A 115,343-nucleotide genomic window follows, 5' to 3' on the forward strand; every position below is an offset into this window, starting at 1 on the left:
GGGCCATCAGATGCTGCGCTTCGGCCGCATCGTAGGCCTGGCGCGAGACATGCTGGCGTTCGAGCAGGCGCGACAGGCGTAGGGCCTGAGCGCCCGACTCGTTCGACTTGGCTTGGGCCGCGCTGACCTCGGCACGGGCGGCGGCCAGCAGGGCATCGAGTTCAGTGTTGTCCTGGTGTGCCTGTTCGAGCGCCAACTCGGCCCGCTGCACCTCCAGCTCGAATGGCTGCGGATCGAGGCGAAACAGTAACTGGCCAGGTTGTACGTACTGGTTATTGCTCACCGCCAGCTCACTGACCTGGCCTGCGACCCGCGGCGCGACCTTCAGTACCGGTCGGGTCAACTGCGCCTGTGGTGTCAACGGCATGCTCAGGTCGGCGGTTAGGAAGTAGATGAAGCAACAGGCTAGGGCCGAGATAGCGATTTGAACCCAGCGGGCAAATCGTTGATCGGGAGTCATGAATACCTCGGTTAAGCAAAGCGTCGGGGGACGGGCGCACGCTGGAAAGTCCGGGCCGGCCCGCGAAGGCGGCAGTATATTTCCCATGCTTTCATGCAAAAATAGCCGTCTTATGCAAAGAACACTTACTAAATAGGTAACAGTCAGATGGATGTTTTTCAGGCAATGCGGGTGTTTACTCGCGTGGTGGACGCGGGCACCTTCACGGCTGCTGCACAGACGCTGGGCTTGTCCACCGCGCAGGTGTCGCGGCAGGTGTCCGAACTCGAAAGTCATCTGCAGGCACGCCTACTGCAACGTACCACCCGCCGGCTGGGGCTGACCGAGGTAGGCAGCCGTTACCTGGAGCGCTGTCGGCATATTCTCAGCGAGCTGGAAGACGCTGGCGCCGAGGCCGGTGGTGCCTACCTGATGCCCAGGGGGCGCCTGCGGGTGCACGCGATCACCGGTTTGGGCACCCATCTACTTGCACCCTTGGCCGCCCGCTATAGCGAGCTCTACCCGGAAGTGAACCTTGAGCTGACGCTCTCCCAGCGCCACCCTGACCTGCTCGAGGAGGGGCAGGATGTGGTCATTACTCTGGCCCGGGAGTTGCCCGACTCCGAACTGGTCGCTCAACTGCTCGGCACTACCTACAGCGTGGTCTGTGCGGCGCCGAGCTACCTGGGGCAGCACGGTATTCCGATGACTCTCGACGAGCTGAGCCAGCATCGCTGCCTGCGCCTGCTCGACCCGGTTTTTGGCGACAGCTGGACCTTTACCGACAACGGCGTCGAGCGGGCGATCCGTCTGGGAGAAACATTTCAGGTCAACGTCGCCGAGGCGATGGCCCAGGCGGCAGGAGAGGGTATGGGTATTTGCGTACTGCCGGACCTGATAGCGGCCAAGGCCTTCGCACAGGGCCGACTGGTACGCCTGCTGGCCGAACATCGCCTGCACGAGCGGGGTATCTATGCGCTGTACCCGTCGCGGCGCTTTCTCGATGCCAAGGTGAGAACCTGGGTGGAGTTCCTCAAGGAGCAATTACCCCTGGTATTCCGCGGTAATCGAACCCTGGTGGAAAACCCCACCTATTGGGCGTGACCCTGGGAGCAAACCGGTGTGGCCAGGGTTGATGCCCTGTCGCTTAGCGCTCTTCGATTATTACGCTAAAGGCAAAACTACCTTGCCTGGAGTTCGCTGTTTCTTGCCGGAACCACTCCTTAAGCTGATGCTCATCGAGTCATTACGAGGTGCAGCATGAAAGCAAGATACTGGATGATCGGCGTGACACTTGTCGCTCAGTGGGCAGTCGCCGACGATGCGCAGCCATACCATTATGGCCAGGCCATGGATGTCGCCAGGGTCATTTCGATCGAGATGCCTCAGGGCTGTGAGGTGGGCGAGGCGACCATGGTCTATGAGGATTCACACGGCGAGATCCATACCCTGGTGTATCTGCGCCAGGGCGAGAGCTGCGTGTATTGAGTCCGTCGCAGGACTCGGCAGTCAGCCCGATCCCTCATGGCAGGCAATGGGCTGTCAGGCACTTCGGGCGCCGTCAGTCCGCAAATAGCTCGAACATCAGTTGCCTGAGCCAGCGGTTGGCGGAGTCTCGGTGATACTTGGCGTGCCAGAACAGGTTGATATCGATTTCCGGTAGCTGCACGGGGTGGGGCAGGGCCACCAAACCGAAGGGCTGGACGCAGCACTCGGCAAAGCGCTCGGGTACCGTGGCCAGCAGATCGGTGCGCTGGAGAATATGGCCCACAGCGACGAAGTGCGGCACTTCGAGACGGATGTCCCGCTCTATCCCCAGACGCGCCATGTGTGCGTCCACTTCGCCGTGGCCGGTGGTGGCGGCGATGACCCGCACATGACCGTGAGCGCAGAAGCGCTCCAGCGTGAGCGGCTCGCTGGTGACGGGGTGGTCCTTGCGACACATGCATACGTAACGATGATGGAACAGACGGCGAGTGAAGAAGCCTGCCTGCAGGTGTGGCAGCAGGCCTACGGCGAGGTCGACGGTGCCGCTCTGCAGCGCCTCGATCAGGGATACGGAGGTGTTGCGCACGGTACTGATGCGGCAGCCTGGTGCCAGGCGGGAGAGGGCATCCATCAGGCGCGGGGTGAAGTAGATTTCACCGATATCGGTCATCGCGATGGTGAAGGTGCGTTCGCTGGTTAGCGGGTCGAAACTGTCTTGGCGACTCAGCGCCTCGCGCAGGGTATGGATGGCCAGCGACACTGGCTCAGCAAGTTGCTGGGCGTAGGGGGTAGGCTCCATACCCTGATAGGTACGCACGAACAGGTCGTCCTGCAGGGCTGTACGCAGGCGCCTGAGGGCGTTGCTCACGGTGGGCTGGGTCAGACCCAGGCTTTCCGCGGCGGTGGAGACGCGGCGGTCGATCAGCAACTGGTTGAACACCACTAGCAGGTTCAGATCCAGGTCGCGCAGGTCCATGGTCTGCCTCATAGGTTGGTAGGAATATTCAGGTTTGAAATAGTTTGTATGCAGGCTGCGGTATTTATCAATATTTCTCGTGCGCCCATGATGACTTCACTCCAACAACAACATCATGGGTACAAACATGATCACCAAGCCTGCCCTGCGTATCGGCATCATCGGCGGCGGTATTTCCGGCGTCGCCCTGGCACTGGATCTGTGCCGCCATTCCCATCTCGACGTCCAGCTCTTCGAATCCGCACCGGCCTTCGGTGAGGTGGGAGCGGGCGTTTCCTTCGGTGCTAACGCGGTGCGAGCCATTGCCGGTCTCGGCATTGCAGAGCCTTACGCCCAGGTTGCCGATCGCACCCCCGAGCCCTGGCAGGACGTGTGGTTCGAATGGCGCCGCAGCGTCGACGCCGGTTACATTGGCGCGAGCGTGGCTCCTGGCGTGGGGCAGTCTTCGGTGCACCGGGCGGATTTCCTCGACGTGCTCGCCAGCCGACTGCCGGAGGGCATTGCCCGATTCAATAAGCGCGCCGTGGGCGTGGAGCAGCACGGCGATGAGGCCTGTGTGCGCTTTACCGACGGTAGTGAATATCGCGGTGACTTGCTGATCGCCGCCGATGGCATCAAATCGGCTATTCGTGGCCATGTCCTCGAGGGTATCGGGGCCCCGCCCGCCGTGCCGCGCTTCAGTGGTACCTGCGCCTACCGTGGCATGATCGATAGCCTGCACCTGCGCGAGGCCTACCGTGCCGCTGGCGTTGACGAGCACTTGGTGGACGTGCCGCAGATGTACCTGGGCCTGGATGGCCACATCCTTACCTTTCCGGTTAAGCGGGGGCGCATCATCAACGTGGTGGCCTTCGTATCTGACCGCAGTCAGCCCGCGCCCACCTGGCCCGAGAATTCGCCCTGGGTTCGTCAGGCCAGCCAGCGTGAGATGCTCGACGCCTTCGTCGGCTGGGGCGATGCTGCGCGAATCCTGCTGGAGTGCATTCCCTCGCCAACCTACTGGGCTCTGCACGACCTCGCCGAGCTACCTGGTTATGTCCACGGCCGTGTGGCGCTGATCGGCGATGCCGCCCACGCGATGCTGCCGCACCAGGGCGCCGGGGCAGGGCAGGGGCTCGAGGACGCCTACTTCCTCGCCCGCCTGCTGGGAGATGTTCAGGTGAGTCGCGGCAACCTCGATGAGTTGCTGGCTGCCTACGACGCCTTGCGCCGCCCGCGTGCCTGCCGCGTGCAGCGTACCTCCTGGGAAGCCGGTGAACTTTACGAACTGCGTGACCCGGCAGTGGGTGATGACAAACAGGCGCTGGGAGCTACCTTGGCTAGCCGCTTCGACTGGTTGTGGAACCACGACCTCGACGCTGACGTGCGAGATGCCCGCGCTCGACTAGGTTGGACAGCCCTGAGCCACTGCGCCTAGTTGCGCGTCGTTCTACCGGAATCGGCCTCGATGCCGGTTCCGGCTCTATAACAATGACAAGAAGAGCTATGCCATGCGTGATATCGACGTTTCCGCCCTGCTTGACGGGGCCCGCTTCAATACCTTTCACGGGCGCGTGCTGTTCTGGTGCGCGCTGATCATTATCTTCGATGGCTATGATCTGGTTATCTACGGCGTGGTGCTGCCGTCGCTGATGCAAGCCTGGAACCTCTCTGCGCTGCAGGCCGGTCTGCTAGGCAGCTGCGCATTGGTGGGCATGATGCTCGGTGCACTGTTCTTCGGCCCACTGTCGGACCGGATCGGGCGCCGCAAGACCATCATGACCTGTGTGGTCCTGTTCAGCGGTTTTACCGTGATCAACGGATTCGCGCGCACTCCCGAGGAGTTTGCCATTTGCCGCTTTTTCGCCGGGCTTGGTATCGGTGGGGTGATGCCCAATGTGGTGGCGCTGATGAACGAGTACGCGCCGAAGAAAATCCGCAGCACCCTGGTGGCGATCATGTTCAGCGGTTACTCGGTGGGGGGCATGCTCTCTGCGGGTCTGGGCATGGCGTTGATGCCCAGCTGGGGCTGGCAATCGGTGTTCTTCGTGGCGGTTGTACCGCTGCTGGTGCTGCCGTTGCTGGTGCGCCAGCTGCCGGAGTCGTTGAACTTCCTGCTGCGCCAGGGGGAGGTCGAACGCGCCAAAGAGCTGCTGGCCAGGGCAGAGCCCGACTACGTGCCCAAAATGCACGACCGGCTCAATCTGGCAAAGGGGCAGGCGGGCAAGGTGGCCATCTCCCAGTTGTTCCAGGATGGTCGCGCACTGAAAACGCTGATGCTCTGGGTGGCCTTCTTCTGCTGCCTGCTGATGGTCTACGCCCTGAGTTCCTGGCTGCCGAAGCTTATGAACGCTGCCGGCTACGGCCTCAACTCCAGCCTGGCGTTCCTGCTGGTGCTGAACTTCGGCGCCATCTTCGGGGCAATCGGCGGCGGCTGGCTGGGAGATCGCATAGGCCTGGGTCGGGTACTCCTGGCGTTCTTCGCCACCGGTGCGCTGTCGCTGAGTCTATTGGCGCTGAAGTCACCGCTGCCGGTGCTCTACCTGCTGATCGGCGTGGCCGGGGCCTGCACTATCGGTACGCAGATCCTCGCCAATGCCTGCGCCGTGCAATTTTACCCCGCGCATATCCGCTCCACTGGTCTGGGCTGGGCGATGGGAATTGGCCGTATTGGCGCCATCATCGGCCCGTTGCTGGGCGGAGCTTTGCACGCCGCGCAACTGCCGTTGCAGGCGAGCTTTCTGGCGTTCGCGCTGCCGGGGCTGGTGGGCGCCGCCGCCATTATGGGTTTTCTCTGGCACCGGCCGGGTCAGGTCTGCACGCTGATGGAGAAACCTCTGGAATCGACTGCCGGCTGATCCACTGCTATCAGGAACTGAGCACCGCACCCATGTCGGGTGTGGTGCTCTGGTTGACCGCTCGCAACCGGCATATGGAACCACCATGGTCTCGGCTGCTATAGATGCCGATCCGCTGTGCGTAGTCGGATCCTAGGCTAGGCGTTGGATCATGAGAAAGCCTTGAGACTCGAAGCGGCTGCCAACTCGATGGTTAGCAGGTGCTGAGGCGCCGGTCATCACATCCATACTTTTCAATGAACGTGACGGTTGCGCTGCACGTAGCCGTACTGACAGATCTTGAGCAGATTAGCCGGATCATAATCAGGACGCCCCGTACGATGAGACCGGGCCTTGTCGAACCCCAACGCCTGAAGATCGCAGCCTGCGAAATGGGTGGGTGAAGTCCTGCACGGGATTATCAAAGCACAGAGAGTCATCGCTGCCGGCCACCAGTTCTTCACTGCCGCGAACATCGAGAGGCTGGTACATCTCGGAGCCAAGTACAGCACGAAGGCTGCAATGATCGACGATCTTCGAGACGGTCGCTGAAGACCAGTAAGACCAAGACCTCAGCGATTTCGGACGCATCTCCCGTGATGACTTTTTCAATGACGACGGAAGCGCGACCTCCTGATTTCTTGCTGGCGCAGAAACGCGCCAGCAAGCAGATGGCATGTCCGCGAGTCGAGGTCGAGCATGCGCTGGTTGCATAACTCACCCATCACCTGAGCCAAGGAAAATTTTCTCGTTCTCAAGCTATGCGCGATGGCTAAACAAGTGTGTGTTTAATGGGCGTCTAACGTCTGATTGGAAGGCTTTTCACCGAGTGTGCCCGTTGTTCGTCCAGCGAGTTGTAGTACGTATTTTGGGTAGTGCTGAGACTATTGTGACGAAGGTCAGCCTGGAGGTCCTTCATCTCTCGATATGGTGCATCAAAGGTTGCGGAGGTGTGGCGTAACCAATGCAGTGAAGCTGAACGCAACTGGTCTATTTCGTCATCGCTCCAGCCTTCCTCAGCCATACGCCCCATAGCGCGATCAAATAGCCCTTGGAGCAGCAGGCGAATATGTCGATCAGATAGCCCACCACGCCCCTTCAGGGAACTGATCAACGGTGTTTTCTCGTGGGCAGATGGCTGGGGGGAGAGCTGTAAATGCTGGCGATAGCGTATCAGGTAGTTCTGGATGTATTCGTCGCGGATGCTGATCTTGGCGGCCTTGTTGCCTTTGCCCACCACATGAAACCACCAGTTGCCCATGCTATCGCGGCGGATGTCGCCCATGGTAGGCGTCCAGTTGTCACGCCCGACCAGATCGGAGACTCGCAGGTACATGGAGAACAGAGTCGCAACGATGAACAGAGTGCGTTCGTGTGTCGGGTCGGTCGCGGCCATCTGCTCGGCAGTCTCGATCACGTAGCTCCACTGCAGCGGAGTCAGGGAACGTGACGCCACATCCAAGGTGTTGCGTTGCTTGTAGATGGATTTCTGTTTTACCGCCCGGAAGGGGTTCACCTCGGTGAGACCCTCATCAATCGCGTGTTGGAAGAAGCTGCCGCAGACTGCGAATACCTGAGCCACCGATCCCTGGGACAAGCGGTAGGGACGGGAGGGAAGGGCGGCAACGGCCTCTTCGGCAATCTTGCGTTCGCGCTTGGCCACAGTGTGACTGAAAGGTCGCCATTGCAAATTGACGATGTAGGTGTCCGTGTCGAGCTTCTTGCGACCACCCACGCGCAGGAAGCGGGACTTTACGACCGGACCTATCCAGTCGGCGGGCGGGTTGAGGCAGAACTCCATGAAGGCCTCGGCGTCCCGGCGACGCAGTTCAACAAGGGGCTTGACAGCCACCAGTAGGGACCAGAGCAGCAGCCGCTCGACGTGGGTTCGATAGGAGTTGAACGTGGCTTCGTTGCCGGCGTAGGACTTCAGAAATCCCCGAACGGCGCGATAGCCCTCGACGGCCTGGAGCTCATCGGCACAACCATGGAGGAAGTCCCGAACCGCTGGAAGCTCGCCATTGAGGTGAAGAAAGTTGAGTTCGTGGAAGCGATCAAAGGTCTCGAAAAGCGGCTGGGGATGCTGCGACATGAAGTGGTTCAACCTGGGCGAATGCGTCTATATCGGTCTTTCAGCGTAGTATAGAGCAATATCCGGGTCTGGTGATTATCGGATATTGCTTAGATTTCTCCGATCAATCCTCGCTGTCCTTCTTAAAATCTGTAACCCCATGATCCTTACAAATAATACGTTTAATAACATGCAGTTACGATTGGAGTCGGATTTTTAAATGGGAGAAATGAGTCTGCCGGGCGTCCCGCCAGAGAAGCTTATAGGCCAGGAATTTAAGCTAGCGGGGAACGCTCTATCAACCATAATACCTTCCATAGGTATAAGCCAAGCTGAAAATGCCTAGATATTTCTGCAACTCGGCAGGGCGGAAGCTTTGCGCACGAATCTTTGCGCCGCTTTCTTTCAAAAAACGCATACTGCCACCAAGCAGGATATTCCAGTGCTCACCGCCTTTGTCTGTAGAAGTAATGCTTGCATGAGCTTTCATAAGCGCTTCTTTAACAATGCTTCGTATTTGTCGCACGGAAAGACCGGGGCGCCCGTGACTAGCCTCCAAGATAGGGATTTCTTCGTTCTGCTCTGGGAACGGGGGTAGTCCTCGGCTTTTTCGATAGCGTCTCAAGTAGGGCAGGAACTCTGGAGTGACTTCAACTTTCCTTAGCAGCCGACCTGGCGCCTCTAGTATCAACCACCATCTGGCATCGTCTAGAACAAAGCAATTCATGCATGGGCAGTAGTTATCAGCATTTGCAAGGTCTGCAGCATGCAAACACATAAGAGTCGTTGCTGCTATTATAAAAAGAGCACGCTCACCAGCAGGATCACCCAGCGCATGAAATTCTAGCGCTTGCAGAACCTGACCTAATTGCTCGGAAGTTAAATATCGTTCCACAGGGTAAGTAGCGCGCATTCCTCTTCCATAGAAAGTTCGTGATGATATAGCTGGATTTATCGCTATCACATCTTCCTCGCAGAGAAAACCATAAAATGAACTACAAACGCTACGAATGAAACGCAAGGTTTCCACTTTAGGGCTGCGCGCCCCTACATCTTTAGATGCTCGAATATTGAAAGGCCGCCATGATTCATTGAAAACCGAATTACCATCGACTTGAGCGAATCTAGCGGTTGTAGAAAATCCAACCCAATTTGAAGGTGGCATCTTGCAAAAAGTAATAAAATTCGTAAACGTCTCTTTATCTAGTGTCAGTACAGTTTTTTCGGCGACAATCCAGCTCCATAGGAGCAAACGTTCAACGAATGTTCGGTAATTATTAAAGGTTCCAAGCGGGTGACTATGATATGCAAGAAAGCGGATAGCGCATTTTAAGTCCGTTTCTACATCAAGATTAGCGGAGAGACTACTGAGGAAGGCTTCGATGCAGGGGTAGCGAGCGTAGTACAGCCCGAGATCGAGAGACATACTTTCGGGACCAGCAAGGACAGGCCGAGGGTCTATGACTTTTGACATTGACGATCCCATTGGTCTAAAAGGAAGTCACGAGTACTCTTGAAAAATAGCACAGTATTTAGTCTTCTTTTTAGGCTTTTTAAACAGGCAAAAGCCTCATCAGGATTCTCCTTTTTTAACCGTTAACGAGGGGGGGCAAGGGAAACCTTGACAGCGGAGAATGCTGCATCTCACTGATATCTTGGTATTTTTTTTAATCAGTCATTTTCTACTTTTTCATCAGGCGTCACAACTGAGCAAGCGCACGGGGGGGTCAGTTGTGTAATACGATATTTAACATAATATACATTATGCGAACCAATCTATGCAGGCTTGGGGGCCGGTGGCGGTCAGATTTGGAGCTAGGCCCAGGCCTCGATCACTCTCCTGCAACTCGTGCCTGCGCCTCAGCGAGGTAATCCAGGACGAACGGATCCTGAGAACCTCGCTCCTTGTAATAGCCAACCACGTAGGCTCGCGTCCAACGCAGCAACCTTATTGAGCACCAGGTCGAAAAACTTCCAACGGCTCGACTCATATGGATACCGGCTGTTGGTGAACACGTCGCGCTATCTCTCGAAGAAATCTTCCTGGCTGCCCAGGACCAGCTACTACGAATCGCTTTGGGCATCTCATGGAGCAACGCCAACAGATCGTGTTCATCAGGTGTTTGACGGCTGGTTTTGCCGACGTTTTTCATCAGAAGCTTTCAGGTAATGATGAGTGCTTTGAAGCATCCAGCTTGGAAAATGCCCCATTGCATACGCCTTTGACTGGCCGCCGCAGATGGCTAGAGATCTTGATTACTGATAACCACAAGATATAACTAAACTAAAGAAGTATTTAGTTTAGTTATATATGAGCCGAAACCCAATCGATAACATGCTCTGATTCTCACAGTGAAAAGCAGGCTGAACGCCGGAGAAACCGGTCTCAAATTTAGCCGCTAAATCAATAAGGTGTCATAACAGCGCCCCACTCCACCGCTTCGCTGCGAAAACCGAATCGAGCCGTCGCCTAAGACCGCTCAAAAATCACCTCGGTCGGGCACATCCCTGTGCGGCCCCGCTGAAGGCTGCCTTCGGCAGAAGCCTCGTCAATGGCGGAATTTTTAGTAGCGAATCGAAATCACATTGACAAAAAAACCGTTATGCTAAATATAATATCGAATCGAAACCAATAGCCATTCGTCACGGCGCTGGATCCCTATCGCTATCGGCTAACGTCAAGAGTGACCGTTAACATGAAAACAGACAGTCCCTTCGCCCTGCTTCTACCTCCTGCAATGGCACAGTTCGCTGAAGATGCGGGCGTGTACAAAGCCACCAAGCAACCGTTGAAAACCTTTTACCTGGCCATCATCGCGGGTGTGTTCATTTCCATCGGGTTTGTGTTCTACATCACCGCCACCACCGGCATGGCCGGCAGTTCTTGGGGCCTTGTAAAGCTGGTCGGTGGTATCTGTTTTTCCATGGGGCTGATGCTCGTCGTTGTTTGTGGTGCGGACCTGTTCACGTCCAATATTCTGAACGTGATAGCAAAAGCCAGTGGGCGCATCACCTGGGCTCAACTGGCTAAGAACTGGCTGAATGTCTATGTCGGAAACTTGATTGGGGCCCTGTTTTTCGTTGCATTGATTTGGTTCTCCGGGCAATACATGGCCGCCAATGGCTTGTGGGGGCTGAATGTGCTGCAAGTCACCGAACACAAGTTACACCACTCTTTTATTGAAGCTGTCTGTCTTGGCATCCTGGCGAATTTAATGGTCTGCATGGCTGTCTGGATGAGTTATTCCGGGCGCAGCCTGACCGATAAAATGCTCGCAATTATTTTACCGGTGGCTATGTTTGTCGCCAGCGGCTTCGAACACTGCATTGCCAATATGTTCATGATCCCCATGGGGATTGTTATCAAGCACTTCGCCACGGCTGAATTCTGGAGCATCGTCGGCGCAACACCCGAACAATTTGCAAACTTGACTGTCAGTAACTTTGTTTTCGACAACCTGATCCCCGTCACCCTGGGCAATATTATCGGAGGAGGATTGTTGGTCGGCTTAACATATTGGGTAATTTACCTGCGAGCGCCTGAAGGGCAGCGTTAATTACCACAGTACGATGGGCAACGGTTTTCACTGAGTACTGCCCCATCCACTTTAATTTCTGTTCTGTCCACGCTATACCCAAACCGATGAGGAATAGATATGAAAAAACTAACCACGGCTTTTGGCGCTCCAGTCGTCGATAATCAAAATATTCAAACCGCCGGTCCTCGTGGCCCCGCGTTATTGCAAGACATATGGCTGCTGGAGAAGCTGGCCCACTTTGACCGAGAAGTCATTCCCGAGCGCCGCATGCATGCCAAAGGCTCAGGAGCATTCGGCACCTTTACCGTGACCCACGACATCACACAGTACACACGGGCAAAGATCTTTTCCGAGATCGGCAAACAAACCGAAATGTTCACCCGCTTTTCCACCGTGGCCGGTGAGCGCGGCGCCGCCGATGCGGAGCGCGACATCCGTGGCTTTGCCATGAAGTTCTATACCGAAGAAGGTAATTGGGACCTGGTGGGCAACAACACACCGGTGTTCTTCCTGCGTGACCCGCTCAAATTTCCCGACCTGAACCATGCGGTCAAACGTGACCCGCGGACCGGTATGCGCAGCGCCGAGAACCAATGGGATTTCTGGACCCAACTGCCCGAAACCCTGCATCAGGTCACGATCATCATGAGTGACCGTGGCCTGCCCCGGACCTGGCGGCATATGCATGGTTTTGGCAGCCACGCGTTCAGTTTCATCAATGCCAAAAATGAACGCTACTGGGTCAAATTCCACCTGCGCACCCAGCAAGGCATCGAAAACCTGACGGACGCCCAGGCCCAGGAGTTGGTGGGTCGGGACCGGGAATCTCACCAACGTGACCTGTACGAGTCCATCGAAAACGGCGACTTTCCACGCTGGAAACTGTTCGTGCAGATCATGCCGGAACAGCAAGCCGGCACCTATCACATCAACCCATTTGACCTGACCAAGGTGTGGCCAAAAGCCGACTACCCGTTGATTGAAGTGGGCATCATGGAGCTGAACCGCAACCCAGAGAACCACTTTGCCGATGTCGAGCAGGCCGCCTTCTCCCCCGCCAACGTCGTACCAGGCATCAGTTTTTCACCGGATAAAATGCTGCAAGGGCGTCTGTTTTCCTATGGGGACACCCAGCGTTATCGCCTGAGCGTCAACTTCCAGCAAATCCCGGTGAACGCTCCACGGGGGGCGGGCCAGGTAAACAGCTTTCACCGTGACGGCATGATGCGCGTGGACGCCAACGCTGGGGGAAGAACGTCCTATGAGCCGAATACCCGCGGCGAGTGGCAGGAACAACCGGACTTCCAGGAACCGCCCCTGACGCTGGAAGGGGCTGCCGGGCACTGGAATCATCGCGTGGACCCCGACTATTTTTCCCAGCCTGGAGCGCTGTTCAGAAAGATGTCACCGGCTCAGAAACAAGCACTGTTCGATAACACGGCGCGGTCCCTTGCCGGTGTATCAGCCCCCATCGTGCGGCTGCATATCGAGCACTGCACGAAAGCCGACCCCGATTACGGGCACGGCATTATCAAGGCGTTGGAAAGCTGCAAATAACCTTGAATGAAATGCCTGTACATCAACAAATGTTGCACTGGGACCCTGGTTTTACCGGGGTTCCATGTTCATATCGTCAGCGCGCCGCTTAAGAAAACGGATAATAACGCACGTTAATCCCGGCCACCGCGGTGCTGCTGTTCGGCTACTTGAGTTGACATATAGCAATATGCCTTCACGTTTGCGCAAATCAGTCCATCTACTGCACTTATGCTGACCCCATTATGTGAACAATCTGAATAAACAATGCAAACAAGACCCTTGGGGAGTCCCATTTATGACAACTTTGTAATAAAAATCTGAATCGCGGATTTTTTATGAGGGCAATCATGAATATTGCGAGTCAGCGACTAAAAATGTTTACTTATAGGAGAGAATGATTACTATTAGCGCATACCCACCTGAAGGATATGCGTCTGTGATAAGAACCTCTCCGGTGTTTCCCCGATTACAAGCAGGCAACAATGTTTACGGCCTACTCAACTCTCTTCCTTCTGCGATGCTGTGCGAAATGCTCGCGTTTGCGGGCTACGATTTTGTAATTCTTGATCTTGAGCACTTACTTCGCTCCGAAGAAGAAATCATGCATTGTGTCCGCGCCTGTGAGGCTGCTGGCATATCGCCTTGGTTGCGTATACCTGAAGTAGACGAAAAACTGATTGGTCGAGCACTGGATGCTGGTATTGAAGCCATTGTTGTTTCACGTATCGAAAGTGCTGCACAAGTTCAGCGTGCCGTCGATGCCGCCTTCTTTCCCCCGCTGGGAAAACGTGGAATAACCGGTGGACGTATCACCGGCTTCGGTCGGCTGCCATTACCTGAATATATTGATCTGGCCAATCGTCAGACCCCCATTGTTCCGATGATCGAAAGCCGCGCCGGGGTCGACGCTCTTGGCGAGATTCTGCAATTGCCGGGGGTCGGCATGATCATGGAAGGCGCACTGGATCTGTCACTCGATCTCGGCCTGGGCCCCGACCCTCTCAATCCCCAAGTCTGGCAAGTGCTGCAAGGCATGGCCGATGCCTGTCTTGGCGCGGGAGTACCGTTCTGCGCCAATCCCCGAACCCCCGAACAGAACGCGCTGTGGCGCGCTCGCGGTGTCCGCAGTTTTCTCGCCGGTGAAGACCGAGGCTTGTTGCATAACGCATTGAAAGCCCGCCTGCATTCTCTCCAGCAGTAAAAATGAGCCAAGTAGTCCTATGAAAACAACAACCTCACTACACTTCTCACTCAGCCTTATCACGTTGAGTATTTGTCACAGCGCCATGGCTGCCGATCAGCCGGCGGACGTGTCCACCGCCCCCACCGGCAGCGTGGTCCTGGCACCGATGACGATTCAGGGGGACGTTCTCGGCACCGCCAGCGATCAGGAAGTGCGCACTTATGCCGGCAGCCGCAGCGTTATCGACTCCAGCGCCCTGGAAAAGGCCAGCGCCCGCGGCCTGGACGATGCGCTGCAACGGGTGCCGGGCGTCAAGATCTTTGACGAAACCGGCACCGGCGCCCTGCCCCAGATCTCGGTGCGCGGGCTGTACGAGAGTCGTAGCGGCAGGATTCAAGCCTTGTCGGATGGCATTCCATTGGCACTGGCCCCTTACGGCCAGACCGGTTTGTCACTGTTCCCCATGACCATGGCCACGGTCGACCGCATTGATATCGTGCGCGGGGGCGCTGCCGTGCAATACGGTCCGAACAACGTTGGCGGCGTGATCAACTTCATCAGCAAGCCGATTCCCCGCGAGTGGGAAACCACGCTGCAGGAGAAATTGACCCTCAACCCCGGCGGGCGCCAGTTGTGGGATAGCTACATGGGCACCGGCGGCTACCTGACCGACAACTTTGGCCTGCAACTGGACATCAACACCCTGGGGGGCGAGTACGGCCGTGAGCACTCCGACACCGATGTACAGAACTACCGCCTGCGCGGCCAATGGAACATCGATGACGATCGCGACCTGAGCTTCGGTATCCAGCGCTATAAAGCCGATATGGACCTGGCCGGTGCTCTCAGCGTGAAGGATTACAAGCGTGATCCTCGGCAATCGACGCGCCCGCTGGACCGCTTCGAGGGCGACACCAATCGCGTCTGGGGGACTTACACCCAGCGTCTGGGCGCCATGGGCCCCTTCGACACGGTAGAGTTCAGCTGGACCAACTTCGCCCACGACAGCTACCGCAACTTCGTGGTAGGCCTGCCGTTCACCCCAAACGGTACGGCAGTCACTAAACAGGACGGCCCACGCAACTTCAAGGTCTGGGGCACGGAGCCACGCATCAGCGCCACCATCGATGGCGACACCGTTGGGCAAACCTGGTTGCTGGGCGCCCGTTATGTCAGCGAAGACATCGATTACAAAGTTAACCGCCAGAACGTCGCCAGCAGCGTGACAACGCCGTTCCGGGACTGGAAGTTCAATGACGACGCCCGTGCGTTCTACCTCAGCAACGCCATCAGCCTGCTCGATCGCCGCCTGACCATCACCCCCGGTGTGCGCTACGAAAATGCGCGTATGGATTACGGTGATGGCATCACCGGGTTCTCACGGGAAAACAAATCCGAAGAATGGCTGCCGGGCTTGACGGTCGGTTATCAGGCGACCGACGCCTGGTACATCTATGCCAATGCCCAGAAGTCCCTGCGCCCGCCGCAAGTCACCCAGATCGTCAAGGAAGGCGATGTCGCCGCCGAGCTGGCGTGGAACTACGAGACCGGTGTGCGCTATACCCCGTGGGACGGCATGCGCGTCGACTTCAATCTGTATCGCATCGATTTCGATGACCAGATCGCCTACAACGCCACGACCGACCGTTTCGACAACCTTGGAAGTACACGTCACCAGGGGTTCGAAACCGAGATTTTCTGGACGCCGCAAGCCCTGCCCAATCTGGACCTGCATGCCAGCTATGCCTACCTCGATGCCAAGCAGCGCAACGGCACCTACAAGGACAACGAAGTCCCGTACTCCTCGCGCAATCAGTTCACGGTTGACGGCCGCTACCGTTTTGCCGAGCACTGGACGTACAACCTTGACGGCCTGTACGTCAGCAGCGCTTACACCGATGCCGCCAACTCGCGCAATGAAGATGCCACTGCCAGCGTCGGCAAACTGCCGGCTTACTGGGTCTGGAACACCGCCATTGCCCGCGAGTTCAAGCTGGACAACAAGAGCGTCCTGACCGCGTCTGCCGGCGTCAGCAACCTGTTCAACCGCGAGTACTACTTCCGCGGTATCGATACCAGCCCATGGGGGCGTCAGCCCGCGCCGGAGCGCTCGCTCACGCTAGGCGTCAACTACCGCTTCTAAAATGCGCCCTTGCGCACCGTCGCCCCTAGGAAAACTGTTATGCAACGTTCATTTGTCATGCTTGCCCATGTCGCCCACCCTGCCATTCTCGAGGGTTTCCTGCCTGCCGCAGACAAACGCGGGTTGCCGATCGTGATCATTACCGATCACGCTCAGGAACACCGGCGCCTGCTCGCCACGTCACCTACCGCATCGCAAGCAGTGCACGTTATCGAATGCGATGTGTTCAATCCGCTGGCGGTCATCGAGACCCTCAACAGCCAGGGCTTGCAACCGGTTGCCGTGTTCTCCAACAGCGATCACCTGCAGACCGCGACAGCGATAGTGGCCGAGGCATTTGAATGCCCTGGCAAGGACTGGCGCATATGCTACGCGGCCAAGAACAAAGCGGCCATGCGCGAGCGCATGCAGCGTCTGGGCTTGCCCGGCCCGTGGTTTCAGGTGCTCACGCCCCACGCCGGACTGCCGAGCGATGCGCCTTGGCCGGTGGTTGCCAAACCGCGCGAAGGTGTGGCCAGCCTGGATGTCCGGTTGTGCCACAACGCCGCCGAACTGAGCCTTTACTGCGAGCAGTTCTGGCAACAGCAACCGGGCCGGGCACTGTTGCTGGAGGCGTACATGGAAGGCCCGCTGTTCACCCTCGAAACCCTGGGTGACGGGCACAGCCTGCACGTGATCGGCGGCTTTGACGTCACCCTGTCGTCCCCACCGCATTTCGTAGAGCTTGCCGCTCGCTGGGATGGCCCGCTGAGCCGCGCCCATCGCACTGCCGCGCTGGCTCAGGTCGCCGCGTTCGGGGTCGGTTTCGGTGTGTGTCACAGCGAGTTCATTTTGACCGCCCAAGGTCCGGTGCTGGTTGAAATCAACTATCGCAGCATCGGCGATGGTCGCGAGTTCCTGCTGGATCGGCTGCTGCCACAGGGGTGGTTCGAGCGCATTGTCGCTCTGCACCTGGGAGGCGAGCTGGCCGCCCCACAGCCGGCACACGCTGCGGCAACGGTTCACTACCTGGTAGCCGATCGTTCGGGACGCCTGGATCAGGCCAGCGCCAGCTTCAACATCGAGCGCGAGGAACACTGGTGCGATTACCGTGCGCTGCACACTGCCGGCGACACCATCACCCTCAGCCACTCCAACAAGGACTACATTGGCGTGCTGAGATTGATCGCACCCGATGACGTGAGTCTTGAAGCGCAGCTGGATGCAACCCTGCACGACCTCAAGTGGGTGGTGGTATGAGCCCGCAGGATCAGGCGTTCATGACTCGACGCATCATCGATTGCTGCCTGCGCGAAGATATCCGCGGGATCGTCAGCCAAGGGCAGATTTGCCCGCTGGCGCCAGACCTGAGGCCGCACGTGCCGGATCAACCCGACACCCACTGGTTGCGAATCGCTCATTTGGGCGGCGACGAACTCTGGTTGCCGGTGACCAAGGCGTATCCGCTACAGGACTGGATCGGTACGGGCGAGGCCTGGATCAAGGTGTCGCCGCAGCGTCACATCGAAATGCAACTCGGCTACCGGCTCTGGCTGGGCCACCTGAGCCACGGCCTGGATGAAGATAGCCTGAACCTGTTCGCGGCGTATCTGAAAGAAGCCGATTGCGCGGCTGAACACCGGGCCCTGTGCAACCAAGCGTATCACCGTCATGCGCCCATGCTGAGCGAGGCGCTTGATGTGCAGGACTGGTCGCAGAGGCTGCTGAAAATCGACCAATTGGCCAGCTACCTGGATCACCCGTTTTATCCAACGGCACGGGCCAAAAGCGGCTTTGATGCCACTGCGCTCAAAGGCTACGCGCCAGAGTTCGCACCGCGCTTTGAACTCAACTGGCTGGCGGTTCCCAACCAGGCACTGACCCTGACCTGCCCACAGCCGCCGCACTGGCCGGACTTCGAGGCGGTCGGCTTGCCACTGAGCTTGCAAAACAGCCATGTATTGCTGCCAGTACACCCGCTGACCTGGGACGAACTGGAGCACTTTGGCCTGCCTGAGGGCACATTCAAGGCGCCACGCACTGCCATGCAGGTCGAGCCTACGCTGTCCGTGCGCACAGTGGTCTGCGTGCAGCAACCTCAGTGGCACATCAAATTGCCGTTGTTGGTCAGCACGCTCGGCGCACGCAATCTGCGCCTGATAAAACCCAGCACCCTCTACGACGGTCACTGGTTCCAGACCACTCTGATGACGTTGGCCGAGCGCGACCCCACCCTGGCCTCACGTTATGTGCATGTCGATGAACAACACGGTGGCCATGCCGCCGAAAGTCGCCATCTGGCCTATATCGTACGCCGCTACCCGACAGGGCTTGAGAACACCACCCTGGTGCCTGTCGCGGCACTGGCCGCCCCGCTTGCCGATGGGCGCCTGTTTCTCGAACAACTGGTCGAGCGCTTCCACGGCGGTTCGCTGCAACAATGGCTGGAGGAGTATCTCGATCTGTTGCTTCAGGTCCACCTGCGACTGTGGCTGCAGTATGGCATCGCGCTGGAGGCCAACCAGCAGAACGCCGTCTTGATATTCGAGCAGGGTCAGCCATTGCGCCTGCTGATGAAGGACAACGACGCCGCGCGCCTGTGGCCGCAGCGCTTTGCAACGGCTTGCCCGGATCTTGCTGATCTGCCGGCAGCCTTGCAGGACGAGCGCATTCGCGTCGACGGCAGCCAGGCCCTGGCCGAGATGTTCTGCACCATTACCTTGCAGTTGAACATCGTTGCGATCCTGGAAGCGATAGCCACCGCAGGCCTGGCGTCCCGATCCAGCCTGTACGGCACGCTGCGTCAGCGTCTCATGGGGGGCCTGGAACAACTCCAGGCGCAAGGCATCGACTGTCACGATGCGCACTTCTGGCTGCTCGATCGCCCGAAACTGCCGGTCAAATACTTGCTCAGCGCCGGCAGCCTGTTCAGCAAGGCGCATTCCGGGGCCAGCGACATCAATAAGTTCTATGGCTACAGCGCAGCCAACTTCCTGCTGGCGGAGGCTGCATGCAAAGGCGTCTGATCACCAGCGTCTTGCTGGGGCATTACCTGTCTGCCTTCACGGCGCTGGGCATTCCGTTGTACCTGCCGCGCATCCTCAACGACCTGGCACCGGACACTCCCGGCTGGGCCATCGGCGTGCTGTTCGTACTGCCGACCCTCTGCACCGCGCTGGCGGCGCCGATCTGGGGGCGCTGGGCCGATCGCAACGGTTGTCGCCTGTCTTTGCTGCGTGCGCATGCCGGGCTGTTTGCGGGCTTTCTGCTGGCCGGCTTCAGCCCCAATCTAACGGTGTTTGTCCTGGCATTGATCATTCAGGGCACCTTTGGCGGTGCAATGGCGGCATCCAACGCCTACCTGTCGACCCAGTTCAAGGGGGGCGATTTGTCTCGCGCCCTGAACTGGACACAGTATTCAGCACGCCTGGCGATGATCAGCGGCCCGATCCTGTTGGGGCTGTTGACTGCGCAGGGCTTGGGGCTAGAGCTGTATCGCTACCTGGCCTGGTTACCCCTGCTGGCTTTCGTGCTTATCCTGCCGCTGCCCAAGGACGCCCCCAGGCATGCCTTGGCCAATAAGAAAACAGAACCCCTGGGCGAACTGCCGGTAGACATGGCGCGATTACTGGCGGTGCAATTTCTGTTCAGTTTCGCGATGGTCGTCACCTTCCCTTACTTCGTGCCCTTCGGCGAGCAACTGAACATTGGCAACGATGCCCTGATCGGCGTGCTCTACAGCCTGCCGCACCTGGTTTACCTGCTGGCCTTGCCCTGGGTTCAGAAGCATCAGGGCAACCTGCTGTTGCCGGGGCTGGCGTTGCTGGCGATCAGTAACGCCCTGCAATTCTGGAGCGTGCAGGCTGAGCTGCTGTTCGCGCTGCGCCTGCTCAACGGTGCCGGCATGCTGCTCAGTTTTGTCGGGCTGCACCGATGCCTGAGCCAGCGCAGCCAAAAAGGCAGCGCCGGTCGCCTGTTTGGCTGGTTCGACTCCAGCGGCAAATGGGCCGGCACCGCTGCCGGGGTCACCGCCGCGCTGGTCAGTCAGGCCTGTGGCATCGCTTCGCCCTTTCTCGTTGCGTGTCTGGCGGCCATAACCGCCATGGTACTTGCCCGTCCGCTATTGATCGCTTCCCGGGAGATTCCGGCATGACGCTTGCTCTGAATACCACATCACAAAACACTGTCTCCCTCCATGACCATGCACTCGATGGTGAGGCCGAACGGCATGCCATCGAATGCCTGCTCAACTGCTATTTGCGTGAATACGCCTTGCCGCGCAACGAAGCGAATCTGAACTATCAGGCACAGGATCTGCCGATGAGCCTGCGCCAGGCCAACGCTCGCTGCATCGGCATTCGCCTGCCCAGTGGCCGGCTGATTGTGCGCATCGACCGCTGTAGCCTGCTGGGCCGTTGCCACTACTTAAGCGGCCCTTATTTCAAAGGCCACAACCAGAGCTGGCGCCCCTTGAGTGCCGCCGAGCTCGCCCGCCTGCTCTGCACCCCGCTGAGTGGCGTCGAGCGCGTCAGCGAGATGCTGCAACAAGTCGCTAACAGCTTGCAGATCACCCGCACCTTTTTGCGTCACTCACGCCCAACCGAAGCCACCGACAGCCTGCTGGCCTCCGAACAGCACCAGCTGTGGGGCCACGCGCTGCATCCGACGCCGAAAAGTCGCGAAGGCATTTCCCATGAGGATTTGCTGGCCTGCTCGCCGGAAGTCGGCGCCCGCTTTCAATTGCACTGGTTCAAGGTCGATCCGACGCTGATTCGTCATCAGGGCGAGGACCCGCGCAGCACGCTGCAGCACCTGTCGGGGCGCGACGATGCCTACCCGTGCCACCCCTGGGAAGTCGCCCGCGTGCTGGCCGACCCGCTGGTACAGCGCGCGCAACAAGAAGGGTTGATCCAATACCTCGGTCCACTGGGGCAGGCCATGTACCCGACGTCATCGGTGCGCACGCTCTACCATCCGCAAATGGCCTATTTCATGAAGTTCTCGATGCACGTGCGCCTGACCAACTGCGTGCGCAAGAACGCCTGGTATGAACTGGACAGTGCCGTCGCCCTCACCCGTCTGCTCGGCCCGGTCATGGACGCCCTGGCGACACAGCAACCCGGCTTCAGGCTGATGCCCGAGCCCAGCGCCACCAGCCTGGACCTCAGTGCTCTGGGGACGCTGGAGCAGGCCCGCGAAGTCACCGAGTGTTTCGGTATCGTCTACCGGGAGAATCTTCCCCTCGCTGACCGCAAGCAACATCAACCGCAAGTGGCAATGGCGCTGTTTACCTGGGATCGGCAAGGTCGCAGTGTGTGCCGTCTGCACGTGCAGCGTTATGCCGACAGCACCGGCTTGAGCATTGAGCAAGCCACGCTGAACTGGCTGCAGGCCTATGCCAGCCAGATGCTCGGCGGCGTGCTGTATTGCCTGTTCCGCCAGGGCGTGGCATTGGAGCCGCACTTGCAGAACACCGTCATCGGTTTCGCTGAAAACGGGCTGCCCAGCCGGGTCTGGATTCGCGATCTGGAGGGCACCAAGCTGGTGCCTGAAATCTGGCCCGCCGAACGACTGAGCGCACTGGATGAACGTACCCGCAGTTCGGTGTACTACAGCGCGCAAAAGGCCTGGCAACGAGTGGGTTACTGCGCATTGGTGAACAATCTCGGCGAAGCGATCTTCCATCTGGCCAACGGCAGCGGCTCGCTGGAGCAGCAGTTGTGGGCACAGGTCGGCGACCTGCTGCACGTGCAATCCGCGCGCCTGGACCATCCGACAGAACTGCGTGAGCTGTGCGCTGGCGCCCCTTTCCCCAGCAAGGAAAACTTCATGACTCGCCTGATGATGCGTGCCGACCGCGAGGCAGGCTACACCTGGTTGCCCAGTCCGCTGGCGGTGGTTGATAAGAGGAAGCGCGCATGAGCCTTCCCGTTGCCGTGACCCAGCGCATCCTGCAGCTCAAGGCTGAGCACGACGCGCCCTTATGCGCCTACGTCTACGACCTGCCCGCCCTTGAACGCCACATAAAGGCGATGCGCCAGGTTCTGCCGGAAAACTGCGAACTGTTCTACGCGGCCAAGGCCAATCCGGAAGCCCAGGTGCTGAAAACCCTGGCGCCGTGGGTCGACGGTTTCGAGGCGGCCTCTGGCGGCGAACTGACGTGGCTGCATGAACAGTGCCCCGACCAGCCGCTGATCTTTGGCGGCCCTGGCAAGCTTGATCGCGAACTGGACATTGCCCTGCAATACCGGACGTCGGCGTTTCATGTCGAAAGCCTGACCGAACTGCGCAGCCTGGCACGTATCGCCCGCGAACGGGGAACCCAGGCTCCAGTCATGCTGCGGCTGAACCTGAAGCTGGCCCAGGCCCCGCAAAGCCGCTTGGTCATGGGCGGCAAACCCACACCGTTCGGCCTGGATGAAGAGGGGCTGGCAAGTGCCCTGCAGTTGCTGCGCGAAGAACCGTCTCTGGCGCTCAAGGGCCTGCACTTTCATCTGTTGTCGCACCAGTTGGATGTCGACGCGCACCTTGAATTGATCCGCAGCTACTTCTTAACCTTCCGCCAACTGTGTTCAGGCTACAACCTGCAACTGCCGCTATTGAATGTCGGCGGTGGAATGGGCATCAATTATCAGGATGCGGCGCAGTCTTTCGACTGGGCACGCTTCTGCCAGGGCCTGCAGGCGCTGATCAATCAGTACGACATGGGCGCAACCCGCGTACGTTTCGAGATCGGCCGCTTCATCAGCGCGGCGTGTGGCTACTACGTCATGCAGGTGCTAGACATCAAAAGTAGCCATGGCGAGTTTTTTGCCATCGGCCACGGCGGCACTCACCACTTTCGCACACCCTCGGCTCAAGGCCACGACCATCCTTTCACGGTATTGCGAGGCTCTCAGCCGCCTCAGATCAGTAATCAAACCGTCACACTGGTAGGCCAACTTTGTACACCCAAGGACGTTCTTGCCAGGCAGCAGCCGGTGGCACAGCTGGCGATTGGTGACCTGCTGGTGTTCACGCTCGCGGGCGCCTATGCCTGGAACATCTCACACCAGAACTTCCTGATGCACGAGCCGCCCTTGAAGGTTTTTATCGAGAGCTGATTGCACATGAACACACCAGCCGGCGCCCTCCTCCTGCCACGCCTCATTGCCGACGGTTTAATGAACTTTGCTTTCGAGAACAGTATCAATCACTGGGACCCCGCCCAGGGGGTTTCTGGATGACCCTGCACCTGGGGTGGTTGATGTATCTGAATGGAGGCAGTGGGTCTGCATGAGTGCTGCCTTTGTTTCTTCCTTTCGATATTCAGTCATTAAAGGACACGCACATGGCCATGGTTTATCAATCTGTAGGCGAACGGCTTCAGGCTCAAGGAAACAGCGAGGCCTACGGGCAGTTCAATGAATTCTCCCGTCTGTACGAACGCGGCGGTGACCGGGAGCTGAACGGCAAGCCGTCGTTCACCGTCGACCAGGCTGCGGCGAAGATCGCCGGCAACAATGCCTGGCGACCGGCTGAGGGCGCGGATGAGATCAGCCTCACCTATGCCTTTCGTACCAGCGCCGACGCGAATACCCTCCAACAGGCGGGGATCGACGGGTTTAGTGAGTTCAGCGACACGCAGAAAATCCAGGCGCGCGCATCGATACAGTCCTGGACGGATGTGGCGAATATAACCTTGACCGAGGTGGCGGCAGATGCGTCGCCGAGTATCACGTTCGGCAATTATTCCCAAGGCGGCTGGGGAGATGCATTCAACCTTTCAAGCACCCGAGGGGCACCTGGGGACGTACAACGCGAGGTCGTTTCCGCTCAGGTCTGGATGGGGCCCACCACCCAGGACCCGGCCCTCGGAAATGCCGGGCGCCTGAGCCTGACCCATGAGTTCGGCCATGCGCTGGGCCTGGAGCACCCGGGCGCATACAACGGTGCCTCGGCGAGTTACGAGAACAACGCCGGGTATGCCGAAGACACCCAAGGCTACTCGCTCATGAGCTACTGGAGCGAGAGCAATACCCGCCAGGACTTCTCGCAGAGGACCACGACGATCGAGGAGATTGACGGCAACCTGTACCAGGTTACCCGAACCACCCAAGGCTACAGCGCCGCGCCGCTGCTCGACGACATTGCGGCCATCCAGCAGGTTTATGGCGCCAATACCCAAACGCGCAGCGGTGATACGGTGTATGGCTTCAACTCCAATACCGACCGCGATTTCCTCACGCTTACTGCCGACAGTGCCAAGCCGATCTTCGCCGTATGGGACGCCGGCGGAAACGATACCCTGGACTTCTCCGGTTTTACCCAGGACCAGAAGATCAACCTCAACGAAGGCGCGTTCTCCAACGTCGGCGGCTTGGTCGGAAACGTCGCGATCGCCCAGGGCGTAACGCTGGAGAATGCCATCGGTGGCAGTGGCAACGATCTGCTGATCGGTAACGCCGCGGCCAACGAGCTTACGGGTGGCGCGGGCAATGACGTGCTGTTCGGCGGCTTGGGTGCGGATAAATTGTGGGGGGGCAGCGGCGCGGATACCTTTTTGTTCAGCGATGCGGCGCAGTCCACGCTGTCCAGCAAAGACCAGATCCTCGACTTCACTTCGGGCCAGGACAAGATCGACCTGTCAGCCTTCAGTGCCTTTATCACTGGCAACCTGGCGTTGAATTTCGTCAGCACCTTCAGCAGCCAGGCCGGACAGGCGTTGCTGAGCTTTGACGATATCGCCGGGACCAGCGAACTGCAGCTCGACCTGACGGGCGATAGCCAGGCCGATTTCGCCGTTCAACTGGTTGGCCAGGTTATTGCGGCGGATATCGTCGTCTGAATCGTCTCCACAGGTGCTCAGCGGGGGCGGCACGCGGTCTGTGCCGCTCCCTTCTCTGAGCAGAGGGTTGTTCTATGCAAGCGAAACGGGCCTGGGCGCTCCTCGCAGCCCTGGCACTGATTGATTTACCGGGAGAGTCCGCGATGGCCAGTACGCTGAGAATGCCACGTTTCGAGGAGCTTGAAGGGCAATGGCGGGTCTACCTGCAGCAGGAGCAGGACCAGACCTGCACGCTGGCGTTGCACGCCCGGTCGCGTGCCGTAGAGGGCGAACTGGCATGCGCCGCTCATTGGCTTGGCGGCATGCCGGCAGCCTGGGAACCGACGCCGGATGGCATCAATGTGTATTCCGGCGATGGCCGCCGGCTTATGCACTTCGGCAGACAGCCCGAGAACATTTATCTGGGACGCCTGCCGGCCGGCGGTTTTCTGGTGCTGGAGCGCATTGTTCCAACACGTTCGACTCTAGCGCCTTCAAGCTGATACCGGGGCGGTGGCGAGTCGTGAACAAGAGCGTTACCTTCGGCGGCAACCAGAAAGCCCCCTAGCCCTCCTGTTTATCGTCTTTCTGTTCGGCCTCCATGGCGGCCTGGAGGCAGGCATCGTATTGCGCACGATTGCTGTGAATGACTTTGATATGGCGTTGTGCCCAATTACCTAATTGCAATATCGGCACAGACAATGACTGCCCTAACTCTGTCAACGCATATTCAACTTGGGGCGGCATGGTTCTATGCACCGTGCGCGTGACTAATCCGTCACGTTCCAAGGCTTTGAGAGTTCGTGTCAACATTTGTTGTGAGATGCCGCCCACCTGGCGTTTTATTTCATTGAATCGCCTGGGTTGCCCGTGAAGAACCATCACCACGAATACAGTCCATTTTTCACCGATACGACTAAGAATTTCACTTACGGGGGCACAACTGGCGTGTTCACTAAGAGGTGCGGTCACATTCATATGACTAAGTCCTGAAAAAATGCGTTCTTGGCAAAGGGGTGATGATCCAATATTTTGGCGTGGTTATCGGCACACAATTATTTTCTGAATAAGGAGGAACTTTATGAAGCTTTATTACTCACCAGGCGCCTGTAGCCTGGCCACACATATTGCACTTATCGAGGCCGGTATTCCATATCAATTAATCAGTGTCGGTCGCGATAAATTCACAGGCGATGGACGGAACTTTATCAAGATCAACCCTAAAGGATATGTGCCTGCGCTTGAGTTAGATGACGGAAATGTAATGACTGAGAATTTGGCGATTTTAATGTTCATCGCACATTCCTCAGGCATGCTTTTGGCGTCGCAGGGCATGGCCCGCTGGCGTGTGCTTGAAGCCACGGTTTTCATGACAACTGAGATCCATGGAAACTTCAAGCCTTTTTTCCATGCTGGCGCTACCGAGGCAGAGCAGGATAAAGCGAAGTCACTACTGATCAAGAATTTCGGGCTGCTTTCAGAGCAGCTGGGCGAGAAGGAGTATCTAGTCGGCGAAGAACCCACTATTGCTGATATCTATTTGTTTGTGATGCTGAGTTGGCTCGACCATTTGAAACTTGAGGGGGCAGAACCGTTCCAAGGGTATTTGCAACGCATGAAAAGCTTGCCTTCGGTACAGCTGGCCTTAAAGGAAGAGGGACTTATTTGAGGAATCAGATGTTGCCTCGAAACACATGATAACGCGTAAATATAAATACGCCGTTATCAGCGCCACGAGGCTGGCAACGGCGTATTAAAGTCTATGTAGGCACTCTAAAATCTGAAAGCAACTCCTGCGTTGATACCGTGACTGTTCTCGGCATCGGAAACTATCCCGCTATAGTTGAGCGATATCGAAGTGTCTTTGGACAGCACAGTTTCGACGCCTAACTTCAACAATGCACCGTCGCGGGACACCGGCACGCTGTTGACTGTAAAGGCTGTATTGCTACCGGCGAACTTCAGCGACGTGTCACGTGCCAGATTGCCGAACTGATGCAGCCAACCCAGTTCGCCACGCAAGGTCACAGCCCGGCCTGACTCATTCGGCAAACGCATTTGCCCGCGGACCCCTAGCGTGGAAAATGTCGCATTCTGGGTTTGTGCGCTGGAGTGCAAAGACGTTTGCCCTCCCCGCTCTTTGAAGCGGTCACTCTTGAAATTGACTTGGTTCAAATTGACAAAGGGCTCCACATTTTCCCATCGGTTATAACTGGCTTCAGCGAATACCTGATCGGTGCGGGATGTATAGTGCGCCTTCTGGCGCTCGGAGACGGGGTCGTACACAACACTGCGGGAGGTCTCCTGGACATGCCAGGTAGACGCAGCCCCCATACGCAATGACAAGTGGTCGAAGCGCTTCCCGCCATACAACGACAGGTGATAGTCGTCACTCTCCCCAGAGGCAGAAGATGCACCATTCAATGTTGTGCGGGTGTAGCCGGTAGCGCCCCCTAAACGCCAGCCATCCGTTATTTCAGTATCCATCCCGAGCAGTACACCGCGGGTGGAGGCGCTATAGCCTCTGGCTGCGTTGCTTGCCTCTATCTGGCTTCGGCCTCCGAGTATCTGGACCCACCCTCCCTCACCCACCTGTGCGATTTGTGCATCAGTGGCCTGTTGCTGGGTTTGTTGCAAGCGCCCGTTCAACGCTTCGCGAAGGTAGCGACTGCCCGCGATCTGCGCCGCAGCAAGGTCAGAGTGAACCTGCCCGGTCAGTTGATTGAAGGTTTGCCGAGCCTGTGCACTTGAACGGGAGAGCAAAATGCTTTCGTAGACCTGATTGCCTGCTTTTAGCGTCTCGGCCGCTGCCGCCACCGCGCGTTCATTTGGGGTTTGTGCCACCTGCGCAAAACCCGTGGCGTTTCGATCAATACTCAGTATCACCTGTCGGGGCTGGTAGCTCAGATCGGCTCCCAGAAAGAGATAAGCAGGGCTCACCGAGTCAAACTTGCCGGTGACACCCGCGTTTGCGCTCAGGATGTTGAACCGTTGCCCAAGCAGACTGTGGGCCTCGCCCGAACTCAACGGGGCCGCCGCATTCTCCAGGGATACCACGACATCGCCACCCGCGATCACGGCGTTACCTGTCGCCTGGATGCGGTCACTGCGCCCGTCAGGCGCCACTTCTACGGCATACAGTGAGCCGGGATTGAAAGAGACGTCACCGGCGTTCAACACCCCAATAGAATGACCGGGGGCGATCTGGCCGCCACTGTTAAGCACCAGTTGCTGGACAACGCCTCTACCTGACAGGCGAGCTGCTTTTCCTTGCGCCGCGCTGCCCAGCACGACCTGGCCAACCTGCCCGCCATCGTTGACTTGCAGCAAGCCGCCACTCTTGACCGTTACACCGTCAACCCGACCGTTGACCGCCAGCACCGCGTTGCGATCAACGATGGCTTGAGAGGCGATAGACCCATTGATGGTCAACCGTCCCTCATCGATGAAGGTGTTGCCTGAGTACGTGTTTTCAGCGTTGAGTGTTAACTGGCCAGCACCCAGCTTGATCAGATCCCCTGTACCGCTGATCACGCCATCGACCTTGACGTTGTTGCTTGCGTCATCGATCTGTAGCGCACCGCCTGCACCGTCCAGTTGCACGGTTCCCGTCAGGCTGCCCATCTGGCTCGCGACAATCCTCAAGGTGCCATCGTTCAGCACCAGCCTCTTGGACTTGGCGCCCAAGGCTTCATCTTCCTCGACGATCAGGGTTTTACCGTCCTGGATCACAGACTCGCTGAACCGGGCGTGATCATCCAGGCAATAGCGACTGATCGCCTTGCTCAAGCCTGCGTCTGTGCTGGAGCAGTCAAGCCGTGATTTCTTCTGCGCAAGTGTCAGGCCCTGCAAGGTGGGGATGCCGTTCTCATCAGCGACCTGCCCAAGGTACACGTCGTTACGCTGGTTGTTGCGTGTGAGGAAATACGCCCCGGAGTTGCCCGCATAGGCCGCAGCGTCCGCGCCCCAAATCAAGCGTAGCTTTTGCGTTTCCTTGCCCATTTCCAGTGCGCTATACGTCTGCAGTTGTGGCCCGGCCCAACGCACAGTGACCGCTACGGGCTCATGGTCTGAGAGTGATTGAAGCTTGCCACCCGACTGAAACTGGGATTGCTGTGTCAGCACGCCAGTGTTTTTGGCCGTTTCATCCACCACCATCCATTTGGCAAAAGGACGTGAAGCAAAAACATGGTCAATTTTAACTTTCCCCCAACTTGGCCAGACACTTTGACTTGCCACCTCATTCAGGCTGGGCCATGTGGTTCTACCGTCACCCGCCTCAAGGGGCTCGAACAACTCTTTGCTATTGGCATTTTCCAGCATCTGATTCTCTTGTTTCAGCACATTCAACGAAACAGGCAAGTTGTTTTTTACCGGGTACGTTTCGTTGGCGAACCAGTTTGCAGGTATTTCTTTACTTCCATCTCCCGCTTGAATGTAACGCTGAACGGCTTCGGCCGCTTCGGGACTGACGGGGTATTCCTTGAGCAAGTTCATATACAGCTGCGACCGATTGTTCGGGCTTGCCTTTGTGGTTTTCAGGAGCAAATAGGCTTGTTCTTCAACCGTCAGCAGTCCGCGCTCAGAAACATCCCCGGCATTAAAGTCGCCCATGCTGATCATGGGCAATAACGTCTGTTTCACACGTTGATTATATTGTTGATTGTCGGCCAGCCGACGCGTGGACTCATCGTAATAGTTGGAGTGTTCATTGTGAACAATGACCGTTGGAAAGCCATTGCCTGGCCTGAGCAAGGCATCGCCGTTGGGCAAGACTTCCCTTGCATTGGCTTGAACAGTGGTGGCAACGCCTTCAGTGTTGGCGGTACCCAAAAAAGCCGGGGCAAAATAGCTCGTGTTGTTTTTGTTGCTGAGCGCCAACTGGGTTTTCATGCTCTCGATAAAAAGTGCTTTTTGTGCACGGTTATTATCGAGTTCAGGAAAAACCGCCACATCGGGTTTGACGGTGTCGAGCAGATTGTTCATCGCCTCAGAAAAGCCAGCCGGTCGTCCCTGCGCATCTTTGCTCCAGATGCTCGAATTGGCTTGCTTGTTCCAGATATTGAACACCATAAACTTCAAGGCATTGTCTTGTTTTTCGAGGTTTTGCTCACCGGCAGTTGCCGTATTTGAAAAAACGGATGCGACAGCCAGAGTTCTAAACAGTTTTTTCCTGGCGTGTGCTCGATGTTCAGAGAAAAGGTTCAAGTGTTTGCCCTCGTGTGTGCATCCAGACTTCTTTTGCGCATGACGACTCCCTACAAGACATTGATAGCTCCACACCGCAGAACATAGACGGAGTCTACTCGTTTCTTGATTAAAAACTCCGCTGCAAAGGTACATCCTGAAAACGACAGTTATATGTCAACGAATAGCGTCTTATAAGCAGCACTCACTCCTAAGTCGCCTTTGGGTACTCACTTGGGGAATTGAAGCGCGTGCCCCGGCATTTAAGAATCGCCTGAGAGAAATTCTTCAAGCTCCCTCCTACCATGAGCGTCCTAAGCCACTTCAAATGGATCCGGGGATGCTGTCCGCCCTTATGTCACCGCTCAAACATTGGCCAACCTTACGGACCTGCCGGTCCCTGCTCTTGATCGGTGCGCTGGTTGCCGCCTTGCTGGCCTTAACCCCTTGCGCGCAGGCGACGCTCAAGGTTGAAGGCACTCGCCTGATCTACTTTGGCCAATACAAAGAAGCCAGTATCAATATCGTCAATCAGTCCTCCGGCGAACGGGTGGTGCAAAGCTGGGTCACTCGCGAGGACGATGATGCAACCCTGCCGGTGCCGTTCGCCGTGGTTCAGCCACTGGTTCGCCTGGACGCTCAACAGCATCATCTGCTGCGCATTCTGTACGCCGGCGAAGGCTTGCCCAGCGACGCCGAATCGATGTTCTTGCTCAACGTCATGGAAATCCCGCTCAAACCGCACGCCACCGACAGCGTACAATTTGCCGTGCGTCAGCGCCTCAAGCTGTTCTATCGCCCACCTGGGCTTGCAGGCAGTTCATCAGAGGCGGTGCCACAGCTGGTGTGGCGTCGCGCCAAGGGGCCATTGGTAACCGTCACCAACCCGAGCGCGTTTCACTTGTCCCTGGTAGATGTGCAAGTCGATTCCGGCGGCCAGGTTCAAGCGTTGGAAGACTACGTACTGCTCAAGCCAGGGGAGCGCAAAGTCTTCAGCACCCACGCCCCCATCATCGACGGGAGCCAAATCAACTTTACCGAAATCACCGATATCGGCTTGCAGGCCCGCCATCGTGCGGCGCTCAAGTGATGGGCCGCGGGGAGCACCAACCTATGTCACATTTTAAAGATCTGTTACTGGCCACCCTGCTTGTCTGCGCAGCCCTCCCCGCTACCAGTTATGCGCTGGCCTGTCGGGTGGACGGCAGTGGCTCGGTCTCCGACACCGCTCCCCTGGGCACTGCGCTGGCAGTGGCCGCCGATGCGCCGGATGGCACGATAATCTGGGAGTCGGGCCCACGCTCGGTCAACGTGATCTGCAAGGATGACTTCAACCATGGGCGCGAGGAAGTGTACTTTTACCTGAACCCGGCGAGCGTCAGCATCGGTCAAGGCATTCGTGCCGGGATCCGCTACAACTCAGTGCCTATCACCCAAAGCAGCGGCAAGTACGGCACTGGCTTCTACTCTGACCGCGGCTGCCTGGCCAATTGTGTCGGCTGGGACAAGGCCCGGTTCACCCTCAACTTCAGCGTGTTTATCGAGAAGTTTGGCACCACGCCGCAAAACGGCCAGGCCAGTACCCTGTCGCAGTACCGGGTGTTTCAACTGGACGGTATTACAGGTCTCAACAACCGTCCCTACAGTAACCTCAACTACATCGTCACCGGCATAAAAGACATCCGCTTCGTGCCCTGCACACCCGACCTGACGATTACCCCCAGTGTGGTGAGTTTCCCCACGCCCTCGCGCAAGGCACAGATCGGTGAAGTGGCCAGCACCGCCACCTTTAACTTGAGCCTGCGCAAAGCCTGCGATACCCCCTACACCGTGAGCGCCCGCTTTGCGACCACACCGGGCGGCGGGAGCGTGGTCAATGGCTTGTTGGTGCCGGCCAACAACAGCTCGGTGGGCATCGCCTTGTCTTGGGACCACACCCTTCAACACCTGCCCTTTAACGAGTGGTTCCCCCTGGCCCAGATGGCGGGTGCCAACCAGACCACCCGCCAGGACTTCAGGGCTGACGTGAAGTGGCGCACCCTGCCGGTTCCCGGCGCGTTCGATGCGGCAGTGGTGGTCGATATGTTCTACAAATAGGCGCCGCCCGGCTTTTAAGGATCGTCTTATGCCCAGGACGCCGGCGGCCTATTAAGATCCGCTGATGCGATTTAAAAGTTATCTGCTCCAGATCAATCCCGTCCTGTCCCGTCCTGAAGCAGCCAGAAGGCTGCTTCGTCTTTTCGCCGCCGTGTTGCTGATCGGCATCTTGAGCGGTGTCTATACGTTTCTGCTCTCGACCTTCAACAATGACATCTCCCAGCGGCGCGGCTATATGAGCAGCGCCATTGCCGAGGCCCACACATTTTTCACCACCCGTGAAGCGCTGCTCGAAAGCCTGAGCCTGTCGGCAGTGCGCAAATCCGCACAGGCCAAGGCCCAGGTCTACCCGGCCTCAAACGAGGAGCAACGTCTGCTGTTGGGCAATATGCCAAGCCACCAGTGGAGCATCTGGCTGACCTCGCGCATGCGCAGTTACCTGAAGGCCAAGCAGGTCAACCTGCTCTACGTGACCGCCGGCGCCAATCCACAACTGACCCGGCTCTACGACTCCACGCCACAGGTCTTGCCGTTTTCCAAGTGCATGCTCAATCGCCTCAGGTCGCTGAAGCGCCAGAATGCCTTGGACCCCGGCGAACTCTGGCTCAGCGACCAGACCGAAGGGCACTCCCACCTCTACCTGTTCATTCTGCTGGATGAACGCGACACAGGCTCCGGCTGGCTGGGTCTGGAGATGGAAAGCCACGAAGTGTCCACGACCCTCAATGACCAGAGTGCGGGCGAGTTCATGATGCTCAACTCCCAGGGCATGCTGGTGTTCACCAACAGCCATGATCCACGGTTGGACCAGTCGCTGCTCAAGCCCAAGGGCGAGAATTTTTTCGGGTTTGTCGGCACGGGCCTGGTGCCGGATCACCTGGTGATTCGCAAGCGCCTGAAATCATCGGACTGGCAACTGATGTACTCGATCAACCTGCGCGATGTGGTGCGCGGATTGTGGCGCGAGCTGCTCGGATCGCTGGTGTTTTGCCTGTTTAGCGTGACGCTGATCTGGCTGCTGATGCGCCGGGTCAATCAACGCTACATCCTCCCGTCGATCAATGGCATCCAGGCACTGATTGAAAGCGAAGCCTTCGGCCGCGACGTGATCCAGACCGCACCGGTAGCCCTGTGCGTGCTGCGGCGCACCGACGGCCAGGTGGTACTGGAAAACACCCTGGCCCAGCAATGGCTGGGTACGGCCCTGGAGCGTGAAGCCCTATGCGCCGGCTGGATCCGCCAGGCATTCGATGGCGCACCTTCCGGGCACTGTGACTACTTCGAGACCCTCGACGGGCGCCACCTTTACCTCAGCAGCGCACCCACGCGCTATAGAGGCGAGGACGTGCTGTTTTGTGCATTCAGCGACATCAGTGCGCGCAAGCAGGTGGAAGCGGCCCTGGAAGAGGCCCGGCAATCGGCCGATGCGGCGAATGCTGCGAAAACCCTGTTCCTGGCGACCATGAGTCACGAAATCCGCACGCCGCTGTACGGTGTGCTGGGCACCCTGGAACTGCTGGCCCGCACGCAACTTGACGCTCAGCAAAAAGACTATCTGCATGCCATAGAGGGCTCTTCGGCCACCTTGCTGCAGCTGATCTGCGATGTGCTGGATGTGTCAAAAATCGAGGCCGGGCAGCTGGCGCTGGAATTGAGTGAGTTCTCGCCCCTGGACCTGGTCAACGAAATCATCCAGGGCTATGCCGCCGCCGCCATGGGCAAGGGCCTGCAGCTCTACGCCTGCTTTGACCCCAAGTTGCCCGAGCGGCTGATGGGCGATGTCACCCGTCTACGGCAGATCCTCAACAATCTGTTGAGCAATGCGGTGAAATTCACCGACTACGGGCGCGTGGTGCTGCGGGTCAAGTTGCTCGACCGCGATGACGAGCGCTCCAGCGTATTGTGGCAAGTGTCCGATACCGGCAAAGGCATTGCCCAGGAAGACCAGGCGATGATTTTCGAGCCTTTCTATCAAAGCGAAGGCAACACCAACGTCGTGGCGGGCACCGGGCTCGGATTGCCGATTTGCCAACGCCTGACGCAGTTGATGAATGGGCATATCCGCATGGTCAGCGAACTGGGCCTGGGCAGCAGCTTCAGCCTGACCCTGCCGCTCGAAGAGGCACCCTGCACCCCCATGAGCAGCTTGCTGGCGGAGACGGTGTATGTGGTCTCGCCCATTCCCGAACTCGCTCAATCCATCAGCGGTTGGCTGCGCCGCTGGGGGGCCCGCGCCCAGATCGGCCAGCCGACCCATCCCGACGGCCAGTTGCTGCTGGAACTGCATCCCGGCGCCATCGAACAACCCCTGATGCCCGATTGGCCGGGGCCGGTGATCCTGGTCAGCGGCAACAGCTGCAATGGCCAGCGGGCCGAGACGGGGACCTGGCATGCCAACCTCAACCAATTGAGCGCGATTCACCAGGCGGTCAGCCAGGCGCAGGGGTTATGGGTGGCCAGGGTCGACGAGCAGGCGCACCCACGTGAACTGCGCAAGCTCAACCTGCATGTGCTGGTGGCCGAGGACAACGTTATCAATCAATTGATCTTGCGCGACCAGCTTGAGGAGCTTGGCTGCACCGTGGAGTTGGCCTGCGATGGTCAAGAAGCGCTGCAACTGTGCAAGGCCTCCAACTTCGATGTGGTACTGACGGATGTGAATATGCCCAGAGTCAACGGCTATGAGTTAGCCCGGGAGCTGCGCAGCCAGGGTTGCGCGCTGCCCATCATTGGCGCAACCGCCAACGCCATGCGCGGTGAGGCCGACCTGTGCCTGGCCGCCGGAATGAACCATTGCCTGGTCAAACCGTTTGCGTTGCGGGTCCTCTTCAACTACCTGGAGCCTTACGCACGGATCCCCCATGAAGCCCTATAGTATTTTGATCGTCGAGGACCATCCCCTGCAGCACCTGTACCTGCAGAACCTGCTCCATGAACTGGGCGACTTCATGCTGGAAGCCGCCCAGGATGGGAACGAGGCACTGGAACGGCTGCGCCAGCGTGATTTCGACCTGGTGCTGACCGACCTGCTGATGCCAGGCATGGACGGTGTGCAGTTTATCCAGAGCCTGGCGACCCTGCGCTGCAAGCCTGCGCTGGCAATCATGAGCGCCGCGTCGCGACGCATGTTGATGGCCGCCAGCCTGGTGGCGAAAAACCTCGATGTGAAAGTCATCGGGCTGATTTCCAAACCGGTGGCAGCCGATGCCCTGCGCAGCCTGGTGAGCCAACTCAATCACAAGGACCGTAGCCCTTCGCCGCCACCGCCCACGGCACCGAAAATTGACCGGCATACGCTTATCCAGGCAATGGGCAGCGGGCAAATCCAGGCTTGGTTCCAGCCGAAAAAATCCCTGGCCAACGGCCGGATCGTTGCCGCTGAAGCACTGGTACGCTGGATGCACCCCGAGCAAGGGGTCATGTTGCCTGCCGCTTTCCTGCCCGCGATCAAGACCTTCGAGATGGAGGAGCGCCTGTTGTGGGTGGTGCTCAAGCAGGCCATTCATGCCCAGGAGCGCTGGCGCCAGCGCGGCTATGAAGTCCCTGTGTCGATCAACTTGCCGACCCACCTGCTCAACAGCCATGACCTGGCAGACCGGCTGCTGGCGTTTGTCCTGGAGCACCAGGGCATCCCGGGGATGATTTGCTTCGAGCTGATGGAATGCTCCGTCCCCCAGGACATCAGCAACTTCTACGCTGGCGCCTGCCGCTTGCGCATCAAGGGGTTTGGCCTGTCCCAGGACGATTTCGGCAAAGGCTACAGCTCCTACCTGAACCTGGTCTCGACCCCGTTCACCGAGCTGAAGATCGACCAGGCGCTGGTACAGGGCTGCCATGACAACGAAGGCATGGCTTCGGCCCTGGCCAGCATCATCGCGCTGGGCCGCAAACTGGGGCTGACAGTCGTCGCCGAAGGTGTCGAAACGCCCCAGCAACTGGCGCTGCTGCGCAAAATCGACTGCACCCAGGTGCAGGGTTTCCTGATCTCTCACGCGGTCTCGTCAGAACAGTTTCAACAGTTGTTGAACAATGATGGCCCTGCGACACCTCATTAGCCCACGGCTGCACTTTTCTAGCCTATATAAGGAGTAAACTCCATCCAGCGCCGATTTTTCATCCGCCTGCGAAAACCATCAATGAAGCATAACAACGCGATCCTGGAAGCCTTCACCCGCAGCTCACTGCGCTTGAACAAAGGGCTGATGGTGGTGCTTGGCGTCGCGTTGCTGCTGGCCGGCACCAGTTACTGGGCGCTGGCGCGGATCATCGATGAACAGCGTGCAGCCGTGGCGTTTCATTTTGCCCGGCTGATGGAAAACATCCAGGAGCAGGAAGCCTTCCTCAGGAACCTGACGCAGCCGCTTATTCAGCGCGAGCTGGTCAGCGACAAGAACGTCCAGGCCAGCCTCAAAGGCCAGTGGCTGGACGCGCACAACACCCGCTATGAAGGTCGCGAGTTTGCCTTTTCGGTGCCCTTCAGTGCCCAGTTCGATGCGCAACGGCTCACGGCCGGCGAGCAGCAGAAGCTGTTTGCCCTTGGGGCGCATCTGGCGAGCTACTACAGCGCCTTCTGGTCATCGTCGCCCTACGCTTCGCCCCACACGTTTATCTTCAATCGCCTGGTCAACTACCACATGGCGGTGCCGGCGGTCGGCTACCAGCGTGGCGGCAAAACTCCGTTCAACGGCCCCTCGGCCGAACAGGCCTACGCCGTGCAACAAAGGCTTGGCCAGTTGCCCCGGGTGGACGACCGGCTTTACTGGGAAGCCTACGCCCCCTCCGGCAATGCCTCGGCGGCCCCTCAGCTCTTGGCGTACATCGGCGTGACCCTCAGCCCCCAGGTCTTGCGCGCCGAGCAAGGCCGCAACCAGGTGATGGTTGCCACCCTGTTGGATATGGCGCATGTCAACGATGTGGAACGCACCATGGCGTCGTCCATCTATGACCGGTTCACCCTGATCGCCCCCGCCGGGCAGACGTTGACGGGACCCCAGGTTCAAGCATCCTCTTTGGGGGATGGGCTGAACTTTCGCGCCGACGGCCTGGAGTTCAAAATCACCCACAACGCCGAGTCACAGTGGACGGCGATCTACGGGATCAGCTACAAGCACTTTTTTCGCTATGCCCTGTGGCCACTGACGAGCCTCGCGTTATTTCTCTGTACGGTCCTGGCGATCGTCTGGGCGGGCAACCGTTGGTACCGCAGGCAAGTGGTTTACCCGGCGCGCCAGGCCCACGAACGTATCGCCGAAAGCGTGGCCTTCAGCCGGGTGATCATCGACACGGCGCCCACCGGCCTGTGTGTGGTGGGCCGCGCGGATGGCCAGGTGTTGATCGAAAATCAGCGCGCCCAGCAATGGCCCGGCACCGCCAGGCTGGTGGCGGCCCTCAGCCGCTCCCACGACAACGCCGACAGTGGCGAAACCCACCTGGAAATCGAAGGCCGACACCTGCAGGTCGGCTTTGTCTCGACCCGTTATCAGGGTCAGGATGTGCGGCTGTATGCGTTCAGCGACGTCACCCGGCATATCGAGGACGCTGCGGCCCTGGAAGAGGCCCGACGTGCTGCCGACGCAGCCAATGAGGCCAAGACGCTGTTCCTGGCAACCATGAGCCATGAAATACGCACGCCACTGTATGGCGTGCTCGGCACCCTGGAATTGCTCGGCTTGACGCCCCTGGACCCACGCCAGAAAACCTACCTGCACACCATCCAGCGCTCATCTGCCACGTTGTTCCAATTGATCAGCGATGTGCTCGATGTGTCGAAGATCGAATCCGGGCAGATGGCAATCGAATCCATCGAGTTTTGCCCGCTGGACATGCTCGAAGACACCCTGCACACCTACGCCGCCTTCGCCCAGCGCAAGGGCTTGCAACTGTATGGCTGCATCGACGCGCAATTGCCGGACTGCGTGGTGGGCGACCCGATGCGCATCCGTCAGATCCTCAACAACCTGGTGAGCAATGCGCTGAAGTTTACTGACATAGGACGTGTGGTGATTCGCGCCAGGGCGATTCGCCGTAGCCCCGAGAGCGTCGACCTGGAATGGCAAGTGACCGACTCCGGCGTGGGTATCAGCCAGGCACAACAAGCCAAACTGTTCGACGTGTTCTACCAGGCCCCGGACACCGCTGGCCAAGGCGGCGCAGGACTGGGCCTGCCAATCTGTCGCTGGCTCGCCGAAATGATGGACGGCCAGATCAAGGTCGTCAGCGAACCCGGCCTGGGCAGCAGTTTCACCCTGAAAATGAACTTGCCGGCAGGTCATGGCGAACTGCCGGGGCTTGTGCCCATTGAACCGAGTACTACACCGGTGTATGTGCAGGCGCCGGTGCGCGAATTGGCAGAGTCGCTGTGCGCCTGGCTCGGCCGCCTGGGTATCCAGGCCTCAGTGGCCGCGCTGCCCCTGGCCCAACAGAGTACGCAGGCGGTGCTGGTCGATGTGTTGCCCGCCACCCCGCTGTTGCCCTGGGCGGGGCCGCGGGTGCTGTGTGTGCCGGGGGCGCACAGCCCACCGCTGCACAGCGCCAGCGGCTGGGAAGTGGATATGCATGATGTGCGTGCCATTGCATCGGTGGTGGCGCTGACGCAGCAAGGTAAGCAGGAGGCGGTGCTGCACACCGAACAACAGAGCGCCGGGCAGTTGGACTTGCGCATCCTGGTCGCCGAGGACAACCCGGTGAACCAGGCCATCATCCAGGAACAACTGCAAGCGCTGGGCTGTACGGTGACGCTGGCAGACAATGGCGAGCAGGCCATGCACCTGTGGCAACCCCAGGCCTTCGACCTGGTCCTGACGGACGTCAATATGCCGTTGATGAATGGCTACGAACTGGCTCGCACCCTCAGGGAACACGATCCGCACTTGCCGATCATTGGCGTCACCGCCAATGCCATGCGCGAAGAAGGCATGCGTTGCCTGGCGGTCGGGATGAATGCCTGGCTGGTCAAACCCTTGAGCCTGCAAACCCTGCGCGCGCAATTGATCAAACTGTGCAAACCGACGGCACGCGCCGCGCCGCCGGTGATTGACACGGTTCAGATGTCAGACAAAATGCGTCCGTTGTTTATCAGCAGCGTGCAGCATGATCTACAGCGCATTAGCGCCGCGCTTGAACAACGTGATGGCCGGCGCCTGGCCGAAATCTTGCACTCGACGGCAGGCGCACTGGGTGCCGTACAGGCGCTTGGCTTGGCCCAGGCGTGTATCGAGCTGGAAAGCCAGTTGGCAGCCGGCCGGCTGAATAACACGCTGGAACAGCAGATAAAACACGTCATGACGCGGTTATCAGCCTTGCTCGGGGCGCCGCCATGAGCCCATCGCCTCCCCTGGCGCGCACGCGCATGGCCCCCTCCCACTCATCGAACCAGCACGACGGCCAGCCCTTATGAAAACCTTTACTGTGGTTATTGCAGACGATCACCCCATCGTGCTTCTAGGGGTGCGAGAACTCGTGGAGCGCGACGAGCACTTCCAAGTGGTTGGCGAAGCCATCTGTTCAGCGGGTCTCATTGCGTTACTGGAGCAGCAGCCTATCGACATAGTGATCACCGATTACAACATGCCGGGCGACTCGCCTTATGGCGACGGCCTGAAGTTGGTGGAATACCTCAAGCGCCATTTCCCCGAGGTGCAGGTGCTGATCCTGACGATGATCTCCAATCATCTGATTCTCACGCGCCTGCAAGAGTTGGGAGTGGTGGGGGTCATCCAGAAAAGCCAGTTGCATACGGAAATCCAGGTCGCCCTCAAGTCTATTGCCCAACAGGCGCACTATCGGAGCCTGGAACCGGCCAAGACCTCGGTGATCGATTCGATGACGGCAATTGATGAACGTTTTTCAACCCTGTCGCCAAAGGAGTTCGAGATATTGCGTTTATTCATCTCGGGCAAAAGTGTCAGTGATATTGCACGCAGCCAGAATAGAAGTTCAAAAACCATCAGCGCACAAAAAATATCCGCCATGCGCAAGCTTGAAGTAAGCAGTGACCAGGACTTATTGACTTACTGCCTGGCCCAAAACATTTTCAACTAGACTTTATTTAATTAAGCGCAATTTCTCCAAATCAATTCCCCTCGGCAACGCGTTATAAGAATCGTCTTATTCTCTATAAGGCCCAGATTTACTATTGTTCGTTGGCAGTTTCAACCCGCCTCTACAATCAACACTAACGGACATCATCATGAAGAAGTTTTCCCTGGCCCTTATCGCTGTGTCAGTTATTGCCGCCAGCAGCAGTGCATTTGCCGAAGATCCTGTTGTTCCGACCCCGACCTCGGGCGGCAACGGCAAAATCACTTTCACCGGCGTGATCAACAACGACGCCTGCTCGGTCGACGGCGCCAACTCCGATCGCGTGATCTCGGTGGACATGGGCTCGGTCTCGATCAAAGACATGGGCACCGCCGAAAACCCGGCCTCGGGTCGCGTGACCGCCAAAGACTTCAACCTCAACGTGAACTGCAACCTGGGCACCAAAGTGGCGATGATCTTTGACGCCAACAGCGGCGGATCGGGCCTGGTCACCGACAAGAAAGTCCTCGCACTGACCCCGGGCAACGGCAGCGCCAGCAACGTCGGCATCGCCCTGCTCGACAGCCAAGGTGCGCTGATCGACCTCAGCTCCCCGACGAGCGCCCGTATTCAAAGCGCCATGCACGGCCAAAGTGCCGAAGGCGGCGACGCGACCTTGAGCTTTGCCGCAGCCTACGTCACGACCGGTGCCCCCGGCGCCTCTACCGCTGGTCGCGGTGACGCGACCCTGCCGTTCATCCTGCAATACGAATAACCCCCACGCTGTAATTGCCATGCGCGAGGCTTTCGGGCCTCGCCATTTATCCGACCCACAAACGGTAGACATCATGTTGCCTCGTTCCATTGCCGCAGGCCTGGGGCTGTTGGCCCTGCTTATGGCGACCCAGGCCGCCGCCAGCATTTCACTGAGCGCCACCCGCATCGTGTTTGATGGCGAGCACAAGGAAGCCAATATCACCGTGCGTAACGGTAACCAGGATGTCTTGATTCAATCCTGGGTCGACACCAACGACACTCACGCCAACGCGGCATCGTTCGCCGTGACGCCCCCCCTGGCCCGGATCTTTGCCAAGGAACAGCAGTTGCTGCGGGTTCTCTACCAGGGCACGGGCATGCCGGTGGATCGTGAATCAGTGATCTGGCTCAATGTGCAGGAGATCCCCCAGGCCGCTGCTTCGGATAACACCTTGCAACTGGCAGTGCGCCAGCGCATCAAGATATTTTTCCGCCCGCCCGGTTTGCCAGGCAATGCCTTGTCGGCACCGGCGCACCTGGAGTGGCAACTGCAAAAGCGCGGCGCGAAGTCGCAGCTGACGGTAAAGAATCCGACGCTGTATCACGTGTCCATGGCCGATATAAAACTGCAGGCCGGGCAACAGACTGAACTGGCTGCCGACTCGACAATGATTGCGCCGGGGGCCGAAAAACAGTTCAGCGTCAAACAACTCAACGGCCAAGATGCCGTGCAGTTATCTTTCTCCAGCATTAACGACTATGGCGCACAAGATAAATACACCGCACAACTTTCCACGGGCCTGACGGCCAAGGCCACTGAGGCTCGCGCCAGGCAATAAGTATTCCCCTTAAACTTGCGGGTTCGACTCGAGTGCGTACTCGCGTGCCTCGCCTGTCCGATAAACAGGGATGATATAGGTTCTTTGCATGTTCTTTCTTTTAGGCAACAGGCCCAATCATTACATATCAAGCGAGCGCACTTCATGCGCGCCGGCAACGTGTACATCACTCAAGTTAAGTGCGCTGTTCCTGGCGATTCTTGTCGGCTCGCCTGCTTGGGCCGTTGCCGATGAGCCGTCCCTGGAAGTGTTCAACACCACCTTTTTGCAAGGTGCACAATCGTCGGTAGACCTGCAACAACTGCTGTCGGCCAACAGCGTGCTGCCCGGTAACTACCGGGTCGACCTGTACAGTAACGAGGTGCTGGTGGGCCGGCGCGACATCGACTTCAAGCGCAACCCGCAGACCGGTCGGGTCGACGCCTGCCTGACCCAGGACTTGCTCAAGCAACTGGGGATCGACATGCCTCTTTTGCAAGCCCAGGGCAAGCTCGACCCCAGCCAACCCCAGGACTGCTACGACCTGCCGACGCTGATCGACCAGGCCACCCTGCGCTATGACACCAGCCGTCTGCGCCTGGCGGCGAGTATTCCGCAGGTCGCGATGCAACGCGGCATGCGCGGCTATGTCGACCCCCAGCTCTGGGACGATGGCGTGCCGGCGGCATTTATCAACTATCAACTCAACAGCAGCCGCACCGCGGGCGACTATGAGACGCGTATCAATAACAACCTGGGGCTGCGCAACGGCATCAACCTGGGCGCATGGCGCCTGCGCAACGAATCGAACCTGAGCAGCGGCACCGGGCGTGCGAGCAACTTCACCAGCAACCGCAGCTACGTGCAGCATGACGTGACGGCGCTCAAGGGGCAGTTCAGTGCCGGCGAGATTTTTTCCGATACCGACCTGTTCGACAGCGTGCGCTACCGTGGCTTGAAGCTGGCCTCCGATGAAGGCATGCGTGCCGACAGCGAGCGCGGTTATGCCCCGGTGATCCGTGGCGTGGCGCAGACCAATGCCACGGTAGAAATCCGCCAGAACGACTACATCCTCTACACCGCCAACGTTGCGCCAGGGCCTTTCGAGATCAACGATATCTACCCCAGTGGCTCGAACGGCGACCTGGAAATCACCATCATCGAAGCCGACGGCCGTCGTCACATCACCACACAGGCGTTCTCCAGCCTGCCGATCATGGTGCGTGAAGGCCAGGTCAAATACAGCGTTTCTGCCGGTAAATTCAGCAGCAACGCCAATGGCTTGGCGAGCCCGCAATTTGTCAGCAGCACCCTCGCCTACGGCCTTACCAGCAACCTCAGCGCGATTGTCGGCCTGCAAGTCAGCGAAGACTACAAGGCGCTCTCCCTGGGGGCGGGCAGGAACACATCGCTGGGCGCCGTGTCGATGGATGTCACGCACTCGTCGAGCGCTGCCCAGGGGCAAACGACCCAGGGCAACAGTGTGCGCGCGTTGTATGCCAAGACCTTTGCCGGCACTGACACTAACTTCACCCTGGCCGCGTATCGTTACTCGACCGAGGGGTACCGCACCCTGACCGATCACGTCGAAGACACCAGCGAAGGTGCCGTCAAGCGCACCGGCAATTCGAAAACCCGCACTGACCTGACGATCAACCAAAGTATCGGGCGCAACCGCGAGTTCGGCAGCCTCTACGTGAACGCCAGCGACCAGCGCTATTGGAACCGCGGCGGCGCCCAGAGCTTTTCCGCCGGCTACAACAGCAACTGGGGCGACCTGAGCTACAACCTGGGCGTGACACGTACCAAACAGATTGCCCGTTGGGGCGCACCTGACTCCGATACGCAGCTCAACCTGTCTTTTTCATTCCCCTTGGGCAGCCAGCCCCGGGCACCACGGGCTTTTGTCACCACCAGCACCCAGCAAGGCGACACCAGCACCCAGGCCGGTATCAACGGCTATGTGGCCGATACCAGCGACGTGTTCTATTCGGTCCAGGCCGGCCATAGCCGTACCGGCGGTCAATCGGGATCGGCCAACCTCAATAGCCGCACCGCCATGGCCGATCTCAGCCTGGGGTACAGCCAGGGTCGCGGTTATGACGCGCAAAACCTCAACGTTGCCGGTTCGGTGGTGGCGCACGCCGGCGGTATCAACCTGGGGCAGACCGTCAGCGAAACCTTTGCCCTGGCCCAGGTGCCAGGCATCAGCGGGGCAAAGATCAGCAGCTACAGTGGGGTTGAAACCGGGCGCAACGGCTACGCCATCGTGCCTTCGGCACAGCCTTATCGGGTGAACTGGATCAGCCTCGACACCCGCGACCTGGGCGGTGATGTTGAAATCACCCAGGCTACGCAGCAACTGGTACCCCGTCGCGGGGCGGTGGTATTGGCCCGCTACAGCGGGAAAAGCGGGCGGCGCGTGCTGTTTGAGCTATTTGATGCACAGCACCAGCGCATGGCGTTCGGCGCCTCACTGGAAGACGCCACGGGCAAACAATTGGCCATCGCCGACCCCAGCGGCAATGCCTTGGTGCTGCTTGAAGAGGACCAGGGCAGCCTGACGATCAAGTGGGGCGACCAGCACTGTACCGCGCCGTATGCACTGGCGGCGCAAAACAGGGCGCTGAACTACGAGCGCCAGACACTGGTGTGCAGGAGCGAGTCCGCTGGCGAATGATCAAAGATCAAACCGATCAATCGCTCGCCGCCGCTCGTTGTCATCGCGTACATCGTAGCTGGCGGTGGTCTGGATATTGGTGTGATGCGCCAGTTTCTGCGCGATGGACAGGTCATGCTCCTCGATGACCCGGGTGATGAACGAACGGCGGAAATCATGGGGCATGATCTTCACCCCCACCTGTTCGCCGCGCTGGCGGGCTATGTAGTAAATCGCATGCTTGGTGATGCGTTCGCGGGTGATATGGCTGCCGCGGCGGATGCGATTGAACAGGAAGCTATCGTCCTGCTCCCCTTCCTTTAAGTGCTCGCGGCGAAATTCCAGCCAGGCCTGCAACTTGGCAAACGCCCAGGCCGGTGCGTACTTGAGCAACTCCTTGTTGCCCTTGCCCATCACCCGCAGGCTGCGTTCTGCAAAATTCACCTGGGCCAGGTCGAGGTTGACCGACTCTGACTTGCGCATCCCCGAGCCGTAGAGGATCCCGATCACCGCCGCATCCCGCAGGCCTTGTGGCCTTGGATCGGCAGCGCAGACGTCCATCAATTCGCGGATCAGGGTGCGGCGCAGGTTGCGCCCCTGGCTCAAGCGCGTGCCGGCGGTGGCCTTGACCGAGCGCATCTTGAGCAGGTGTTCCTGGCTGATCAGGCTGATGCGCCAGGCTTCGTTCATCACCCCGCGCACGGCGTTGACATACAGCGACGAGGTATTGGGCGCGTACCCGTCTTCACGCAACACGGCGACCAGTGCCATCACGTGCTCGGGCTGCAACAGATGCCAGTCGATATCTTCCAGATTGATCTCTTCAAACCCCAGGCGGTCGGCAGCATCTTGCAGCACGTAGCGCATGGTCAATTGGCTGGAGGGCGCCAGGCGGGAGAGGTACAGGGTCAGGGGATTGCGGGAAATCTCGGTCAAAATAGATCAGCCTTTAGATTAAATACAGATACTAAGCTTATGTTTAATATCGGTATTTATTGGTTTGGCGAGCGCCGAGTCTAACGCAGGTCGGCGCCGCCTACCAAACTAGGGCTCATCCTCGACCGGTGCCGGGCTCTGCTGCTGGCTCCAGTCGGCGTTCTGTTTTTGCATCAGCGCAAACCACTGCTGACGCATGAACGCCAACAGCCCGGCGGGCGCCTTGGCGAAGTCCTGCTCGTCGTTGTAGCAGCCTGGCAATGGCAGGTCGGTGCCCTGCTCCTTGTATTGACTGACCAACGCCTGCTGTCCGGCAACGCTGCAATCTGCCGGCAGCGGCATACCGCGCAGTGCACCCGCCTCCTCGTCCCACCAACTGGCACCGTAGCGGTCGACACCGCGCAGCCCGTACTTGTGCGACTTACCGATGTGCATGATCAACTTGAACTCGCGGGGGCTGACATCACTGGTGCAGGTGCGCGAATAGCCCACTGTCACTTGGCTCAGGCCGTCGCCGAGCAGGTCAGTGACGCGGGTCGCGGCGTTATCGAAGTGTAGGCCGGCGTCGAATTCGCAGCGCTGCACATCGTCATGCAACATCCACAGGCGCTTGGGGCGATCCCCCTCCAACAGGTACTGAGCCGCATAGATCGACGCCGACTGTGTACCGTCGTCATCACGCTCCCCCGCTTCCTGCTCGGCCAAGACCAACAGATTGTGACCCTGACGGTCATCCCAGCCGTACGCTGCCACTTGCCTGCCCCGGACCTCGACCCCGGACGGAACCTGAGCCAACGGCGTGAGCCTTACCTCCTCGGCGGCTCCAGCGGCATGGGCTGCCCCCAGCGTCATCCACACCACCATCAAGACCGGCCTTGATTGACCCCGTAAAAACTGCACGTTATTCATCCGACTACCCTGGCAAGAGACCGCCTACTTTACCGGCACTGGCAGGGTGATGCAGAGAAGATTCTTCAGGCCGCATGGATTGCCAACCCGGCTTATCCCGCGTAAACACGCACTAAAACACTTACGGAAAAGGACTACTTCGTAAATAGTTATCGTTTGTCACGCACGCCTTATTGTCTAGCTGAACACTAGCTGTCTGCCTACCAAATAAACGAGTTTTTCATCTGCCTTTCATATTCGTTAGACAGATTTGCGCTTAATCTTGGCCGCACTACTTGGGGCAAGCCGTATTTTTCTGACTAACCCCTTGATAACGCTTTACCTTTGGCCGTTATGGGCTTTACTCAGGATGGCATTGCAAACGGCTCTTTTTTATCGATCTGCCTGCACTTCTATCCGCTGTTTGTTGTCATCTCTACGCTCAAAGTTGCTCTAACCCGAGGTCAAAAATCTTTGAAACCCTACCCTATTCATTGCGTGTCGGTTGTTATCCCGGTCTACAACGAAGAACAAAGCCTGCCCGAATTGCTGCGCCGTACCCGTGCTGCGTGCAAGCAGTTGGCCTATGAATACGAAATCATTCTGGTGGACGACGGCAGCCGCGACAGTTCCGCCCAATTGCTGGAAGACGCGGCAGCCGAGCCCGGCAGCCATGTGGTGGCCGTGATCCTCAACCGCAACTACGGCCAGCACGCGGCAATCATGGCCGGGTTTGAACAATGTCGGGGCCAGGTGGTGATTACCCTCGATGCCGACCTGCAAAACCCGCCGGAGGAGATCCCGCGCCTGGTGGAGCAAGCGGCCCTGGGCTACGACGTGGTCGCCACCGTGCGCAGCAACCGCCAGGACTCGGCCTTTCGCCGCTGGCCGTCGCGCCTGATCAACCTGGCTGTGCAGCGCTCTACCGGCGTGGCCATGAGCGACTACGGCTGCATGCTGCGGGCCTACCGGCGGACCATCGTCGACGCCATGCTCGCCTGCCGTGAGCGCAGCACTTTTATCCCGATCCTGGCCAACGGCTTTGCCCGTCATACCACGGAAATCCCGGTACACCACGCCGAGCGCGAACACGGTGAATCCAAGTACAGCGCCATGCGCCTGATCAGCCTGATGTTCGACCTGCTGACCTGCATGACCACCACGCCCCTGCGCCTGCTGTCCATCGTCGGCTTCAGCCTCGCGGCCCTGGGCATGCTGTTTGCGTTTGCCCTGATCGTCATGCGCCTGGCCTTCGGTGCCGATTGGGCCGGCGATGGCCTGTTCGTGCTGTTCGCCGTGTTGTTTGTGTTTACCGGCGGCCAGTTCATCGGCATGGGCCTGCTGGGTGAATACCTGGGGCGCATGTACAGCGATGTGCGTGCCCGTCCACGGTTCTTTATTGAAAAGGTGCTGCGCAACCAGCCGACCGCACCGGCACCGGTGGTCATCGTCGATGGCCTGCCCTCCTCCCAGTCTTCCACTTCCTCTTCCAGTCAGGTTTCGTCATGAGTTCAAAAGCTGTTGTCTTCGCGTACCACGACATTGGCTGTGCAGGCATCGAAGCCCTGCTCGCCGCGGGCTACCAGATTGCTGCCGTGTTCACCCATGCCGATGATCCCAAGGAAAACACCTTCTACGGCTCGGTCGCCCAACTGTGTGCACGCCACGGCATCCCGGTCCACGCGCCGGAGGATGCCAACCACCCGCTGTGGGTCGAGCGTGTGGCCAAGCTGAACCCGGACTTCATCTTCTCGTTCTACTACCGCAACCTGCTGGGCGAAGCGCTGTTGGCCACTGCGCGCCAGGGCGCGTTCAACTTGCACGGTTCGCTGCTGCCTAAATACCGTGGCCGCGCGCCGGCCAACTGGGTGCTGGTCAAGGGTGAAACCGAAACCGGCGTAACCCTGCACCGTATGGTCAAGCGTGCCGACGCCGGCGCGATTCTCGCCCAACAAAAAGTCATGATCGAGCGCAGCGACACCGGCCTGACGCTCCACGCCAAGTTGCGCGAGGCGGCCACCCAGTTGTTGCGCGATGCGCTGCCACAGCTGGCCCAAGGCAAATTGAGCGAGACCGCCCAGGACGAAAGCCAGGCCACCTGCTTTGGCCGCCGCACCGCAGCGGACGGCAAGCTCGTCTGGAGCAGGCCCGCAGAAGAGCTGTTCAACCTGGTACGTGCCGTGACCCAGCCGTACCCCGGCGCCTTCTGCGCGGTGGGCGAGCACAAGCTGATCGTGTGGCAAGCCGAAGTGGCCAAGGGCAACGAAGGCCAGGCGCCGGGCCGGGTGATCAGTGTCAACCCGCTGCGCATTGCCTGCGGTGAAGACTCCCTGGTCGTCAACTTTGGCCAGCGCAATGACAATGGCCTGTACCTGACCGGCCCGGCCCTGGCCGACGAGCTGGGCCTGGTGGACGGTTCCATCCTGCGCGGCGCCGAGTCGGGCGGCAAACCACGGCGCACCCGCGTGCTGATCCTGGGGGTCAACGGTTTTATCGGCAACCACCTGTCCGAGCGCCTGTTGCGTGATGATCGCTACGAGGTCTATGGCCTGGACATTGGCTGCGATGCTATCGAGCGCCTGCGCAGCCACCCCAACTTCCACTATGTGGAAGGCGATATCAGCATTCACTCCGAGTGGATCGAGTACCACATCAAGAAATGCGATGTCGTCCTGCCGCTGGTGGCCATCGCCACGCCGATCGAATACACCCGCAACCCCTTGCGCGTGTTCGAGCTGGACTTCGAGGAAAACCTCAAGCTGGTGCGCTACTGCGTCAAGTACAACAAACGCGTGATTTTCCCGTCGACCTCCGAAGTCTATGGCATGTGCCAGGACCAGAACTTCGACGAAGACACCTCCAACCTGGTGGTCGGGCCGATCAACAAGCAGCGCTGGATCTACTCCGTTTCCAAACAACTGCTGGACCGGGTGATCTGGGCCTATGGCGCCAAAGGCCTGAATTTCACGCTGTTCCGCCCGTTCAACTGGATGGGGCCGCGCCTGGACCGCCTGGACTCGGCACGTATCGGCAGCTCCCGCTATCACCCAATTGATTCTCAACCTGGTGGAAGGCACGCCAATCCGCCTGTTTGACGGTGGCGAACAGAAACGCTGCTTCACCGACATTGCCGATGGCATCGAGGCCCTGGCGCGGATCATCGACAACGATAACGACGCGTGCAATGGCCAGATCATCAACATCGGCAACCCGGACAACGAAGCCAGCATCCGCCAGTTGGGCGAAGAGCTGCTGCGTCAGTTCGAGGCCCACCCGCTGCGTGGCAACTTCCCACCGTTCGCGGGTTTTCGCGAGGTGGAAAGCAAGGCGTTCTACGGCGCGGGCTATCAGGACGTGGCGCATCGCAAGCCCAGCATTGCCAACGCCAAGCGCCTGCTGAACTGGGAGCCGAGCGTGGAAATGAGCGAAACCATCGGCAACACCCTGGACTTCTTCCTGCGTGAAGCGATGCTGGAAATCGCCCAGTCCAGCGAAGCAGGCAAATAATGAAGGCAGGTCTGCGCATCGACGTCGACACCTACCGTGGCACCCGTGATGGGGTGCCACGGTTGCTGGAGTTGCTGGATGAGGCAGGGATCAAGGCGACGTTTTTTTTCAGTGTCGGCCCGGACAATATGGGCCGGCATTTGTGGCGCCTGATCCGCCCGCAGTTTCTGTGGAAGATGCTGCGTTCCAACGCAGCCGGGCTGTACGGCTGGGACATCCTGCTGGCCGGCACTGCCTGGCCGGGCAAGCCCATTGGCCGCGACTTGGGGCATTTGATGCGCCAAGCCAAGGCCGCCGGGCATGAAGTGGGCCTGCATGCCTGGGATCACCATGGCTGGCAGGCCAACGCCGGGCGCTGGAGCGATGCGCAATTGGTGGAGCAGGTACGCCGTGGGCTCGACACCCTGGGCGATATCCTCGGCGCACCGGTGCAATGCTCTGCCGCCGCCGGCTGGCGTGCCGATGAGCGTGTGGTGCAGGCCAAGCAAGGGTTTGGCCTGCGCTACAACAGCGATTGTCGCGGCACCGCCGTGTTCCGTCCGATCCTCGCCGATGGCAGCGCCGGCACGCCGCAGATCCCGGTGGACCTGCCGACCTTCGACGAAGTGGTCGGGCCACAGGTGGCGGCCAAGGACTTCAATGGCTTCATTCTTGATCGGTTCACCGAATCGACACTCAACGTCTATACGATCCACGCAGAAGTAGAAGGGATTCTGATGGCTAATGAATTTCGCCAGTTGCTCGCCCAGGCAGGGCAGCGCGGCATCCAATTCCAGCCCTTGGGCAATCTGTTGCCGGCCGACCCGGCAAGCTTGCCCCAGGCGCATCTGACACGCGGCGTACTCAGTGGCCGCGAAGGCTGGCTGGGAGTACAACAGGCATGATCCGACGTTGGGCCCTGCCCCTGCTCCTATTGGCCTTCGGCCTGTGTTACCTGCTGCCGATGGTGACCCATGGCCTGTGGATCCCGGACGAAACCCGCTACGCACAGATCAGCCAGGAAATGCTGCTGACCGGCAAATGGGCGTCGCCACACTTCATGGGCATCCGTTATTTTGAAAAACCGGCGGCCGGCTACTGGATGATCGCCCTGGGCCAGGCCGTGTTCGGCCAGAACCTGTTTGGCGTGCGCGCGGCGTCGGCGCTGGCCACGGGTTTGAGCATCCTGCTGGTGTACTTCATGGCCCGGCGCCTGTGGAATGATCCGCGCAAGAGCCTGGCCAGCACCGTGCTGTACATGAGTTTTGTCAGCGTGGCGATGTCCGGTGGCTACGCCAACCTCGACCCGCAGTTCAGCTTCTGGGTCAACCTCAGCGGCGTAGCCCTGTGGCTGTGTATCGACAGCCACAGCCGGCGCGCCCGGCTGGGGGCCTGGGCGCTGCTGGGGTTTGCCTGCGCCATGGGTTTCATGACCAAGGGGTTCCTGGCATGGCTGCTGCCGGTATTGGTCGCCCTGCCCTACATGGTCTGGCAAAAGCGCTTTCGTGAGCTGCTGGCCTACGGGCTGGTCGCGGTGGCGGTGGCGATTGTGGTCAGCCTGCCCTGGGCGCTGATGGTGCATGCCCAGGAGCCTGACTACTGGGACTTCTTTTTCTGGCACGAACACATCCAGCGTTTTGCCGGTGAAGATGCCCAGCACACAGAGGCCTGGTGGTACTACCTGCCGTTGCTGGCTGCGTTCAGCCTGCCGTGGCTGGCCTTGTTGCCCTCCACCTTGAAACAGGCGTGGCAGGAAAAACGCACCTACAAGACCGGTTTCCTGCTGCTCTGGCTGCTGATGCCCCTGGCGTTTTTCAGCCTGAGCAAGGGCAAGTTGCCGGCCTATATCCTGCCGTGTCTATTGCCCCTGGCGTTGCTGATGGGCAATACCCTGGCGGACAAACTGGCCCAGGCCCGTGGCCGGGTGTTGCGCATCAATGGCGGGCTCAACCTGATCCTCGGGGTGCTGGGCCTGCTGGCAATCGTGTATTTCCAGTTGAAGAAGCCGATCTATGCCCCCCAGCAGGAGCTGTCGAGCCTGGTGTTGGTGTTCATCGTGCTGCTGGGCTGGATCATCGTTAACCTGTTGCAGGCAGCGCGCCCGCTGCGCCTGTGGGCAGCGCCGGCACTGGGCAGTTGGTTGCTGGTGGCCCTGGTGCCGGCAGCGTTGCCGCACTCGGTGGTTTATAACAAGACCCCGGACCAGTTCATTATCGACCACGTCGAAGAACTGGCCGGCACCGACCGCTTGCTGAGTAACGACCTGGGCGCGGCATCGGCCCTGGCATGGCGGCTCAAGCGCCCGGACGTGACGTTGTACGACGCCCTGGGTGAGGTCAAATACGGCCTGGCCTACCCCGACAGCGCTGCGCGCCGGGTCGACACCACCCAAGTCCAGCAATGGATGACCGAGGCTCGGCAACAGGGTTCGGTGGGCGTGGTGATGCGCGTCAAGGGCGAGAGTGAAGTGCGCGAAGTCGAGTTGCTGCCCAAAGACGGCAAGCGCTACGAGCAAGGCAACATGGTGATCCTGGTGTTTCCACAGGTGGCGCCTTGATCACTTTGCTGCTGCTCCTTGCTGCGAGCCTGCTGACCTGCATGGGCCAGATCGCGCAAAAGTATGCCGTCGAAGGCTGGCGTGACCAGCCTGCGGGCTGGGGCTTGAAACTGCGCTCGCCCTGGCTGTGGCTGGCCCTGTTGTGCCTGGGCCTGGGCCTGCTGGTATGGCTGCTGGTGCTGCAACGCCTGGAAGTCGGGGTTGCCTACCCGATGCTCAGCCTGAATTTTGTCTTGATCACCCTGGTGGCGCGCTTCGTGTTCCGTGAGCCGGTGGACCGCCGCCACTGGACTGGCGTGGCCCTGGTGATGGCCGGCGTGTTGCTGCTGGGCGGCCAGGTATGAGCCGGTTGCGCGGTTTTACCTTGGCGTTATCCAGCGTGGCGCTGGTCAGCGCGGCCCAGTTGGGCATGCGCTGGAGCATGACGCGCCTGCCCTTGCCCGCCGAGTGGCTCACTGCATTGGGCAGCGCCACGGTGGACCCGCTGGCATTGGGCGTGGTCGCCCTGGCGATTCTCGCCTACGCCCTGTCAATGCTCTGCTGGCTCGGTGCGCTGCAGCATCTGCCCTTGGGCCGCGCCTATTCGTTGCTGAGTATCAGCTACGTCCTGGTGTACCTGCTGGCAGCCAGCCTGCCGGGCTTCAACGAACCCTTTTCCCTGTCACGCACGCTGGGGGTGGCACTGGTCATTCTCGGCGTCCTGACAATCAACTCCCGTCGTATCGGCAACACAAGCCCCAGGAATGCCCCATGAAAATCAGCGTATTTGGTAGTGGTTACGTTGGCCTGGTACAGGCCACTGTACTGGCCGAGGTCGGTCACGATGTCATCTGCATGGACGTTGATGAAAACAAGGTGCGCCTGTTGCAACAGGGCCATGTGAGTATTTTCGAACCGGGGCTGGCGAGCCTGGTCCGGGAAAACCTGGAAAACGGCCGGCTGACGTTTACCAGCCAGGAAAAACTCGCGGTCGAACATGGCGAAGTGCTGTTTATCGCAGTCGGTACGCCCTCGGACGAGGATGGTTCGGCGGACTTGAAATATGTGTTGTCGGTGGGCGATGCGGTGGCCCGTCATCGTGTCGAGCCGGTGATCCTCGTCGAGAAGTCCACGGTCCCGGTGGGCACCGGCGACACCCTGCGCGCGCATATCGACAAGGCCCTGGCCGGGCGCAGCCTGGTGTTTGATATCGTCTCCAACCCGGAATTTCTCAAGGAAGGCTCGGCCGTGGCCGACTGCCGGCGCCCCGACCGCATCATCATCGGCTGCGAACGCGAAGAAGTGCGCGATGTGATGCGTGACCTGTACGCGCCGTTCAACCGCAATCACGACCGCATCATCTTTATGGATGTGCGCAGCGCCGAGCTGACCAAGTACGCCGCCAACTGCATGCTGGCCACCAAGATCAGCTTTATCAACCAGATCGCCGAGCTGGCCGAACACCTGGGAGCCGATATCGAGTCAGTGCGCCTGGGTATCGGTGCCGACTCGCGGATCGGCTACCACTTCATCTACCCGGGCTGCGGCTATGGCGGCTCGTGTTTCCCCAAGGACATGCGCGCCCTGATCCACAGTGCCCGCCAAGCCAATTGCTCCAGTGACTTGCTCGAAGCGGTAGAGGCCATCAACCAGCGGCAGAAAAGCAAGCTGTTCGAGCGGATCCGGGCGTTCTACAAAGGTGAACTGCGCGGCAAGACCTTCGCCTTGTGGGGCCTGGCGTTCAAGCCCAACACCGACGACATGCGCGATGCCCCCAGCCGGGTGCTGATGGAGTCGCTATGGGCTGCCGGGGCCAATGTGCGCGCCTTCGACCCCGAGGCCATGCAGGAAACCCAGAAGCTCTATGGCGATGATCCTCGCCTGATGCTGATGGGTACCCCGGAATCGACCCTGGGCGGCGCCGATGCCTTGATCGTCTGCACCGAGTGGCAGCAATTCAAGGCCCCGGACTTCGACCTGCTGCACGCACGTCTCAAGGCCCCGGTGATCTTTGACGGGCGCAACCTGTATGACGCCGAACGCCTGGCGCGCAAGGGCTTCGACTACTTCCCCATTGGCCGTGGGCAGTCCTGTGACTTGCCGATACCCCAGCAACAATGGCTGCCACGGTTGCTGGAGGCCTGAGGCGTGGACAAGAGGCTCGACCCGGCCCTGCGCCGCCAGTCCTGGGGGATCGGGCTACTGGCACTGCTGCTGTTCATCGCGGGCAACTGGGACCAGGCGATTATCGGTTTCGATTCGCGCTTTGTGCTGTTCGCCCAAGAAATGCTGCGCCATGGGCCAGGTTTTTTCCCCACCACCTATGGCCAGCCGTATGCCGATTACCTGTCGACCTCGACCCTGCTGACCTGGCTGGTGTCGCTGCCCCTGGGGCGCGTCACCAGTCTCAGCGCCTGGTTGCCGACGGCCATCGCTTCGGCGCTCATTGTCACACTGATCTACCGCCTGACTGCGCCCTACTCCCAGCGTTGGGCATTGCTGAGCATCGCGTTGCTGCTGCTCAGCAGCACGTTTATCAGTGAAACCCGCTCGGTATCCCTGGACCAGATGCTGGCGGCGGTGACAATGGCCGTCTTTTACCTGGGCTATGCCCACGATCATTTCGCCAGCCCGCGGCGCTTGCCCTGGCTGTTGCTCCTGGTATTGCTTGGCTTTGCGATTCGCGGGCCCATCGGCCTGGTGATCCCCACCGGAGTGTTGTGCAGCTATTACCTGCTCAATCGCCAGTGGCGCTCGTTGTTCAGCTTCGGCCTGCTGGCCCTGGCGCTGCTGTTGGCGTGCGTGGGCCTGCTGCTGTTACTGGCCAAACTCAGTGGCGGCGAGACCTTTATGCAGGACGTGATCCGCATGCAGTTCCTCGGGCGCATGGATGGACGCGAAGGGTCCAGCAGTGTGCTGTATTACTTCACCAGCTCCCTGGGCAACTACGCCCTGGCATACCCGCTGGCCCTGTTGGCCCTGCTGGCGGTGCTGCTCAGTGGTCGGCGCAGTGCCGACAGCGGCTGGCAGCTGTTGCTCGGTTGTATCGCCGCCAGCTTGATCGTGATGCTCGGCCTGTCGATCCCCGAGGCGAAGAAAGCGCGCTATGTGTTGCCGATGATGCCCATGGTAGCGATCATCGCCGCGTACCCGTTCCATAGGGCTGATGGGCGCCTGTTCAAGGCGCTGCGAGGCTTGATGCTGGGATTCTGGGCGCTGGCCCCGGGGTTGCTGATCGGCGTGCTGCTGGTGGCGCGGCATCGCTTTGGTGCGCAGTTGGAGCATTTCCAGGGGGCGATGGGCCTGTTGATCGGCTTGCAGGTTCTTGTCGCCGGGCTGCTTCTCAAGTGGCGCTGGCGCCCTGTCGGGCCGGCGTTTTGCGCGGTGCTGGCGGTGTGGAGTACCTATATCCTGGTGGTCGAACCCCTGGAACGCCAGCTGTATGACACCCGTACCTTTGCACGCGAGGTCCATGGGCTGATCCAGCAACACCCGGCGCCGCTGGTATTGCATGGCCTGGGCAAGGACGCCAAGGCCATCAAGTTCATGGTCAATGTGGAATGTGACCGGGTGCCGCTGTTCACCCAGACACCTGCCGACCTGGCGGCGCTGCCGACGCCGGCATGGCTGGTGATGGACAAGGCCGACTACCTGCGCCTCGAGGAGCCCCGCTGGCGCGCATTGACGCCGACACTCACTGGGCAGTTCGACAAAAACACCTATGTGCTGCTGTATCTGAACCGGATTGCTCCCTGAATGCGAAGCATCGAGAAAGCTCCTACGTTTGTATCCGTAAATGCCGGTAGCGGCGCCTCTACCGACCCTATGACCCCAACGGTAAACTCGTTTTACATCTGCGTTACATAGTTACCGCTCAGCGTTCAAAAACGCCTCAGAGGACCACTGCCGTGCCTGACGAGTCATTGCCTATTGCTGCCATCGAGCCGGTACACGTCGGCTATATCCCGGTACTTCCCCTCGATCGGCTGATGGAGTTACGCGACGCCCTTGTCGCGCTCAAAGGCCCCTTGGCCAGCGACCCGCGGCTACGGGAAAGCGTGCAGAAGTCGCTGATCAATGCCGAGAACCACGACCGTGTCCTGGGTAAGGTCAGCCCAAGGGGTGAACCGTATTGATGCAAAATTACTGCACTTAACCTGCATTAATATGCATTGGCGGCGGTTTTGTCAGATCGGCACACTGCGCGGGTTCCTCCCCCAAATACTGGAACTTTTGAAGGGCTTTTCGGGAAACCGCAAAGCCCTTCTTTTTGCCTGATGCCCATCGGCGACCCACAAATCCAATAATGTAGGCGCTGATCGGTATTGTTTCAGATCGCCTTTCAAGATTGGACTGCCCCGCAATGCTCGCTCGCTGGTTACCCGTTGCCATCAATACCCGCCCCGCCGAATGGAGTCGTGCCGCCATCGGCATCGCCCTGGGCACCCTGTTTACCGTATGGCTTTGCGCCCAGGTGTATGGCCCGCAGGTGGCCATGCACCTGCTGGGCCCGCTGGGCGCCTCGGCCGTGCTGTTGTTTGCGGTGTCATCCGGGGCGCTCGCCCAGCCGTGGTCGATCATCGGCAGCTACCTGTGCGCCAGTGTGGTGGCCTTGCTGGTCGCCAGGGTATTGGGGCGGACCCTGGGCAGCGCCTGCCTCGCGGCGGGCATGGCGTTGATCCTGATGTGCTGGCTGCGTTGCCTGCATCCGCCTTCGGGAGGCCTGGCCATGACTCTGGTCCTCGCAGACCCGGCCACCATCGCCCTGGGCTGGCAGGAAGTCGGGCCAGTGATGCTGGGCGCCGGCACCTTATTGCTCTCGGCCCTGGCCTACAACAACCTGACCCGTACCCGTTACCCCAAGGGTCCCGCCGAAATACCGGTCGCGGTGCCGGTCCTGTCGCCAGAGGTGGATGCAAAAATCACGGCCAAAGACTTGGAACAAGCATTGGCACACATGGAGCAGTTTTTCGACGTCACCCCCAGCGAACTGGAAGAACTGATCCATATCGCTGAAGACCATGCCCGCCGCCGCAGCATTGGCCAGGTGCTGGCCAGCCGCGTCTAGACACGCCTGCCCTGGTTTCTTATCGAATACTCCCTGCATAAATGCAAAGATGACCTGCAGGATTCCGGCTTGTACTGGGCAAATTTGCACTGGTACGATCCGGAGATGGTTCGTCCGCGAACACTTTGATAAAGAACAATAAAAGCAGGGAGTTACAGATGACTGCTCAGGCTCAGTCCCAGGCGACATGCAGCACCGAGTCCTCCCAGGACAGCGTCCTGGCCGAAGTACGCAACCATATCGGCCACCTGACCCTCAACCGCCCCGCCGGCCTCAACGCCATCACCCTGGACATGGTCCGCAGCCTCTCGGCGCATCTGCATGCCTGGGCAGATGATGCCCAGGTGCACGCCGTGGTATTGCGTGGCGCCGGCGAAAAGGCCTTCTGCGCCGGTGGCGATATCCGCTCGCTGTACGACAGCTTCAAGCGCGGCGACACACTGCATGAAGACTTCTTTGTCGAAGAATACGCCCTCGACCTGGCCGTTCATCACTATCGCAAGCCGGTCCTTGCCCTGATGGATGGTTTTGTCCTGGGCGGAGGCATGGGCCTGGTACAGGGTGCCGACCTGCGGGTGGTGACCGAGCGCAGCCGCCTGGCCATGCCGGAAGTGGCCATCGGTTATTTCCCGGACGTGGGCGGCAGCTATTTCCTGCCGCGCATTCCCGGCGAGCTGGGGATTTACCTGGGCGTGACCGGCGTGCAGATCCGCGCCGCCGACGCCTTGTATTGCGGGCTCGCCGACTGGTACCTGGACAGCGCCAGGCTGACGGAACTGGACCAGAAGCTCGACCACCTGCAATGGCACGACTCACCGCTCAAGGATTTGCAAGGCCTGCTGGCCAAGCTTGCGGTACAACAATTGCCGGATGCGCCCTTGGCGGCCCTGCGCCCGGCCATCGACCACTTCTTTGCCCAGCCCGACGTGCCGAGCATTGTCGAACAACTGCAGCAAGTGACCGTCGCCGACAGCCATGAATGGGCCGTGACCACCGCCCAGTTGATGCAGACACGTTCCCCATTGGCCATGGCCGTCACTCTGCAGATGCTGCGACGTGGGCGGCACCTGGTGTTGGAAGACTGCTTTGCCCTGGAACTGCACCTGGACCGCCAGTGGTTTGCCCGTGGCGACCTGATCGAAGGCGTGCGTGCGTTGCTGATCGACAAGGACAAATCCCCGCGTTGGAACCCACCAACGTTAGCGGCATTGGACCAGAGCCACGTCGACAGCTTCTTCCACGACTTCGCGAAGAACGGAAACTAACTTATGCAAGACATTGAATTTACTGAAGAACAAATAATGATCCGCGACATGGCGCGCGACTTTGCCCGTGGCGAAATCGCCCCCCATGCCCAGGCCTGGGAAAAAGCCGGCTGGATCGACGACGGCCTGGTGGCCAAGATGGGCGAACTGGGCCTGCTGGGCATGGTGGTGCCGGAAGAATGGGGCGGCACCTATGTGGACTATGTGGCCTACGCCCTGGCTGTCGAGGAAATCTCTGCGGGCGACGGTGCGGTGGGCGCACTGATGAGTATCCATAATTCAGTGGGTTGCGGCCCAATCCTCAACTACGGCACACCTGCGCAGAAAGAGACCTGGCTGGCCGAACTTGCCAGCGGCCAGGCCATTGGCTGCTTCTGCCTGACCGAACCCCAGGCCGGCTCCGAAGCCCACAACCTGCGGACCCGCGCCGAACTGCACGATGGCCAATGGGTGATCAACGGCGCCAAACAGTTTGTCAGCAACGGCAAGCGCGCCAAGTTGGCGATCGTGTTTGCCGTGACCGACCCGGAACTGGGCAAAAAAGGTATTTCGGCGTTCCTGGTGCCCACCGATACCCCTGGCTTTACCGTGGACCGCACGGAACACAAGATGGGTATCCGTGCCTCGGACACCTGCGCCGTGACCCTCAGCCAGTGCAGTGTTCCCGAAGCCAACCTGCTGGGCGAGCGCGGCAAGGGCCTGGCCATTGCCCTCTCCAACCTGGAAGGCGGTCGCATCGGGATCGCCGCCCAGGCCCTGGGCATTGCCCGCGCGGCCTTTGAAGCGGCACTGGCCTATGCCCGTGACCGGGTGCAGTTCGACAAGGCCATCATCGAACACCAGAGCGTGGCCAACCTGCTGGCCGACATGCAGACCCGGCTCAATGCCGCGCGCCTGCTGATCCTGCATGCCGCGCGTTTGCGCAGTGCCGGCAAGCCATGCCTGTCCGAAGCCTCCCAGGCCAAGCTGTTCGCGTCGGAAATGGCCGAGAAGGTCTGCTCTTCGGCCATGCAGATCCATGGCGGCTATGGCTACCTGGAAGACTATCCGGTGGAGCGCTACTACCGGGATGCACGGATCACTCAGATCTATGAGGGGACCAGTGAGATCCAGCGGTTGGTGATTGCGCGGGAATTGAAGAACTATCAGCTATAGCGTGACTGCAAAACCATCGAAAAAAGCCTGGAGACTCCCGTGCGTTGTGCGGGAGTGCGACTATTCTGACAGTTCCTAGCCACACAGGAGGTGTGTCATGAATGCCGTTGAGCACCCGCTCCGTGCCAAGCGAATCAGCCAGGAACGCTACATCCAAGCCCCCATCGACACCGTCTACGACTACGTGACCCAACCCGACCGCTGGCACGAATGGCACCCCACCTCCCTGAGCGCGGACACTGGCACCAGTGGCTCGCTGCCAGTGGGCCAGCGTTTTACCGAGATGATCGACCTCTTGGGGGTACGTGTGCCCATGAGCTACCGGGTGCAGATTGCCGTGCCACCGCGGGAGTTCAAGACGGTTTTCACTTCACTCGCCGTGGATGGCAGCATTCACTACTTTCTAAAGCCGCAGGGCAGCGGCACCTTGTTCACCCGCGTGCTCAGCTATGAAACCGAGTTGCAGCTCAGCACCCTGCAAGCGCGCATGGTAGAGCTGTCGGATCAAGCGATGGACCAGCTCAAACAGCGTTTGGAATCGTCTTGACCTGACATTTTTGTCATTTTTCTATCAGCTTGCTAACAGCTACGGACACTAAGCTCCATGGCTGTCGCATGCCTGTATAATTTCGAAACATAACCACCTCACCTGCTTCGCAAAAGCGCGGACAATGCGCCCTCTTTGCGCACTCCGTAACCGATGGGACCTGTCTATGAAAACCACCCTGCGCCTGACCCTGCTGTCTGCCCTGTTCATGAGCACCCTGGCCCAGGCGGCCGAGTTGATCCCGATTGACGTGCACCGGGATGCCAATTGCGGCTGCTGCAAAAAATGGATCAGCCACCTCGAACAAAACGGGTTCAAGGTCAACGATCATGTGGAAGCGGACATGAGTGCAGTCAAGCAACGCCTGGGCGTGGCGCCGCGCCTGGCGTCCTGCCATACCGCCGTGATCGACGGCAAATTCGTTGAAGGCCACGTGCCGGCCGATCAGGTGTTGGCCCTGCGCAAGCGTGACGACCTGCTGGGCATCGCCGCACCGGGCATGCCCATGGGTTCGCCAGGCATGGAAATGGATGGCATGAGCGACGCCTATCAAGTCATCGGCCTGACCCGCGAAGGCAAAGATGTGGTGGTAGCCCAATACCCGGCCCACTGATCAATGCTCGCGGGGTATGCCGGGCTGTTTTTCAGCGCCTTTGGCGCGGCCACACTGTTGCCATTGCAATCGGAAGCGGTGCTGGTCGCGTTATTGCTCAATGGCAGCTACTCACTGTGGTTACTGCTGGGGATAGCGACCCTGGGCAATGTCCTGGGCTCGCTGGTCAACTGGCTGCTGGGCCGCTCGGTCGAACTGTTCAAGGATCGCCGCTGGTTTCCAGTGAGCGCCGTGCAGTTGGAAAAGTCCCGCAGCCATTATCGACGTTGGGGCCATTGGTCACTGCTGCTCAGTTGGCTGCCGGTCATCGGCGACCCATTGACCCTGGTGGCCGGGGTCATGAGAGAGCCGTTGTGGCGTTTTGTGTTGATCGTAAGCATCGCCAAGGCGGCCCGTTATGCCCTGGTGGCAATGCTCACGCTGCATTGGATGTAATTTAAGTTAATCCCCGCTTAATCCCCCCACCACAGCATCCGCGAGCATCGTCCCTGGAGCTTTCCCATGCCGCTGACACGCTCGTTTCTCCTTACCGGTCTGCTGGCCACCTGTACCCTTCCTGCCTTCGCAACCCCCCAAAGCCCAAGCTACGGTCCGCAGTTGCAAGGCTTCCAGTACCCCTATCCGGTCGAACATTTCGACTTCCAGTCCCAGGGCCAAGCCATGCAGATGGGGTATATGGACGTGCCCGCCAAAGGCACCGCCAATGGCCGCAGTGTGGTGCTGATGCATGGCAAGAATTTCTGCGGCGCCACCTGGGAGGCCTCAATCAAGGCCCTGAGCGAGGCCGGCTACCGGGTGATCGCCCCGGACCAGATCGGCTTCTGCACCTCCACCAAGCCTGCGCACTATCAGTACAGCTTCCAACAGTTGGCAATCAACACCCATCAGCTCCTGCAAAAGCTCGGTGTCCAGAAGGCGACTCTTGTCGGCCACTCCACCGGTGGCATGCTGGCAACCCGCTACGCCCTGCTCTATCCGACCCAAACCGAACAACTGGCGCTGGTCAATCCTATTGGCCTGGAAGACTGGAAAGCCCTGGGTGTGCCCTATCGCAGCGTCGATCAATGGTATGAGCGCGAGTTGCAACTAAGCGCCGACGGCGTGCGCAATTATGAGCGCAAGACCTATTACGACGGGCGCTGGAAGCCTGAATACGAACGCTGGGTGGACATGCTCGTCGGCCTGAACCAGGGGCCTGGCCATAAATTGGTGGCATGGAACTCGGCATTGATTTACGACATGATCTTCACCCAGCATTCTGCATTACAGGGATGATTCTAGAGAGCCTGTAAACGCCTGTCGACCATCGGTAAACTATGGGAAATCCATGTTGAGCTAATCAGATGTCGCACGATCCATACCGCAATCCGCACCTCCCGCCCAAGACAATGAAAGACAAACTCTCTGGATACTTCTACATCGCATTGGTTGTGGGGTTGAATCTCTTCGGTTTGTACCTGCTGTTTTCCGGGAAGGTCCATGACATGGGCGACTTCTTCCGTAAATAGCCCGCATCGACTGCCAGTACGGCGACACAACTACAAGAAACGAAAAAACCCGCTCATTGGCGGGCTCTTGGGACACTGGATGTTCGAAGTGATGTTCGAAGCTATCTAGCTAGCACACTAGGTGTGCACAACGAAGGGCAAGATCAAAATCAACAGCAGAAGCGATGATCTGCGTTGATATTGTTTGTTATGTGCGCTCGACCTTCGCTCTTGGGGTGATGCTGCTGACGCAGGAAGAGCATTATATGGACTGCCAGAATCTTGTCAAGATAAATCGCTTGTATTTCTCTTAAAAAGGCGTATAAGCGGCTCCCGTTGCGCACATCGAAAACCGTCTCAGCACCCATCAACACCATGTAATACAAGGCTTTCAGCCGGTTGCGTTCGTGTGGTTCACGTCTTTACCTACCAGACGAATGTACACTCGTTGGACATAGGCGTCTTGGCAACATCACCTCGGCCAGTACACGCAAGTGTGATTTCCTCGCCCGGCTTCAAGGCTGCGGCGAACTTCTGATTGCTCTCCGCCAGTGCAAATTGAGGCTCCATAAACTGGTTAACGCCACCTTTCATGGTGATGTATGGCTTGCCTCGGAAATCGGTGTTGATGCTGGCTACGGTGCCGGTCACTTTGAACGGCTTCCCCTTGAAAGTCTGGTCTGCTGCGTATGTATTAAGTTTGTAAGCTTCTGCAATGTCTGATGCCGTGAAGGACTCCAGTGTGGCAACCCGCTCTGCTTCTTTCTGTCGCTGCGCCATTTCATCAACATAGACGCCGTTGGATGCGGATGCTTTTGGCTGCGATGTGTCGTTGGCTACGCCCTTGATAACGATGTACGCAAGGCCAACCGCAAGCACGATACCGAGAGTCCTTTTTGCTGACACAGCCACATTCCTTGAAAGTGATGAAGAGGCCATATGGTGGCAGGATGGCATGTGAGCGTCCAGTACGTGACATGACAAAACTTCGGGTGCAAAAGAACGCCAAGAAGAACATTCACACGCACAACGACATCGCCACCAACGTGCAATCCACCAACATCAGCGATGTGTCGCCAGATGTCCCTTCTCTCAGGAAAATAGCCCCGTTCGAATTTTTTTTCGATGCACATTCGATGTCGCTTGAAACTGTCAGCCAGAAAATAAGTGGTGATGTGCTGGCGCAGGAAGAGACTCATTCTGGAAAATATCCAGTCCCCGCAATTTTTTTCAATGCACTTCGATAGTCGTTTGGTTTTTCAGCCGGAAATTCAAACTGGCTATCCGTCCCACCTGCTTAGCCTGACACGGGTGGCCCATTTAAAAGCTGTCTTGATTATGAAATAACACTGACGTTCTCAAACACAGAGACGACAAAGCCCCGCGTTGGCGAGGCTCTAGGGCGTTGTGTAAACCTTTATGGGGAGTCGTGGAAGTTATGCAGCCTTCCAGTAGCGCTTGACTGTAGTGAGGCCGATGGAGAGGTGACGGACTGTCTGAGCTTGTGTCAGGCCGTTGGCCTTGCAGGCTTTCACACCTTCGATGGTGGCCGTTGCCTTGGGACGACCCAGCTTCTTACCTTCGGACTGGGCACGGGCCAAACCTGCTTGTGTACGTTCGATCAGCAAGTCACGTTCGAACTCAGCGACAGCGCCAAGGATTTGCATTGTCATCTTTCCCGCTGCACTGGTCAGGTCCACACCGCCAAGGGCGAGACAGTGAACACGGATACCAATCGATTCCAGACGTTCGACAGTGGCGCGTACATCCATGGCGTTGCGGCCTAGACGATCCAGCTTAGTCACGATCAGCACGTCTCCCGCTTCCATCTTGTGCAGGAGGGATTGAAACCCTTTGCGTTCGCTGGCGCTTACCGAACCCGATACCGTCTCAACCACTACCCGATCCTCCCGCACGTCGAAACCAGCGCGCTGCACTTCTATGACTTGGTTGTCGGTAGTCTGATCGCTGGTCGATACACGGGCATAAATGAAAGTGCGGGCCATTGTGCTGCTCCTGTCGGACCGAGTGGGTCGCTTTAACGTGGGTCCATAATATCCAAGGGTCGGTTTAGAGTAAACCCTATTTTATGGCCCATTCATCCAGTTATTCCCGGCAGGTCCACTTGACGTTCGTTTTACCGACCCATCCTGACCTTGAAAATCCCAGCGGCGATGGCAGATGCGTTTGCATCGAGAGTGTCCAATGCGGTGACGGCGTTCTCGTGGGTTTCGCTTGAGCCACTGGCTTTGGCCCACAACGCCACTTCTTCAATCGCTGCTGCAAGCGCGTGCTGGTTGTGCAGCAGGAGGGTTAGCACGTCCGCTATCGCGATGTTTGCATCTGTGTTGTCTGGCATGGCGGTCGTCCTTGATGGGGTGGCTAAGATCGTAGCTCAGCCACTTGATGAACGGGTTGGCGTTCAAATGCAAAATCCACATGGCCCAGGTCGAATGTGTGATGGAAACGCTGGTGACGCACTTCTGTGTGAAACGGAGCGACCTTAACCCGTCGAAACTGTCCAGATTTTGCGTGCAGGCGGAGAAAACCGGCTTTTGCTTGGTGTTCTGGAAGGCAGAGGGCTCTAGAATCAGTGTTTCCGGGAATTGCACTATACGAACGCCCTTGGATAACTGCATTCAATGGCCCAATTCCGACCGTTAAAACAGGGTTTATCGAGGGTTTTTCCATACTTCTTTTTGTATGTATTGAGGTCAGCTCACTGGTGTTCTCCTTCCGCTCGTTGGTGACATGGCGAACGTAAGATGACCACCCACCGCACACGTCCCATGCACACTTAAAATGGCTGTAAGCCCCGGTTTATATGGCCTACAAGCGAATCGCACCGTGTGCGTTACACTTCTACGGAGTGAATCCGTTTGTTCTAAAACGGAGCTGGTATAAGTTCGCGAACAATTGATACGGAGCCGACGTACAAGGCGTCTGGAGCAATGTAAGGTGTGCAATCATCCAAACCTTCAAGGAACGATTCCGTCACGCTCAGGGAGGCGCGTAGAGGCTGCTCGACAACTGACACAAGGGCTTCGGTTGGCTGGTATATGGCCCGGCTCGCCAGTGCCTTGGCGTACATTGCGTCGATGATCGAAGTGACTGTATGGGCGGGCTGTCCATGCAACATGTCGAAAACCAATCGAAGGTCGATAGCATCGAAGGCGAAGTTGTAGTTGAAACGAAAGTTTGTGTTGGCGAACAGGAGCTGGATACGTTCGAGGGCTGGCAACAACTCAGGGCGATACGCCTTGCCGATACGTTCCCACTCGCTCAGTAAAACACTGGTGTCATTGTCGTAGCCAAGTCGTACACGGAAATCACCTACAGGGGTTTTGCCTTCAAGCTGGCGTTTAATGCCATTCAGAATACGAGCTGACGCCGTTTCGATTGTTTTCAAGTGTTCGGTGTGGTCTGGATTGGCCGGGTCAAGATGATCGACTAACCACGAGTACAAGGCTTGTCGCTTACTTGGTTTGATCTTGCGTGACTGGACTACAGCCTGCACCACGTCTTCACCGATCAGCTTTATAATGCGCTGCACTACTTCCGCGACGTTGGCGTCCACGGATACTGCGAAACGGGGCAAGAGGTCTTTACGGGGGATGGAGGCGCCGCCGCTGTAATGCCTGGCACCGTGCGAACGATTGAGCGCCATTGGCGCAATGACTAGATTGTCGGCTCTGAATAGGCCGATGGAAGCTTTACCACGTACAGGGGCGATATGGGACAATTCGAATGGGGCTTCGCCATGTTCTTTCCTCAACCCCCAACCATTCATCCGCTGACAACTTGCATACACATCGTACAGCGCTTCAAGTTGTTGCTGGTCGAAGTGACGATAAATCTGGAGTGTGCCTGCTCTGATAGCCTGACGGGCGAGTTCGTAGAAGAACGGGGAAGTGGTGGCATTGCTGATTTGTCTAACGTGGCGTGCTTTGTTGTTGAAGCTCGTGCGACATGATGTGTTGCAGAATTTCGCTGTTTTGCTGCTAGTGCGAAAACGCTTTTTGCACAGTTGGCAAGTTGGTTGGCGTTTAACGGCTGCTTTGGTTGTAGCTGGTTTCATTTGTGTTTGCTCCGACAAGGATAGCTGGGGATGGGGTTCGATTTGATTCTTGGTTGTCACGACGGCAAATGCCCGAGCAGAAAGGTTTAACTTTCGTTACTGCGAATACATGGCCGCACTGTTTGCACGTACAAAGTTTCATGGGGATAACTCCTGATTTGATTAGTAGGCGTAGTGCGGGAGTGCCCACGCGGGGCGATCTTCCTTCACTTCTGTTTTTCGCCAAGCCCTTCGGCCAGTTGGCATGGGCTCTGGTGGTTGGCGTGTTCCCATTGCTTCGATTAGCTCTTCGACCAATTGAATGCGTAGGGCGATAGGATATTCAGCGGCATACTCTTGCAGCACGCTCAAAATTCCTTGCAGCAAGGCGGGTTGGTTCATTCGGGCTTTCCTAGTGGGAGTTAATATTTGAGTTATGGGATGTAGCTCGCATAACTTCAATGGACACTATTTTCCGTGTCTGCTCTTCGTATATAGCTCTGTCTTGCGAGCGCTCTAACTGGAGCCGATTGTATGTTTGCCGATTCAGGTCAATTGCGTGCTGACGGACGGACTCAGTTTCTGCCCCTTGGCTAAAGTGCAGTATCACAATCAGTGCCCACGTCATACAGAAGGCGAGCGGTATCTTGCCGATGTACATGGCACTTTCCTTTATATGGGTATATGGGGAGTGGCCCGGGGGCCATCCGGGTTTAGCCTCTACGGTCTATCACTTCGAAAGCTCTGCACGAATACGGGTTTCGATTGCATCGCGTTGAGCCTGACGCTCCGCTGCCAGCTCTTTTTCAACCTGCCGATTAATGTTCGCTTCTTCAAGTGCTACCTGCCGAGCAACAACTGCATTGTTATGCTCTTCGATCTCTTTCTTGTACTTCGCTTCCACTTCCAAGAGCAGAGCTTTGATTTCAGTTCGCTGCTGCATTTCCGGTTTATAGAAGTAGACATAGTGTGAAGCTCCAACGTGCTGCATTGTCCCGAACTCATGCAGCGTGCAACCTTCTGCGATCTTCTCCAGATACTTTGGAATGATTTCAGACGGAGTTACAGCTAGCTCCGCGATGTAGGCGCCAATCACCGTCTTTCCAATTGCACGACCTGTCTTCGGATCAGTATCGGCGTAGGCATCATAACCATGCTGACGGTCCTTATACGCGGTTGTGGCTGCATCTTTCAGAGCTTGTAGTTCTTGCTTCACTTCTTTTCGTAGAATCGGCATTAGTTTGTTTTCCTTGTAGTTGAGTAATGTGGGTTGGCCGTTCGAATTGGCCTATTTCTTCATTGCGGTTCATCTTGCTCATCGATGAAGTTGTTCTCATTGACCGATAGATCAACCAGATTTTTCTTGTTCGCTCTATGTGCTGCCACTCGACAGCGGATGCTGCAATAGCTGCGGATACGAATACGCTCTGGAGCGTGTGTACAGCCGCAATACGCGCAGCGGGTAACCTTGTTTGCCACTAGGGGGCTCCTGTTCTATGGGTGTATGGGTTGTAACGATTGTGGACGGGATAACAAAAATGGCCGCTAGGGCCATTCTCGATTTCAACGCCGATTGAATTAGTGCTGTCTCCATCACCCTACAGCGAAGGGTCTATCGAACCAAACGGTGCTGACTCCGTTTATTCTGATGTACCAGTTTTGCCAAATGCCACTGGGTGGACACGAGGTAGCGGGAAACCAATACCGCTATTGGCATTCTCAAGCTCACACAAGGGATATTTGAGGGTATAGAGGAACCACGCTGAAAGTGGTTCGCCCACCGTCACTGGAAGGAGTAAACAATGACGATGAGATAGGAAATAGATGGCAGTAACGGGACGCTACCACCAGACAACAACAGCAAACCCATTCAGACTATGATTGATTAAAAATCTGTTGTTGGAAGGAGCGATAAACTTTATCTGTATCCTTAAGCTATTCTCGCACGAGAATGCTGTTCTGTCAATAATCGTTACCATTTTACTTTAAATAAAGTGTATGTAACCCGTATCCAAACATCGAATCTCGCAAAGCCTCCAATTTGTTATCTAGACAACTCAGTCAACCTCCAGACTAGTAGCAACATCACTTGCACGCAACGCTTTCAACCTATCTACAACCGTTGTTGAAACAGGACGCTCCTTACCTACACGATGAATAGGCAACGGGAACAACGTCCCATCAGGCCAACGCACTTTATGTACATCCTTGGCCCTGCCCCACCCTTCGTATCTGAATGTTCCTTCTTCTGTGGCAATGGAGCCATCTGGATAGCACACCATCTTATAGCCAACACTCTGCAACAAGGCGTTTGCTTTTATTGGGTCTTGGTTGAAATTACCGATGTCCGCCAATCTGTCTTTCAATGTGACACTATCGTCGATAAGCCCATCCTTCTCTGACTGCAACACCTTGGCTTCTGCCTTGAGCCTCTTAAACTCTTGCAACATTTCGTCGCCATCATCATCAAGTTCTGTTAAGAGGGCCACCGCCCTCTTTATTTTCTTGTTTAACTCTCCCAACTGCCCATCAATCTCTATTGCGCGCTTCTGCGAAACCGATAACACTTGCCCCTGCAAGGCTCTGATTGCGTATGCAGGGCTTGACATGGCGTATGCAAGGGCAATCACAGGCTCTGGTATGGAGCGTGCGTTGGAACAGCCTACAGAACCTCTGCGAGCACGACTAGAACATTCCATTACTGCTTGTTTGCTGGTGGTAAACACTTTCGTGTTGAAGTTCTTCCCGCACTCGCCACATACAACAAGTCCTGTGTAACGGTGCTTTGTAGGGGCACCACGGAGACGGAACTTATCTTCCATACGTTTCTGTACACGGTAGAACAATTCAGGAGCGATCACGGCAGGGTATACATCAGCTATCCCGTTCCACTCGCCTATAGCAGTTCGGTTATTCATCCAACGCTTCACAGTGCTAGGCGCCATACGTGACAACAGAGGATGATCGCTACGCTCTAGGATGCGTTCAAAGATTCGACGTTCACCCAAGCCGCTGGCGTAGTCTTCAAATGCTTGTTTCACGAGAGGTGCAATGTCTTCGATCAACGCGCCTTCGGATGTCAGCCACACAGGCGTGTTTCGCTTTGGTGTGACGCCCTCGACAGCAGCTTTCCTCCTGCTGGCGTAGCTCGCCTTCATACGGCGACTGAGAGCGTCGCTGTACTGGTGAGCCTGTTGTATCTGCGCCACCAGCATAAAAAGGTTAGTGCTGTTCGCTGACTCTCTGCTGTATCTGGCTCCGCCGTCTAGAGTCACGATGTCAACACCAGCTTTCACAATTCGAGATACGATCGGCAGCATATCCATTGGCTCAAGTCGCCCGATACGATCAATAGCCTCGATCAAAATCACATCGCCCGATTGAATACTCCCGTTCTCAATTGCAGCAAGGAGCAATCCGAATCCGCTTTCAAGGTGCTTCCCGCTGAAACCAGAAATCCCCAAATCCTTAAAGCTTTCCGTCCACAGTGGGTATCCGGGGTTATCGTCCAACCACCTTGAAAGCATGGCGGTCTGTCTTTCGTGGCTGCTACCCTTGGCCTGCTTGCCTGTCGAGAATCGAATGTAGGAAATCGCCTTTGGCACGGGGAACACCTCTAAAAGCCTTGGAAACTCGGGATGGGCGAAGGATATCATTCTTCTACATATTGCAGAATCCTTCACCCAGCCGGTGTACTACGAGTTCAAGGACCTGCAGGTGCCGACCCTGCTACTGATCGGTACGTCTGATATCACCGCCATCGGCAGCGATAACGCACCGCCTGAGGTCAAGGCCAGGATCGGCCGTTACAACGAACTGGGCAAGCAGGTGGCCAAGCTCATTCCCCACTCGACCCTGGTGGAGTTCCCTGGCCTGGGCCATGCACCGCAAATGGAAGAACCTGCGCGCTTTCACCAGGCGCTGTTACAAGGGCTGAAGGCACTCTAACCCCACTTAACGCGAGGCACTTGTGTATGTCAGTACAGATCGCCGTCATTGATGATTGGCAAGATGTGGCGCGCACCGTGGTGGACTGGTCCGCCCTGGAGGCGATTGGCCAGGTGCATTTCCTTCACGACTATCCTGCCGATACCGCCACATTGACCGCGCGCTTGCAGGGGTTTGCCGTCATTTGCGTGATGCGCGAGCGCACAGTGTTTGACCAGGCGCTGCTGCAAGGGCTGCCGGCGCTCAAGCTACTGGTCACCGGCGGGATGCGCAATGCCGCCATTGACCTTGGCGCGGCCAAAACCCTGGGCATCCAGGTGTGCGGCACCGACAGCTACAAACACGCGGCACCGGAGCTGACCTGGGCCCTGATCATGGCGTCTACCCGCAATCTGCTGGCTGAAGCGTCTTCCTTGCGTGCCGGCCAGTGGCAGCAAGGGTTGGGCGGCGACCTACAGGGCAAGACGCTTGGCATCCTCGGGCTGGGCAGTATTGGCCAGCGTGTGGCGCAGTTTGGCCAGGTGTTTGGCATGCGCGTTATCGCCTGGAGTGAAAACCTGACCCCTGAGCGCGCCAGCGCCGTGGGGGTGGCCTGGGTCAGCAAGCGCGAGCTGTTTGAACAGGCAGACGTGCTGTCGATCCACCTGGTACTCAGCGAGCGCAGCCGTGGCTTGGTGGATGCCCAGGCCCTGGGCTGGATGAAGGCCACGGCACGCCTGGTCAACACCGCACGCGGGCCGATCGTCGATGAGGCGGCGTTGATCGATGCACTCAGCCATGGGCGCCTGGCGGGCGCAGCGCTGGACGTGTTCGAGCAGGAGCCGTTGCCGGTGGACCATCCGTTTCGCCATCTGGCCAACGTGCTGGCCACGCCCCATGTGGGCTATGTCAGCGAACAGAATTACCGACAGTTCTATGGGCAGATGATCGAAGATATCCAGGCGTGGGCTGGCGGGCAGGTTTTACGCAGCCTGATATGAGGAAACACCTCATAAAACAATCTCAATCTATTGATATATAAAGATATTTAATCTTAATAAATCACTTTAAGTAGAGTGCCGCACCACTATCGAGCAGTCACCCCTCAGCGCCCCATCAAGAGGCACCTCCCTATAGGACCCGGCTTGCCGGCGATGAGGCACTCGCCAACGGCACACGCCTCAAAGCTGCCATCGCCGGCAAGCCAATGCCTACGACATGAACATCTGGCCGCAAAAAATTATTGTCCTACAAAAATTTCCTACATCCCTTGCAGGCTCTGGGCTCTGTCCTAGACTGATGACCGATGGGTCACGATCAGAACAAAAGCCCCCGCAATAAATCGAAACTTTCCAACTCTGCCGCAGGTCAGGTTTAAGGTAGGACGCACGCTACCGGCTCGCGCCGGACGTCCGCCCATCCACTCTATTTATCAGTTCGGTGCAATTGGCATAAGCCTTGCCAGTCTGTGCAGTGCTAGTGCGCGTAACCGCAGGACGCGGTTGACTTTCGCTGAGGGCGCGAGGCTCTCGGCTGACCAACACATGGGAGAGAGTTATGATCAGTGCCGCCTCAGGAGTTCAGGGACAGCGTTTCAATCAGTCGGTCGATGGGCCAACCGCCTTGGTTGACCTTGCCGGCACAATGCGGCCGGTCTCGTCTCAAAATCCCAATCGCAAGAAGGTCCTGTTTGTCACATCGGAATTGGCCGACCTGGTGAAAACCGGCGGCCTGGGGGATGTGTCCGCGGCCCTACCCCGTGCCATGGCGCACCTGCACGACGTACGAGTGCTGATTCCTGGCTACCGTCAGGTGCTGGACAGCGATAACCCGATTCATATCATCGGCGAACTGGGCGGCCACGCCGCGCTGCCGCCGTGCAAGATCGGGCGCATGGACCTCAAGGATGGCCTGGTCATCTATGTCCTGATCTGCCCCGAGCTGTACGAGCGCGAAGGCACGCCCTATGGCGCCAACAACGGCCGCGACTGGCCCGACAACCATATCCGCTTCGCCCGCCTGGGCCTGGCCGCCGCCGATATTGCCGCCAACCTCGCGCAAATCCATTGGTGCCCGGACCTGGTGCACGCCCATGACTGGCCAGCGGGCCTGGCACCGGCCTATATGCACTGGCGTGGGTCACGCACGCCTACTCTGTTTACCATCCATAACCTGGCCTACCAGGGCGTGGTGAGCCTGGCGTCATGCCCGGAGCTGGGGATTCCGGAGCATGCCTTGCAACAGGAAGGCATGGAATTCTACGGCAAGATGTCGTTCCTCAAGGCCGGCATGGCCTATTCCAGCCATATCACCACGGTCAGCGCCACCTACGCCCGGGAGATCACCACCCCCGAGTTCGGTTGCGGCCTGGATGGTTTCCTCGCCAGCAAGACCCAGCAAGGCCTGCTCAGTGGCATTCCCAACGGCATCGATGAGAGCTGGGAGTCGTCCACTGACCCGCACCTGAATCACCCATTCAGTATCGGTGACTGGCAAGGCAAGGCAATCAACGCCAGCCACGTGCGCAAGCTATTCGGCCTGGACGAGTCCACCGGCCCATTGTTTGCCGTAGTGTCACGCCTGGTGTATCAGAAAGGCCTGGACCTGACCGAAGCCGTCGCCGGCTTCATCGTGGAAAATGGCGGGCAAATTGCCATTATCGGCCGTGGCGAACCGGAAGAAGAACAGGCCATGCGCGCCCTGGCCCTGCGTTTCCCCGGGCGCATCGGGGTACGCATCGGCTTTAACGAAACCGACGCCCGCCGCATGTTTGCCGGCAGCGACTTCTTGTTGATGCCATCGCGCTACGAGCCATGCGGCCTGAGCCAGATGTACGCCCAGCGCTTTGGCTCACTGCCGGTGGCCCGCAATACCGGCGGCCTGGCAGATACCATCGAAGATGGCGTGACAGGCTTTCTGTTCGACGAGTCCACCGTGCACAGCTACGAAGCCGCCCTCGCCCGGGCCTTCAAGGTCTTCGCCTACCCCGGCCTGCTCAACGCCATGCGGTGCCGGGCCATGGCCGCACCGTTCAACTGGTGCCAGGCGGTGGAACCCTATGCCGAACTTTACGAACAACTGGTAGCGAAAGCGCTGGGAAAATCAGGGAAAGCCTAAAGAGGTCGGGATAGATGCCGTTACGGACTCTGGAGACCTGGCCCCACGGCGCGATCCTGCAGGAGGCGCAACACACCCGTTTCGCCCTGTGGGCGCCTGATGCGTTTTATGTCAGCGTCGAACTGCACACGGGCCAGTCAGTGCCCATGCTGCCTCAGGCAGAGGGCTGGTTTGTTGCGCATGTGCGCTGTGGGGCCGGCACCCGCTACCACTACAACATCGATGGCGAGCTGGACGTGCCGGACCCGGCCTCACGCCTGCAGCACTCAGATGTGCATGGCGACAGCGTAGTGGTCGACCCCCTCGCCTACCCCTGGCGCCATGGCACCTGGCAAGGCCGGCCCTGGCATGAAGCGGTGATCTACGAGCTGCATGTGGGAATACTCGGTGGCTACGCCGCCGTGGAGCAACACCTCGCGCGCCTGGCAGAGCTGGGTGTCACCGCCATTGAACTGATGCCTTTGGCCCAGTGCCCCGGTGCACGCAATTGGGGCTATGACGGGGTCTTGCCCTACGCGCCGCAAGCATCCCTGGGCACGCCGGATCAGTTGAAACACCTGATCGACAGCGCCCACGAGCATGGCCTGGCGGTGATCCTCGACGTGGTCTACAACCACTTCGGCCCCGACGGCAACTACCTGGGGCAGTATGCCAAAGGTTTTTTCCGCGAAGACACCCACACACCCTGGGGCGCGGGGATCGACTTTCGCCGACATGAAGTGCGTGACTTCTTTATTGATAACGCCCTGATGTGGCTCCTCGAATACCGCTTCGACGGCCTGCGCCTGGATGCGGTGCATGCCATCGACGACCCGCCGTTCCTGCACGAGTTGGCTCAACGGGTACGAGAACAGGTGGACCCGGGCCGCCACGTGTGGCTGGTGCTGGAAAACGAATTCAACCAGGCCAGCCTGTTGCAGCAGGGCTTCGATGCGCAATGGAACGACGACGGGCATAACGCCCTGCACGTGCTGCTGACCGGCGAAACCGACGCCTACTACGCCGATTTTGCCCACGACCCCACCGCCAAACTGGCCCGCTGCCTGGGCGAAGGCTTCATCTATCAGGGCCAGACCACGCGCCACGGCACCCGGCGCGGCGAGCCCAGCGGGCATTTACCGCCCAGCGCCTTTGTGCTGTTTTTGCAAAATCACGACCAGATCGGCAACCGTGCCCTCGGCGAGCGCCTGCATCACCTGTGTTCGCCCCAGGCGTTACAGGCGGCGACCACCTTATTGCTGATGTCGCCGATGATCCCGCTGCTGTTCATGGGGGATGAAGTCAACGCCGCACAACCCTTCCTGTTCTTTACCGACCTTCACGGCGAGTTGGCCGAGGCCGTGCGCGAAGGCCGGCGCAATGAATTTGCCGACTTCGCCGCCTTCAGCGATCCCCAGCGCCGGGCGCAGATTCCCGACCCCAACGCGGTGCAGACCTTTGAGCGTTCCATACCGCTGTTTACCCAGGCGCCTAGCATGCTGTATCGCCAACTACTGAGCCTGCGCCAGCAACATATCGTGCCATACCTGCCCGGCAGCACTGCCCTCGGTGCGCAAGTTCTGGGCCCGGGCGCGGTGTCTGCACGCTGGCGCCTGGGCAATGGCTGCGTATTGCAGATCGACCTCAACCTGGGCCCGGCTCCCTTGCAGTATCCGGGCGGTATCAGGGAACTGTTCAGCACCTGCAGCGACCCCGAGTTACTCACGCCCTTCTCTGCCCGCGTCAGCCTGACGCCGGGCAACACCTCATCATCTGTTGGAGAGCACTCTTGAGCGAAGCGCAACTGGAAACACTCGCCAGCCGTGCGGGCCTGGCGGTGGATTGGATCGACGCCAATGGCCGAGCGCAACATGTCAGTGCCGATGCATTGCGTGCCGTGCTCAATGGCCTTGGCCACCCCGCCGACACCGACGCAGCCATCGCCGCCAGCCTGCAAGAGCTGGAGCGTGTGCAGCAGGATCGGCACCTTGCGCCGCTGCTGACCGTGGACGTTGGCGCAGGCCTTGACCTGAGCGCTTACTTCGCTCCCGGCACGCCGTGCCAGGTTCACCTCGAGGATGGCAGCACCCGCAGCCTTGAGCTGGATGCCGAAGCGAGCCTGCCCGGCGTCCTGTCCGTGGGCTACCACCGAGTGCAGATCGCCGGCCAGTCCTTCACCTTGGCCGTCGCTCCCCATCGTTGCTTCAGTGTTGCCGAGGCGGTAGACAGCCAGCCGGCCCGCGCCTGGGGCCTGAGTGCCCAACTGTATGCCCTGCGCCGCAGCGGCGACGGTGGATTCGGCGACACCCAGGCCCTGGAGCAACTGGCCCGCGCCGCCGCGCAACGGGGCGTCGATGCCCTGGCCATCAGCCCTTTGCACGCAATGTTCAGTGCCGATACCGAGCGCTACAGCCCCTATTCACCGTCCAGCCGCCTGTTCCTCAATAGCCTGTATGCCTCCCCTGGTTGCATCCTTGGCGAGCGCGCCTTGCGCAACGCCATCGAGTCCACGGGGCTGGCCGATGAACTGCAAGAGCTGGAACAACAAAGCCTGATCGACTGGCCCGCCGCCGCCAAGGCCAAGCAACGCTTGCTGCGCGCGCTGTACGAGGACTTTCGCCAGGGCGAGCACCCGCAGCAGGCTGACTTCCTGAGTTTTCGCCAGGCCGGCGGCGAGGCCCTGGAAAACCACTGCCGCTTCGAAGCCGTGCAGGCCGAGCGCGCCGCCAACGGTGAAAGCCTCGACTGGCGCCAATGGCCCGAGGACTGGCGCGACCCCGGTAGCACCACGCTGGCACAATTCGCCGCCGAGCACGGCGAGGCGATTGGTTTCTATGCCTTCAGTCAATGGCTGATCGCCCGTTGCCTTGCACGTGCCCAACACGCCGCACGCGGCAGTGGCATGGGCGTTGGCCTGATTGCCGACCTGGCCGTGGGCGCCGATGGCGCCGGCAGCCAGGCCTGGAGCCGCCAGGACGAACTGTTGGCCGACCTGACCGTGGGTGCACCACCGGATATCCTCAACCGTGCCGGCCAGGGCTGGGGCATCTCCGCGTTCTCTCCCGAAGGTCTGAAACGCAACGGTTTCCGTGCGTTTATCGAAATGCTGCGGGCCAACTTCGCCCATGCCGGTGGTTTGCGTATCGACCATGTGATGGGCCTGCAACGGCTGTGGGTCATCCCCAGGGACGCCTCGCCCAAACAAGGCGCGTACCTGTATTACCCGGTGGACGATCTACTGCGCCTGTTGGCCCTGGAGTCCTGCCGGCACCAGGCGATTGTGCTCGGCGAAGACCTGGGCACGGTGCCCGAGGGCCTGCGGGAAAAACTCAGCGCCCGCGCCATGCTCGGCATGCGTGTGCTGTTGTTCGAACAGGACTATGGCGGGCGCTTCACGCCGATCCTCGATTGGCCGGACAACGCCCTGGCCACCACCAGCACCCACGACCTGCCGACACTCAATGGCTGGTGGCACAGCCGCGATATCGACTGGAATGCGCGACTGGGGCTGATCGATGGGCCCACGGTGGAACAATGGAGCGAACACCGCCAACGTGAGCGCGAGGCACTGCGCCAGGCCCTGGCGCAAGACCCGCAGAACTTTCGCGATGAATTGCGCAACGAAACCGACCACCTGCTCGATGCCAGCGCACGCTACCTCGGCCACACCCGTGCGCCGCTGGTATTGCTGCCCCTGGAAGATGCCCTGGGCATCGAGGAGCAAGCCAACCTGCCCGGCACCATCGACACCCATCCCAACTGGCGTCGGCGCCTGCCGGGGGAAGCCGCGCATTTGCTCGACGATGAAAACGCCGCCCGGCGCCTGGAACTGCTGGCGGTAGCGCGCAATCAGGCCCTAGAGCGTGACCGATGAACGCCGTCCGGCTACGGGCCACCCAACGCCTGCAATTGCACAAGGGCTTCACCCTCGATGATGCAGTGCCGCTGGTGCCGTACTTTGCCAGCCTGGGGATCAGCCACCTGTATGCCTCGCCGCTGCTCAAGGCCCGTGCCGGCTCGATGCATGGCTACGATGTGGTCGACCCGACCACGGTCAACCCGGAACTGGGCGGCGAACCGGCGCTGCGCCGCCTGGTGGCGACCCTGCGGGCGCATGACATGGGCCTGATCCTGGACATCGTGTCCAACCATATGGCCGTTGGCGGCAGCGATAACCCCTGGTGGCTGGACCTGCTGGAATGGGGGCGGCTGAGCCCCTACAGCGAATTCTTCGACATCCAGTGGCACTCGCCCGACCCGCTGCTCAAGGGCCAACTGTTGATGCCCTTCCTCGGCAGCGACTACGGCGAAGCCTTGCAAAGCGGCACGTTGCCCCTGCGTTTTGACCCGGATCAAGGCGTTTTTTTTGTCGAGCACTATGAACACCGCTTCCCGATCTGCCCCAGTGACTACGGCGATATCCTGCGCGCCCATCCCGCTCTCAAAGACCTGGCCGACCGTTTCAGCGCCCTGGCCTACCAGGCCGATGCATGGTCCTTGGCCGTCAGCCTGAAACAGGAACTGGCACGGCAGGCCCGCACGCCACAAAGCCTGGCCGCCATCGAGCAGACCCTGGAGGGGTTTGATGCGCGCCAGCCCGGAGGTTTTTCCCGCCTGCATCAATTGCTGGAGCAACAAGCCTATCGGCTGGCCAGTTGGCGCACAGCGGCGGATGACATCAACTGGCGGCGTTTTTTCGACGTCAACGAGCTGGGTGGCCTGCGGGTAGAACGGAGCACGGTGTTCGAGGCCACCCACAGCAAGATTTTCCAACTGATCAGCGAAGGCCTGGTAGATGGCCTGCGTATCGACCACATCGACGGCCTCGCTGATCCACGGGGCTATTGCCGCAAGCTGCGGCGGCGCGTGGACGGGTTGTCGCCAGGCCGGCACCTGCCGATCTTTGTCGAGAAGATCCTCGGCGCCGGTGAAACCCTGCGCACGGACTGGCGGGTAGATGGCACCACCGGTTATGAATTCATGAACCAGGTGTCGCTGGTGCAGCACGACCCCCAGGGGTTCGAGGTATTGACCCGACTCTGGAGCGAGACCACCGAGCGGCCTTCGGCATTTATCGAGGAAGCCCGGCTGGCCCGCCAGCAAATCCTCAGTGGTTCCCTGGCCGGCGACTTCGAAAGCGTGGCCCAGGCCCTGCTGCAAGTGGCCCGTGCGGACGTGATGAGCCGTGACCTGACCCTGGGCGCGATCCGTCGCGCCTTGCAGGCGCTGGTCGTGCACTTTCCGGTGTACCGCACCTACATCAGCGCCTGCGGGCGCAGCGCCGCTGACGAACACGTGTTCCAACAGGCCCTGGCCTGCGCCCGTGAAACCTTGGGCGAAGCCGACTGGCCGGTGCTCGACTACCTGCAACAGTGGCTCGGCGGCCAACCCTGGCACGAGCGCGCCGTGGGGCAACCGCGCAAGATCCTCAAGCACGCCTGTGTGCGCTTCCAGCAATTGACCTCGCCGGCGGCCGCCAAGGCGGTGGAAGACACCGCCTTCTATCGCTCGGCGGTGCTGCTCTCACGCAATGACGTAGGCTTCAGTACCGAACAGTTCAGCGCCCCCCTGGCCGACTTCCATGCCGCCAACCAGCAACGCCTGGAACGTTTCCCCGATAACCTGCTGGCCACCGCCACCCACGACCACAAGCGCGGCGAAGACAGCCGCGCGCGCCTGGCGGTGCTCAGCGAGTGCGCAGCGTGGTATGTCGGACAGGTGCAGGTGTGGCGCAAGCTGGCGACGCCGTTGCGTGATGATCCGGCCATTCCTTCGGCCGGCGATGAGTTGATTCTCTATCAAGTGCTGTTGGGCAGCTGGCCCCTGGACCTGGATCTGCAGGACACCGGCGACTATCAGCAACGCCTCTGGCAGTGGCAACAAAAAGCCCTGCGCGAAGCCAAGCTGCACAGCAGCTGGAGCGCTCCCAACGACAGTTATGAGCACGGTGTGGAAGCCTTCCTCAGCCGTTTGCTGCTAGACCCGATCGGATTGACCTTGCGCACGGCAATCCATGCCGCAGCCGAGGCCATCGCCCCCGCCGGTGCGCTGAACGGGCTGGCGCAATCCTTGCTGCGCAACACCGTGCCCGGCGTGCCGGACCTGTACCAGGGCGACGAGTTCTGGGACTTGAGCCTGGTGGACCCGGACAACCGGCGGGCGGTGGATTTCAGCGCCCGCCAGCGGGCACTCGGCACCGCACCGGGCACCTTGCTGGGGCGCTGGCGTGACGGGCACTTGAAGCAGGCGCTGATTGCCCAGGTGTTGAACCTGCGCAGGGCCCACCCGCTGCTGTTTGCCAGGGGCCGCTACCTACCGCTGCAAGTGCTGGGCCGGCATGCCCAGCGGGTTGTCGCGTTCAGCCGCGAGTATCAGGGCCAATGGCTGGTGGTGGTGGTGCCACGCTGGACCCACGCCCTGCTTGAAAACAGCACCCAGCCTCGGGTGGATGCGCAAGTTTGGGGCGATACCCGGATCACATTACCGTTCGACGCCACGCTGCAAAATTGGAAGGGACTTTTGCAAACAGGTGCAGTCACACCCAACAAGGAGCTACTGATCAGCGCTGCCCTGAGAGATGTCCCGGTGAATGTCTTTATCCATTCTGACGATCAAGAAAGCTGAAATTTTCTGTGAGGAGCATTGCGATGAGCACCGAAGACAAGCGCATTCGAGAGTTCGCGTATCAGATCTGGGAGTCTGAAGGTAAGCCCGAAGGCCAGGAAGCCCGCCATTGGGAAATGGCCCGCAAGCTGGCCGAAGCCGAGGCCCTGGCCCCCAGCAAACCCAAGGCCGGCACCAAGGCCAAGGCAAAACCGCCTGCGGAAAAAACCGCCGTCCCCAAAAAGCCCCGAGCCCCACGCAAGCCCGCCGGCTGACCCCTGTAGGAGCTGGCTTGCCGGCGATGGGGCCCTATCAGGCGCCATTCAGATCTGGTGCCCAGACACTATCGCCGGCAGGCCGGCTCCTACAAAAACATCAATGTTGATCTGACCTGATGTCAGAACGGCCCGGTTCGGCCTGAAAAAAACCTTGCAGGAGCAACGCCATGAACAAGACACCCGATACCGAGCCGTCGCGGATTCGTGAAGGCCTGCCCTTCCCCCTCGGTGCGACCTGGGACGGTCTGGGGGTCAATTTCGCGCTGTTTTCGGCCAACGCCACCAAGGTCGAGCTGTGCCTGTTCGACGATACCGGCGAAGTCGAGCTGGAGCGTATCGAACTGCCGGAATACACCGACGAGACCTTCCACGGCTACTTACCCGACGCCCACCCCGGGCTGATCTATGGCTACCGCGTATACGGCGCCTACGATCCTGCCAATGGCCATCGCTTCAACCACCATAAATTGCTGATCGACCCCTATGCCAAGCAGTTGGTGGGCGAACTCAAATGGTCCGAAGCGTTGTTTGGCTACACCATCGGCCACCCGGACGCCGACCTGAGTTTCGATGAACGCGACAGCGCGCCCTTCGTGCCCAAATGCAAAGTCATCGACCCGGCCCATACCTGGGGCAACGACCAGCCAGTGCGCACACCGTGGGACCGCACCATCATCTACGAAACCCATCTGCGTGGCATCAGCATGCGCCATCCTGGTGTACCCGAGGCGGTGCGCGGCACCTGTGCCGGGTTGATGGTCGACGATGTGCTCAAGCACATCCGCCAACTGGGCGTGTCATCGGTGGAGTTGCTGCCGGTCCACGCGTTCGTCAATGACCAGCACCTGCTGCAAAAAGGCATGACCAACTACTGGGGCTACAACAGCATCGCCTTTTTTGCCCCCGACCCGCGTTACCTGGCCAGCGGCAAGATCGCCGAGTTCAAGGAAATGGTCGCGCACCTGCACGAAGCCAAGCTGGAGGTGATCCTCGATGTGGTCTACAACCACACCGCCGAGGGCAACGAACAAGGCCCGACCCTGTCCATGCGCGGCATCGACAATGCCTCGTACTACCGCCTGATGCCCGACGACAAGCGCTTCTACATCAACGATTCCGGCACCGGCAACACCCTGGACCTGAGCCACCCCTGCGTGCTGCAAATGGTCACCGACTCCCTGCGCTACTGGGCCACCGAGATGCATGTGGATGGTTTCCGCTTTGACCTGGCAACCATTCTGGGGCGTTATCACGACGGTTTCGACGAGCGTCACAGCTTTCTCGTCGCCTGCCGCCAGGACCCGGTGCTGCGCCAGGTGAAAATGATCGCCGAACCCTGGGATGTGGGCCCCGGCGGTTATCAGGTGGGCAACTTCCCGCCGGGCTGGGTGGAATGGAATGACCGTTTCCGCGACACCGTGCGGGCATTCTGGAAAGGCGATGACGGCCAACTGGCCGACTTTGCCGGGCGCATGACCGCCTCCGGCGAGATGTTCAACCACCGCGGGCGCCGCCCCTACAGCTCGGTGAATTTCATCACCGCCCACGATGGTTTCACCCTCCACGACCTGGTGTCCTACAACGACAAGCACAACGAGGCCAACGACGAGAACAACCAGGACGGCAGCAACAACAACCTGTCGTGGAACCACGGCGTCGAGGGGCCGACCGACGACCCGGAAATCAACGCGCTGCGCCTGCGCCAGATGCGCAACTTTTTCGCCACCCTGTTGCTGGCCCAGGGCACGCCGATGCTGGTGGCCGGGGATGAGTTCGCCCGCACCCAGCACGGCAACAACAACGCCTATTGCCAGGACAGCGAAATCGGCTGGATCAACTGGGAGCTGGATGAAGATGGCAAGTCCCTGCTCAAGTTCGTCAAACGCCTGATCAAGTTGCGCCTGGCCTACCCTATCCTGCGGCGTGGGCGCTTCCTGGTGGGTGACTATAACGAAGACATCGGGGTCAAGGACGTGACCTGGCTGGCCCCCGGTGGCAACGAAATGACCATCGAACAATGGGAGGACAGCCAGGGCCGTTGCCTGGGCATGCTGATGGATGGCCGCGCCCAGGAAACCGGGATTCGCCGGCCCGGATCCGACGCGACCCTGTTGCTGGTGGTGAATGCGCACCACGACCTGGTCAATTTCCGCTTGCCCCAGGTGCCGGATGGCGGCTTCTGGACCTGCATGGTCGACACCAACCAGCCGGCCGTGCGCGGCCAGGAACGTTTCGACTTTGAGCACGAATATGCGGTGACCGGGCGCTCGCTATTGCTGTTCGAACTGCAACAGGAGCAAGAGCTGTGAAAGAGCATTGCCCGCGTTTGGGCAACTGACCTACACATTGCCTGGGCTGTCACACAGCAGACGGCTTGGGCGACTATTTGAACGACTGGATGCAGCCCTCTTGAAAAAATTGCAACTTTGCCCGGCGAAATCCGGGTGATGAACAATACTCAAGCACGGCGCTCCAGGATTAGGAACGCCAGCGTGCCGCGCAGGCCTTGGAGCCTGCACGACAAAAAGGAAGGTCGACCCGTCCACGGGCGATGACCTGTATTACCAGGACAAGGATGTGACATTGATCAAACCCGCCACTTTGAACGACGGTCGCCGCACGCCGGCGCAAATCTGGAACAGCGCGCCGCAATTGGCGCAGATCCCCACCATCAGCCCTTCCCTACTGGTACCTTGCGGCTCGCGAGTGGTGGTGGTCGCCCCTCATCCGGGTGATGAAGTGCTGGCCTGTGGCGGTTTGCTGCAACTGCTCAGTACCCTCGATTACCCCTTGAAGTTGATCTCGATCACCGACGGTAGCGCCAGTCATCCGGGGTCCAACCAGTGGTCGGCACAGCGCTTGAGCGTGTTCCGCCCCCAGGAAAGCGTCGAGGCCTTGCGCCGCCTCGGCTTGCCCTTGCACAGCCTGAAGTGGATCCGCGGCGGCTTTTGCGACAACGCCCTGGCAGGCCGTGAGCAGCTCTTGAGCCAATTTATCGCGCGCTACCTGCAGCCCGGCGATGTGGTGTTCACCACCTGGCGCAATGATGGCAATGACGACCACGATGCCGTCGGCCGCGCCACTGCCGTCGCCTGTGCCCTGACCGGGGCACGCCTGCTGGAGTTGCCGATCTGGGCCTGGCACCGGCCGGCTCGCGACGCTGCCCGCATGCCCTGGCAGTGCGCGCGCAAGGTGCGTCTGGACACCTGGAGCGTGGCCCGCAAACGCCACGCGGCCCACGCCTATGCCAGCCAATTGCTGGGCGATCCGCTGATCGGCCTGGCGCCGATGCTGCCACCGGTGCTGCTGGAGCGGATGCGCGAACCGTACGAAATTGTGTTCCTGTAACTGGTCTATACCTGTCATTTCTGACAGTGACAGCCCTCATCGGCTGTTGCTAACGTGGAACAAGCACTGCACGCGTTCAGGTGCAGTCGAGAAAGCCATGCCAACCCCTTGCATTGGCGATGTTTTACGAAACAGGAAACCGGCTGTCCCTTATCGTTATCGCGCTTCACGTTGCCATGGTCCGGACCGTGCCTGCCCTTGCAGGCGGCGGGACGTCATTTGCCATCGAGCGAGGATGGATCATGAGCACACGGCGATATTTGCTGCCGGAGCTGGGCACCTGGATGGCCAGCACGATACTGGTGAGCGCGCTCTCACTACCGGCCTACGCCGCCTGTACGCCGGTGATCACGGCCGGTGACGACACCACCACCTGTGACAGTGGCAGCACACCCGGTTTTACCGATCTCAGCGGCAACAACACCCTCAACCTGCCCGCCGGTGGCAACGGCTCAATCACCAGCGCCGTGACTTTTGGCGACGGCCACGACCTTGTGCAAGCCCATTCGGGCAGCATGAGCGCCCTGGACATGGGCAACGGGGCGAATATTTTCCGCGTGGAACTCGATGCGGTGGTTGGCCCGGTGACCCAGGGCGATGGCGCCGATATCGCACAAGTCAGTGGCGGTACCGTCGGCGCGCTCAACCAGGGCGATGGCATTGACGCCTACGCGCAAAGCGGCGGCCGCGTAGCCAGCCTGGCCCAGGGTGATGGCCGGGATACGTTCAATATGAGTGGTGGCGAGATCGTTGGCGCCTTCGAAGACGGCGATGTGGCCACCCAGTCGGCGGGCACCATCGGCCGGGTCGATATGAAGCTCGACAACAACTTCTACACTTTGCTCGGCGGGCGGATCAACGGCAACCTGGTGACCGGCTTTGGCCTGGACACCATCAGCATTTCCGGGGGCTATATCGGCGGTAACGTGAGTGTCAGCGGGGGCGACGATCTGTTTACGCTGACCGGGGGCACGGTCAACGGTCAGGTGCTTATGAGTTTGGGCAATGACCAATTCAATTGGATCGGTGCAGGCACCCTCAATTCAACGGTCAATATGGGTCCGGATAATGACACCGCGCTGCTACAGAACCTGACGCAAGCCACTCTCGCCCCCACGCCCCTGATCGATGGCGGCCCGGGCACAGACACCCTGACCTTTGACAACACCCAGGCAGGCAACGCGCAGCGCTATGCCAATTGGGAAACAGTCAACCTCGACAACCGCTCGCGCTTTGCCTTGGCGGGAGACTGGAAACTCGGTGGTTCCGACACCGGTACAGGCACCTTGAATATCGATGGCAGCAGTGTGCTGCTGGTCAGCCAGGGAGCCATCACGCCCTTCGCTCCAGGCCAACTGGCAACCTTGAACAACAGCGGCCTGATCGACATGACCAGCGCCAGTACCGGCGCCACTGACAGCCTGACGGTCCATGGCAACTACAACGGCAACAACGGGCAACTGGCGCTGCAAAGCGTACTGGCCGGCGATGACTCGGCCAGTGACAAACTGGTGGTAAGCCAGGGCACGCTGCAAGGCAGCACCACCCTCACGGTCAGCAACCTGGGCGGCTCGGGGGGCGCGACCCTGAGCAATGGCATCCAGGTGGTGCAGGCACTCAACGGGGCGACGGGGAGCGACCGCGCTTTCACCCTGGCGGGTGGCTCAGTGTCTGCCGGGGCGTTTGAGTACTTCCTGTTCAAGGGCGGTGTGAGCCCAGGCTCAGAGCAACAATGGTACCTGCGCTCCACTGTCGTGGCCCCGCCGTTGCCCGATCCGGAGGGGCCGGTCTCCCCCTTGCCGGAGCCGGTGCCGGGCGAAGGCGCACCCATTGAATTGCCCAAGCCGATACCCGGTGAGGCTCCTATCCCGATCTATCGCCCCGAAGTCCCGGTGTATTCGACCCTGTTCCCGGCAGCCCAGCAGACCGTGCGGGGCATGCTCGGGACGTACCACGAGCGCATGGGCGATCAAACCCGCCAGACCGCCACCGGTTCACTTCCCGCGGGCTGGGGCCGGGTCTATGGCAACAGCCGCCGCCAGGCCTACGCCGGTACGGTCAGCCCTCGGTTGGACAGTTCGCTCAGCGGCTTCCAGGTGGGCAGCGATATCCAGGCCTGGAGCACCGGGAATGGCCAGGTACAACGGCTTGGATTCTTCGTCGGCCATAGCCGCCTGCGCGGTAACGTGGATGGTTTCAACCGCGGCTGGCAGCACCTGGATGCCGGCAACACCACCTTGCGCGGCGATAGCCTGGGCCTGTACTGGACCTTGATCGACCCCAACGGCTGGTACGTCGATGGGGTGCTGATGGGCACACGCCTCAACGGCAACAGTGAGTCTGACCGAGGGCTCAAGCTCAAGGCCAAGGGCCATGACGTGCTGGGCTCGGTCGAAGTGGGCATGCCGCTACCCATCACGCAAAACTGGGTGCTGGAACCGCAATTGCAACTGATCGTCAATAAAACCCGGCTCGATAGCCAGCATGACGGGGTCTCCAAGGTGGCGTTTTCCGCCGATACCGCGATCACCACCCGGCTCGGGGCCAGGCTGCGTGGCAGCTATACGCTGGCCGCGATGCCGCTCCAGCCCTATCTGCGCGCCAATGTCTGGCACGCCTCATCGGGGACCGATCGTGTGCGTTTCAATGACGTCACGGCTATCGATACCGAGCAGAAATCCACCACCCTGGACGTGAGTGCCGGTGCAATGGTGCAGGTGTCCGACAGCATCAGTCTGTATGGCGAGTTGGGTTATGGGCGCAACCTGGACAGCAACGCGCTGAACGGGCGCTCGGGCACTGTCGGCGTCAGGATGGAGTTCTGACGCGCGACGGCGACCTATTGAAACACCGGTGCCTCACCGTCGACGGTAGCGCTGATCCAGCGTGGCTCCATGGGGTCGCTCCACACCGAGCGCGATGGCTGGCTCCACTCCTGCATCCGCACCTTGAATCGGGCCGGGTAATCCGCAGCCTTGCATGTGATGCCGGCCCACGGGTCAACCACCCAGGCGTCGTCCCAATCCGGCCCGACAACGCCTTTGCTGCGCGGCTGGCCTGGGGGGCCGGCAACAGCGTTTGTCTATGCGAACCGGTGCATCCGTTCGCCACAGGGGCTTCTTACTCCTGACGCAAAATCAGCACGCCCAATGGCGGCAGATTCAACGTCAGCGACAGTGGCTGTCCATGTTGCGGCTCGTCCTGGGTAAAAGCCTCGCCGCCATTGCCGTAGTTGGAGCCGGAATAGGTGTCGGCGTCGCTATTGATCACCTCTTTCCAGCGGCCGGCAAAGGGCACGCCCACCGTGTACGCTTCACGGGGCACGGGGGTGAAGTTGGCCACCACCAGCACGGCCTTCCCGTCCTTGCTCCAGCGCAGCCAGGCATAGACGCTGTTGATCGCATCGTCGCCAATCAGCCACTGGAAGCCTTGGGGCGCGGCGTCTTGCTCATGCAGCGCGGGCTCTTCGCGGTACAGGCGGTTAAGGTCGCCCACCAGCTTCTGCACCCCCCGATGCTCCGGGTATTGCAGCAGGTACCAATCCAGTTGCTGGTCGTGATTCCATTCGCGCCACTGGCCGAACTCACAGCCCATAAACAGCAGCTTCTTGCCCGGATGCATCCACATAAAGCTCAGGTAGGCCCGCAGGTTGGCAAACTTCTGCCAGCGGTCGCCGGGCATTTTGTCGATCAGTGAGTGTTTGCCATGCACCACTTCATCATGGGAGATCGGTAGCACAAAACGCTCGGACCAGGCATACACCAGGCCGAAACTCAACGCGTTGTGGTGATGGGCGCGGTAGACCGGGTCTTGCTGGATGTAATGCAGCGAATCGTGCATCCAGCCCATGTTCCATTTGTAGTTGAAACCCAGGCCGCCTTGCTGAGTCGGCTGGCTGACTCCCGGCCAGGCGGTGGACTCCTCGGCGATGACCAGGGCACCGGGGGCTTCCAGAGCGACCACCTCATTAAGATGGCGCAAAAAATCGATGGCTTCGAGGTTCTCGCGCCCGCCATGGCGATTGGGCACCCACTCACCGGCCTTGCGTGAATAATCGCGGTACAGCATCGACGCCACCGCATCCACCCGCAGGCCATCGACATGGAAATGCTTGAGCCAGTGCAATGCCGACGCCAGCATGAATCCGTGGACTTCGGTGCGCCCCAGGTTGTAGATCAGGGTGTCCCAGTCCTGGTGAAAACCCTCCAGTGGGTTGCCGTATTCGTACAGTGCTGTGCCGTCGAACTGGGCCAGGCCGTGGGTATCGGTAGGAAAGTGCGCCGGTACCCAATCGAGAATGACACCGATACCCGCCTGATGGCAGGCATTGACGAACGCGCCAAACTCATCGGGGGAACCGAAACGTGCGCTGGGCGCGAATTGCGACAGTGGCTGGTAGCCCCAGGAACCGCCGAAGGGGTGCTCCATGATCGGCATCAACTCGATATGGGTGAACCCCAGTTGCTGCACATAGGGAATCAGCCGCTCGCCCAACTCGTGCCAGCCGTATTGGCGCGACACTTCGCCCAGTTCGTCCAGTTCGCATTGCCATGAGCCGACATGCAATTCATAGATCGACAGCGGCGCACTGGCGGCCTGGTGTTCGCCACGGGCTTGCATCCAGGCCGCATCCGACCATTCCACTTGCAAGGGGGCGGCGACTTTCGATGCGGTGTCGGGCGGCAGTTGCGTGGCCAGGGCCATGGGGTCGGCCTTGAGCGGCAGGATGCCGTAAGCGCCAAGAATCTCGTACTTGTAGGCAGCCCCCGGTTGCAGGCGCGGGATAAAGATCTCCCAGACCCCGGCCGGATGACGCAGGCGCATTGGGTGACGGCGCCCGTCCCAGATATTGAAGTCGCCCACCACCGAGACCCGCCGGGCATTCGGCGCCCATACGGCAAAGCGCACGCCCTGGACGCCATCCACGCTCATGACCTGGGCGCCAAGACAGTGACTCAAGTCGCGGTGATTGCCTTCGGCAAACAGATACAGGTCCATCTCCCCGAGCAATTGGCCGAAGCTATAGGGGTCTTCGGTGATCTGCTCGCCGCCGGCCCACTGGATCTTCAGCACATAGCCCTGGCGTGTAGAGAAATGCCCGATAAACAAGCCTGGGACTGGGGTGGCGTCGAGGCTGCCGAGCACATCGCCGCTGTTACGGGCCAGCACCTGCACGCTCAAGGCTTCTGGTAGAAACGCGCGAATCACTTGCCCGCCCGCCTCGTCTTCATGGGGGCCGAGGATCGCAAAAGGATCCGGATGTTCGGCACGCACCAGGGCTTCGATAGCCTTGGGTGCAGGCATGACAGCGAACTTCGATTGCAGCGGTTCTTTGTGTGTAAAGCTCATGATGTCTCCCACCGCTTGCCCATTTTAAAATAGCTGGCCCAGGCCCCTGTAGGAGCTGGCTTGCCAGCGAAAATCGTCAACGATAACCCGGGGCAACGGGCGCCCCGTGTCGTTCTCTGGCTCTTCGCCGGCAAGCCGGCTCCTACAACAGACCGTGCAGCCCGCGCAATGGCACTGCCAGCCAGGCCGGGCGGTTCTGCGCCTCGTAGGCCACTTCATACGCCGCCTTCTCCAGGCTGAACAACGCCAGTGCCGCATCCGCCCCTTTGGCATCCTGCCAGTCATGCGCCAGTGTAGACGTAGCCTGTTGATACGCCTGGATAAATGCCTGCCGCGCTTCAGCCAGGTAGCGATCTGTCACACGCTGGCGCGCAGCGTCGGCGTCGGCCGAGTGATCCAGGCCTTGCCCTTGCACATTCAGGGCCATGGCGGCGGCATAGTCGAACGAACGCAGCACGCCGCTGACATCTTTATAGGGGCTGTGCTTGCCCCGCCGTTCTTCCAACGGCCGCGCGGGCTCGCCTTCAAAGTCGATCAGGTAGGCATCGCCCTTGACCACCAGTACCTGGCCCAGGTGCAAGTCGCCATGGACCCGGATGCGCAGGCCGCCCACCGTGGCCTTGGCCAACGCCTGCACACGGCTGGCGATGGTCTTTTTCTGCGCCAGCAGTTGAGTGACCAACCCCTGGTCGGCGGGGTTCAATTGGCTTTGATGCTGTTTAAGTAGCTGCAAGGCATGCTCGATCTGCGCGCCCACCTGCCTGGCCCAGCCTTGGCTGTCCTGGATGGAGGTGACTTCAGGCTTGAAGTGTGGATTGGTCGTCGGCGCGGCCAGGACGTTGTGCATCTCCCCCAGTCGTTGCCCGAGCAACCCGGCGAAATCTGCCAGTTCACCGAGGGCGTTGTAGTGCTGCTCCTGCTCGGAAATCGCCTCGGCCAACTCATCGCGAATGGCCCGCTCCAGGTTGTTCTGGGTCCAGGCCCAGGCATCGCCCTGGTTACTCAGATAGCCCTGGGCGATCATCAGCAGGTTGTCCTGGCCTTGGGCATCGTGGCGGATCACCGAACCGAGCAAGGGCGAAATATGCCCATAGCCCGCCGTGGTCAGGTAGGCGCCCATTTCCAGTTCCGGGTGAATCCCGGCGCTGACCTTGCGGATCAACTTCAACACCAGGCTTTCACCGACCACCACTGAGCTATTGGACTGTTCAGCCGCCAGGTAGCGCACTTGCAGTTCGTCACCCACGGGTAAATCGGCCAATTGCGGGGTGGGTTCGAAACGAATCTCGCCCTCGCTGCTATTGAGCACCGTCCGCGCTCGCAGACCGTGGATAACTGCACGGATGTAGCTGTCGAGGCTGAAGGCATCGGTGATCAAGCCCACCTGGCGCACCCGGCGCACTCGCGCCAGGGCCAGTTGTTGCGGCAAGGCACTGGTGAGCTGGTCTTCGCCCAGCAAGCCGAAGGGCAGTTGGTAACGGCTGGTCTGCCCGCTGCTGGTCACTTCAATCTCACTGAGCAACACCGGATGCTGGGCATCGCCAAAGCGCACGCCGTAGGCAATGTGAACGCTGTCAATGGCCAAGTCCTTGTTGGCAAACCAGCGCCGGTTGGGTAGCCAGCTGGGCAGTGAGGTTTGCTCCAGGGTGGTGCGGCACGGCGCTTCGAGTAATTCTTCGAGGCGTTTTTTCAGGACCAGGGTGGTGAAATCCGGCAGGCTCTGGGCCGGTTCCACATGCCAGCTGGGCATCTGGTTTTCTGCGGCGAGCACGAACCAGTAAAAGCCGTAGGGGGCCAGGGTCAGCAGGAAATTCAGCTGGCCAATGGGCGGGAATGCGTTGCCGCCGAGCATTTCTACCGCAACCATGCCGGCAAAGGCCGAGAGGTCCAGCTCCGCCGCCTGGGCCGTGCGCGACACATTGGCCACGCACAGGATGGTTTCGTGCTTGCCATCGGCGCCCGTGTATTCGCGGGTGTAGGCCAGGATCCGGCGATTGCTGGGCGAGAGCATTTTCAGGCTGCCACGGCCGAAGGCCTTGGACTGCTTGCGGATCGCCAGCATGCGCCGGGTCCAGTTCAGCAGCGAATGGGGGTCCTGGGCCTGGGTTTCGACGTTGACCGACTGGTAGCCGTAGAGCGGGTCCATGATCGGCGGCAGCACCAGGCTGGCCGGGTCGGCGCGGGAAAACCCGCCGTTGCGGTCGATGGACCATTGCATCGGCGTGCGCACACCGTCGCGGTCGCCCAGGTAGATGTTGTCGCCCATGCCGATTTCATCACCGTAATACAGGGTCGGTGTGCCGGGCATGGACAGTAACAGGCTGTTGAGCAACTCGATGCGGCGCCGGTCACGTTCCATCAAGGGCGCCAGGCGCCGGCGAATCCCCAGGTTGATGCGCGCGCGGCGGTCGGCGGCGTAGTAGTTCCACAGATAGTCGCGCTCCTTGTCGGTGACCATTTCCAGGGTCAGCTCATCGTGGTTGCGCAGGAAAATCGCCCATTGACAGTTGGCCGGGATTTCCGGGGTCTGGCGCAGGATATCGGTGATCGGGAAGCGGTCCTCCTGGGCCAGGGCCATGTACATGCGCGGCATCAGCGGAAAGTGGAAGGCCATATGGCATTCGTCGCCGTCGTCACCCTTCTGGTCGCCAAAGTACAGTTGGGTGTCTTCCGGCCACTGGTTGGCTTCGGCCAGCAGCATGCGGTCGGGGTAGTTGGCGTCGATCTCGGCGCGGATCTGCTTGAGCACATCGTGGGTTTCGGGGAGGTTTTCGTTGTTGGTTCCGTCGCGCTCGATCAGGTAGGGAATCGCGTCCAGGCGCAGGCCGTCGATGCCCATGTCCAGCCAGTAGCGCATCACCGACAGCACGGCTTTCATGACTTGCGGGTTGTCGAAGTTGAGATCCGGCTGATGGGAATAGAAACGGTGCCAGAAGTACTGGCCGGCGACCGGATCCCAGGTCCAGTTGGACTTTTCGGTGTCGAGGAAAATGATGCGGGTGCCGTCGTATTTCTGCTCGTCGTCGGACCACACGTAGAAGTCCCGGGCATTGGAACCGGGTTTGGCCTTGCGTGCACGCTGGAACCACGGATGCTGGTCGGAGGTGTGGTTGATCACCAGCTCCGTGATCACCCGTAGCCCGCGCTTGTGGGCCTCGGCAATAAAGCGCCGGGCGTCGGCCATGGTCCCGTAGTCGCTGTGTACTCCCCGGTATTCGGCGATGTCATAACCGTCGTCACGGCGTGGCGAGGGGTAGAACGGCAGCAGCCAGATGGTGTTCACGCCCAGGTCGGCGATGTAGTCGAGTTTGGCGATCAGCCCGGGAAAGTCACCGATGCCGTCGTTGTTGGAGTCGAAATAGGATTTGACGTGAACCTGATAAATCACCGCGTCCTTGTACCACAGCGGGTCTTTGATAAAGGTGGCAGCCTTGGGTTTCTTCGCCATTGGAAACTCCTGGAAAATTCAAAAAAACTCAGACACTGGGCTCGATCTATGTGGGAGCGGGCTTACTCGCGAAAGCGGTGGGTCAGTGGGTTGATACTTGGCTGACACACAGCCTTCGCGAGTAAGCCCGCTCCCACATTTGATCGCCGCCAGCATCAAGACTGAGTGATCCGCCAGATGCCAAAGGGCATGTGAGGCTCGATGCGCATCCATTGGGTCTTGCCATACCAGGTCCAGCGATGGCCGTTCATCAGGTCTTCGCCCTGGACCTGGGCATCGTCGGGCAGGCCCATCTCCCACAGCGGCAACTCGAAATGGGCTTCCTGGGCGTTGAATGGGTCGAGGCTGACGGCGATCAGGATGAAGTTGCCGCCCTCCTCGCTGCGCTTGCCGAAGTACAGGATGTTGTCGTTGAAGGCGTTGTAGAGCCTCAAGCCCAGGTGCGTCTGCAGGGCCGGGTTTTGCCGGCGGATGCGGTTGAGCTGGGCGATTTCGGCAATGATGTTGCCGGGGGCGCTGAAGTCCCGGGGGCGGATCTCGTACTTTTCCGAGTCCAGGTACTCTTCCTTGCCCGCTACCTGCGCGCTTTCACACAGTTCAAAGCCCGAGTACATGCCCCACAGGCCCGAGCCCATGGTGGCCAGCGCAGCACGGATCAGAAAGCCCGGGCGGCCGGAGTCATGCAGGAAACCTGGGTTGATGTCCGGCGTATTGACGAAAAAGTTAGGCCGGTAGCATTCACGCCAGGGCGACTGGTTCAGTTGGCTGAAGTACTCGCTCAGTTCGGCCTTGGTGTTGCGCCAAGTGAAATAGGTGTAGCTCTGGGAGTAACCAACCTTGCCCAGGCGCGCCATCATCGCCGGGGTGGTGAAGGCTTCGGCGAGGAAGATCACCTCGGGGTAGCGGGCCCGTACATCGCTGATCAACCATTGCCAAAATGGCAGGGGCTTAGTGTGGGGATTGTCGACGCGGAAGGTCTTGACCCCCTCCTCGACCCAGCCCAGCACAATATCGCGCAACTCCAGCCACAGGCTGGGGATTGCATCGGCGGCATAGAAGTCGACGTTGACGATATCCTGGTATTTTTTCGGCGGATTCTCCGCGTATTTGATCGTGCCGTCCGGCCGCCAGTTGAACCAGCCGGGGTGCTGCTTGAGCCACGGGTGGTCCTGGGAGCACTGGATGGCAAAGTCCAGGGCAATCTCCAGGCCGTGCGCGGCGGCGGCCGCTACCAGGCGTCGGAAATCTTCGCGGGTGCCCAGTTGCGGGTGGATCGCGTCGTGCCCCCCCTCTTCGCTGCCAATGGCATAAGGGCTGCCAGGGTCATCGGGGCCGGCGGTCAGGGCGTTGTTCTTGCCTTTGCGATGGCTGCGGCCGATGGGGTGGATCGGCGGGAAGTACAGGACGTCAAAGCCCATGTCATGGATCATCGCCAGGCGCGAATGCACGTCATTGAAGGTGCCGTGGCGCGCCGGATCGTCTGTGACCGAGCGCGGGAACAACTCGTACCAACTGGCAAACAGCGCCCGGGGCCGTTCCACATCCAGCGGATACGCCGGGCTGCTGCTCAGGTAGGGGCGTAGATCGGCCTGGGCCATCAGCTGTGCACTCTCTTCGTGCAGAAACAGCGCCACCTGCTCGGTTTCCAGCAGGCCGGACAATTGTTGATGCAGCTGCTGCAAGTGCTGTTGCAGTTCGCCTTCGCTGCGTTCGGCCGCCTGCTGGACCTGATTGCGGCCTTCCTGCAGTTCCAGGCTGACGGGGACGCCGGCGGTGTGTTTCTTGCCCAGTTCGTAGCAGAAGCTGGCGAAGTGATCGATCCAGGCCTCGATGCAGTATTGGTGAGGGCCTTGCTCGGTCACACTGAACGCGCCCTGCCAGGCATTGTTGCCCTGGTCGCCCATGGGCACGCTGTACCAATGGTCTTCGCTCAAGCTCCGCCAACGGATCAAGACGGCCAACTGGTCATGGCCATCGGCGAACACGTTGCATGTAACCTGGATACGCTGGCCTTGCACGGCCTTGACCGCAAAGGCCCCGGCGTCGATCACAGGTGTGGTGTCTTCAATGGCGATCCTGGGCAGCAACAGAGCCTGGGACAGCGGTAGTGCGAGTCTTTGAGCCGTCATCGAGCATCTCCCCTCACGCCCCATGGACGCGCTTGTGCTTGATTTTCAGTGCCGCAAACGGGCTCTCCCTGAGCCGGCCACATAAGGTCCGAGCCCGGTGGCCGAGGAAAAGTTCAGGTGGATGTACCGCCATCGGGCGGGAATCAAACCGCCATGACCGTTGTCCACCGATTGAGCAAAGCACAAACGAGGCCACCGTGATGAACATCCCGATTCCAGCCGAAACGCCTGACCCGAATATCGATAAACCCACCCTGCCGCCGAGCGAGCCTGCCCCCATTCCCGAGCAGGAGCCGCCAGAAAGCGTACCGCCAGCCAAGGAAGAACCGCCCACGACGACGCCACCGATTATCGTGTAGCACCGGTTTCGGGTGCCGCTATCGCGCGCGTCACCCCATGAACAGCAGCGTTCGACCAGGAGCAGACCATGCCCATCCGTATCGAAAACCAGACCTGTTATTTCAAGATCGACGACAGCGGTGAAGAACAAAGCCGCAGCGTGCTGCAAGTGAAGGTGATCACCGACAGTGACAAAGCCATGTCAGCCGTCGAGATTGACGGCCAGCGTATCTACATCACCGAGGCAGAAGCCGACGCCCTGACCGTCGCCGGCGCCATTGACGGACGCAAGCACCTCAAGGCCAGTACCGGTGATTCGGTGATTTGATTGATCTGGATCAGCATGCCGTAGGCACTGTTGATCCAGGCGCCGGCCCCAAGGCTTGCAGGGTGCTGCACATTGTCGCAGCGCCCCCTGTAAAAACCATCTGATCCGCTTTTTATCGATTTACCTGAGTCTGTTATGCAAACAGATCGCGTCGCATAGTTCATCCGCCTGATGGAGGCTGATGAGCGAAAGACCATGAGCGATAGAATCCCCGTCCGATTAGTAGAAAATTTCGAGCCTGCACATCCAAAGAAGATGAAGGCCAAATCCAGCGACAACCAGATTCACACCCGCAGTTTCACCGGCCTGTTCCGCACCTTGCGCATAAGCGGTGCAGGCTTTTTGTTCCTGGCGTTTTTTGGCACCGTGTGGCTGAACTGGGACTCGCGCCAGGCAGTGCTATGGGACCTGGCTGAAAGCAAGTTCCATATTTTTGGGGCAACCTTCTGGCCTCAGGACTTCATCCTATTGTCGGCATTGTTGATCATCTGTGCCTTTGGGCTGTTTGCGATCACGGTGTTCGCCGGCCGCGTCTGGTGTGGCTACACCTGCCCGCAAAGCTCGTTTACCTGGCTGTTCATGTGGTGCGAGAAGGTCACTGAAGGCGAACGCAACCAGCGGATCAAGCTGCAAGCTGCGCCCTGGAGCCTGAACAAACTGGCGCGCCGCGCCGCCAAACACACCCTGTGGCTGGCGATCAGTGTGCTGACCGGCTTGACCTTTGTCGGCTATTTCACCCCGATCCGCCCCTTGGCCGAAGAGTTGCTGACCTGGCAGATGGGCGGGGTCAGCCTGTTCTGGGTGCTGTTCTTTACGGGTGCCACCTATATCAATGCGGGTTGGTTGCGCGAAGCGGTGTGCATGCACATGTGCCCGTATGCGCGGTTCCAGAGCGTGATGTTCGACAAGGACACCCTGACCATTTCCTACGATGCCGCCCGTGGCGAAAGCCGTGGCCCGCGCAAACGCGATGTGGACCCAGCCGAGGTCGGCCTGGGCGACTGCATCGACTGCCACTTGTGCGTGCAGGTCTGCCCGACCGGTATCGACATCCGTGACGGCCTGCAAATGGAATGCATCGGTTGCGCGGCGTGTATCGATGCCTGCGATTCGATCATGGACAAAATGGGCTATGCCAGGGGCTTGGTCGCCTATACCTCCGAGCATCAGTTGCAAGGTGGCAAGACCCACCTGCTGCGCCCACGGCTGATCGGCTACAGTGCGGTGCTGCTGATAATGATTGCCGCCCTGGTGATGGCATTGATGCAGCGGCCCATGGTTTCGCTGGATGTGACCAAGGACCGGGGCATGTTCCGGGAAAACAGCCAGGGGCTGATCGAGAACATCTACAGCCTGAAGATCATCAACAAGACCCAGCAGCGTCAGGATTACCGCGTGGAACTGGTGGATGGCGAGGGTTTTGAGCTGCAAGGCAAGACTCAGATCAGCCTCGCACCTGGGGAAATCACCGACGTGCCGGTCTCTGTGGCGATGACCCGTGAAAAATCAGCCAGCAGTTCGCAAACCATCCATTTCAAGGTGACAGATATGGACGAACCAAGTGTTTATAGTGTCGCCGACAGTCGTTTTGTGGCGCCGCTGAACCGCTGAGATACACAGTCTCCCTGTAGGAGCCGGCTTGCCGGCGATGGCGCCCTCGGGATCACCATCGCCGGCAAGCCGGCTCCTACCGTTCAATAACTCATTAATGCATTGGGTCACGATGAAACGCTACGAGAAATTTGCCGACGACATCGCTGAACTGATCCGCTCCGGCGTCCTCGGACCGGGCCAGCGCGTGCCATCGGTGCGCTATGCCAGCCAGACCTATGGCGTCAGCCCGTCCACAGTGTTCCAGGCCTACTACCTGCTGGAGCGCCGCGGCCTGATCCGGGCCCGGCCGCGCTCGGGGTACTTCGTCAATACCCATGCCCCCAGCCCGTTTTCGGAACCGGCGGTCAGCGCCCATGTGCACGAATCCACCGAGGTGGATGTCAGTGAGCTGGTGTTTTCGGTGCTCGATTCGATCAAGGACCCGCAGACCGTGCCCTTTGGCTCGGCCTTCCCCAGCCCCACTCTATTTCCCCTGCAACGCCTGGCCCGCTCCCTGGCCAGTGCCAGCCGCGAGATGGACCCGCGCATGGTGGTCACGGACATGTCGCCGGGCAACCCGCAACTGCGCCGGCAAATCGCCCTGCGCTATATGGTCGGCGGCCTGATGCTGCCGATGGAAGAGTTGCTGATCACCAACGGTGCCCTCGAAGCGCTGAACCTGTGCCTGCAGGCGGTAACCGAGCCTGGCGATCTGGTGGCCATCGAGGCTCCGGCGTTTTATGCCTGCCTGCAAGTGCTGGAGCGCCTGAAACTCAAGGCCGTGGAAATTCCGGTGCATCCGCGCGATGGCATTGACCTGAAGGTGCTGGCCCAGACGCTGGAGCGTTACCCGATCAAGGCCTGCTGGTGCATGACCAGCTTCCAGAACCCCATGGGCGCAACCATGCCCGAGGCCAAGAAGCAGGAGTTGGTCGAGTTGTTGCGCGGGCATCAGGTGCCGCTGATCGAAGACGATGTGTACGCCGAGCTGTATTACGGCCAACAGGCGCCCAAGCCGGCGAAAGCTTTCGACACCGAAGGCCTGGTGATGCACTGCGGCTCCTTTGCCAAGAGCCTGGCCCCCGGCTACCGCGTCGGCTGGGTCGCAGCAGGCCGTTATGCACAAAAGATCGAACGCCTGAAACTGATGACTTCGCTCTGCGCCTCGATGCCGGCCCAGGCGGCGATTGCCGACTATTTGCAACACGGCGGCTATGACCGCCACCTGCGAAAATTGCGCTATGCCCTGGAAGAGCAGCAAAGTGCGATGCTCGCAGCCATCGCCCGGTACTTTCCGGCACAAACCCGGGTCAGCCAACCCGCCGGTGGCTACTTCCTGTGGCTGGAGCTGCCGGAACAGACCGATTCGTTGAAGCTGTTCCAGATGGCACTGGCCCAGGGCATCAGCATCGCGCCGGGGCCGATTTTTTCACCGACCCAGCGTTTTCGTAACTGTATCCGCCTGAACTACGGTAGCCCCTGGGATGAGGCGGCGGAAAAGGCAATGGAGACGCTGGGGCGGATCGTGCGTTCGTTTTGAGGGGCATAGGGAACCAAATCGGCCGATAGGGTTAATAAATGGAGCGGTCTTTTTTCCCTACGAAGAGGTATGTCATGAACACTACTGCACCGTCCTATCCCGCCCCACTGCCTGTCCCACCCAATTACATGCGCATTGCGGAGCGCGAAGCGGTCCGCGCAATGACCGGGCCAATGGGGCGCCAGACAGACGATCAGCGCTCGGCACAAAAAATCATCGAACAGAGCGCGGTGTTAAGGGACTACCTCGGGGGCGATGACCACTGGCAACTCGACGTTGACCTCAAACGGGACGTGGGGGACTGGACAGAGAACAACCCCGCCCCGGATTCCCGGGCCAACGCGGCCTACAACCTGGACAAGGTGCTGCGCTTGATCGACAACCTGGATGAGGACACGCTCATCGGCAGTGAGGAGCGCAACGGCAAGATAGATGGTTTTTCCGAGCGTGGCGTGGCCATTCAGAAAGACTCGGAAGCAGATCGACTGGACAAGTTTGCCCGTAATGGCTACGAGGCGTTACGCAGCTTTTGACGCTGAGTGCTGGCGAGAAAGTAGCCCTGCGCCAGCACTGACGTCCGCCTGTTATCGGCCGCCTCCCAGATCGACGAAGGTCCCGGTGGAATACGATGCCTTGTCTGACAGCAGCCACACAATTGCCTCCGCCACTTCATCCGGGCGCCCGCCACGGGCCATGGGAATCCCCGATTCCAGTTTGCTGACCCGGTCAGGGTCGCCGCTCAAGGCGTGAAAGTCGGTGAAGATATATCCAGGGCGCACTGCGTTGACACGAATCCCCTCACCCGCCACTTCCTTGGATAAGCCAACGGTGAAGGTATCCAGTGCGCCCTTGGACGCCGCGTAGTCCACATACTCGCCGGGCGAGCCCAGGCGTGCGGCCACCGATGAAACGTTGACAATGCTCCCACCCTGCCCGCCATGCTTGGGCGACATGCGCAGCAGCGCATGCTTGGCACACAGGATCGGGCCCAGCACATTGGTCTTGAGGATTTTCAGGATTCGAAACTCGGACATCTCATCGACCCGCGACTTATGCCCGACGGTCCCGGCATTGTTGACCAGCGCGGTCACACGGCCCAGTTCAGCGTCGACGCGGTTGAACAGGCTGATCACTTCATCTTCGATACTCACATCGGCGCGCACCGCAATGGCCTGCGCACCCAGCGCACGTACCTGTTCCAGCACACGCAGCGCGGCTTCTTCATCGGACTGGAAGTTGATGCAAATGCGATAGCCCTGCCGGGCCAGCAGCAAGGCCGTGGCGGCCCCGATCCCTCGACTTGCGCCAGTGATGATGACGACTTTGTCCATGCCTATTGACCCCCATTCAACCTGAGCAGTTGGATCCAAGAATACCTGTGCCTGCCAGGTTTTGCATGGAGCGGGGTCAATTGATCTCAGGCGGCGGTTATGCCCGTTGTTCCTTGGCCAGGATCGCGCTCATAAAGGTATCCGGCGGCAGCGGGAGGCCCAGGTGGTAGCCTTGCAGCGAGTCACAGCCCAGGCGCGTGAGGAAATCCTGCTGCACATCGGTCTCGACCCCTTCGGCCACGATGCGCAGGCCGAGGGCCTGGCCAAGGGCGACAATGGCCGAGACGATGGCGGCATCGTCACTGTCATGCTCCAGGTCTCGCACAAAACCGCGGTCGATTTTCAGCTCGTTGGCCGGCAGGCGCTTGAGGTACATCAGGCTGGAATAGCCAGTGCCAAAGTCGTCGATAGACAGGTCAACGCCCATTTCCGAGAGTTTCTGCAGCACCGTCATACTTGCATCGGCATCGCTCATGGCAGTGGTTTCGGTGATTTCCAGGGTCAGGCTGTTGGCCGGCAACTGGTGGCGTTGCAGGGCGTTGGCGACGCTGGTGACCAGTCCGGCATGGCAGAACTGCAGGGCTGACAGGTTGACGGCAATGCGCCAGTCACGATAACCCTGGGAGAACCACACCTGCATTTGCCGGCACGCTTCGTTGAGCACCCAATCGCCAATGGCAATGATCACCCCGGTCTTTTCTGCCAGCTCGATAAACTTGTCGGGCAGCAACAGACCGTGTTGTGGATGCTCCCAACGCAACAGCGCCTCGGCACCGATGGCACGACCGCTGATCGCGTCGAACTTGGGCTGGTAGTACAGGCGCAACTGCTGTTGCTCTACCGCATTGCGCAGATCCTGCAACAACTGCAGTTGCTTGCGTGCGTTGGTGTTCATCGACACATCGAAAAAGCTATAGCCGTTCTTGCCCATGCTCTTGGCGTGATACATCGCCGCATCGGCATTCATCAGCAGTTCCTGGGGCGTTGCACCGTTACCGGGGAACAGGGCAATGCCAACGCTGGCCGAGATATTCAAGTCATGCTCGGCCACCCGGAACGACTTATTGATCAGCCCCACCTGGCGCTCGGCCAGGCGCAGTGCGTCATCAGGTTGGCCCAACTGCACCAGCAACACGAACTCATCGCCGCCGATCCTGGCCAGGGTGTCCTGGCTGCGCAGGTCTTCACGCAGGCGCAAGCCTACTTCGCGCAGTAACTGGTCGCCCATATGATGGCCAAATGCATCATTGACCGGTTTGAAGCCATCCAGGTCGATAAACATCAGGGCAAAACAGCCCCCCTGTTCGGCGACCAATTGTGTGGCCTGCTGGATACGATCGGCCAGCAACGTGCGGTTTGGCAGACCGGTCAGGGTGTCGTGCAGCGCCAGGTGGGTGAGTTCCTGGTTCGCCAAGGTCAGGGAGTCGGCAAGCACTGCCGTGCGGGCTTCCAGCCGTGCGTCGAGCAACGAGGTCAACAGGGCAATGGCCAATACCGCCAGGGTGGTCACCAACACCAGATTGTCCAGCCCGCTGCCGCTCAGGCCATCCACCGAGGCCCCACAAAAACTGCCATCGGCAAAACGTGCCGCCGCCATGCCGGTGTAATGCATGCCGACGATAGCCACGCCCATCACCACCGCCGCGCCACCGCGGGCCAGGCGTACATACGGCGTATTGCGCCGCAGGCTGAAGGCGATCCACAACGCAGCGGCGGAGGCACCGACCGCGATCAGCAGCGAGGCGCCAAATAAGGTGGGGTCGTAGTCGATGCCCGGCATCATGCGCATGGCGGCCATGCCGGTGTAGTGCATGGCACTGATCCCCGCCCCCATCACCAGGGCCCCGAAGCCCAGTTGCCAGGCGGGCAAGCGCGGTTGATTGACCAGCCACAGGGCAAACCCGCTGGACAGAATGGCGATCAACAACGACAGCGCCGTTATGCCAACGTCATACCCCAGGGTGATGGGCAGGCGAAACGCCAACATCCCGATAAAATGCATCGACCACACGCCAATGCCCATGGCCAACGCCCCACCGATCATCCATAGCTGCGCGGCCCGGCCTTTGGCTGTGGCGATGCGTCCGGTCATATCCAGGGCGGTATAGGATGCAAGGATCGCCACGAACAGCGAGATCAGGACCAGTGCGGGGGAATAACTGCCGGTAAGCATGAGACTTCTCGTGGCTGACGATGCGAACGGCGTCCGTGCCGGGGAAAGGCTAGGGATTGTAGCGAGAAAAATTCTTGGGCAGTTGAAATATTGTCATTAGGCCACTAATGGCATTTTGCAACAATTTTCCTGTAGGAACCCGCTTGCTGGCGATGGTTGCCTACCGGCCTCATCGCCGGCAAGCCGGCGCCTACCGATGCGGGGGTCAGGGGTTTTCGTCAGGCTGCATCTGGCCGTCCCAGCCGCCACCCAATGCGGCGATCAATTGCACGCTGGCGACCAGCCGGGTTTGCAGCAGGGTCAGTACGGTCCGTTCGTTGCTCAGGGCCGTTGCCTGGACGTTCACCACATCCAGATAGGCAATCAGGCCCGCCTTGTACTGGTTCTCGGTCAGGCGCAAGGATTCACGGGCGGACTCCAGCGCCTCGTTGCTCACACCCGCCTCCTCTTCCAGGACCTTGAGCTGGACCATGTAGTTTTCTACCTCGCGCAAACCGTCGAGGACGGTCTGGCGATACCTGGCCACGGTTTCGTCGTAGGACGCTTCAGCGCGGTCAACTTCCGCCGAGCGCTGGCCACCATCGAACAACGTCATGGCCAGTCTTGGCCCCACCGACCAGAAACGGTTCGGCAAGCTGATCCAGTCGGCATAGGTACTGCTGGAATAACCACCCGCCAGGCTCAGGGTCAGGTCAGGATAGTAGGCGGTTTTCGCCACGCCGATATTGGCGTTGGCCGCGATCACCGCACGCTCTGCCGAGGCGATGTCCGGGCGGCGCTCCAGCAGTTGCGATGGCAGCTCGGCGGGAATCTGCGGCAAGACGGGAATGTCTTTGCTCACCGCCAGGTTGAAGGTGGCCGCAGGTTCGCCGATCAGCACTGCAATGGCATTTTCCAGCTGCGCGCGCTGCCAGATCAGATCGATCAGGCTGGCCTGGGTGCTTTTGAGCTGGGTCTGGGCCTGAGCCACTGCATCTTTGCCCGAGACACCTGCGCGGTACTGGTTTTCGGTCATTTTCAGCGAACGCTGGTACGTCTCGACAGTGGCTTGCAACAAGCGCGTCTGTTCGTCCATGACTCGCAATTGCAGGTAGTTCTGCACCAACTCCGACTGTTGGCTCAAGCGCATGGCGGCCAGGTCGGCGGCGCTGGCCTGCTCACTGGCATTGCTGGCTTCCAGGCCGCGACGCAACTTGCCCCAGATATCAGCTTCCCAACTGACCCCCAGCTGGGTGTTGAGGGTGTCGCGGATACCGCTGCTGGAGCTGCTCAAGCTCGCATTGCTGCTGCCGGTGCCCTGGCTGGCGCGGGTTTTGCTCGCGCTCAGGTCGACGGTCGGAAAGAACGCCCCCCGGGAGCTGCGCGCGGTGGCCTGGGCCTGGCGGTAGCGGGCTTCGGCCTGGGCCACGGTCTGGTTGGCGTTATTGAGCTTGTCCACCAGGCTGTTGAGTTGCGGGTCGCCATACAACTCCCACCAGGCGCCACGGGCCAGGGCATCGCTGGGCGCCGCCTGGCGCCAGCCCTGGGCCTCTTTGTACTGCGCCGGCTCAGCGACTTGCGGGCGCTGATAATCGGGGCCGATGGCGCAGGCGCTGAGCAGCATGGCGCAAAACACTGTAGGCGCGAGCTTGCTCGCGAAAAACCTGAGGGCACGACGGTGAGTCAGGTGCCCGGCGTTATCGTTGGAGATTTTCGCTGGCAAGCCAGCCCCTACAGGGAGGTGCATTGCAGTCATAGCGGAGTGTCCAGAGCAGCGTCGGTACGCACCCCGCGCCAACCGTTGAAACGGTGGCGCAGGCGGTCGAGATAGAGGTAAACCACCGGGGTGGTGTAAAGGGTCAGGATCTGGCTGAAGACCAGGCCGCCGATGATCGTCAGGCCCAGGGGCTGGCGCATTTCCGCACCTTCGGCAGTGCTGAGCAGCAAGGGCAAGGCGCCCAGGATCGCCGCCAGGGTGGTCATCAGGATCGGCCGCAACCGCAGCAGGCACGCGCTGCGTATGGATTCCAGGGGCTGCATGCCTTCCTTGCGCTCCAGTTGCAGCGCCAGGTCGATCATCAGGATCGCGTTTTTCTTCACCACGCCGATCAGCAGGAACAGGCCCAGCAGCGAGATCAGGCTGAACTCGCCGCCCAGCACATAGATCGACAGCAGCGCGCCGACCCCGGCCGACGGCAAGGTCGAGAGGATGGTCAGCGGGTGGATATAGCTCTCATACAGAATCCCCAGCACCAGGTACACCGCCACCAGTGCGCCGAGGATCATGAAAGGCTGGCTTTTCTGGGTGGCGGCGAAGGCATCGGCGGTGCCCGCCATCTTGGCAATCACGTCTTCGGGCAAGCCGACCTTGGCAATCGCCCGCTCGATGGCGGCCGTGCCCTGCTCTACCGTGACCCCGGGCGCCATATCGAAGGCGATGTCTTCGGAGGCGAACTGCCCTTCATGGCTGACGCGGTCGTCGGCCAGGCTGTTTTCGTAGTGGGCGATGGTCGACAGCGGGATCCGCGCACCAGCGGCGGTGATCACCTGCACCTGATTGAGGGTGATCGGGTCCTGGGCGTACTTCGGATTGACTTCCATCACCACCCGATACTGGTTGAGGCTGTCATAGATGGTGGAAATCTGCCGCTGGCTGTAGGCATTGTTCAGCACCGAGGTCACCATGTTCATGTCCACGCCCAGGCGCTTGGCCTGGTCGCGGTCGACAATCAACGTCACCTGTTGTGCGCCCCGGCCTTCGCGGGCGTCGATGGCGGTCAGCTCCGGCAGTTCACGTAGCGCAGCGACGACTTTCGGGTACCACAGGCGCAGGGCAGACAGGTCGCCACTTTGCAGGATGTAGGAGTATTGCGAGGACGTCTGGTCGCGGCCACCGCCAAATTGCAGGTCCTGGTCGGCCATCAGCATCAAGCGGCCACCGGGCACCAGCGGCACGTTCTTGCGCAGGCGCTCGATCACCGCCTGGGCTGACACCTTGCGTTCCTTGATCGGCTTGAGCCGCACCAGCATCACCGCGTTGTTGGTGCCGTTGCTGCCGCCGATAAAGCCGGCCACGCTTTCCACGGCAGGGTCTTGCAACACGGCCTTGCGGAAGATCTCCATCTTCGGCTGCATGACACTGAACGACAGGCCATCGTCGCCGCGCACAAAACCGATCAGTTGCCCGGTGTCCTGCTGCGGCATAAAGGTTTTGGGGACCACCACATACAGCGCGATATTCACGCCGATGGTCACGAACAGGCTGAGCAGGGTCAGGCGCTTGTGCCGCAGGACCCAGTCGAGACTACGGGCATAGCCCGCGACCATATGGTCGTTGACCTTCTGGCTCCAGCGCTGCAAGCCGGTCTCCTGCCCTTTGACATGGGGCTTGAGCCAGCGGGCGCAGAGCATCGGGGTCAGCGTCAGCGAGACCACCAGCGACACGATGATCGCCGCCGCCAGGGTGATGGAGAACTCCCGGAACAGGCTGGTGACAATCCCGCCCATGAACAGGATCGACAAGAACACCGCCACCAGCGACACGTTCATCGACAACAGGGTGAAGCCGACCTCCTTGGCCCCCAGGTAGGCCGCCTTCATCGGCGCGATCCCGTCGTCGATATGCCGCGAGATGTTCTCCAGCACCACGATGGCATCGTCCACCACCAGGCCGGTGGCGAGGATCAGCGCCATCAACGACAGGTTATTCAATGAAAACCCATAGAGGTACATGATCGCAAAGGTGCCCACCAGTGACACCGGCACCGCCAGGGTCGGGATCAGGGAGGCACGGAAGTTGCCGAGGAACAGGTACACCACCAGGATCACCAGGGCTACGGCGATCAGCAGGGTCATTTCTGCTTCATGCAGGGTGGCGGTGATCACCGGTGAGCGGTCCATGGCCAGGTTGAGCCTGACGCTGGACGGCAATACCGCCTGCAACGCCGGCAACTGGGCCTTGATCTGCTTGACGGTCTCGATGATGTTGGCGCCGGACTGACGGTTGATTACCAGCAACACCGCCGAGTCATTGTTAAAGAAACCGCTGTTGTAGCGGTCTTCGACACCGTCGCTGATCTTGGCCACATCACTCAAGCGCAGAGCCGCCCCATTCTGGTAGCGGATCAGCAACGGCTCGTAGTCCTTGGCCTTTTCCAACTGGTCATTGGCCTGGATCTGCCAATTGCGCTCGCCATCCTCCACCGAGCCCTTGGGCCTGCGTACGTTGGCATTGGCAATGGTGTCGCGCACTTCATCCAGGGATACGCCGTACTGGTCGAGGGCCTTGGGCTCCAGTTCGATACGTACCGCCGGCAGCGAGCTGCCGCCGATCTGCACTTCGCCTACCCCCTGCACCTGGGACAGGCTTTGGGAGAGGATGGTCGAGGCCAGGTCATACAACTGCCCCTTGGGCAACACATCCGAGGTCAGCGACAGCACCATGATCGGCGCCTGGGACGGGTTGATCTTCCGATAAGTGGGCATGCTGCGCATGCCACTGGGCAACAGGTTGCGCGAAGCGTTGATGGCCGCCTGGACTTCCCGCGCCGCGCCGTTGATATCGCGGTCGGAATCGAAGGCCAGGATCACCCGGGTCGAGCCCTGGCTCGACGAACTGCTCAGGGTGGTGACCCCGGCAATCGCGCCGAAGGAGCGCTCCAGGGGCGTGGCCACGGTGGAGGCCATCACTTCCGGGCTGGCGCCAGGCAGGCTGGCGGAAACCACGATCACCGGGAAGTCGATCTGCGGCAACGGCGACACCGGCAACAGGTTGAAACTGACACCGCCCAACAACATGATCGCCAGGCTCAACAGCATGGTGGCTACCGGCCGGCGAATGAAAGGTCCGGACAGGTTCATGGCTCAACCGGCTCCAGCGCTTCAGGAGTCTTGCGCCAGCGACGGCCCAGGCGGTCGAAGTACAGATAGATCACCGGTGTCGTAAACAGCGTAAGGATCTGGCTCAACAGCAAGCCGCCAACCATCACCAGGCCCAGGGGCTGACGCAACTCGGCACCGGAGCCGGTGGCCAGCATCAACGGTACCGCACCGAACAGTGCCGCCAGTGTGGTCATCAGGATCGGCCGAAAGCGCAGCAGCGCCGCCTGATAGATCGCGGTCTGCGGGTCCAGGCCCTGGTTGCGTTCGGCGTCGAGGGCGAAGTCGATCATCATGATCGCGTTCTTCTTCACGATGCCGATCAGCAGGATGATGCCGATGATCGCGATCATCCCCAGGTCATTGCCACTGAACAGCAGCGCCAACAGGGCCCCCACCGCTGCCGATGGCAGGGTCGAGAGGATGGTGATCGGGTGGATATAGCTCTCGTACAACACGCCCAGCACGATGTACATGGTGACCACCGCCGCCAGGATCAGCAGCAAGGTGCTCGACAGCGAGGCTTCGAACGCCTGGGCGGCGCCCTGGAACTGGGTCTGCACGCCGACGGGCATGCCGATGTCCTTCTGCACCTGGTTGATCAGTTCCACACCCTTGCCCAGGGCCACGCCAGGCGCCAGGTTGAACGACATCATCACCGCCGGGAACTGACCGATATGGGTGATCGCCAACTGCGCCTGGCGCTGCTCGATGCGGGCCAGGCTCGACAGGCGCACCTGGCCGCCATCGACGGTTTTCACGTGGATCTGGTTCAGCGCGTCCGGCCCCAGGCTATCGCCGGATTGGGCCTGGAGTACTACGCGGTACTGGCTGGCCTGGGTGTAGATGGTGGAAATCTGCCGCTGGCCGAAGGCGTCGTACAGTGCATCGGTGATATTGGCCACCGATACCCCCAGACGCGAGGCGGCATCGCGGTCGATCACCATGTAGACCTGCAAGCCCTTGTCCTGCAGGTCGCTGGCCACGTCGGTGAGCTCAGGGTACTGGCTCAGGGCCTGCACCAGTTTGCCGCTCCACAGGGCCAACAGGTCGGCATCCGGGGAAGACATGCTGAACTGGTATTGGGTGCGGCTGACGCGGTCTTCGATGGTCAGGTCCTGGACCGGCTGCATGAACAGGCGAATGCCCACCAGTTTGTCCAGCGCCGGTTGCAGGCGACTGATCACCTGGGCGGCGCTCAAGTCCCGCTCTTTATGGGGCTTGAGGTTGATCAGCAAGCGGCCGCTGTTGAGGGTCGCGTTATCGCCGTCCACCCCGATATAAGAAGACAGGCTTTCTACTGCCGGGTCATCGAGGATGATCTTGGCCAGCTCTTGCTGGCGCTGGCTCATGGCCGCAAAGGAAATCGACTGCGGTGCTTCGGAAATGCCCTGGATCACCCCAGTGTCCTGCACCGGGAAGAAGCCCTTGGGCACCACCAGGTACAGCACTACCGTAAGGCCCAGGGTGGCGATGGCCACAAACAGGGTCAGCGGCTGATGCTTGAGTACCCATTGCAGCTTGCGTCCGTAGGCGGCGACCAGCCAGTCGATCCAGGCGCCGCTGGCCTTGTAGAAGCGGCCCTGCTCTTCTTCCTTGGGTTCACGCTTGAGCAGGCGTGCGCACATCATCGGCGTCAGGGTCAGGGACACCACCAGGGAAATCAGGATCGCCACCGCCAGGGTGATGGCAAACTCGCGAAACAGTCGCCCGACCACATCGGCCATGAACAGCAGCGGGATCAATACGGCGATCAGTGACAGGGTCAGGGACACCAGGGTAAAGCCGATCTGCTTGGCGCCCTTGAGCGCGGCGGCCATCGGCGTCTCGCCTTCCTCGATATAGCGGGAAATGTTCTCCAGCATCACGATCGCATCGTCCACCACAAAGCCGGTGGCGATGGTCAGGGCCATCAAAGTCAGGTTGTTGATGGAAAACCCGGCCAGGTACATCACGCCAAAGGTGCCGATCAGGGACAACGGCACGGCAATCGACGGGATGATCGTGGCGCTGAACCGGCGCAGGAACAGGAACGTCACCATGACCACCAGGGCAATGGCGATCAGCAATTCATGCTGCACATCGGTGACCGAGGCGCGGATGGTCTGGGTGCGATCGGTGAGTACCGTCACGTCGAGACCGGCTGGCAGGTTGTCGGTGATGCTGGGCAGCAGCGCCTTGATCCGGTCCACCACTTCGATCACGTTGGCCCCCGGCTGGCGCTGGATATTCAGCAGCACCGCCTGGTTTTCATTGGCCCAGGCGGCAAGGCGTTCGTTTTCCGCGCCGTCGACGATTTGCGCGACATCCTTGAGGCGCAGCGGCGCGCCGTTGCTGTAGGCCAGAATCAACTGCGCGTATTGCTCGGGGGACACCAACTGGTCGTTGGCATCGAGCATCGACACGCGGGTCGGGCCATCGAAGTTGCCTTTGGGCTGGTTGACGTTGGAGGCAGCGATCAGTGCACGCACATCCGCAAGGTTCAAGCCATTGGCCGCCAGGGCCTGGGGGTTGACCTTGATTCGTACCGCCTGGCGCTGGCCGCCGGCGATGCTGACCATGCCCACGCCGCTGATCTGCGCGATTTTCTGCGCCATGCGCGTATCGACCAGGTCATTGAGCTTGGGCAACAACATAGTCTTGGAGGTGATGGCCAGCGTCAGCACCGGGGTATCGGCGGGGTTGACTTTGTTGTACACCGGTGGCGCCGGCAGGTCCGAGGGCAGCAGGTTGCTCGCTGCGTTGATCGCCGCCTGCACCTGTTGTTCGGCGACGTCCATGTTGACGTCGAGGTTGAAGCGCAAGGTCAGCACCGAGGCGCCACCGGAACTGGTGGACGCCATCTGCGTGAGGCCGGGCATTTGCCCGAACTGGCGCTCCAGGGGCGCGGTCACCGCGCTGGTCATCACGTCGGGGCTGGCGCCGGGGTACAGGGTCATGACCCGGATGGTCGGGTAATCCACCTGGGGCAAGGCCGACACCGGCATCAGGCGATAGGCAATCAGGCCGGCCAGGACAATGGCCAGCATGCTCAGGGTGGTGGCGACGGGCCGCAGGATGAACAGGCGTGACAGGTTCATGCGCCGGCCTTTTGCGCCTTGCCGGCCTCAGCCGCGGGGCTGCCTTCGCCTGTTGCTGCGGGCTTGCCCTGCAAATGCTCGGTCGGGGTGGTCGGCACCTGGTTGCTGTCATTGACCACTTCTACGTCAGTGCCGTCCTTCAGGCGGTCGGTGCCTTCCAGCACCACGCGGTCGCCTGCGGCCAGGCCTTCCTTGACCACGGTGTTCTGGCCATCGGTATCACCAATCACCAGTGTGCGGATCTTGACCTTCTTGTCACCGTCCAGGGCGTAGACAAAGGTGCCGTTGGTGCCGAACTGGATCGCCGCCGAAGGTACCAGCACTACGTTTTTAAGGGTGTCGGCCAACAGACGCACGTTGACGAATTGGTTGGGGAACAGCACCTGGTCCAGGTTATCGAAGCGTGCCTTGAATTTCAGGGTGCCGGTGGCGACATCGATCTGGTTGTCCAGGCTCTGCAATACGCCGGTGGCTTGCAGTTGCAGGTCGCCTCGGTCCCAGGCCTGCACCGGCAGCTTGTTACCGCCGCGATAGCGGGCCAGCACGGTTTGCAGGGTGTTCTCCGGCAAGGTGAATGCCACGCTGATGGGCTGGGTCTGGGTAATGACCGCCAGGGCGGTGGTGTCATTGGCCGCCACCAGGTTGCCGACGTCCAGTTGACGCAGGCCGACACGCCCGGAAATCGGTGCACGGATCTTGGTGAATTCAAGGTTGAGCTTGGCGTCATCCACCGCGCCCTGGTTGGTCTTGACCGTGCCCTGGTACTGCAGGACCAGCGCGGCGGCGGTGTCCAGGGTCTGCTTGGCGATGCTGTCCTGCTCATATAGGCCGCGATAGCGTTCCAGGTCGACCTGGGCGTTCTTCAGTTGGGCCTGATTTTGCAGGAGTGTGCCCTGGGCCTGGAGCAAAGCGTTCTGGTAACTGCGCGGGTCGATTTGCGCCAGCAGGTCACCGGCCTTGACCATCTGGCCTTCTTCAAAGGCAATCTTCACCAGCTCTCCCCCGACCCGGCTGCGCACATTAATGGTGTTGAGCGCAGTCACCGTACCCAGTGCCTTGTAGTACACCGGGAATTCCCCCGTCACTGCGGGTGCGACACGTACCGGCACCGCTGCACCAGAGCCCCCAAAGCCGGGACGCATCATCCCTGTTTTACTGGTCCGGGCGGCCGGTGCTTCTTTGTTGGCGGCACCCGTGGGCCAGAATTTCCAGCACAGGCCGGCAATAACCACCAGGACGAGCAGGCCAAACAGCCAGCGACGGGAATTGCGGGGAGACGATTGCATGGATTGATCAACCATTGGATGCGAGGACTTCTACTTTGGGAGGCTGAAAGATAAGCACTGGAGCGCGTTTAGCAAAGCGCCTTTACCGGCTATTTACCTTCGGGTTTACAAACATTTACTTTTCGACTTAAAACTTCAACTGTTTGGGCTAAACCGCTGAAGCACAAATGAAAACGGCCTGGACTAGGCCAGGCCGCAAGCACGCATCATACGGGTTACTGCCCAGTGGCAGTAACGCGCTGGAACAATTACTTCAGTACGGCCAGGGCCGCTTCGTAGTTTGGCTCGTGGGCGATCTCGCCAACCAGCTCGCTGTGCAGCACCTTGTCGTTTTCGTCCAGTACGACCACGGCACGGGCGGTCAGGCCCTTGAGTGCGCCGTCGGCAATGGACACGCCGTAGTCGACAGCAAAGTCGGCGCTGCGGAAGTCCGACAGGTTCTTCACGTTTTCCAGGCCTTCAGCCCCGCAGAAACGGGCCTGGGCGAATGGCAGGTCGGTGGAGATGCACAGTACAACGGTATTGTTCAGCTCGTTGGCCTGGGCATTGAACTTGCGGACCGAAGTGGCGCAGGTCGGGGTGTCAACGCTTGGGAAGATGTTCAGTACTTTGCGCTTGCCGGCGAAAGTGGCCAGGGTGACGTCCGACAGATCGCCTGCAGTCAGGGAAAAGTCGAGGGCCTGGGTGCCGACTTGTGGCAACTCGCCTTCAACCTGGACCGGGTTGCCTTTGAGGGTGACTTGAGCCATGAACGGAATCCTTATGCTGGGTGTGATGAAACGAATTCGAGAGGCAGAAGTTAACCACAAAGTGCGAATGACACCTACGGGCGAATACAAATTGTCATAACAACGCCGGAACCCGGTCGCTGTGGTTTAATTGCGCCGCTTTTGCCCTGCCTAGAAGGAATTCCCCGTTGAACAATCAGCCTGCCACCCACGTCCTGGTTATCGGTTACGTCTGGCCGGAACCGCGCTCGTCGGCGGCCGGCGGGCATATGATGCAGATACTGGAGAGTTTTCTTACGCAGGGTTGGGAGATCACCTTCAGCAGCCCGGCGGCCATCGGCGAGCACAAGGCCGAGCTCGCGGCGTTGGGTATTCGTGAATGCGCCATCGAACTCAATAACAGCAGTTTTGACGATTTTATCTGTGATTTGGCCCCGGATATCGTGCTGTTCGATCGTTTCATGATGGAGGAGCAGTTCGGCTGGCGCGTGGAGAAGCAGTGCCCGCAGGCCTTGCGCGTGCTGGAGACCTCGGACTTGCAGAGCCTGCGCGATGCCCGCCAGCAGCGCCTGAAAGACTGTCTCAAGCACCATCCGGATGGGGATGACTTCAGCCCCTTGTTCGCCCCGGCCCTGGATGAAGAATTCCAGCTGATGGCCGACACCGATCTGGCCAAGCGCGAAATAGCGGCGATCTACCGCTGCGATATCAGCCTGATGATTTCCGACGTCGAAATTCAACTGCTCACCGAACACTTCAAGGTGCCTGCCGCCCTGCTCCACTGGTGCCCGCTGATGATCGACCCGCCTACCGAAGCGTTTGCCCCCTACGAAGACCGCGCCCATTTCCTGAGCATTGGCAACTTCCGTCACGCGCCCAACTGGGACGCCGTGCTGTGGATGAAAAACAGCGTCTGGCCGTTGATTCGCCAGCGCCTGCCCGCTGCGCAACTGCATGTCTATGGTGCTTACACTCCGCCCAAGGCCGCCGCGCTGCACAATCCAGCGCAGGGCTTTCACGTGATGAACTGGGCCGAGGACGCGCTGCACGTGATGTCGGCAGCGCGTATCTGCCTGGCGCCGCTACGCTTCGGCGCCGGGATCAAGGGCAAGCTGGTCGATGGCATGCTCTGTGGCACACCCAGCGTCACCACGCCCATCGGCGCCGAAGGCATGGGCGACGCGCAACACTGGCCTGGTGCAATCGCCCAGAGCGCCACGGCCCTGGCCGCTGCTGCGGTGGCGTTGTATGAAGACCGGCAAGCGTGGACCGTGGCCCAGCAGCGTGGCCGGGAGCTCCTTGCCAGGCGCTACACCGCGCATATCCACGGGCCTGCACTGGTGCAGCGCCTGCAACACTGCCGCAGTGAGCTGGCGAAACATCGAAGCACCAACTTCACCGGCAGCATGCTGCGCCACCATCTGCACAAAAGTACCCAATACATGGCGCAGTGGATCGAGGCAAAAAACCGCACGCATTAAGCGGCGGTGCTGGCGAGGTGACGCACAACGGGGCATTATCGGCTGCGCAGCCACAATAAAAGCGATGCCAGCATGACCCGAGCCGCGCGCATCACCGACCCTTCCTACGAGTTGATGGACGATCACAACGGCCTGTCCATCATCTATCGCCAGCACGGCTTTCCCTGCCCACTGGTGCGCTGGCATTTCCACAAGGAATACGAGCTGCACCTGATTGTCGCCAGCTCCGGCAAGGTGTTTGTCGGTGACTACATCGGCAATTTCTATCCCGAAAGCCTGTTCCTTACCGGCCCCAACCTGCCCCATAACTGGATCAGCCAGGTGGCCGAGGATGAGGTGGTGCCAAAGCGCGACATGCTGGTGAACTTCACTGATGAGCTGTTTGAGAATGCCATCCCGGTGTTCAGTGAGCTCAAGGCGCTGGCTCCCCTGCTTGAACGGGCGAAATACGGTATTGAGTTCCGTTGCAAACGCACCATTGCCCAGGCCATGACACTGATGCAACAGATAGAAGATGCCCGGGGCATGGCACGCCTGGGGTACTTCTTTATCCTGCTGGAGGTGTTGAACGCCTGCGAGGATTACCAATTGCTCTCAGGGGTCAACACGCCCCAATGGTCCGATGAGCACACGGTCGATCGCACCAACCGGGCCGTGGACTACATTTTTGCCCACTACGCACGGGAACTGCCCCTGGAGGAAGTGGCCGAGCATTTGGGTATGAAGCCCACGTACTTTTCGCGAGTCTTCAAGCAGGCCACCGGCCGTACCTTTATCGAGTTCGTCAACCGGTTGCGTATCAGCAAGTCCTGCGAGTTGCTCGCTGATGGCGACAAGGCGGTGACGGATGTGTGCTTTGAGTCAGGCTTCAACAACATCTCCAACTTCAACCGCAGGTTCCAGCAGCTCAAGGGCATGACGCCATCACACTACCGGCGGCTGGTGGTACAGCGCCTGACTGAGCAGAACCTGGCCTGACCAACCGCCCGGAAAGTCGGGTGCCCGACAAGTCACCCTCTTGGCTCTGCGCATTTGACGAAATGGCTGTGGTTTGAAAGTGCCCCTGTAAGACACGCCCCCCGCAAACCACCATGCACCCCCAGTGCAAAAAAGTATCAGTCCAAGTGCTCCCAAGGATTTGTCAGCGCGCCGGCAGAAGGCTGTAATCAACGCACACTCTTCCAGCTGGCCTGGGAGACACAACAACAATAACTGTCCTTCTGCTGCCCCCGGCGCAGAACTGGAGTGCGCGATGAATTTCCCTGTAAAAGCACTGCTTGCCTGTACCTGCATGACCCTCAGCGCCGCCAGCCTGGGTGCACAAACCCTGACCATTGCCACCGTCAATAACAGCGACATGATTCGCATGCAAAAGCTGTCGAAAACCTTCGAGGCCGAGCATCCGGATATCAAGTTGAACTGGGTGGTGCTGGAAGAGAACGTCCTGCGCCAGCGCTTGACCACCGATATCGCCACCCAGGGTGGGCAGTTCGATGTGCTGACCATCGGCATGTACGAAGCTGCACTCTGGGGTGCCAAAGGCTGGTTGGAGCCGATGACGAATCTGCCAGCGTCCTACGACCTGGATGATGTGTTCCCTTCGGTACGCGATGGCCTTTCCGTCAAGGGCTCGCTATACGCCCTGCCGTTCTACGCTGAAAGCTCCATCACCTATTACCGCAGCGACCTGTTCAAGGCTGCCGGGCTGAGCATGCCTGAACATCCGACGTGGGTGCAGATTGGCGAATTTGCCGAAAAGCTCACCGACAAGAGCAAGGAGCAATATGGCCTGTGCCTGCGCGGCAAGGCCGGCTGGGGCGAGAACATGGCCCTGATCGGCACCCTGGCCAATGGCTATGGCGCGCGCTGGTTCGAT

General features: G+C 59.7%; 83 protein-coding genes and 3 pseudogenes (2 of these 86 cut by a window edge). 60 read left to right on the plus strand and 26 right to left on the minus strand.

The window, feature by feature from the left end:
• Nucleotides 1-460, minus strand: the start of a protein-coding gene (locus tag HZ99_RS03325) for an HlyD family secretion protein (RefSeq protein ID WP_023663266.1). The gene continues 602 nt to the left of window position 1, outside the view; 460 of the gene's 1,062 nt are visible here — the first part of the coding sequence; its start codon is at nt 458-460; the stop codon falls past the left edge of the window.
• Nucleotides 461-607: 147 nt separating this feature from the next.
• Between HZ99_RS03325 and HZ99_RS03330 the strand changes: the two genes are divergently transcribed.
• Both HZ99_RS03330 and HZ99_RS03335 read left to right on the plus strand, forming a co-directional pair.
• Nucleotides 608-1,543: a LysR family transcriptional regulator gene (locus HZ99_RS03330; RefSeq protein ID WP_023629250.1), complete on the plus strand. Its 936-nt coding sequence runs from the start codon at nt 608-610 to the stop codon at nt 1,541-1,543.
• Between the two features lie 156 nt (nt 1,544-1,699).
• Nucleotides 1,700-1,927, plus strand: a complete 228-nt coding sequence (locus HZ99_RS03335; RefSeq protein ID WP_023629249.1) for a DUF2790 domain-containing protein — start codon at nt 1,700-1,702, stop codon at nt 1,925-1,927.
• A gap of 73 nt (nt 1,928-2,000) precedes the next feature.
• Here the strand turns inward: HZ99_RS03335 and HZ99_RS03340 are convergent, their stop codons facing one another.
• Complete coding sequence (locus tag HZ99_RS03340; RefSeq protein ID WP_023629248.1) at nt 2,001-2,903, minus strand: LysR family transcriptional regulator; 903 nt, start codon at nt 2,901-2,903, stop codon at nt 2,001-2,003.
• 115 nt (nt 2,904-3,018) lie between these two features.
• Between HZ99_RS03340 and salA the strand changes: the two genes are divergently transcribed.
• Nucleotides 3,019-4,320 (plus strand): salicylate 1-monooxygenase, encoded by a 1,302-nt coding sequence (gene salA / locus HZ99_RS03345; RefSeq protein ID WP_028688853.1) that lies wholly within the window; start codon nt 3,019-3,021, stop codon nt 4,318-4,320.
• 73 nt (nt 4,321-4,393) lie between these two features.
• The gene (locus HZ99_RS03350) at nt 4,394-5,740 is read left to right on the plus strand and encodes an MFS transporter (RefSeq protein WP_023629719.1); all 1,347 of its coding nucleotides are present in this window, start codon (nt 4,394-4,396) and stop codon (nt 5,738-5,740) included.
• 778 nt (nt 5,741-6,518) lie between these two features.
• Here the strand turns inward: HZ99_RS03350 and HZ99_RS03355 are convergent.
• Both HZ99_RS03355 and HZ99_RS03360 read right to left on the minus strand, forming a co-directional pair.
• Entirely contained in the window at nt 6,519-7,811 is a 1,293-nt protein-coding gene (locus HZ99_RS03355; RefSeq protein ID WP_028688854.1) for a tyrosine-type recombinase/integrase, read from the minus strand.
• A gap of 277 nt (nt 7,812-8,088) precedes the next feature.
• Nucleotides 8,089-9,216: an integrase gene (locus tag HZ99_RS03360; protein WP_073663301.1), complete on the minus strand. Its 1,128-nt coding sequence runs from the start codon at nt 9,214-9,216 to the stop codon at nt 8,089-8,091.
• Between the two features lie 1,270 nt (nt 9,217-10,486).
• On the opposite strand from HZ99_RS03360, the gene focA reads away from it, so the two are divergent.
• The 11 genes from focA (at nt 10,487) to HZ99_RS03420 (ending at nt 25,482) form a co-directional block, all read left to right on the plus strand.
• Nucleotides 10,487-11,347: a formate transporter FocA gene (gene focA, locus HZ99_RS03370; protein ID WP_038441318.1), complete on the plus strand. Its 861-nt coding sequence runs from the start codon at nt 10,487-10,489 to the stop codon at nt 11,345-11,347.
• A 99-nt stretch (nt 11,348-11,446) separates the two neighbouring features.
• On the plus strand, nt 11,447-12,886 hold the full coding sequence (locus HZ99_RS03375) for a catalase (protein WP_038441320.1): 1,440 nt from the start codon (nt 11,447-11,449) through the stop codon (nt 12,884-12,886).
• A 418-nt stretch (nt 12,887-13,304) separates the two neighbouring features.
• Nucleotides 13,305-14,069 (plus strand): HpcH/HpaI aldolase family protein, encoded by a 765-nt coding sequence (locus HZ99_RS03380; protein WP_038441322.1) that lies wholly within the window; start codon nt 13,305-13,307, stop codon nt 14,067-14,069.
• Nucleotides 14,070-14,088: 19 nt separating this feature from the next.
• A complete protein-coding gene (locus tag HZ99_RS03385) occupies nt 14,089-16,194 on the plus strand; it encodes a TonB-dependent receptor family protein (RefSeq protein ID WP_038441324.1) in 2,106 nt (701 codons plus the stop codon).
• 39 nt (nt 16,195-16,233) lie between these two features.
• Nucleotides 16,234-17,433, plus strand: coding sequence for an ATP-grasp domain-containing protein (locus HZ99_RS03390; protein ID WP_038441326.1), 1,200 nt, complete (start codon nt 16,234-16,236; stop codon nt 17,431-17,433).
• Between the two features lie 20 nt (nt 17,434-17,453).
• Nucleotides 17,454-19,199 carry an IucA/IucC family protein gene (locus HZ99_RS03395; RefSeq protein WP_235205559.1) on the plus strand — a complete coding sequence of 582 codons (1,746 nt, stop codon included), beginning with the start codon at nt 17,454-17,456 and terminating at the stop codon, nt 19,197-19,199.
• The gene (locus HZ99_RS03400) at nt 19,184-20,326 is read left to right on the plus strand and encodes an MFS transporter (RefSeq protein ID WP_038441330.1); all 1,143 of its coding nucleotides are present in this window, start codon (nt 19,184-19,186) and stop codon (nt 20,324-20,326) included. The genes HZ99_RS03395 and HZ99_RS03400 overlap by 16 nt, the downstream gene beginning before the upstream one ends.
• Nucleotides 20,323-22,095, plus strand: coding sequence for an IucA/IucC family protein (locus tag HZ99_RS03405; RefSeq protein WP_051903022.1), 1,773 nt, complete (start codon nt 20,323-20,325; stop codon nt 22,093-22,095). The genes HZ99_RS03400 and HZ99_RS03405 overlap by 4 nt, the downstream gene beginning before the upstream one ends.
• On the plus strand, nt 22,092-23,276 hold the full coding sequence (locus tag HZ99_RS03410) for a type III PLP-dependent enzyme (RefSeq protein ID WP_038441332.1): 1,185 nt from the start codon (nt 22,092-22,094) through the stop codon (nt 23,274-23,276). The genes HZ99_RS03405 and HZ99_RS03410 overlap by 4 nt, the downstream gene beginning before the upstream one ends.
• A 227-nt stretch (nt 23,277-23,503) precedes the next feature.
• Nucleotides 23,504-25,000, plus strand: coding sequence for a serralysin family metalloprotease (locus tag HZ99_RS03415; RefSeq protein WP_051903024.1), 1,497 nt, complete (start codon nt 23,504-23,506; stop codon nt 24,998-25,000).
• Nucleotides 25,001-25,074: 74 nt separating this feature from the next.
• The gene (locus tag HZ99_RS03420) at nt 25,075-25,482 is read left to right on the plus strand and encodes an AprI/Inh family metalloprotease inhibitor (RefSeq protein WP_038441334.1); all 408 of its coding nucleotides are present in this window, start codon (nt 25,075-25,077) and stop codon (nt 25,480-25,482) included.
• A 61-nt stretch (nt 25,483-25,543) separates the two neighbouring features.
• Here the strand turns inward: HZ99_RS03420 and HZ99_RS03425 are convergent, their stop codons facing one another.
• Nucleotides 25,544-25,957 (minus strand): winged helix-turn-helix transcriptional regulator, encoded by a 414-nt coding sequence (locus HZ99_RS03425; protein ID WP_038441336.1) that lies wholly within the window; start codon nt 25,955-25,957, stop codon nt 25,544-25,546.
• 103 nt (nt 25,958-26,060) lie between these two features.
• Between HZ99_RS03425 and HZ99_RS03430 the strand changes: the two genes are divergently transcribed.
• The gene (locus HZ99_RS03430; protein WP_038441337.1) at nt 26,061-26,648 is read left to right on the plus strand and encodes a glutathione binding-like protein; all 588 of its coding nucleotides are present in this window, start codon (nt 26,061-26,063) and stop codon (nt 26,646-26,648) included.
• A gap of 104 nt (nt 26,649-26,752) precedes the next feature.
• On the opposite strand, the gene HZ99_RS27355 is transcribed toward HZ99_RS03430, so the two are convergent.
• Complete coding sequence (locus HZ99_RS27355; protein WP_158484041.1) at nt 26,753-30,187, minus strand: autotransporter domain-containing protein; 3,435 nt, start codon at nt 30,185-30,187, stop codon at nt 26,753-26,755.
• A 319-nt stretch (nt 30,188-30,506) separates the two neighbouring features.
• On the opposite strand from HZ99_RS27355, the gene HZ99_RS03440 reads away from it, so the two are divergent.
• The 9 genes from HZ99_RS03440 (at nt 30,507) to HZ99_RS03480 (ending at nt 44,536) form a co-directional block, all read left to right on the plus strand.
• Complete coding sequence (locus tag HZ99_RS03440) at nt 30,507-31,256, plus strand: molecular chaperone (protein WP_235205560.1); 750 nt, start codon at nt 30,507-30,509, stop codon at nt 31,254-31,256.
• Between the two features lie 23 nt (nt 31,257-31,279).
• The gene (locus HZ99_RS03445) at nt 31,280-32,263 is read left to right on the plus strand and encodes a fimbrial protein (RefSeq protein WP_038441338.1); all 984 of its coding nucleotides are present in this window, start codon (nt 31,280-31,282) and stop codon (nt 32,261-32,263) included.
• Nucleotides 32,264-32,327: 64 nt separating this feature from the next.
• Nucleotides 32,328-35,138: an ATP-binding protein gene (locus HZ99_RS03450; protein WP_038441340.1), complete on the plus strand. Its 2,811-nt coding sequence runs from the start codon at nt 32,328-32,330 to the stop codon at nt 35,136-35,138.
• A complete protein-coding gene (locus HZ99_RS03455) occupies nt 35,125-36,318 on the plus strand; it encodes an EAL domain-containing protein (RefSeq protein ID WP_038441343.1) in 1,194 nt (397 codons plus the stop codon). The genes HZ99_RS03450 and HZ99_RS03455 overlap by 14 nt, the downstream gene beginning before the upstream one ends.
• 81 nt (nt 36,319-36,399) lie before the next feature.
• Nucleotides 36,400-39,582 (plus strand): hybrid sensor histidine kinase/response regulator, encoded by a 3,183-nt coding sequence (locus tag HZ99_RS03460; protein ID WP_038441347.1) that lies wholly within the window; start codon nt 36,400-36,402, stop codon nt 39,580-39,582.
• A 73-nt stretch (nt 39,583-39,655) separates the two neighbouring features.
• Nucleotides 39,656-40,303, plus strand: a complete 648-nt coding sequence (locus HZ99_RS03465) for a response regulator (RefSeq protein ID WP_038441348.1) — start codon at nt 39,656-39,658, stop codon at nt 40,301-40,303.
• 148 nt (nt 40,304-40,451) lie between these two features.
• Nucleotides 40,452-41,057, plus strand: coding sequence for a fimbrial protein (locus HZ99_RS03470; RefSeq protein ID WP_038441349.1), 606 nt, complete (start codon nt 40,452-40,454; stop codon nt 41,055-41,057).
• Between the two features lie 73 nt (nt 41,058-41,130).
• Nucleotides 41,131-41,877, plus strand: a complete 747-nt coding sequence (locus HZ99_RS03475; RefSeq protein ID WP_038441350.1) for a molecular chaperone — start codon at nt 41,131-41,133, stop codon at nt 41,875-41,877.
• A gap of 88 nt (nt 41,878-41,965) precedes the next feature.
• Nucleotides 41,966-44,536: a fimbria/pilus outer membrane usher protein gene (locus HZ99_RS03480; RefSeq protein ID WP_080727653.1), complete on the plus strand. Its 2,571-nt coding sequence runs from the start codon at nt 41,966-41,968 to the stop codon at nt 44,534-44,536.
• Here the strand turns inward: HZ99_RS03480 and HZ99_RS03485 are convergent, their stop codons facing one another.
• Complete coding sequence (locus HZ99_RS03485; protein WP_038441351.1) at nt 44,537-45,451, minus strand: site-specific integrase; 915 nt, start codon at nt 45,449-45,451, stop codon at nt 44,537-44,539.
• 108 nt (nt 45,452-45,559) lie between these two features.
• Nucleotides 45,560-46,360, minus strand: a complete 801-nt coding sequence (locus tag HZ99_RS03490; protein WP_038441352.1) for a M949_RS01915 family surface polysaccharide biosynthesis protein — start codon at nt 46,358-46,360, stop codon at nt 45,560-45,562.
• Nucleotides 46,361-46,813: 453 nt separating this feature from the next.
• On the opposite strand from HZ99_RS03490, the gene arnC reads away from it, so the two are divergent.
• The 16 genes and pseudogenes from arnC to HZ99_RS03570 form a co-directional block, all read left to right on the plus strand.
• Nucleotides 46,814-47,848 (plus strand): undecaprenyl-phosphate 4-deoxy-4-formamido-L-arabinose transferase, encoded by a 1,035-nt coding sequence (arnC, locus tag HZ99_RS03495; RefSeq protein ID WP_038441353.1) that lies wholly within the window; start codon nt 46,814-46,816, stop codon nt 47,846-47,848.
• Nucleotides 47,845-49,846, plus strand: a pseudogene (gene arnA / locus HZ99_RS03500) (bifunctional UDP-4-amino-4-deoxy-L-arabinose formyltransferase/UDP-glucuronic acid oxidase ArnA). Before arnC ends, arnA begins: the two are co-directional and overlap by 4 nt.
• Entirely contained in the window at nt 49,843-50,730 is an 888-nt protein-coding gene (gene arnD / locus HZ99_RS03505) for a 4-deoxy-4-formamido-L-arabinose-phosphoundecaprenol deformylase (protein ID WP_404942449.1), read from the plus strand. The pseudogene arnA and the gene arnD overlap by 4 nt, the downstream one beginning before the upstream one ends.
• Nucleotides 50,727-52,382: a lipid IV(A) 4-amino-4-deoxy-L-arabinosyltransferase gene (arnT, locus tag HZ99_RS03510; protein ID WP_038441357.1), complete on the plus strand. Its 1,656-nt coding sequence runs from the start codon at nt 50,727-50,729 to the stop codon at nt 52,380-52,382. The genes arnD and arnT overlap by 4 nt, the downstream gene beginning before the upstream one ends.
• Nucleotides 52,379-52,726 (plus strand): 4-amino-4-deoxy-L-arabinose-phosphoundecaprenol flippase subunit ArnE, encoded by a 348-nt coding sequence (gene arnE / locus HZ99_RS03515; RefSeq protein ID WP_038441358.1) that lies wholly within the window; start codon nt 52,379-52,381, stop codon nt 52,724-52,726. Before arnT ends, arnE begins: the two co-directional genes overlap by 4 nt.
• Nucleotides 52,723-53,136, plus strand: a complete 414-nt coding sequence (gene arnF, locus HZ99_RS03520) for a 4-amino-4-deoxy-L-arabinose-phosphoundecaprenol flippase subunit ArnF (protein WP_038441359.1) — start codon at nt 52,723-52,725, stop codon at nt 53,134-53,136. Before arnE ends, arnF begins: the two co-directional genes overlap by 4 nt.
• The gene (locus HZ99_RS03525) at nt 53,133-54,506 is read left to right on the plus strand and encodes a UDP-glucose dehydrogenase family protein (RefSeq protein WP_038441360.1); all 1,374 of its coding nucleotides are present in this window, start codon (nt 53,133-53,135) and stop codon (nt 54,504-54,506) included. The genes arnF and HZ99_RS03525 overlap by 4 nt, the downstream gene beginning before the upstream one ends.
• 3 nt (nt 54,507-54,509) lie before the next feature.
• Entirely contained in the window at nt 54,510-56,117 is a 1,608-nt protein-coding gene (locus tag HZ99_RS03530; protein ID WP_038441361.1) for an ArnT family glycosyltransferase, read from the plus strand.
• 206 nt (nt 56,118-56,323) lie between these two features.
• Nucleotides 56,324-56,497 carry a type VI secretion system contractile sheath small subunit gene (locus HZ99_RS28960; protein WP_258869459.1) on the plus strand — a complete coding sequence of 58 codons (174 nt, stop codon included), beginning with the start codon at nt 56,324-56,326 and terminating at the stop codon, nt 56,495-56,497.
• A 227-nt stretch (nt 56,498-56,724) separates the two neighbouring features.
• The gene (locus HZ99_RS03540; protein WP_038441363.1) at nt 56,725-57,429 is read left to right on the plus strand and encodes an HPP family protein; all 705 of its coding nucleotides are present in this window, start codon (nt 56,725-56,727) and stop codon (nt 57,427-57,429) included.
• Nucleotides 57,430-57,587: 158 nt separating this feature from the next.
• Nucleotides 57,588-58,694 carry an enoyl-CoA hydratase/isomerase family protein gene (locus HZ99_RS03545; protein WP_038441364.1) on the plus strand — a complete coding sequence of 369 codons (1,107 nt, stop codon included), beginning with the start codon at nt 57,588-57,590 and terminating at the stop codon, nt 58,692-58,694.
• A gap of 3 nt (nt 58,695-58,697) precedes the next feature.
• Nucleotides 58,698-59,849, plus strand: a complete 1,152-nt coding sequence (locus HZ99_RS03550) for an acyl-CoA dehydrogenase family protein (RefSeq protein ID WP_038441366.1) — start codon at nt 58,698-58,700, stop codon at nt 59,847-59,849.
• A 97-nt stretch (nt 59,850-59,946) separates the two neighbouring features.
• On the plus strand, nt 59,947-60,396 hold the full coding sequence (locus HZ99_RS03555) for an SRPBCC family protein (protein ID WP_038441368.1): 450 nt from the start codon (nt 59,947-59,949) through the stop codon (nt 60,394-60,396).
• A gap of 166 nt (nt 60,397-60,562) precedes the next feature.
• Nucleotides 60,563-61,009, plus strand: a complete 447-nt coding sequence (locus HZ99_RS03560; RefSeq protein ID WP_038441370.1) for a DUF411 domain-containing protein — start codon at nt 60,563-60,565, stop codon at nt 61,007-61,009.
• A 3-nt stretch (nt 61,010-61,012) separates the two neighbouring features.
• Entirely contained in the window at nt 61,013-61,444 is a 432-nt protein-coding gene (locus tag HZ99_RS03565) for a YqaA family protein (RefSeq protein WP_038441371.1), read from the plus strand.
• 66 nt (nt 61,445-61,510) lie between these two features.
• A pseudogene (locus tag HZ99_RS03570) lies at nt 61,511-62,263 on the plus strand (alpha/beta fold hydrolase); the annotation flags it as partial.
• Nucleotides 62,264-62,922: 659 nt separating this feature from the next.
• Here HZ99_RS03570 and HZ99_RS03575 read toward each other — a convergent pair.
• The gene (locus tag HZ99_RS03575; protein ID WP_200876629.1) at nt 62,923-63,453 is read right to left on the minus strand and encodes an OB-fold protein; all 531 of its coding nucleotides are present in this window, start codon (nt 63,451-63,453) and stop codon (nt 62,923-62,925) included.
• Here HZ99_RS03575 and HZ99_RS03580 point away from each other — a divergent pair.
• Complete coding sequence (locus tag HZ99_RS03580; protein WP_144243148.1) at nt 63,447-63,743, plus strand: hypothetical protein; 297 nt, start codon at nt 63,447-63,449, stop codon at nt 63,741-63,743. The genes HZ99_RS03575 and HZ99_RS03580 overlap by 7 nt on opposite strands.
• Nucleotides 63,744-63,932: 189 nt before the next feature.
• On the opposite strand, the gene HZ99_RS03585 is transcribed toward HZ99_RS03580, so the two are convergent.
• From HZ99_RS03585 to HZ99_RS03615, 6 genes are all read right to left on the minus strand, one after another.
• Nucleotides 63,933-64,502, minus strand: coding sequence for a recombinase family protein (locus tag HZ99_RS03585; protein WP_038441375.1), 570 nt, complete (start codon nt 64,500-64,502; stop codon nt 63,933-63,935).
• A 131-nt stretch (nt 64,503-64,633) separates the two neighbouring features.
• Nucleotides 64,634-64,855 (minus strand): hypothetical protein, encoded by a 222-nt coding sequence (locus tag HZ99_RS03590; protein WP_038441376.1) that lies wholly within the window; start codon nt 64,853-64,855, stop codon nt 64,634-64,636.
• A gap of 525 nt (nt 64,856-65,380) precedes the next feature.
• Nucleotides 65,381-66,574, minus strand: a complete 1,194-nt coding sequence (locus HZ99_RS03595; RefSeq protein ID WP_235205561.1) for a hypothetical protein — start codon at nt 66,572-66,574, stop codon at nt 65,381-65,383.
• A gap of 162 nt (nt 66,575-66,736) precedes the next feature.
• Nucleotides 66,737-66,955 (minus strand): hypothetical protein, encoded by a 219-nt coding sequence (locus tag HZ99_RS03600; protein WP_038441379.1) that lies wholly within the window; start codon nt 66,953-66,955, stop codon nt 66,737-66,739.
• Between the two features lie 328 nt (nt 66,956-67,283).
• Complete coding sequence (locus HZ99_RS03610) at nt 67,284-67,790, minus strand: hypothetical protein (RefSeq protein WP_038441384.1); 507 nt, start codon at nt 67,788-67,790, stop codon at nt 67,284-67,286.
• 820 nt (nt 67,791-68,610) lie between these two features.
• On the minus strand, nt 68,611-70,158 hold the full coding sequence (locus HZ99_RS03615) for a recombinase family protein (RefSeq protein WP_158484043.1): 1,548 nt from the start codon (nt 70,156-70,158) through the stop codon (nt 68,611-68,613).
• A gap of 73 nt (nt 70,159-70,231) precedes the next feature.
• Between HZ99_RS03615 and HZ99_RS03620 the strand changes: the two are divergent.
• The 10 genes and pseudogenes from HZ99_RS03620 to HZ99_RS03665 all read left to right on the plus strand — a co-directional run.
• Nucleotides 70,232-70,501, plus strand: a pseudogene (locus tag HZ99_RS03620) (alpha/beta fold hydrolase); the annotation flags it as partial.
• A 26-nt stretch (nt 70,502-70,527) separates the two neighbouring features.
• On the plus strand, nt 70,528-71,481 hold the full coding sequence (locus tag HZ99_RS03625; protein WP_038441388.1) for a D-2-hydroxyacid dehydrogenase family protein: 954 nt from the start codon (nt 70,528-70,530) through the stop codon (nt 71,479-71,481).
• 556 nt (nt 71,482-72,037) lie between these two features.
• Entirely contained in the window at nt 72,038-73,597 is a 1,560-nt protein-coding gene (glgA, locus tag HZ99_RS03630; RefSeq protein WP_038441389.1) for a glycogen synthase GlgA, read from the plus strand.
• A gap of 14 nt (nt 73,598-73,611) precedes the next feature.
• A complete protein-coding gene (gene treZ, locus HZ99_RS03635) occupies nt 73,612-75,369 on the plus strand; it encodes a malto-oligosyltrehalose trehalohydrolase (protein ID WP_038441390.1) in 1,758 nt (585 codons plus the stop codon).
• Entirely contained in the window at nt 75,366-77,450 is a 2,085-nt protein-coding gene (gene malQ, locus HZ99_RS03640) for a 4-alpha-glucanotransferase (protein ID WP_038441391.1), read from the plus strand. The genes treZ and malQ overlap by 4 nt, the downstream gene beginning before the upstream one ends.
• Nucleotides 77,447-80,200, plus strand: a complete 2,754-nt coding sequence (locus HZ99_RS03645; protein WP_038441393.1) for a malto-oligosyltrehalose synthase — start codon at nt 77,447-77,449, stop codon at nt 80,198-80,200. The genes malQ and HZ99_RS03645 overlap by 4 nt, the downstream gene beginning before the upstream one ends.
• Nucleotides 80,201-80,223: 23 nt before the next feature.
• Nucleotides 80,224-80,454, plus strand: coding sequence for a DUF2934 domain-containing protein (locus HZ99_RS03650; protein WP_038441395.1), 231 nt, complete (start codon nt 80,224-80,226; stop codon nt 80,452-80,454).
• Nucleotides 80,455-80,624: 170 nt separating this feature from the next.
• Complete coding sequence (gene glgX, locus HZ99_RS03655; RefSeq protein WP_038441396.1) at nt 80,625-82,766, plus strand: glycogen debranching protein GlgX; 2,142 nt, start codon at nt 80,625-80,627, stop codon at nt 82,764-82,766.
• A gap of 277 nt (nt 82,767-83,043) precedes the next feature.
• Nucleotides 83,044-83,805 (plus strand): PIG-L deacetylase family protein, encoded by a 762-nt coding sequence (locus HZ99_RS03660; RefSeq protein ID WP_038447842.1) that lies wholly within the window; start codon nt 83,044-83,046, stop codon nt 83,803-83,805.
• 242 nt (nt 83,806-84,047) lie between these two features.
• On the plus strand, nt 84,048-86,630 hold the full coding sequence (locus HZ99_RS03665) for an autotransporter outer membrane beta-barrel domain-containing protein (RefSeq protein ID WP_038441399.1): 2,583 nt from the start codon (nt 84,048-84,050) through the stop codon (nt 86,628-86,630).
• A gap of 14 nt (nt 86,631-86,644) precedes the next feature.
• On the opposite strand, the gene HZ99_RS28880 is transcribed toward HZ99_RS03665, so the two are convergent.
• From HZ99_RS28880 to HZ99_RS03680, 4 genes are all read right to left on the minus strand, one after another.
• Nucleotides 86,645-86,812, minus strand: coding sequence for a hypothetical protein (locus HZ99_RS28880; protein WP_158484045.1), 168 nt, complete (start codon nt 86,810-86,812; stop codon nt 86,645-86,647).
• Nucleotides 86,813-86,925: 113 nt separating this feature from the next.
• Nucleotides 86,926-89,154: a 1,4-alpha-glucan branching protein GlgB gene (glgB, locus tag HZ99_RS03670; RefSeq protein ID WP_038441402.1), complete on the minus strand. Its 2,229-nt coding sequence runs from the start codon at nt 89,152-89,154 to the stop codon at nt 86,926-86,928.
• A gap of 142 nt (nt 89,155-89,296) precedes the next feature.
• Complete coding sequence (treS, locus tag HZ99_RS03675; protein WP_038441404.1) at nt 89,297-92,602, minus strand: maltose alpha-D-glucosyltransferase; 3,306 nt, start codon at nt 92,600-92,602, stop codon at nt 89,297-89,299.
• 155 nt (nt 92,603-92,757) lie between these two features.
• Nucleotides 92,758-94,731, minus strand: a complete 1,974-nt coding sequence (locus tag HZ99_RS03680; RefSeq protein WP_038441406.1) for an alpha-1,4-glucan--maltose-1-phosphate maltosyltransferase — start codon at nt 94,729-94,731, stop codon at nt 92,758-92,760.
• Between the two features lie 200 nt (nt 94,732-94,931).
• Here HZ99_RS03680 and HZ99_RS28965 point away from each other — a divergent pair, with 200 nt between their 5' ends.
• The 5 genes from HZ99_RS28965 to HZ99_RS03700 all read left to right on the plus strand — a co-directional run bounded on the left by HZ99_RS28965 (nt 94,932) and on the right by HZ99_RS03700 (nt 99,064).
• On the plus strand, nt 94,932-95,090 hold the full coding sequence (locus HZ99_RS28965) for a hypothetical protein (protein ID WP_181883211.1): 159 nt from the start codon (nt 94,932-94,934) through the stop codon (nt 95,088-95,090).
• Between the two features lie 68 nt (nt 95,091-95,158).
• Nucleotides 95,159-95,398, plus strand: a complete 240-nt coding sequence (locus tag HZ99_RS03685) for a DUF3203 family protein (RefSeq protein WP_038441407.1) — start codon at nt 95,159-95,161, stop codon at nt 95,396-95,398.
• A 195-nt stretch (nt 95,399-95,593) separates the two neighbouring features.
• The gene (ccoG, locus tag HZ99_RS03690; RefSeq protein WP_038441410.1) at nt 95,594-97,009 is read left to right on the plus strand and encodes a cytochrome c oxidase accessory protein CcoG; all 1,416 of its coding nucleotides are present in this window, start codon (nt 95,594-95,596) and stop codon (nt 97,007-97,009) included.
• Nucleotides 97,010-97,121: 112 nt separating this feature from the next.
• Nucleotides 97,122-98,531, plus strand: coding sequence for a GntR family transcriptional regulator MpaR (mapR, locus tag HZ99_RS03695; protein ID WP_038441412.1), 1,410 nt, complete (start codon nt 97,122-97,124; stop codon nt 98,529-98,531).
• Between the two features lie 74 nt (nt 98,532-98,605).
• Entirely contained in the window at nt 98,606-99,064 is a 459-nt protein-coding gene (locus tag HZ99_RS03700; RefSeq protein WP_038441414.1) for a hypothetical protein, read from the plus strand.
• A gap of 51 nt (nt 99,065-99,115) precedes the next feature.
• Here HZ99_RS03700 and HZ99_RS03705 read toward each other — a convergent pair whose 3' ends face one another.
• The 7 genes from HZ99_RS03705 to tpx all read right to left on the minus strand — a co-directional run bounded on the left by HZ99_RS03705 (nt 99,116) and on the right by tpx (nt 112,007).
• Entirely contained in the window at nt 99,116-99,862 is a 747-nt protein-coding gene (locus tag HZ99_RS03705) for an SDR family oxidoreductase (RefSeq protein WP_038441416.1), read from the minus strand.
• Between the two features lie 97 nt (nt 99,863-99,959).
• Nucleotides 99,960-102,035 (minus strand): putative bifunctional diguanylate cyclase/phosphodiesterase, encoded by a 2,076-nt coding sequence (locus HZ99_RS03710; protein ID WP_038441418.1) that lies wholly within the window; start codon nt 102,033-102,035, stop codon nt 99,960-99,962.
• Nucleotides 102,036-102,240: 205 nt separating this feature from the next.
• Nucleotides 102,241-103,638: an efflux transporter outer membrane subunit gene (locus HZ99_RS03715; protein WP_235205591.1), complete on the minus strand. Its 1,398-nt coding sequence runs from the start codon at nt 103,636-103,638 to the stop codon at nt 102,241-102,243.
• Between the two features lie 128 nt (nt 103,639-103,766).
• Entirely contained in the window at nt 103,767-106,874 is a 3,108-nt protein-coding gene (locus HZ99_RS03720; RefSeq protein WP_038441420.1) for an efflux RND transporter permease subunit, read from the minus strand.
• A complete protein-coding gene (locus HZ99_RS03725) occupies nt 106,871-109,972 on the minus strand; it encodes an MdtB/MuxB family multidrug efflux RND transporter permease subunit (protein ID WP_038441422.1) in 3,102 nt (1,033 codons plus the stop codon). The genes HZ99_RS03720 and HZ99_RS03725 overlap by 4 nt, the downstream gene beginning before the upstream one ends.
• On the minus strand, nt 109,969-111,273 hold the full coding sequence (locus HZ99_RS03730) for an MdtA/MuxA family multidrug efflux RND transporter periplasmic adaptor subunit (RefSeq protein ID WP_038441423.1): 1,305 nt from the start codon (nt 111,271-111,273) through the stop codon (nt 109,969-109,971). The genes HZ99_RS03725 and HZ99_RS03730 overlap by 4 nt, the downstream gene beginning before the upstream one ends.
• A gap of 233 nt (nt 111,274-111,506) precedes the next feature.
• Nucleotides 111,507-112,007, minus strand: a complete 501-nt coding sequence (tpx, locus tag HZ99_RS03735; RefSeq protein ID WP_038441425.1) for a thiol peroxidase — start codon at nt 112,005-112,007, stop codon at nt 111,507-111,509.
• Between the two features lie 167 nt (nt 112,008-112,174).
• On the opposite strand from tpx, the gene HZ99_RS03740 reads away from it, so the two are divergent.
• From HZ99_RS03740 to HZ99_RS03750, 3 genes are all read left to right on the plus strand, one after another.
• Nucleotides 112,175-113,467, plus strand: coding sequence for a glycosyltransferase (locus HZ99_RS03740; protein WP_038441427.1), 1,293 nt, complete (start codon nt 112,175-112,177; stop codon nt 113,465-113,467).
• A 72-nt stretch (nt 113,468-113,539) separates the two neighbouring features.
• The gene (locus tag HZ99_RS03745) at nt 113,540-114,445 is read left to right on the plus strand and encodes an AraC family transcriptional regulator (protein WP_038441430.1); all 906 of its coding nucleotides are present in this window, start codon (nt 113,540-113,542) and stop codon (nt 114,443-114,445) included.
• A 274-nt stretch (nt 114,446-114,719) separates the two neighbouring features.
• Nucleotides 114,720-115,343, plus strand: the 5' end (the start) of a protein-coding gene (locus HZ99_RS03750; protein ID WP_038441432.1) for an ABC transporter substrate-binding protein. It continues 687 nt past the right edge of the window; 624 of the gene's 1,311 nt are visible here — the first part of the coding sequence; the start codon lies at nt 114,720-114,722; its stop codon lies beyond the right edge, outside the window.

Source organism: Pseudomonas fluorescens, from assembly GCF_000730425.1.
Taxonomy (GTDB): Bacteria; Pseudomonadota; Gammaproteobacteria; order Pseudomonadales; family Pseudomonadaceae; genus Aquipseudomonas; species Aquipseudomonas fluorescens_X.

What these genes read in the sequence shown, in the direction of transcription:
- glgA (WP_038441389.1), top strand. Translation starts at nt 72,038, where the DNA reads ATGATCAGTGCCGCCTCAGGAGTTCAGGGACAGCGTTTCAATCAGTCG.
- HZ99_RS03415 (WP_051903024.1), top strand. Translation starts at nt 23,504, where the DNA reads ATGGCCATGGTTTATCAATCTGTAGGCGAACGGCTTCAGGCTCAAGGA.
- mapR (WP_038441412.1), top strand. Translation starts at nt 97,122, where the DNA reads ATGAAACGCTACGAGAAATTTGCCGACGACATCGCTGAACTGATCCGC.
- HZ99_RS03705 (WP_038441416.1), bottom strand. Translation starts at nt 99,862, where the DNA reads ATGGACAAAGTCGTCATCATCACTGGCGCAAGTCGAGGGATCGGGGCC.
- HZ99_RS03475 (WP_038441350.1), top strand. Translation starts at nt 41,131, where the DNA reads ATGTTGCCTCGTTCCATTGCCGCAGGCCTGGGGCTGTTGGCCCTGCTT.
- salA (WP_028688853.1), top strand. Translation starts at nt 3,019, where the DNA reads ATGGGTACAAACATGATCACCAAGCCTGCCCTGCGTATCGGCATCATC.
- HZ99_RS03425 (WP_038441336.1), bottom strand. Translation starts at nt 25,957, where the DNA reads ATGAATGTGACCGCACCTCTTAGTGAACACGCCAGTTGTGCCCCCGTA.
- HZ99_RS03730 (WP_038441423.1), bottom strand. Translation starts at nt 111,273, where the DNA reads ATGGTTGATCAATCCATGCAATCGTCTCCCCGCAATTCCCGTCGCTGG.
- HZ99_RS03355 (WP_028688854.1), bottom strand. Translation starts at nt 7,811, where the DNA reads ATGTCGCAGCATCCCCAGCCGCTTTTCGAGACCTTTGATCGCTTCCAC.
- HZ99_RS03565 (WP_038441371.1), top strand. Translation starts at nt 61,013, where the DNA reads ATGCTCGCGGGGTATGCCGGGCTGTTTTTCAGCGCCTTTGGCGCGGCC.
- HZ99_RS03680 (WP_038441406.1), bottom strand. Translation starts at nt 94,731, where the DNA reads ATGACGGCTCAAAGACTCGCACTACCGCTGTCCCAGGCTCTGTTGCTG.
- HZ99_RS03400 (WP_038441330.1), top strand. Translation starts at nt 19,184, where the DNA reads ATGCAAAGGCGTCTGATCACCAGCGTCTTGCTGGGGCATTACCTGTCT.
- HZ99_RS03430 (WP_038441337.1), top strand. Translation starts at nt 26,061, where the DNA reads ATGAAGCTTTATTACTCACCAGGCGCCTGTAGCCTGGCCACACATATT.
- HZ99_RS03490 (WP_038441352.1), bottom strand. Translation starts at nt 46,360, where the DNA reads ATGAATAACGTGCAGTTTTTACGGGGTCAATCAAGGCCGGTCTTGATG.
- treS (WP_038441404.1), bottom strand. Translation starts at nt 92,602, where the DNA reads ATGGCGAAGAAACCCAAGGCTGCCACCTTTATCAAAGACCCGCTGTGG.
- HZ99_RS03395 (WP_235205559.1), top strand. Translation starts at nt 17,454, where the DNA reads ATGACTCGACGCATCATCGATTGCTGCCTGCGCGAAGATATCCGCGGG.
- HZ99_RS03575 (WP_200876629.1), bottom strand. Translation starts at nt 63,453, where the DNA reads ATGCCATCCTGCCACCATATGGCCTCTTCATCACTTTCAAGGAATGTG.
- HZ99_RS03545 (WP_038441364.1), top strand. Translation starts at nt 57,588, where the DNA reads ATGACTGCTCAGGCTCAGTCCCAGGCGACATGCAGCACCGAGTCCTCC.
- HZ99_RS03385 (WP_038441324.1), top strand. Translation starts at nt 14,089, where the DNA reads ATGAAAACAACAACCTCACTACACTTCTCACTCAGCCTTATCACGTTG.
- HZ99_RS03450 (WP_038441340.1), top strand. Translation starts at nt 32,328, where the DNA reads ATGCGATTTAAAAGTTATCTGCTCCAGATCAATCCCGTCCTGTCCCGT.
- glgX (WP_038441396.1), top strand. Translation starts at nt 80,625, where the DNA reads ATGAACAAGACACCCGATACCGAGCCGTCGCGGATTCGTGAAGGCCTG.
- HZ99_RS03480 (WP_080727653.1), top strand. Translation starts at nt 41,966, where the DNA reads ATGTTCTTTCTTTTAGGCAACAGGCCCAATCATTACATATCAAGCGAG.
- HZ99_RS03350 (WP_023629719.1), top strand. Translation starts at nt 4,394, where the DNA reads ATGCGTGATATCGACGTTTCCGCCCTGCTTGACGGGGCCCGCTTCAAT.
- glgB (WP_038441402.1), bottom strand. Translation starts at nt 89,154, where the DNA reads ATGAGCTTTACACACAAAGAACCGCTGCAATCGAAGTTCGCTGTCATG.
- HZ99_RS03600 (WP_038441379.1), bottom strand. Translation starts at nt 66,955, where the DNA reads ATGAACCAACCCGCCTTGCTGCAAGGAATTTTGAGCGTGCTGCAAGAG.
- focA (WP_038441318.1), top strand. Translation starts at nt 10,487, where the DNA reads ATGAAAACAGACAGTCCCTTCGCCCTGCTTCTACCTCCTGCAATGGCA.
- HZ99_RS03455 (WP_038441343.1), top strand. Translation starts at nt 35,125, where the DNA reads ATGAAGCCCTATAGTATTTTGATCGTCGAGGACCATCCCCTGCAGCAC.
- HZ99_RS03555 (WP_038441368.1), top strand. Translation starts at nt 59,947, where the DNA reads ATGAATGCCGTTGAGCACCCGCTCCGTGCCAAGCGAATCAGCCAGGAA.
- HZ99_RS03745 (WP_038441430.1), top strand. Translation starts at nt 113,540, where the DNA reads ATGACCCGAGCCGCGCGCATCACCGACCCTTCCTACGAGTTGATGGAC.
- HZ99_RS03445 (WP_038441338.1), top strand. Translation starts at nt 31,280, where the DNA reads ATGTCACATTTTAAAGATCTGTTACTGGCCACCCTGCTTGTCTGCGCA.
- HZ99_RS03550 (WP_038441366.1), top strand. Translation starts at nt 58,698, where the DNA reads ATGCAAGACATTGAATTTACTGAAGAACAAATAATGATCCGCGACATG.
- arnF (WP_038441359.1), top strand. Translation starts at nt 52,723, where the DNA reads ATGAGCCGGTTGCGCGGTTTTACCTTGGCGTTATCCAGCGTGGCGCTG.
- treZ (WP_038441390.1), top strand. Translation starts at nt 73,612, where the DNA reads ATGCCGTTACGGACTCTGGAGACCTGGCCCCACGGCGCGATCCTGCAG.
- HZ99_RS03665 (WP_038441399.1), top strand. Translation starts at nt 84,048, where the DNA reads ATGAGCACACGGCGATATTTGCTGCCGGAGCTGGGCACCTGGATGGCC.
- HZ99_RS03725 (WP_038441422.1), bottom strand. Translation starts at nt 109,972, where the DNA reads ATGAACCTGTCACGCCTGTTCATCCTGCGGCCCGTCGCCACCACCCTG.
- HZ99_RS03405 (WP_051903022.1), top strand. Translation starts at nt 20,323, where the DNA reads ATGACGCTTGCTCTGAATACCACATCACAAAACACTGTCTCCCTCCAT.
- HZ99_RS03585 (WP_038441375.1), bottom strand. Translation starts at nt 64,502, where the DNA reads ATGGCCCGCACTTTCATTTATGCCCGTGTATCGACCAGCGATCAGACT.
- HZ99_RS03410 (WP_038441332.1), top strand. Translation starts at nt 22,092, where the DNA reads ATGAGCCTTCCCGTTGCCGTGACCCAGCGCATCCTGCAGCTCAAGGCT.
- HZ99_RS03710 (WP_038441418.1), bottom strand. Translation starts at nt 102,035, where the DNA reads ATGCTTACCGGCAGTTATTCCCCCGCACTGGTCCTGATCTCGCTGTTC.
- HZ99_RS03580 (WP_144243148.1), top strand. Translation starts at nt 63,447, where the DNA reads ATGGCATGTGAGCGTCCAGTACGTGACATGACAAAACTTCGGGTGCAA.
- arnT (WP_038441357.1), top strand. Translation starts at nt 50,727, where the DNA reads ATGATCCGACGTTGGGCCCTGCCCCTGCTCCTATTGGCCTTCGGCCTG.
- HZ99_RS03375 (WP_038441320.1), top strand. Translation starts at nt 11,447, where the DNA reads ATGAAAAAACTAACCACGGCTTTTGGCGCTCCAGTCGTCGATAATCAA.
- HZ99_RS03715 (WP_235205591.1), bottom strand. Translation starts at nt 103,638, where the DNA reads ATGCTGCTCAGCGCCTGCGCCATCGGCCCCGATTATCAGCGCCCGCAA.
- HZ99_RS03420 (WP_038441334.1), top strand. Translation starts at nt 25,075, where the DNA reads ATGCAAGCGAAACGGGCCTGGGCGCTCCTCGCAGCCCTGGCACTGATT.
- HZ99_RS03685 (WP_038441407.1), top strand. Translation starts at nt 95,159, where the DNA reads ATGCCCATCCGTATCGAAAACCAGACCTGTTATTTCAAGATCGACGAC.
- HZ99_RS03590 (WP_038441376.1), bottom strand. Translation starts at nt 64,855, where the DNA reads ATGCCAGACAACACAGATGCAAACATCGCGATAGCGGACGTGCTAACC.
- HZ99_RS03330 (WP_023629250.1), top strand. Translation starts at nt 608, where the DNA reads ATGGATGTTTTTCAGGCAATGCGGGTGTTTACTCGCGTGGTGGACGCG.
- HZ99_RS03335 (WP_023629249.1), top strand. Translation starts at nt 1,700, where the DNA reads ATGAAAGCAAGATACTGGATGATCGGCGTGACACTTGTCGCTCAGTGG.
- HZ99_RS03390 (WP_038441326.1), top strand. Translation starts at nt 16,234, where the DNA reads ATGCAACGTTCATTTGTCATGCTTGCCCATGTCGCCCACCCTGCCATT.
- HZ99_RS03540 (WP_038441363.1), top strand. Translation starts at nt 56,725, where the DNA reads ATGCTCGCTCGCTGGTTACCCGTTGCCATCAATACCCGCCCCGCCGAA.
- HZ99_RS03340 (WP_023629248.1), bottom strand. Translation starts at nt 2,903, where the DNA reads ATGGACCTGCGCGACCTGGATCTGAACCTGCTAGTGGTGTTCAACCAG.
- HZ99_RS03720 (WP_038441420.1), bottom strand. Translation starts at nt 106,874, where the DNA reads ATGAACCTGTCCGGACCTTTCATTCGCCGGCCGGTAGCCACCATGCTG.
- HZ99_RS03465 (WP_038441348.1), top strand. Translation starts at nt 39,656, where the DNA reads ATGAAAACCTTTACTGTGGTTATTGCAGACGATCACCCCATCGTGCTT.
- HZ99_RS03595 (WP_235205561.1), bottom strand. Translation starts at nt 66,574, where the DNA reads ATGAAACCAGCTACAACCAAAGCAGCCGTTAAACGCCAACCAACTTGC.
- HZ99_RS03700 (WP_038441414.1), top strand. Translation starts at nt 98,606, where the DNA reads ATGAACACTACTGCACCGTCCTATCCCGCCCCACTGCCTGTCCCACCC.
- HZ99_RS03470 (WP_038441349.1), top strand. Translation starts at nt 40,452, where the DNA reads ATGAAGAAGTTTTCCCTGGCCCTTATCGCTGTGTCAGTTATTGCCGCC.
- HZ99_RS28965 (WP_181883211.1), top strand. Translation starts at nt 94,932, where the DNA reads ATGAACATCCCGATTCCAGCCGAAACGCCTGACCCGAATATCGATAAA.
- HZ99_RS03625 (WP_038441388.1), top strand. Translation starts at nt 70,528, where the DNA reads ATGTCAGTACAGATCGCCGTCATTGATGATTGGCAAGATGTGGCGCGC.
- ccoG (WP_038441410.1), top strand. Translation starts at nt 95,594, where the DNA reads ATGAGCGATAGAATCCCCGTCCGATTAGTAGAAAATTTCGAGCCTGCA.
- HZ99_RS03610 (WP_038441384.1), bottom strand. Translation starts at nt 67,790, where the DNA reads ATGCCGATTCTACGAAAAGAAGTGAAGCAAGAACTACAAGCTCTGAAA.
- HZ99_RS03525 (WP_038441360.1), top strand. Translation starts at nt 53,133, where the DNA reads ATGAAAATCAGCGTATTTGGTAGTGGTTACGTTGGCCTGGTACAGGCC.
- HZ99_RS03560 (WP_038441370.1), top strand. Translation starts at nt 60,563, where the DNA reads ATGAAAACCACCCTGCGCCTGACCCTGCTGTCTGCCCTGTTCATGAGC.
- tpx (WP_038441425.1), bottom strand. Translation starts at nt 112,007, where the DNA reads ATGGCTCAAGTCACCCTCAAAGGCAACCCGGTCCAGGTTGAAGGCGAG.
- HZ99_RS03360 (WP_073663301.1), bottom strand. Translation starts at nt 9,216, where the DNA reads ATGTCTCTCGATCTCGGGCTGTACTACGCTCGCTACCCCTGCATCGAA.
- HZ99_RS03440 (WP_235205560.1), top strand. Translation starts at nt 30,507, where the DNA reads ATGCTGTCCGCCCTTATGTCACCGCTCAAACATTGGCCAACCTTACGG.
- HZ99_RS03645 (WP_038441393.1), top strand. Translation starts at nt 77,447, where the DNA reads ATGAACGCCGTCCGGCTACGGGCCACCCAACGCCTGCAATTGCACAAG.
- HZ99_RS03460 (WP_038441347.1), top strand. Translation starts at nt 36,400, where the DNA reads ATGAAGCATAACAACGCGATCCTGGAAGCCTTCACCCGCAGCTCACTG.
- HZ99_RS03650 (WP_038441395.1), top strand. Translation starts at nt 80,224, where the DNA reads ATGAGCACCGAAGACAAGCGCATTCGAGAGTTCGCGTATCAGATCTGG.